Raw genomic sequence first — 113,679 nt, 5'->3', positions numbered from 1 at the left:
CTGGATGCGCGGGGAGAACGGGGCTGGCGCGAACTGGCCGCCAGGCTGGATGACGACAACCGGGTGCGGGCCTGTTTCTTTTCGGTGGGGCCCAGCCTGTTCGGCCCGCTGGCCGAGCGGATCCACCGCTATGGCCTGGCCACCGACAGGACCCGGATCGTGGTCGAAAAGCCCTTCGGCCACGATCTGAAAAGCGCCCGGGCGCTCAACGCCACGCTGGCTGCGCATTTCTCGGAACGGCAGATCTTCCGCATCGATCACTACCTGGGCAAGGAGACGGTGCAGAACCTGATGGCGGTGCGCTTCGGCAACATGCTGTTCGAACCGCTGTGGAACAGCCAGTATGTGGACCACGTGCAGATCACCGTGGCCGAAACCGTCGGCGTGCAGGGGCGCGGCGAATATTACGACAAGGCCGGGGCGATGCGCGACATGGTGCAGAACCACATCATGCAGCTTCTGTGTCTGATCGCCATGGAGCCGCCGGCCCGTTTCGAGGCCGACGCGGTGCGCGACGAGAAGCTGAAGGTCATCCGCGCGCTCGATCCGGTCAAGCCCCATCACATCGTGCGCGGGCAGTATCTTGCGCGCGAGGGTGCCGAGGGCGAGGCGCATCCCGACTACCGCACCGCCGTCGGAAACCCCTCCAGCCGCACCGAAAGCTATATCGCCCTGAAGGTTCACATCAGCAACTGGCGCTGGGCCGGCACGCCCTTCTATCTGCGCACCGGCAAGCGACTGGTGGCGCGCTCGTCGGTCATCAACGTGATGTTCAAGAAGGCCCCGCATTCGATCTTCGGGGTGGATCTGGGCGAACATGCCAACGTGCTGTCGATCCGCCTGCAGCCGAATGAGGGGATCACCCTTCTGGTGACGATCAAGGAGCCGGGCCCGGGCGGGATGCGGCTGATCGACGTGCCGCTGGACATGAGCTTTGCCGAGGCGCTGGGGCCGCAGCGTGCGCGGCATCCCGACGCCTATGAGCGACTGGTGGTTGACGTGCTGCGGGGGAACCAGACACTATTCATGCGCGGCGACGAGGTCGAGGCCGCCTGGGCCTGGACCGACCCGATCATCGCCGGATGGGAGGCGAGGGGCGACGTGCCCAAGCCCTATGAAAGCGGAAGCACCGGCCCCGTCGACGCCGAAGAGCTGATGCGGCGGGACAACCGGAAATGGCGGGGGATACACCCATGAACATCGTCGAATACGCGGATCGCGACCTTCTGGCCATGGATCTGGCCAATCTCGTGGCCGGCGAACTGAAATCCACGCTTCTGACCCATGAAAGCGCGTCTTTTGCCGTACCCGGCGGGACCACGCCGAAAGGGGTGTTCGACGCGCTTTGCGCCGCCGATCTGGACTGGTCGCGGGTTCACGTCTTCCCGACCGACGAACGCTGGGTGCCGGAGGATCACGAGCGCTCGAATGCGCGCATGATCCGCGAGCACCTTCTGGTTCACCGCGCGGCCTCGGCCCGGTTCTTGTCGTTCTACAGGCAGGCCGAACGGCCCGAGGAGGTGCTGCCGGAACTCGAGGCGATGCTGGCGCCGGAGATGCCGATCTCGGTCCTTCTGGCGGGCATGGGGGCGGACATGCATGTGGCCTCGCTGTTTGCGAGCGCGGAGGGGATGGAGGTGGCCATGGCATCGGACGCGCCGGTCCTGGCTGTCACCCGCCCCGAAAGCGAGCCGGAGGCGCGGGTCACGCTGACCGCGCCGGCGCTCAATGGCGCGCTGTCCAAGCACCTGGTGATTTTCGGCGAGGAAAAGCGCGCAGCACTAGACCGGGCCATGTTCCTTGAGGCGGACGAGGCGCCGGTGATGGCGATTCTGGACGGCACCACGGTGCACTGGGCCGCCTGAGCGCGGGGGGCCAGCCCCCCGCACCCCCCGGAGTATTTCGGGCAAGAGGAAGGGGGGTCAGCTTGCCTCGATGGCGCCGTCGCGGGCCACCAGAACCCGGCGCAGCGCAGCGGGGAGGGGCTGTTTTCCCGAGCCGTCGGGCTGCATGAGGACCATCACTGCTTCGAGCCGGGCGCGCAGGGTGCCGCCGGACCAGAGCTGCTGCTCGACGGTGTAGGAACTGCTGCGGAAGGATGTGGCACGGGCGGTGGCGATATAGCTTTCGTCGCGGTGCATTTCCCGCATGTAGTGGATCGAGGCGTTGCGCAGCAGCAGGCGCGGATGGGGTGTGTCGCCGAAATGGGGCAGGCACATGGTTTCGAAATGCCGCACCCGGACGGCCTCGAACCAGTCGAGATAGGCCTTGTTGTTGACGTGACCGAGGGGGTCGAGCTCGGAGAACCGGACGCGGTCGGCCATGGCCAGCGGCTGCGGTTCGGGCAGGCCGTGGGCACGTTGTTCCCCGGGGCTCAGCGGTGTCAGGTAACGCAATTCCATGCGTTTCGGTCTAGCGCCCGGCGCCGGCGCATGCAAACCGGTTTCGCCAGACTCCGGTCGGGTTTCCAACCTTCGGAGATCAAACGGGAAAGTTCTGGAGCGGGTAACGGGAATCGAACCCGTAACTTAAGCTTGGGAAGCTCGCGTGATACCTTTTCACCATACCCGCTTTCTGGATCGTCTGGATAGGATTTCATGTCGCCGGGGTCAAGAGGGCAGTTCGCCCTGGTGGGCACGAAGTCGGCCTGCGTGAAAGTGCGTCCGCTGGGTCAGCCCCGTCCGCGTTCTCCGGTCGCTGTGGTAGGATTCAGGTGTACCGACGGCTCGATCCGGGGGGAGTGCTGCGTGTTTCTTTTGGCAGTCGCCGCGCGGGTGCTGCATGTTCGGGTTCAGGGGGGAGCGGGTCGAAGTGGTGTGCGTGGTCGTGACCGTGTCGCGTGATTCGATTTCCGGGGCGGCGTCCACGTAGGGCGCGCGGCCCGCGACCGTATGAGGTTCCGAGACACCGAATACCTCGCTCTTCCCCCGGGTTCATGACGCCAGCGGGGGCATGCTGGCAGGGCAGAGACGGCCGGCGGGCGGCATGAAATGAAAATCGGCCCGAACAGCCCTTGGGGCGGCCACGGGACCGCCCGGAAGACCGGGGCCGGCCTGACCAATCTCGCTCCGTCACGGTTTTCGTGGAACAGGCGCCGGAGCCATTCTTGCAGAGGCGCGTTGCTATTTCTCCGGATTCCGGGTTGCGGTACCGTGGGGGAGAAGCGATCTTGTGAGGATCAAGCAACATGAAAGTGCGGGCTTGGTGCGCCGGGTCGTTCACTTCAATTTTCGCGCGATAGCCTCTCGCGTGACACGGTCGGCGGTGAGATGGGCGCGCGGACTTCGGCGCGGGGTGACAAGGTATTGGATGGAAATGGATGTTGTCCTGCTCTCATTTCATTTTTCGCCTTGCCTGATCCGTAAGCCGTGCCTAGACGGGATGCGCCGGGGAGGTGGCAGAGTGGTCGAATGCGGCGGTCTTGAAAACCGTTGGGCGCGAGAGCGTCCCCGGGGTTCGAATCCCCGTCTCCCCGCCACCGTCCTGTGAGGAATGTTTCTCTGCTCCCGCCGCGCCGAGATTTTTCGGTTGTTTTCAAGGGTTACGGTGATGGCCTATTCACCTTCGCCCGCGCAAAACGGCCGAAATAGGTCTCTCGGGGCCGTTTTTCTCTGAACCTCATGACTGCGGTGATTTGGTGAATTTTCTGCAACGCACTGAAATCAAATCATTATTTTGTAACGCAACCTGAACACTTCGATGTCGGTGGCGTTTGCCGACAATCGACCGGGATCAGACGTTCGCCAGCCTGAGCTCAAGGGAGAGGATAGTGTCCTGAGGGTTCTTGCAACACTGTTCTTCGGCCTTGGCTTGGCCGCAGTTACAGCGGCGGCGATCTTTGCCGGGTCCATGAGTCGGCGAGAGAGCGCAGGAATTCATCTCAGAAGACCTCGGCTTCACTGGGCTGGACGGCAATGCCGAGAACCTCGCGCCGGCCGTCCAGGTTGACCGCGACAGCCACTATGGCCGCGACGCTGACGATGCGCCCGGAACGGCGCACCTTGATGTAGGTGGCATCGAGCCACAGGTAGGGCCATTCGCCCTCAAGGGGGCGGTTCAGAAACACGCCGACCCGTTCGTCGATCTCGGCGCAAAGCCGGGAGACCTGGGCTTTCGACACACCGGTCATGCTCATCGCCTTGACCAGGTCATCCACGGATCGTGTCGAGAGTCCCTGGACATAGGGGCTTCCTGGATGACCGCCGTCATGGCCTTCTCCGCCGCCCGGCGCGGCTCCAGGAACTCGGGGAAGTAACTGCCCTTGCGCAGCTTCGGGATCTTCACGTTGACCCTTCCGGTGCGCGTCTCCCAGCCCCGGGTCCGATAGCCGTTGCGACGGTTGACCCGTTCGGCGCTGCGCTCGTGCGACCCGGCACCACAGCGCTGGTCGACGTCCAGCGCCATGAGGCGGTCGGCGACGAACCCGAGCATCTCGGCCAGCAAATGGGTGTCGGAGGTTTCCGACAAAAGCGCCCGAAGGGCCGCGGTCTCTGATATGCTGTTCCTGGTCATGGTTGATCTCCTCGGTCAAAGCCCAAGTCCGCAAACCAAACCTTGGCCGAAGAACAACCGTGGCCGCCAAGCGACCCGCGCGGGCCTCGCTTCGCTATGCGAAGGCGCCGCTTAACTCGCGCTGCCGGCGGAATTTACACCATCCGGTGGGACACTGCTCGGCACCGGCAGCTGCGGGATCAATATTATGGGACTGTCCTATGGGTGAATTGACCGTTGACACTGCATGTTGTGATTGTTTAAAGGTGCCCCATGAAGACAGGTATTCAGGTGATAAGCTGTTCTGAACAGTGATCGCAAACCTTTCCTCAGCGGTCGGAGGAGACAAGGCGAGCTAACTAAATGAGATAACGATCCTTGGCTATTTCTTGAGAATATTTTTCCACTCGATTTAATTTGGCATGATTGATGAGTCCCCAAAAGTTTGATTTGATATTTGATTTGCATCAACATGATGCCGAAAGGCGCGGTAATACGTTCCTTTGCGAGAGTTTATCTTTTAATAAATCATGTAACTTCTCGCCAATTCCGACCGAGGATTTCCTTGAAGCGTTGAGCGGCGCGCTTGAAAGGGATGCAGAGTCGCCGAGATTGGGGCGCCTACATCTCGTGGACATGGGGCGGCACCCAAGGCGGGCAGTGCATGATGCAATAGACAATGGATTTTACAATGCAATTGAGATGTTCGCAAAACTTCGCTGCTCGTATCCCAAGCTTTCCGAAGGCGTAACTATCTGCGGAAAAATCAACCTGTATGATTTGGAGCGTGAGGCCGTTCTTTTCAAGTATTGGTTCGGAAGCGATCTTACCATAAGTCTTTCTAGCGCCATTTGGTCCGACTCCCTGCCTGATCTGCTGTCATTTCTCGAGGAGTTGGAAATCCGCATTCAACTTATGTTTGATGTCTCTACCATGGACGGCGAGCATTTTGTATTCACCCCTGATCGAAGGCGAAGTCTTCGCACGGTGATAACACGGATTCAAGAAGTCCGAGACGCGAGCAAAGCACCAGTTGATGTGCATTTCTGTTCGATTAAACAAGCCGGCCGGACTGAGCCAGATGTACGTTTGCTTGACACAATTTGCTCTGACTTAGTCAACGCCGTGTCGGGAGACACAATATATTCAGGGGGACTGCAACTCGATAGGGATAAGCTGGCTGTGGTAGCAGAGGCCTATCCTGAAATCGCCCGTTGGTTAGTGTCCGCGCACGTGGTGTAATTTCTGCACCTTCGACGGTGTAACCAGGGTGGCCATCGAGGTGTATGGTTGCGGTGGAGTTTCAGAGCTTCAACCACGAACCACACGGAGACCCCGATGACCAAGACGAATATGGACCTTTCCGAACTTTTGGCCAAGCAGGACGGTGGCGATTTTCTTCGCGCCGTTGCTGAGGCCGTGCTGCAGCTTCTGATGGAGGCCGATGTCGAGGGCCTGATCGGCGCCGGCAAGCATGAGCGCAACAGTGAACGCACGACGTGGCGCAACGGGTATCGAGAGCGCGCTCTCGATACCCGTTTGGGCCGGCTGAACCTCAAGGTGCCCAAGCTGCGGCAGGGCAGCTACTTCCCGGGCTTTCTGGAGCCGCGCAAGACATCCGAGAAGGCGTTGGTCGCAGTGATCCAGGAGGCATGGATCGGTGGCGTCTCGACCCGCCGCGTGGACGAACTGGCACAGGCGATGGGCCTGCACGGCATCTCCAAAAGCACGGTGTCGAAGCTGTGCAAGGACATTGACGAACGGGTCAACGAATTCCTGAACCGGCCGCTTACCGGTGAATGGCCCTATGTCTGGCTGGATGCCACCTATCTCAAGGTGCGCCAAGGCGGGCGCATTGTCTCTGTAGCGGCCATAATCGCCGTCGCCGCGAACACGGACGGACGCCGTGAAATCATTGGCCTGGGGCTGGGACCGTCGGAGGCAGAAACCTTCTGGATGGATTTTCTCCGCGGCCTCAAGGCCCGGGGGCTTGACGGGAGCAAGCTGGTCATCTCGGATGCCCACAGCGGCCTGCGCGCGGCCATCGGGCGGGTCTTCGACGCTACCTGGCAACGCTGCCGCGTCCACTGGATGCGCAACGCCCTGGCCCACGTCTCGCGCGGCCAGCACACCGTCGTCGCCGCCGCCATCCGCCAGGCCTTCGATCAACCCGACCGAAAGCAGGCCGGCGAGACATGGCGCCGCGTCGCCGACCAGCTACGCTCTCGCTGGCCCAAACTGGCCGAGCTGATGGACGAGAGCGAGCACGACGTGCTGGCCTACATGGCCTTCCCCCGCCAGCACCGCAAGAAACTGCACAGCACCAACCCGATTGAACGTTTGAACAAGGAGGTGAAGCGCAGGGCCGACGTCGTCGGGATCTTCCCCAACGAGGCCTCCATCACCCGCCTCATCGGCGCCGTCCTGTTCGAGCAGAACGACGAATGGCAGACCGCAAGCCGCTACATGCAGGTCGAGGCCTTCGCCCAGATCGACAACGAGGAGACCGACCCCATTCTCAGCATAACAACTCAGGCCGCATGATCATGACACGAGGCCACCCAAATTACACCACCTTGACGGACGTGACCCGATAATCTCAATCTTTTTCATGCGTATGTTGTTTCATGCGAAGCCCCTGGGTTTGGTTTATAATATCGTTCTCGCAGGGCTTCTCGCACCTGCTATTGTCCTTCTCAGTTTCCCAAAAACAGTTGAGCTTTACATTATAGTGTTTCTTGCCATCGCAGTTGGCATTGCGGAACCAATTTACCTAATGCTGAGAGAAGCTCTTATATCCAATCTGGGCGAACGCAAGCACCTAGCTATAAGTAGCTTGCCTGCATTTGAAGCGACTGGGCGAATAGTTGGCTACCTTCTTATCCCGACAGTGGCGAGTACAGATGACCTGCCCCCCAATGGTCCCTCATTCATAACGAGAGTCTGCGGGTTTGGTTTTCATAATCTGCGGTTTCGGTTTGGGCAAGCGCGCCGGGCGCGGAGCCTTTGGGTCGCTCAAGCGTCCGGCGCGCTTGGGCCGGCGTCTGGTTCCCCAGCGATGAGTGGGGCCTGACGTTGTTATAATCATAGCGCCACAGGGCCAGTTTTCGGCGGGCGTCATCGAGAGTATCGAACAGCTCCTCGTTCAGAAGCTCGTCACGCAGGCTGCCATTGAACGACTCGATGAAGGCATTTTGCTGAGGCTTGCCAGGATCGATGTAATGCCAGTCGACGTCATTGTCGTCCGCCCATTTGAGGATCGCCCGACTGGTGAACTCGGTCCCATTGTCAGAAACAATGCTTTCAGGCTTGCCATGGAGGCGGACAAGAGCATCAAGCTCGCGCGCCACACGCGCGCCCGAGATGCTGGTGTCGGCAACCAGGCAGAGGTTCTCGCGACAGCAATCGTCGATCACCGCCAGGATGCGGAACCGACGCGAAGCACCAAACGTGTCGGAGACAAAGTCCAGGCTCCATCGCTGGTTTGGCCTGATCGCCTCGGGCATTGGCGTCCTCGAGCCTCTGGCGCGCTTGCGCCCGCGCCGCCGTTTCACCGACAACCCTTCTTCGCGATACAGGCGATAGAGTTTCTTGTGGTTCATGATCATTCCCTTGCGTTCGAGCAACACGCCGATCCGTCGGTAACCGAAACGGCGGCGCTTGCCCGCAATCTGCTTCATCGCTTCGCGGATCTCCGGATGGTCCGGCGGGCGTTCGCGCCGGACCGTCTTGGGATCGACACCGACCAGCCTGCAGGCCCGGCGCTGCGAGATGCCATGATCCCGCATCGCCCGCAGCGCTGCATCACGCCGCGCGCTCGGCGTCGTCAGTTCTTTCCCAGGAGATCCTTCAGGACCGCGTTGTCCAGCATCGCATCGGCCAACAGGCGCTTGAGCTTGGCATTCTCGTCCTCAAGCATCTTCAGGCGCTTCACGTCCGAAAGCCCCATGCCGCCGTATTTCGACTTGTACTTGTAGAACGTCGCCGGGCTCAGCCCATGCCGGCGACAAACCTCCACCGTCGGCATTCCGGCCTCCTGTTCCTTGATCATCGCAATGATTTGCGCCTCCGTAAAACGGCTCTTTCGCATTCGTCTGCTCCTTTCTGATCGGGCAGACTCTACTTCAAAATGCGGGCGTTGGCGGGGGGCAGGTCAATCAAGCCTTTTTCAGCACCAAAATCATCGCAGGACTGTTTCTAATGGGTTTCGCCTCTTTGGCGGTTGAGTTTCGGCAAGGCTCGACTGCTCATGCGATACAAATTCCAAGAGGGTCCGGCGAGGCAATACACCCCAAAGTTCCTCGTCGTACTCGGAAATTGATTTACGGCATTGGGATTTTTCAGCTTATTAACGGATTTGTCGGTGTTGGGGCCTATACCGTTATGTTTCCATTGATAGTTCGCGATATTGAAACAGGTAATGCCGGAAGTTTTTCCGCCGTACTTATGGCAAATTATCTGTCGATGATAGCAATTTCGATTTGTGTAAGACGGGTATCACAGGTCCACCAGGTCGTAGAACCTGTTATATATATCAGTCTTGTTGTACAAATTTTTGCGTTGGTAGCACTCTTTCAAACGCCAACACTGCATATTGCGCTTATTTCTTCCACGTTATGGGGTGCATCTGCTGCTTTTGCACAAATCGGTGGACGGCATCTAATTCACAGTTTGAGCAGCGAAAACTTACCAAACTCATCGGCGTTGTTCCACAGTGTTTTTCTCGGGAGTTCGGCTGTCGGTGCGATGTCTGCTGGTGTGCTGCTCGATTACATAGGCTTTATTTATTATTTGATTACAACCACCTGTATTTGTGCAGTCGGCCTATGCGGCGTGAGTGCGCAGCTAAGAGCGACACGATCAAATTGACCGTAACCGCTCGATTGCTACCGCCATTCACGCGGCGTTTTCGAGTTTGGCGCCGGGTTTCCAGTTCCAGGGGAGCAATTCGTCGATGCGGTTGATCTTGTGATCCTGGATGCGGTCGAGGACGTCGGCTAGCCAAGCCTGATAACGTACAGAATCTTTCGCACATTTGCTTTTGACGACGGTTCCAATCAGACTTTCTGAGAGGAGCTGAGAATGGACGAGAACGAGAAGCCTAAAGGGATGGGAAAGGTCATTCAGATTGACGAGGCGCGTATTCGCGACCACCTTGGCGAGATGGTGCGTGGCACGGTCGAGGAGGCGCTGAATGCGATGCTGGATGCGGAAGCGGACCGGCTGTGCGGCGCAGGCCGATACGAGCGCAGCGAGGGGCGCAAGGATACGCGGGCGGGTCACTACCGAAGGTCGCTTGAGACCAAGGCCGGCAAGGTCAGCCTGAAGGTGCCGAAGCTGCGCCGCCAGACCTTCGAGACGGCGATCATCGAGCGGTGACCTGCGCCGGGAAAGCTCGGTCGAGGAGGCGTTGATCGAGATGTATCTGGCGGGCGTTTCGGTGCGCCGGGTCGAGGAGTGAGGCGGAAAAGAAAACGATCCAGTGAATCGTTTTCCCGCCGAACACCGAGGCGCTTTGGGGCACGCGGGTCAGTCCGGGGACGGTGTCCAACCTCAACAAGAAGATCTACGCCAAGATCGACGAATGGCGACACCGGCGGATCGAGGGCGATCACCCGTATGTTTTCCTTGATGGCATCGTGATGAAGCGCTCCTGGGCGGGCGAGGTGCGCAACGTCTCGCTGCTGGTGGCAATCGGTGTGACGCGTGAGGGTTATCGCGAGATACTGGGCATCATCGAGGGCCCGAAAGAGGACAAGTCCGGCTGGTCGAGCTTCCTGCGCCACCTGGTGGACCGTGGCCTCTCCGGCGTGCAGCTGATCGTCTCGGACGCCTGTCGGGGCCTGATGGAAAGCGTCGCCGAATACCTGCCGGATGCGCGCTGGCAGCGCTGTGTGGTTCATTTCTACCGCAATGTGTTCAGCCTGGTGCCTTCGGGCAAGGTTCGGGACGTCAGCAAGATGCTGAAGGCCATTGACCTGCCCCCCGCGAACGCCCGCATTTTGAAGTAGAGTCTGCCCGATCAGAAAGGAGCAGACGAATGCGAAAGAGCCGTTTCACGGAGGCGCAAATCATTGCGATGATCAAGGAACAGGGTGAGGCGTGAGCCCGCCATTGGTTCGAGGGCCACGCCGAACGGAATGCCGACGGCAGAGGTTTGTCGCCGGCATGGGCTGAGCCCGGCGACGTTCTACAAATACAAGTCCAAGTATGGCGGCATGGGGCTTTCGGACGTGAAGCGTCTGAAGTTGCTGGAGGATGAAAACGCCAAGCTGAAGCGCTTGCTTGCCGACGCGATGCTGGACAACGCGGTTCTGAAGGATCTCCTGGGAAAGAACTGACGACGCCGAGCGCGCGGCGTGATGCAGCGCTGCGGGCGATGCGGGATCATGGCATCTCGCAGCGCCGGGCCTGCAGGCTGGTCGGTGTCGATCCCAAGACGGTTCGGCGCGAACGCCCGCCGGACCATCCGGAGATCCGCGAAGCGATGAAGAAGATAGCGGGCAAGCGCCGCCGTTTCGGCTATCGGCGGATTGGCGTGTTGCTCGCACGCAAGGGAATGATCATGAACCACAAGAAACTCTATCGCCTGTATCGCGAAGAAGGGTTGTCGGTGAACCGGCGGCGCGGGCGCAAGCGCGCCAGAGGCTCGAGGACGCCAATGCCCGAGGCGATCAGGCCAAACCAGCGATGGAGCCTGGACTTTGTCTCCGACACGTTCGGTGCTTCGCGTCGGTTCCGCATCCTGGCGGTGATCGACGATTGCTGTCGCGAGAACCTCTGCCTGGTTGCCGACACCAGCATCTCGGGCGCACGTGTGGCACGTGAGCTCGACGCTCTTGTCCGCCTCCATGGCAAGCCTGAAAGCATTGTTTCTGACAACGTCCTATGTCGGGAAAATCTGGCTGATCCTGCCCCCATTTCACCGGACACCTAAGCGGTTTCGGTTTGGGCCCTTCGGAACTCGCGGGGCGAGCGCCATTTGAGGGCCGAGTGCGGGTGATTTTCATTATAGTCTTCGATCCAGCCTCCGATCAACTTGAGAACGGCTCTCGCATCGGGCAGCGGGTTGACCTGGACGTAGTCGCGCTTGAACGTGTGGACGAAGGCCTCGGCCATGCCGTTGGATTGCGGGCTTCTGACGGGTGTAAAGCAGGGCTTCAGCCCCAGCTGGCGGGCGAAGATGCGCGTTTCGCGGGCGGTGTACGGCGACCCATTGTCAGAAAGAATCTCGATCGTCTCCGGTGTCCGGCAGGTGCCGAAGCGCCGCTCCACCGCCATGAGCATCATGTCGCGCACGTCAGACCCGCTGATCCCGGCGCCGGATACCACCGTCCAGGCGATGACCTCGCGGTCGCAGGCATCGATGATAAACGCCAGGCGAACGACCTCGCCGTTCCAGCAGGCAAACTCCAGCCCGTCGGAACACCAGCGCAGGTTGGAGCGGATCATCACCACCTTGCCGTCATGGCTACGCTCGGGCGACGGCTGGCCACTGCGTTCCAACAGCAGGTCATTGATCTTCATGATCCGATAAACCCTTTTGTGGTTGACTGGATCAAGGCCACGGGCCCGCAGCACACGGTTCAGCACCGCCGTGATCCGGCGATAGCCGTAGGTCGGGCGCTGCCCCACCAGCCGCTCGATCAGCGGCAACAGCGTTCGCAGGCTCTCTCGAACCGGTGGCGTTCGCCTGCTCACCGTCTTGCGCCTTGTGATAGCGCCGACGCGGCTTGGTGCCCCCGTTCAGCCGGTCGTGCAGGTTCGAGCGCGACACGCCCAGGGTTTTCGCGATCGCCATCACCGGGAACCTCCCGGTCGCGGCGACAGCGCATGCAAGATCGGTTTTTTTGAGCGTGCCTTGTCCAGAGCTTCCTTGAGGATCTCCACCTCCAGCGTCTTGCGCCCAAGCTGGCGTTCAAGCTCGCGGATGCGGGCCTCCATCTCGCGGACGGTGCGGTTGCTGGTCACACTGTCATCTCCGCTCACGGCAATGCTTCCTCCCTCCAACATCAATTTGCGCCAACGATACAACAGATTCGGCGCCACGCCATTGCGCCGGGCAACGGCCGATATGCTGTCGTGACCTTGCAGCGTTTCCTCGACAATCCGAAGCTTCTCGGCCGCTGACCAGCGACGGCGACGGCCACCATCGGTGATGATTTCAATATCGGACATGAGCATATGCTTAAGCCTGTGCCTAAGCCCTCCTTGGTTGGGCTCAGGTGTCCGGTCGAAATGGGGGCCAGTTCACTGGCTGCTTGAGTCAACAGGTCGTGGGGCATCCGGTTGCCCGGATGCCGTGTGATGTTTACCCAGACGGGTTCTGCCGTCAAGAAGTGGTCTCTCCCATAGCAAACACAGGGTACGCAGCGTTGCGGCCCTCACCGTCCTTAAGACGAGATCCGAAATCCCAAGCAGAAAGCCCGAACATTATCTACGAGGTCAGCGAACTGCCTCCACGGCTCATGTCAGACAGAGGTCCTTCCGCCTGGGCCCGCCCCCTCGAAGAAGGGGCGATAGGGTTCACCGTGTTTGACCACGGCGTGTACGGTACGCGCCATCTTGGCCGCGATGGCGGTGTAAGCCTTGCGGCGCAGATGGGCGTTATGTCGATCTCTGGAGATGTAGCGCTCGAACTTGTCGCGAAAGCTGTTGGTGCGCTTCAGCACTGCGGTCTGGCCTGCCATCCAGAGCGTGCGACGCAAGCGGGCATTGCCATACTTCGAGATTCTGCTCTGACCGCGAAACATGCCGGACTGCACGGTGGCGAGGTCCATGCCGCAGAACTTCAGGAACTGGCGATGATGGCGGAACCGGCGCAGGTCGCCAGCTTCGGCCAGAATGGTCATGGCGTTGATCGGGCCGATCCCGGGGATGGTCGTCAGCAGCTGGTAATCCGGGTGATCGGACAAAAGCGCAACAGCCCGAGCCTCGATCTCATTACGTTGCCGGATCAGGCTGCGGCCTTCGGCCAGCACGAGGCGGAACATGCGAATGGCCTCGGAATCCGGATGCACCGGCAGGCCAACCGATCCTTTGGCTGTGGCGTAAATGTCTGATAGAAGGCGTTCTTTGGCGACCTTGCGGCCAACCACCTGCCAGGCGTCGGTGATGAAGTCCTCCCGGCTCATGGCCGAGATCACGTGCGGTGATGGGTACTTCTCCAGAAACGCCAGGAACCAGTCGCTGCGCGAGCTTCGGTGAAATCGCTCCGCCTCGGGAAAATACAGCGGCAGATAGTGGGTCAGGATGCGATGCCATAGCTCGGTCTTCGACCGCGAAACGATCTCGTGGGTCTTGGAAAGTTCCTGAATGTCGCTGGTTCCAAACACCAGGGGATCATGGAAGTACTGCACGGCCCCGATCTCCAGCATGTGGAGGATGACTTGGGCGTCCTTCGGGTCGTTTTTGTCCCAACTATTGTGCAAGGCCTCGCGGGTTCGGGCCAGCCCGACAGAGGACACGAGCTTCAGATCGAACCCGGCCTGGCCAAGATGATGTGCCAAGGGTCGATGATAATTGCCAGTCGCCTCAAACCCGATCCGCACCGGCAGATCGTAACTGGCAAGAATGGTGGTGAGGCGATGAAAGTCCTCCAGCGTATTGGTGATTGTCAAACGGCGGCGGCGCTTCTTGCCGGGAATGCTGATCAGGACCTCGTGGCGGTGCTTGGAAATGTCGATGGCGACAAGCAAGGTTGAAGTGGTAGAATTGATGGCGGTCATGGCCGGTCTCCTCATCAGTGTGGTCGTACAAAACCACTGTTGAGACCTGAGACCCGGTTATGGCCACCCGCTGCGCTATATGGGAGCTGCGCAGGCGGCCATAACCTGCCAGAAGCCCTTCTTCCCGACGTGCTATGGGACCGAGTTCACCAGTCGGGCGATCCTCAAATGGGCGGACGACAATGACGTCGACTGGCATTACATTGATCCTGGCAAGCCTCAGCAAAATGCCTTCATCGAGTCGTTCAATGGCAGCCTGCGTGACGAGTTTCTCAACGAAGAACTGTTCGACACGCTCGATGATGCCCGCCGAAAACTGGCCTTGTGGCGCTATGACTACAACAACGTCAGGCCCCACTCATCGCTGGGGAACCAGACGCCGGCCCAGGCGCGCCGGACGCTTGAGCTATCCGATGGCTCCGCGCCCGGCGCGCTTGCCAAAACCGAAACCGCAGATTATGAAAACCAAACCCGCAGACTCTCGTTATGAATGAGGGACCATTGGGGGGCAGGTCACGCCGCATGGGTGCCGCATGTTTGCGTTCAGGGTTGGGCGGTTACATTGAAAGGTGTGTGCGCCGCTTACGGATCACCGGGGTTTCTCGGTTAAGATGCTGATCATGATCGCACTTACGATGGACAGCGAACCGCCTATCACGTGGCTGATCTGCATAAGCTCTCCCAAAAGCAACACCGACGACGCAACGGCGAAGATTGGGATGAGATTCAGTGATACAGCGCTGACGAAAGGGTGTGAACGCTTCATGCCCATGAAGAAACACAGGAAGGTAAAACCAAATTGGACGATTCCCGCAGCCCCAACAAGGAAAAAATCGGTGTTCGGAATCCAGAGCAAGTCCTTCCTGAAAAAAACGGTGGCAACCACAAAGACAAAGACAACAGATGAAAACTGCTGAATAAAAAGCACCAGGTCTGGTTCATAGTCTTGGACGAACTTGTCGGACAGAGTCACGTAAACAGCCGCTACAAAAACAGCCAGTAGAACGATCCCATCCCCGGCACCCGGTTGTAAATACGAACCCGCGAATTCAGGGCTTATGGTGATGAAGGCACCGACCAGCCCCAATAGCACCAAGAAAGCCAGAAGACGGTTGATCGTCTGTTTAAGGATCACAACCGACAAAATAACGATGAAGATGGGTTCCAAGGATTGCAGGATGCCGGCATTTATTCCCGTTGTTTGGGTCAGCCCATAAAACCCGATGAAGTATGCAAGCCCGGGTTCTAGAATGCCTACTGCCGCAATTGTCAGCAAGTTTCGCTTCGATATGCCGCGAAATCTAAGATTGCCGTTGAACCACGTTACCCCTAGAATAAAGATGCTGCTGAAGGCCAATTGAATTAACAGCACCGCAATGGGGGCATATTCCGTAAGGAATATCTTAGAGACAGGCACCGAAATTCCCCAGAAAAACGATGCCAACAACAATAACACAAACGGATGTACAGGCATTTAGATGGATACCATATTTTGGTCGATCATCTTTTTCCAGTGCTTCCAATCTGTCCAAGGGAGATTTTCTGCCTTCTCCGGCATCCATGGATTATAGTAAATCGCCTCACGCGCGACGGGATGGCCATACCAGAAGCCGTAGTCTGGGTGCAGAAAGTCAAATTTTCTGAGCGTGACGTAATCCATGTAAAGATAATTCCAAACATCAATCTTTTCGTCTGTCACCTCTCGCGACAGCGTGTTGTCGGTTGGTATCAGCACATCGGTATGATAATAACCACTGTAAAGCTTCGGGTTATAGTTCTTGGGCAGATGTGCCGGCGCTTTCTTGTTTGGTTTCTCGGTTGGATTAGTTGCACGCGTACTCGCCGAAATTTCCTGATGCCAAGTGCAGGTGCCGACGATATTGTCGCGGTCACCGATACCACCGACACCGATCGAACGGATCACCAGATCGTAGACGATACTCGTTGCGTCCTTCAGATCCGTGGCAACTCCCTTTCTTACCAATGAATTCGCCAGATGCCCCGGTGAGTTCACGCTTATGATTAAGCCGCCGGGCACACGGCGGTCATGGTTGCTGGTTAGATGCGCACCGGAGTAGAATACGTTCAGCCCGCCTTTGAAGAGATGGACTGACCCGTCGTCCTGAAAAAGAGGTACGGCCTCAGTATAGATCGTATCGACGTCAACCGGGCGAAACTCGGTTAGATAGAGACCGCAGAGCACTTTGCAAAGATTCAAGAGCTCTGGACCGGGCCGACAAAACGTGATCTCTTTAATGCAGAAATAGACTAGGAAGCCGCTCGAAAGGCCTTCCGCGGCGCGGTCCTTCCAAGCGTGGCGGGCTTTGCGGATCTTTTTCTCGACATAGACTGAGCCCTTGGCGATGTCCGCGGCGTCCACGATCGTGACGTCATAGGCGATGCCTTTGGCCTCTTTCGCACCAAGCCGCCCAAACATGCAGGGTTGATAACGGGCGAGCCAGTTCAACAGCATCTTATGACGTTTCACATTGTCGCTGGTATCCAGTATCTGGTGGTTGAGTTCTGTAATGTCGTCGCCAAAATCGTGATCATCTGGCAGTTGCGGCAGCGATGCGATGACTTCGGTCAGTTGGTCGTTTTCAACTTGGGTGTTTGAGAGTAGCATAAGAGTTCCCTTCAGCGAAGAGCAGGATATTCACTCAGGGGCGGGGGTGCGCTATGAATGTAGCTCATTGCCTTGTAGATCAGCCTGGCGCCAAGAAAGTCCGGAGCGTGAAGCTGCGGGATCGGCGCATGTTCGACATAGTCAAAACCGACAACCTTAGATTTAGCGCACAACGTCTGCAGAATGGCCATTGCATCTGCCCAAAGAATCCCATCCGGCTCCGGCGTGCCGGTCGAAGGCATGATACTGGGGTCGAGGGCATCGGCGTCAAAGGTGATGTAGACCGCTTGATTGCGGACAAGCTCTGCGAGCGAGGCTAGAAAACTCTGCCGGCAGTTCCAAATATCCAGCACTCGGACACGGCCCCGACCGACAGTATTGAGAAAGGTTGACTCCTCTGCAGAGACATTACGGACGCCAATTGAAATTAGAGAGACCATTGGGTCGTCGAGGCAACGTCGCATCGCGCAGGCGTGGGAGTACGGATCGTCCAGATAGCGGTCTCGAAGATCAAGATGCGCATCGAACTGAACAATTGTCAGGTCTTCATTTTGCTTCTTTACGGCCCGCACCGATGCGCAGGTAACCGTGTGTTCGCCGCCAAGCGTCACTGGAATACGTCCCTCTGCCAGCACGGCGCCCACCGAGGCTTCAAGTATGGCCAGCGCCGCCTCTGTCTCAGCGGGGATGTCGGGAATAGGTAGCACTTTGAATCCGTAGTCGTAGATCACTTCGTGACCATATTCAGTGTCGAAGAGTTCGACTTCCCGGCTTGCCGCAAAAAGCGCCTCCGGACCCCGCCGTGTGCCAGCACCATAGGAAACGGTCGTCTCCATAGGGAAGGGGATTAGCGTGAACCGGCAATCTATGTCCGCAAACTCTTCCGGAGAGATGGCCAAGAATTCAACCATCCCGGGACTCCAACACATAGTGAAAGATCAGCGGTACAACGATCGACGCATCACTGTGAATCACGAATTTTGGCGTGTCCTTGTCGAGCTTTCCCCAAGTTATTTTCTCATTGGGCAACGCGCCAGAATAGCCACCATAACTCTCCTGAGCGTCAGTAATTTGACAGAAATAGCCCCAGAGTCTGACCTCTTCTTCCAGATCCTGCTGGATCAGCGGCACAACGCAAATCGGGAAATCACCGGCAATGCCGCCGCCGACTTGAAAAAAACCGATCGAGCTATTGTCTGCAGCGCCTTTGTACCAGTCGACCAAGGACTTCATATAGCTGAGACCGGATTCCACTGTGCCGATCTTCAGACCTGAACTAATGCATTGGGAAACAAAGAAGTTTCCCAGCGTCGAATCCTCCCAGCCCGGCACAAAAATCGGCAAATCACGTTCCGAGGCCGCGAGCACCCAACTGTTCTTAGGGTTGATCTCGAACTCGGCGACAAAGTCTGGATTGCGCAACACATCGTATAGGAAGGTGTGCGGCGGTTGCGATCGACCCTCCTTGCTGAACTTGTGCCACAGCGGTGTGATGTATTTCTCCACTTTCCGCATTGCCTCGACCTCAGGGATGCAGGTGTCGGTAACTCGGTTCATTCCGCAGGATAGCAAACTTTCTTCATCCTGGGGTGTCAGATCGCGGTAGTTGTCGATCCGCTCATATTGGTCATGGGCAACAGCATTGAAGATGTCTTCTTCCAAGTTTGCACCGGTGCAGCAGATCGCTTCGACATGTCCACGGCGGATCATCTCAGCTAGAGAGAGTCCAATCTCTGCGGTACTCATTGCTCCAGCTAGCGTGACAAACATTTTACCGCCGCCATCAAGAAAATCGACATAGCCCTGCGCCGCTTCGGCCAACGCCCGCGCGTTAAAGTGGCGGTAATTATGAGAAACGAAATCCTTGATCATCATGAAGATCCCTTAATACGTTGTGATGAAAGAGATTGATGGTGACATGACAGCTGAATCGACTGCCCCAGGCTCCAAGGCGGGGGCATAGTGATATTCGTGCTGTAGGGAATGATCTGCGACGGTGAGGCTAGCCCGTTAAAATTGTTCGTCAAACAGTCGCAATATGCACCCGTGTTGTGTACGACCAGTACATCGCCCTCAGACACGGTGCGGGGCAGCAGATAGCGACCGGGAAGTACATCGAGAGAATCACAGGTTGGGCCGAAAATGGTGAACTCTTTCAGTCCATCCGACGCAGGTCGTGTCTTGCAACTAATGGGGAACCGCATCTTGGAAAGGCCACAATCCAAGAGGCCACCATATATGCCGTCATCGATAAAAACTCGGTCTCCGTCGACGCCGTTCACCCGGACGTGGGAATTAGCGGCATCCGCAACTATACACCGACCGGGTTCTGCGACCAACCGAGCCTTGCGTAAGAGCGGAAACTTTGCCCGTATCGAATCGGCACTGGGGACACGGGAGAAATCGACGTTTGCTTGCGGATCATCATAGCGCGCCGGAAAGCCACCGCCAATGCTCAACAAGCTGATCTGTAGCCCAATACCCTCAAGAAGATCGGCTAAGAACGCCACTGCCCTCCAATGTGCGTTGAGATCCTCTTGTTGCGATCCAACATGGAAACTCACACCTATTTTAGCGCTCTTGGCTGCTCCAAGATACAAAAGATCACGCGCCTTTAGAGGATGTACTCCAAACTTTTCGTCCAGATTTTGCATCGCCGAGGTGCCGAAAATTGGCACTTTTATGCGCACAATGATCTCCCAGGTCTGCAAATCTACGGTTGCCGCCAATTTCTGCAACTCCGCAACCGAATCCACCACATAATTCCGGATATTGTAGTTGGCGTAGGACTCCGTTATCGACTGGCGACTCTTGATTGGATGGGTATATAGGAAGCGGGTGTGTCCCACGGTTTTCCGTACGACCTGCATTTCTCTTGTCGAGGCAACGTCAAAGCCATCAATACCCAATAAGCGCAGTGTTCGAAGGATATGAGGCGAGTGGTTCGCCTTGACGGCGCAATAAACTTCCCCCCGAAAATATTTCTTAAAGTTTATGTAATTTCGAGCGAGTGTATCAATGTTAATGAATGTTTTCATAATGAAAGCCTTCATTTATTTACACAATCGTCGGGGCTGGATCAGCTTGGGTAGCCAGGTCCATCGACATGGTGACCCCGTCCTCGGCGATATAACGTATCAACTCAGATTTTATTTTCGGGTGATTGTGTCCATAATTCAGCGCCCCACATCCGGATAAAAAATCAAGATAGCACCTGTGATTTTCATCCCAGACAAAGCAATCAGCGGCCTTTGCAAACACCGCGGGGAATGTCCGGCAGTAGCTTTTCACATTCGTTTCCAAAACGATCTCCCAGCCTCCAAAGTTTGCTGCGTGACCACAGTGATGGAGCCATAAGCCGCGACGCCTTGTAAATGGGCGATCGGAGTAGAGGGGGATTTCGCCGCAAGAATATTCAAAACGACCTTCCCGCCCTTGACCTATGTATGGCGCAACCACACGCGATAGGCTCGCTTTGTGCGGTGGGGCTGTGGAGTTGCGGATGAGATTAAAGAATTTTCCAGAAGAAGTTGTTTTTGACCTTTCAGATTGTGAGCGGGCTCAGCTCACTTCTTGGGCTCAGGATGTTGCGCAGGACAATATTTCAAACCCTGGCCTTTACCGTCATGGTGACGTCCTCAAGGCAGTCAGGAAGCTGGATGGCCCAAGTTTCGATGCCATGCGTCGTTTCGCAGAGTCCAGCAACGACTATGGAACGTTGCTTCTAAGAAATGTACCGATCGATACCAGTCTTCCGCCCACCCCCCATGATGGCAGGCGCCCAGATAACATGCCATCCCTCTCGGAATCTGTTGGAGCATTGCTTGGGTGCCTTTTGGGCGATATTTTTTCATATGGAGATGAAAAAGAGGGGCTCCTGATTCAAAATATCTGCCCGGTTTTCGGGCAGGAAAATTTACAAGAGAATACCGGATCGGTCTTCCTCGAATTTCACACCGAGGACAGCTTTCATCCTTTACCACCAGATTACCTCATATTGATGTGTCTTCGTGGCGACAGGACCGGGCAGGCAATAACGGCAACGGCAAGCCTTGGCCGTGTGATCGGTTCCTTGGACGAAGAAGTAATCGAGACCCTGGCTGGACCCAATTATATCATCAGATCGTCCTCATCGTTTGGCGCATCAAAATATCGAAGAAGGACAGCCGTTGTTGGCGATCCACAGCAAGGAACCGGGCTTGTTTTTGACCTCAACGGGATGGAGGCTCTCACGGATGTTGCCGAACAGGCAATGCAGCGCCTGCACAAGGCATTGGAACGGGAAACATATGGCATCTGTTTAAGCCCGGGGGATGCGATTATCATCGATAACAACAAGGCCTGCCATGCTCGCACAGGGTTCCGGCCGTATTATGACGGGCGTGATCGATGGCTTCAGCGCATCTTCATCTCTCGGGATTTCGCCCGCATGCAAGACATATTGGTGCCTGGTACACGTATGATCGATCCTGAAAAATCCCGGGAACTCGTCGCATGAAAGTCATAACTCGCATCGATGGGCTTCATTCCCAGATGGAAGATGGCGCATGCGTCCTCCTTCTGTTCTCCGGAGGGCTGGACAGCTGCCATACGCTTTCGCAATTGACAGCAGCCGGTTTGCGGGTGGTGGCCCTTTACGTTGACTTGGGAGAACCGCTACCCGCCACATGCAAGGTCGCGCGATCCATTGCCGAGGAAATCGTAGTGATCGAAGCAGAGCGTATCTTCTGCGATGAGTATTTAGCTGACGGGATCATCTGTAACGCCACATATTTTGGGGGAATGCCCCTTTCTTCGACCTATTCTCGCCCGTTGATCGCTCGGCTGGCAGTCGATCAGGCTCGTTCCAAGGGCATCCGAGTCATTGCATCCAATGTAACGGCATTCCAGAACACGTTCTTCCGATTCGCAAAGTCGATTGAGGTTCTCGCACCGGAACTGTCCTTCTTTTGCCCATCGATAGGAGGTTATCTCGATCGTGCTCAAAAAATTGCCGGGCTTGATCCCCGTTTTATCGAGTTTTTCAAAGACAAGCCGCGCGGGATTTATTCCGTAGATGAAAATCTATGGTGTCGCGTAGTCGAAAATGGTGATATCGAACATCCGGAACGATCGCTGCCGATATCGGGCATTTGCGGAGCGTCCTGGAAGGGCACCCCCGAACAGATCGCGATAACCTTCAAGGCAGGTTTCCCCACTGCACTGAATGACGTTGAAATGGAACTCGGCGAGATCTGCCGGGAGCTGAACGGGCGTTTCACGGGGCATCCTCACGGTTTCTCATATGGTCTGGAAGGAAATGTATTCGGGGTGAAAAATCCCGAACCACGCATGAGCATGGCAGGAAAACTTATCCATGAAGGCTCTGGATACATCGCCCAAGCGGTTCTTTCGGCAGCGGAACTTCAACTGCGTGAAGAACTTTCGCGGCGCTTCGCCATTTCCGTGATCGAAGGGGGCTGGTTCACTTCCTATACTGATGCTTTGCGAAGCGCGTTGCACCGTCTGGCGAAGCCGATATCGGGTCGTGTCAGTTGGCAGGTCACCGACCGGTCCTGCTTTGTAAATACGATTGCTCCCGACAAATCGAGTAAGATTGGCGCTCATCTCGAGAGTTTTACCTGTTCGGTGGAAAACTATGATCTGTCGAAAAAGATCTCTTTTGACCTGCTGAAGGAGCACACCCATGCATGAAGAGCCCACGACCGGAGGTGTGGGCATGCTGTGGCTTGTTCTACCTGTCATTCTTATCTGGGGCGGCAACTTTGCGGTCATGCGGGTCGGCGTTCATGAAATCGGTCCCTTCACTCTGGCAGCGATGCGGTTCTTCATTGCTGCCGCCCCGTTGCTCCTGTTCGTTCCGCGCCCTGGGGTTCCTTTCGGTTTCATTGCTTCATACGCCGCCACCTTCGGCCTCGGTCAGTTCGGTCTTCTGTTTTGGGCCATATATCTGGGCCTGCCCTCCGGCATGGCGTCTCTTCTCGTGCAGCTTCAGGTCGTTTTCACTCCGATTCTCGCTCTCTTCTTCCTCAAGCAGCGCATTCCGGCCGCGACGACAGGTGCCATTGTTATCAGCCTTCTCGGACTTGGGATCGTTTTGTCCGGGACAGTGGAACGGGCGGGATTGCTGCCCATGGCTCTCGGGGTGGGCGCCGCGCTGTCCTGGGGAGCATCAAACGTCGTAATTTCCTGGGGGGCGGCAAGAGGGTTGCGATACAACCCCGTTTCGCTGGTCGCGTGGGCCAGCATGCTGTTGCCTTTGCCATTTCTTGCCCTTGCCGGCATTTCCGGCGAGTTCGAGGGCCTGACTGTTGCCCGTATCATTCAGGCGCTACCCCCGGCAATCTATCTGGGATTGATCGCCACGGTAATCGCCTACTATTTCTGGGTGAAGGCTCTGGCAACCTACAAGGCCGCCAACGTCGCTCCGTTTACGTTACTGATTCCGATCATCGGACTTATTCTTGGCAACCTGTTGTTCGCAGAGGCGCTCGACGGTCTTCGCCTCATTGGCAGCGTCGTCATCATTACCGGAATTCTGATCCATATGGTGGGTATCAGGATCGAGGAAGCCCGATCGCGCAAGCATTCCTGATCAGGGTGCCATTCAATTCGTCAACCTCATGTAAGCAGCGGGCGTCATACCAGTTGCCTTCTTGAAGGATCTGGTAAAGTGGCTCTGGTCGGAAAATCCGCAATGGGCGGAAATATCTGCGATTGGCATTTTCCGTGCCAGCATATCACGGGCGCGTGCAATTCGACGGGAAAAAACCCAACGAGCCGGGCTTACGGAAAAGGAGGCGCGAAACATTTTCTGGAAATGGAATTCACTCAGATTTACCTGACGGGAAAGGTCACGCAATGTCAGTGGTTTATCAAGATTATTTTCTATGAAATCCCTGACCGTTCTTGCAGAATGGCTGCTGAGCCCGCCTTTCAGCCGAAATTGGCCTGATGGGCGGCAGATGGCATAGATCTCTGTCAACAGGTCGGTAATTCCACTTTCGATGGCAAGGCGGTCTTCACTTTGCCAGGCCAGAAGCACCGCTCGGAACGCGTTTTTCATGGGAGCAATGTCGCCATAATCGATTTCGGGAACGTGGCAGAGCCTGGCGTCTTTCTCCGTTGTTTTGACAAAGCGACGTCGCAATTCCGCGTCATCCACATGCAGGTGCAAAAAGACAAGCGGTTTCGAATGCCCCCATCGTGAATACGCGCCTTCCGGAATTATGCAGATCTTTCCAGGGCCACCGGAACTATTGGGCGCATTTTTGCGCCTGCTACCGTGACCGCCTTTCAGATAATAACTGAAGGTATGGCCCTCGGGGCAAGTATAGTTGACATCGCGACCTGCGTTCCTCCAGATCGAGAGCGTTAGTGTCCGCGCACGTGGTGTAATTTCTGCACCTTCGACGGTGTAACCAGGGTGGCCATCGAGGTGTATGGTTGCGGTGGAGTTTCAGAGCTTCAACCACGAACCACACGGAGACCCCGATGACCAAGACGAATATGGACCTTTCCGAACTTTTGGCCAAGCAGGACGGTGGCGATTTTCTTCGCGCCGTTGCTGAGGCCGTGCTGCAGCTTCTGATGGAGGCCGATGTCGAGGGCCTGATCGGCGCCGGCAAGCATGAGCGCAACAGTGAACGCACGACGTGGCGCAACGGGTATCGAGAGCGCGCTCTCGATACCCGTTTGGGCCGGCTGAACCTCAAGGTGCCCAAGCTGCGGCAGGGCAGCTACTTCCCGGGCTTTCTGGAGCCGCGCAAGACATCCGAGAAGGCGTTGGTCGCAGTGATCCAGGAGGCATGGATCGGTGGCGTCTCGACCCGCCGCGTGGACGAACTGGCACAGGCGATGGGCCTGCACGGCATCTCCAAAAGCACGGTGTCGAAGCTGTGCAAGGACATTGACGAACGGGTCAACGAATTCCTGAACCGGCCGCTTACCGGTGAATGGCCCTATGTCTGGCTGGATGCCACCTATCTCAAGGTGCGCCAAGGCGGGCGCATTGTCTCTGTAGCGGCCATAATCGCCGTCGCCGCGAACACGGACGGACGCCGTGAAATCATTGGCCTGGGGCTGGGACCGTCGGAGGCAGAAACCTTCTGGATGGATTTTCTCCGCGGCCTCAAGGCCCGGGGGCTTGACGGGAGCAAGCTGGTCATCTCGGATGCCCACAGCGGCCTGCGCGCGGCCATCGGGCGGGTCTTCGACGCTACCTGGCAACGCTGCCGCGTCCACTGGATGCGCAACGCCCTGGCCCACGTCTCGCGCGGCCAGCACACCGTCGTCGCCGCCGCCATCCGCCAGGCCTTCGATCAACCCGACCGAAAGCAGGCCGGCGAGACATGGCGCCGCGTCGCCGACCAGCTACGCTCTCGCTGGCCCAAACTGGCCGAGCTGATGGACGAGAGCGAGCACGACGTGCTGGCCTACATGGCCTTCCCCCGCCAGCACCGCAAGAAACTGCACAGCACCAACCCGATTGAACGTTTGAACAAGGAGGTGAAGCGCAGGGCCGACGTCGTCGGGATCTTCCCCAACGAGGCCTCCATCACCCGCCTCATCGGCGCCGTCCTGTTCGAGCAGAACGACGAATGGCAGACCGCAAGCCGCTACATGCAGGTCGAGGCCTTCGCCCAGATCGACAACGAGGAGACCGACCCCATTCTCAGCATAACAACTCAGGCCGCATGATCATGACACGAGGCCACCCAAATTACACCACCTTGACGGACGTGACCGATTCTTACCGCCTTGTGCTGTTCGATGATGGCAGGCTCGAAGAGCAGGCCGTCACTCACTTCATCGACAGGCTGGATAAAGACCTCTGATCCTGCCCCCGTTTCACCAGACAGCTAAGCAGTTTCGGTTTGGGCCCTTCGGAACTCGCGTGGCGAGCGCTACTTGAGGGCCGAGTGCGGGTGGTTTTCGTTATAGTCCTCGATCCAGCCTCCGATCAACTTAAGAACGGCTTTCGCATCGGGCAGCAGTTTGAACCGGAAGTATTCGTGCTTGACAACACCCCCTCTCATCCTCCATTCGGCGGGATGCGCCGGTTCCGCATGTGCGGATGAAAAGGGAATGCTTATGCAGCCGCCCCCGCGACCGTAAGCGGAGAGGGTCCCCAAGAATGCCACTGGCCGACGGCCGGGAAGGCGGGGTGCCCACCGGATGGAAACAACCATTCGACTCCGCGAGCCGGGAGACCTGCCTGCGCCTCTGTTTCGTCAACCGGGCGGGGCGTCTCGGTTGCGGGAAGTGCGCGGCGAGGCCGAACTCCTTCCCCTTTGCCCCGCTTCGCAAAGGGAAAAGAAAGTGAACGGCACGGGCACGGCACGAGTTGTTGAAATCCTGGTCTGTACCACCTGCCGCGGGAGGCAGCCGACCGATGATGCCTCGCCGTCGCGGCCGGGGGCGCAGCTTCATGATGCACTGGTGGGGTTGGTACTGCCCGAAGGCGTCGTTGTGCGGGCGGTGGAGTGCCTGTCGAACTGCAATCGGGGCTGTTCGGTCGTGCTGCGGGGTCCGGGGCGGTGGACCTATGTCTATGGCAATTTTTCCGGCCCCGAAGACGCCGAGCTGGTCCGCGACATGGCCGGGCGCTACCGGCAGACCGCTGACGGGCTGGTTCCCTGGCGCGAACGGCCGGCGCATTTCCGCAAGAACTGCATCGCCCGAATCCCGCCACAGGAAGTCATCGCATGAAGACCATGGAAAAGTTGCCGGTCACGGTGATCACCGGCTTTCTCGGCGCTGGCAAGACGACCCTGATCCGGCATCTGATGGAGAATCCGGGCGGCCGGCGGATGGCGGTGGTGATCAATGAATTCGGCGATGTCGGCGTCGATGGCGAGATCCTGAGATCCTGCTCCATTCCCGACTGTCCCGCAGAAAACATCGTCGAGCTGGCCAATGGCTGCATCTGTTGCACCGTGGCCGACGATTTCATCCCCACGATCGAGGCGCTGATGGCGCTGGATCCGCGCCCCGATCACATCCTGATCGAGACCTCGGGGCTGGCGCTGCCCAAGCCTCTGCTGAAAGCTTTCGACTGGCCCGAGATCCGCTCGCGGATCACCGTGGACGGGGTGATCGCCTTGGCCGACGCCGAAGCCGTGGCCGCAGGCCGATTCGCTTCGGATGTTGTGGCGGTTGATGCCCAGCGGGCCGCCGACGACAGTCTCGACCACGAAACCCCGCTGTCCGAGGTGTTCGGGGATCAGATCGCCTGCGCCGACATCGTGCTGCTGACCAAGCCCGATCTTGCCGGCCCCGAGGGTGTGGCTCGCGCCCGCGCGGTCATTGCCCAGCGCGCCCCGCGGCCGCTGCCGGTGATCGAAGTGGCCGAGGGCGTGGTGGATGCGCGCGTAATTCTGGGCCTGGGCGCGGCGGCCGAGGATGACCTGGACGCCCGCCCCGGCCACCATGACGGCGCCGACGAACACGAACATGACGATTTCGACAGTGTGGTGATCGAGCTGCCGGAACAGGATGACCCGGCGGCCCTCGTGGCGCGGATCGAGCAGCTGGCCCGCGAACGCAACATCCTGCGGCTGAAAGGTTACGCCGCCGTGCGCGGGCGGCCGATGCGGCTACTGGTGCAGGCCGTGGGAGCACGGGTGCGCCACCAGTTCGATCGCCTCTGGCGGCCGGACGAGCTCAGGCAGGGCCGACTGGTGGTCATCGCCGAGCATGACGATATCGATGCCGACGCCATCCGCATGATCCTGACCGGAGATCACGCGGCTTCGGGCTGAAGGGGCGGAGCGAATGCACGTCGTCTTTCGCGAAAGCCGGGGGCTTGAGGAAACCGCCACCCCGACCGATCTGGGCCAGAGTCCGGCGGATCTGGTCGTGCTGTCCTTTTCCGACAGCGATCTTGGCGCCTTCGCGGAAGGCTGGCGGTGCGGTGGCGGGCCCGAGGGCCACCTGCCGTCGCTGCGGCTGGCCAATCTGTCCGCCCTGACCCATCCGCTCTCGGTGGATGTCTATGCCGAGCAGACCCTCTCGGGCGCGCGGGCGGTGCTGGTCCGATTGATCGGAGGGCTGCCCTACTGGTCCTACGGGATGGCGCAGTTGCAGGAACTGGCGCGCGAGCGCGATATCGTCCTGGCGGCGCTGCCGGCGGATGGACGGCCCGATCCGCGGCTGGACGAGGTATCCACCCTGCCGCAAGACATTCTGCGCCGGCTGAGCCGGCTTTGCGATACGGGCGGCGCCGCGGCTGCCCGTGCGGCGCTGGTCGAACTGTCTCGCGCCGCCGGTCTGACGACGGAGGCGGTCCCCGAGGTCGGGGTTCTGCCGCCGGTCGGCGCCTGGACGCCCGAACATGGCGTGATCTGTCCGGCCACCGTCCTTGCAGACGGCGATCACCCACGGATCCTGCTGGTGTTCTACCGTGCCCATCTGGTGGCCGCGGACATGGCGCCGGTGGCGGCGCTTTTCGACGCCTTCCGCCAGCGCGGTTTCGAGGTGGGGGCGCTGTTCGTGCCGTCTCTGAAGGCGCCCGGCGCCGGCGGCTGGCTGGCCCGGCAGCTGTGCCGGATGGCCCCTGATGCGATCGTCAACCTGACCGCCTTTTCCGGACGCGGAGAAGTGACGAAAGCCGGGCGCGGCGACGAGGCGGGCTCGCCGCTGGATGCGGCCGGGGTACCGGTGTTTCAGGTGGCGCTGGCTACCTCCTCCCGCGAGGCCTGGGCTGAGGCCGAACGTGGCCTCTCGCCCGCTGATCTGGCCATGCATGTCGTTCTGCCCGAGGTGGACGGGCGGATCTTGGCCGGGGTGGCCTCGTTCAAGGCATCCCAGCCGCGTGACGACGCATTGCAGTTCGCCCGTAACGTCCATTGCCCCGAACCGGACCGGATCGCGGCCATAGCCGCGCGGGTCGCCGGCTGGGTGCGTCTGGCACGGCGACCGGCGGAACAGAGGCGGGTGGTCCTGGTGCTGTCCACCTATCCCGGTCGCGAATGGCAGCTGGCGCATGCGGTGGGGCTGGACGCGCTGGCCTCGGTGCAGGCGATGCTGGAGGATCTGGCCGGGGCCGGATACGACACCGGCAGCGATGGGGCCGGCGGGGGTGCGCAGCCGGGCGAGGGCCGGGATGCGGATCAGGGTGCGGATATGGCGGCGGAGCTGCAGATGGCGCGTATGCACTGGCCGTTGCGGGAATATCTGGCGGCGCTTGCGACTCTGCCCGAGGCGTTGCGCGAGGCGCTGCAAGCCGCCTGGGGCCCGCCCGAGGCCGATCCGGACTGCATCGACGGGCAGTTCCATTTCCGTGCGCTGCGGCGCGGCAGGGTGGTGGTGGCGCTGCAACCCGAACGCGGTTGCCCCGAGTCGCGGGCGGACGACTATCACGATCTCTCGCGCATTCCTCGGCATGGCTATGTGGCCTTCTATCTGTGGCTGCGCCAAGGCCTTGGCGCCGATGCGCTGGTGCATGTGGGCGCCCATGGCACGCTGGAATGGCTGCCGGGCAAGTCGGTGGCGCTGTCGGCGCAATGCTGGCCCGAGGCGCTGGCGGGCAGCCTGCCGGTGATCTATCCCTTCATCGTCAACGACCCCGGCGAGGCGGCCCAGGCCAAGCGCCGGATCGGCGCGGTGACGCTGGGCCATGTGCCGCCGCCCCTGCGGCCCGGTGCCAGCCCCCCCGGCCTGACCCGGCTGGAGGCGCTTCTGGACGAGTTTTCCAATGCCGACGGGCTGGACCCGCGCCGGTGCGACCGGCTTCAGGACGATATCCGCTCCGAGGCACAGGCGCTGGGGATCGAGGACGATCTGGGCCTTGAGCGGGCCGCCAGCGCCGCCGAGGCGATCACCCGCATCGACCGCTTCGTCTGCGACGTGAAGGACAGCCAGTTCGGCGAGGGGCTTCATGTGTGGGGGCGCGGCGATGGCGGGGGCGATGACGCCTTCGCCCGCTCTGCCCGGGCCGAGCGGCGGGCGCTGCTGGCGGCGCTGGCGGGGCGGTGGATCGCGCCGGGGCCGTCGGGGTCTCCCTGGCGGGGGCGGCGCGACGTGCTGCCCACCGGGCGCAATCTGTTCACCACCGACCCGCGCGCGGTGCCCACCCGGGCCGCCCATGCCCAGGGCGTGCGGCTGGCCGACGAGCTGCTTCGCCGCCATCTTCAGGACCAGGGCGACTGGCCGCGGGCGCTGGTGGTGGATCTGTGGGGCTCGGCCACCATGCGCACCGCGGGCGAGGAATTCGCCATGGCGCTGCATCTGATCGGGGTGCGGCCGGTTTGGGATGCGGGCTCGGGGCGGGTGTCGGGAATTGAGATCCTGCCGCTGGCCGAGCTGGACCGGCCGCGCATCGACGTGACGCTGCGGATCTCGGGGCTGTTCCGAGACGTGTTCGCGCCGCTCACGGCGCTGTTCCAGCACGCGGTGCGGGTACTGGCCGAACGCGCGGAGGCGCCCGAGTGGAACCCCTATGCGGGCCGCGCGCAGCTGGCGCGGGTCTTTGGCCCGGCACCGGGCAGCTACGGGTTGGGGCTGGGTGATCCGGCCGGACCTTCGGGGGCGGATGCCCGCGCCGCCGCTGGCCGGGCCTGGCTGGCGGCAAGCGCCTGGGCCACCGAAGGCGAACGCGCCACCCCCGACCCCGAGGGCATTGCCCGGCGGGTGGCAGAAGCGGATGGCTTCGTGCATCTTCAGGATCTGCCCGAAACCGACCTGCTGCTGGCCGCCGATTACGCCGCCCATGAAGCCGGTTTTGCCGCCGCCAGGGAGCAGGCGGGGGGCGGCGCGGTGCGGCTGTGGCATCTGGACAATACCGATCCCGCCATACCCCGTGTCCGCACGCTGTCGGAGGAACTCGCCCGCGCGGTCCGGGCCCGCGCCGCCAATCCCGACTGGATCGGCGGCATGATGCGCCATGGCTTTCGTGGCGCGGCCGAGATTGCCGCCACGCTGGAGCACATGGCTGCCTTTGCGCGTCTGGCCGGGGTCGTGGGGTCGCATCTGTTCGAGCTCTATCACGACGCCACCCTGGGCGATGCGCAGGTGGATGCCTTCCTGCGCGCCGCCAACCCGCAGGCTCGGGCGGCAATGGCGGCCACCTTCCGTGCCCTGCTCGACGAAGGTCTGTGGCAGACGCGGCGCAACTCGATCCGGGCATCGCTGGAGGAAAACCCATGACCAAGCCGCAGATCAGGGGCTGGTGCCCCGGTGCGCACCGGCCGATGATGTCGGGTGATGGGTTGGTGCTGCGTGTGCGCCCGCGGCTGGCACGGCTGACGCGCGAACAGCTACTAGGACTGTGCGCTGCCGCCCGGCGCCATGGCAACGGGGTGATCGAGCTGACCAACCGCGGCAATCTGCAACTGCGCGGGGTCCGCGCCGACAGCCACCCGGCGCTGCTTGCGACGCTGTCCGCACTGGGGCTGCTGGATGACGACCCGACATTGGAGACGCGCCGGAACATCTTGGTCCAGCCATTCTACCCGGCTCCAGAGCCAAAGGCGTATCGGACCGGCGCTTTTCCCCAAGACGCAGCCGAAAACATGCCCGAAGACCCCACCGTGCGGCTGGCCGCGGCTCTTGAGGCGCGCTTGGCCGAGCTGCCCGCCCTGCCGGTCAAGTTCGGCTATGCCATCGACATTGGGGCCGGGCGCTGGCTGGGGGACTGCTCGGCCGACATCCGGCTCGAGCGGGGGGTTGATGGCGGGCTGATCCTGCGTGCCGACGGGGCCGCAACCGGCCGCCCGGTGGACGAGGCGCGGGCCGTGGATGCGCTGATCGAGATGGCCTGGTGGTTCGACCGCCACCGTGACCCCGGCATGCGGCGCATGGCGCAGCTTGTGGCCGCGGGCGACCTGCCCCCGGCGTGGCAGGGAACTGCGCCCGCACCGGCCCGGCCCGCGCCGCGCCCCGGCCCGGCCGGCGGCGGCCCGCAGCCCGGACCGCTGGTGGGGCTGCGCTTCGGGCAGATACCGGCTGCGGCTCTTGCCCGGGTGGTCGAGCACAGCGGGGCGGCGGCGATCAGGGTGACGCCGTGGCGGCTGCTCTGTCTGGAAGGTGGTCGGATGCCCCGGAGTGACGCGGTGATCACCCGCTCCGGCAATCCGCTGCTGGCAGTGGATGCCTGCCCCGGTGCCCCTCACTGCCCGCAGGCACAGGCCGCCACCCGCCCCCTTGCGGCGGATCTGGCCCCGCGGCTGCGCGGGTCGCTGCATGTCTCGGGCTGTGCCAAGGGCTGCGCCCGCAGCCGCCCCGCGCAGGTGACTCTGGTCGCCCGCGACGGCCGGTTCGACCTGATCCGCGACGGCTGCGCCGGCGACAAGCCGGAACGGCGCGGCCTGAGCCCCGAAACCCTGTTGGCCCTGTTGAGCGAGGCAGAAACCCCCTGATGCCCTACAGATACGAAACCGACGGCGCGGCGATCTACGCGCAATCCTTTGCTACCATCCGGGCCGAGGCCGACCTCGATCGCTTCAGCCCCGAGGAAGAGCAGGTCGCCGTGCGCATGATCCACGCCGCCGGCATGATCGAGCTGGCCCCGCTGATCCGCTTCTCGACCGGCTTCGTGGCCACCGCCCGCGCGGCGCTGGAGCGGGGCGCACCGATCCTGTGCGATGCCCGCATGGTCTCGGAGGGCGTCACCCGTCCCCGGCTGCCCGGCGGCAATGCGGTGATCTGCACCTTGCGGGATCCGCGTGTGCCGGATCTGGCGGCGCGAATGGGTAATACCCGGTCGGCCGCGGCGCTGGAACTGTGGCGGCCGCATCTGGACGGGGCACTGGTGGCGGTCGGCAATGCCCCCACGGCGCTGTTTCACCTGCTGAACATGCTCGAAGATCCCGACTGCCCGCGGCCAGCGGCAATCATCGGATGCCCGGTGGGCTTTGTCGGCGCGGCCGAGAGCAAGGCCGCCCTGTGGGCCGCGCCGCCGGTGCCCTGCTGCATCGTCGAGGGCCGCCTTGGCGGCAGCGCGATCACGGTCGCCGCCATCAACGCCATCGCCAGCCGGAAGGAATAGTCCCGAATGGATGCCACCTCCACCTGCCTCGGCACGATCTACGGTCTTGGTCTTGGCCCCGGGAATCCGGACCTGATGAGCTTGCGCGCCCACCGCCTGCTGAGCGGGGCACGCAACGTGGCCTATTTCCGCAAGGCCGGCCGGCGCGGGCAGGCGCGCAAGATCGTGGACGGGTTGATCCCGGAGGGCGCGCTGGAAATACCGCTCGAATACCCGGTGACCACCGAGATCCCGGTAACCGATCCGCGCTACAACGCCTGCCTTGCAGCCTTCTATGCCGAGGCCAGCGCGCGGCTGGCCGACCTGGCCCGACGCGGCGAGGACGTGGTCGTGCTGTGCGAGGGCGACCCGTTCTTCTATGGCTCGTTCATGCATCTGCATGCCCGGCTGCACGACCGGGTCCCGGTCGAGGTGGTCCCGGCGATCACCGGCATGTCCGGGGCCTGGACGGCGACCGGAATCCCGGTGACTTGGGGGGACGACGTTCTGACGGTGCTTATGGGCACACTGCCCGAGGCCGAGCTGATCCGGCGCATGTCCGATACCGATGCGCTGGTGGTGATGAAGATCGGGCGCAACTTCGCCAAGGTGTGCCGGGCGCTGCGTGCGGCGGGACTGCATGATCGTGCCTGGCTGATCGAATATGCGCAGATGCCGAACCAGAGGGTGGCGCCGCTGGTTCGAGCGGGCGAGCGGGTGGCGCCCTATTTCTCGATCATCGTGGTGCACGGGCAGGGGCGCAGACCATGAGCGGCTGGCTGAAAATCGCCGGGCTGGGACCGGGACCCGCTGCGCAGATCACCCCCGAGGTCGCGGCGGCGCTGGCCGAGGCCACCGATGTCGTGGGTTATGCGCCCTATGTGGCGCGCATCGCTCCGCGTCCGGGGCTGGCGCTGCATAGCAGCGACAATCGCGAAGAGCTGAGCCGCGCCCGCCACGCCCTGGCGATGGCGAGCGAAGGGCGGCGGGTGGTGGTGGTCTCCTCGGGCGATCCGGGAGTCTTTGCCATGGCCGCGGCACTGTTCGAAGCGCTGGAAGACGGCCCCACCCGGTGGCGCGATCTGGACATCGCCGTGTTGCCCGGCATTACCGCCATGCTGGCGGCGGCGGCGCGGGCAGGAGCACCTCTGGGCCATGATTTCTGCGCCATCAACCTGTCGGATAACCTCAAGCCCTGGGGGCTGATTGAGCGGCGCCTGCGGCTGGCGGCCGAGGCCGATTTTGCAATGGCCTTCTACAACCCGCGCTCAAAGGCGCGACCGCAGGGCTTTGCCCGCGCGCTGGAAATCCTCCACGCCTGCTGCGGCGGTGACCGCCCGATCCTGTTCGCGCGCGCGGTGGGTTCGGCGGCCGAGCAGCTGACCCTGGTTGCCTTGGCCGAGGCCCGTCCCGAGATGGCGGACATGCGCACCGTGGTCATCTTGGGTTCCTCGCAAACCCGCATCATCGCCCGACCTGAAGGGCCGATACTCTATACCCCAAGATCGGTGCCGGAATGATCCAGCCAGTCGAGAACCCGCGCCACCTCGTGAAACTCGCGCCGGGCGGGCAGCGCCGGGCGCTGGATCATCACCACCGGCAGGCCGAGCGCGCGGGCGGCGTCGATCTTGGCCCCGGCGCCCGAGCCGCCGGCGTTGCGGGCCACCAGCATCTGAATGTCGTGGTCCTGCATCAGCGCAAGGTCGCCCGCAATGGTGAACGGCCCGCGCGCCACCACCACTTCGGCTCGGGACAGGGGCATGGTGTCGGGCGCCTCCACCAGCCGGCACAGGTAGAAATGCTGCGGCTGAGCGGCGAAGGCGGCCAGATGCTGACGCCCCAGTGCCAGGAACACCCGCCGCGCCGGCCCGGCCAGGGCGGCCACTGCGGCGGGGATGTCGGGCACCACACGCCAGTCGTCGCCGGGCTGCGGCCGCCAAGGGGGGCGGGTCAGTGCGGCCAGGGGCAGGTCGGCTTCGGCGCAGGCGGCAACCGCGTTGCGGCTCATCTGAGTGGCAAAGGGATGGGTTGCGTCGATGACATGGGTCACGGCGGCATCGCGCAGGTAGCGCACCAGCCCGGCCACGCCTCCGAAGCCGCCGATGCGCACGGGCAGCGGCTGCGGGCGGGGGGTTTCGACCCGGCCGGCATAGGAATAGGTGGCGGCGATACCCCGCTCGGCCAGGGCGCGGGCCAGGGCGTTGGCCTCGGTGGTGCCGCCGAGGATCAGGAGATTGGGACGCATGGGTGATACTCCGTGGCTAACCATCGTGGGCCTAGGCGAAGATGGACCGGACGGCCTGCCGCCTGCAAGCCGGGCTGCGCTGGAAGCGGCCGAAATCGTGATGGGTCCGCCGCGGCATCTGTCGCTGTTGCCCGAGCTTGCGGCCGAGCAGGTGGAATGGCCCATCCCCTTTGCCGGGGGGGTGGCAATTCTCGAAGGACTGCGCGGGCGGCGGGTGGCGGTGCTGGCGTCGGGTGATCCGTTCTGGTTCGGAGCGGGTTCGGTGATCGCGCGCCATTTCGCCCCCCATGAATGGCGCGCCCTGCCGGGGGTTTCGTGCTTTTCGCTGGCCGCCGCGCGGCTGGGCTGGCCGCTTGAGCAGATCGAGACGATGGGCCTGCATGCCTCGTCCCTGTCACGGCTGCGCCCGTATCTGGCGCCGGGGCTGCGCGCCATCGTCACCCTGCGCGACGGCGATGCGGTGGCGGATCTGGCGCGCTGGCTGGTGGCGCAGGGTTTCGGCAAAACCACCCTGCATGTGATGGAGGCGCTGGGCGGCCCGCGCGAGCGCATCCGCCGCACCACGGCGGCCGCATTCAACTGCACCGACGTGGGGCATCCGGTCTGCGTCGCCCTCGACTGCGCGGGCGAGGGTGCGGGCGGCGGTGCCGTGATCCCGCTGGCGGGGGGGCGGCCGGACAGGCTGTTCGAGAATGACGGGCAGATCACCCGCCGCCCGGTGCGGGCGCTGACGCTCTCGGCGCTGGCGCCGCGCCCGGGCGACATGCTGTGGGATATCGGCGGCGGCTCTGGAGCAATCGCACTGGAATGGCTGCTGGCGCATCCGCGGATGCGGGCGGTCACGATCGAAGCGCGCACCGACCGGGCCGCGCGCATCCGCCGCAATGCCGAGACGCTGGGGCTTGATGGTCGGCTGGATGTCGTCACCGGCGCCGCGCCGAAGGCGCTTGCCGGGCTGGCTTTGCCCGACGCGGTATTCATCGGGGGCGGCTTGTCCGAGGCCCTGCTGGCACATCTGTGGACGGTGCTGCCCGAGGGCACGCGGCTGGTCGCCAATGCGGTCACGCTGGAAAGCGAGTCACTGCTGGTCCGCTGGCACGCCGATAAGGGGGGCGAGCTGCTGCGCATCGCGCTCTGCCGCGCTGCGCCGCTGGGGCCGCGCCGGGGCTGGAAGGGCGACTGGCCGATCCTGCAATGGAGCGTCTCACGATGATCGTCGCGGGATTCGGCCTGCGTGCTTCGGCGACCGAGGCCAGCCTCGCCGAGGCGCTGGAGCGGGCCGCCTGGGGCCTGGCTCCGGAGCTGATCGCGGCGCCTGCCGACAAGGCCGCGGCCCCCGCCCTGAATGCCCTTGCCGCAAGGCTGGGGGTGCCGGTGCGCGCCGTCACGAGGGCTGAACTCGCGGCCGCCCCTTCGACGCCCACGCAATCGCCCCGCATCCTTGCCCGTTACGGCACCGGCAGCGCGGCCGAGGCCGCGGCGCTGGCCGCCGCCGGGCCGGGCGCGCGGCTGTTGTGGCCACGCCGGATTTCCGCCGATCGCCGCGCCAGCTGCGCGGTCGCCATTGCAGGAGAGACCCCATGACCGTTCATTTCATCGGTGCAGGTCCCGGCGCCGCCGACCTTCTGACCCTGCGCGGGCGCGACCTCATTGCCTCGTGCCCGGTGTGCCTCTACGCTGGGTCTCTGGTGCCGAAGGCGGTGCTGGCCCACTGCCCCGAGGGCGCACGCATCGTCAATACCGCCCCAATGGATCTGGATGCGATCATTGCCGAGATCGCAGCCGCCCAAGAGCGGGGGCAGGATGTTGCGCGCCTGCATTCGGGAGATCTGTCGATCTGGTCGGCCATGGGAGAGCAGATACGCCGCCTGCGGGCGCTGGGGATCCCGGTTACCGTCACCCCCGGCGTTCCGGCCTTTGCCGCCGCAGCAGCAGCGCTGGGGGCCGAGCTGACCCTGCCGGGGGTCGCCCAGTCAGTGGTTCTGACGCGCACGCCCGGACGGGCCTCGTCCATGCCGCCGGGCGAGACGCTGACTGCCTTTGCCGCCACCGGGGCGACGCTGGCCATCCACCTGTCGATCGGCAATCTTGACAGGGTGGTGGCGGATCTGACCCCGGCCTACGGCCCCGACTGCCCGGTGGCGGTGGTCTGGCGTGCCAGCTGGCCGGATCAACGCATCATCCGCGCCACGCTGGCCACCGTCCGCGCGGCGGTGGATTCGGGCATCAGCCGCACCGCGCTGATTCTGGTCGGCCCGGCGCTAGAGGCCGAGGGCTTTGCCGAAAGCTGCCTTTATTCTGCCGATTACGACCGCCGCTATCGCCCGCAGAGCGCCGACAGTCCCTGGGCCGGCTGGAGAGAAGGCGATGACTGATCCGCACGCGAGACGGTTGCCGCCGGGACTGATGATCTCGGCCCCTGCCTCGGGGACCGGAAAGACCACGGTGATGCTGGGGCTGACCCGGGCGCTGACCGAGGACGGGCTGATCGTGCAGCCCTTCAAGAGCGGCCCCGACTATATCGATCCTGCCTTCCATCTGGCCGCTGCGGGGCGGGATTCGTTCAACCTCGACAGCTGGGCCATGGGCGAAGGGCTTCTGGCGGCCATTATCACCCGCGCCACGGGGGCCGATATGGTGCTGGCAGAGGGTTCGATGGGGCTGTTCGACGGGGTGGCCCGGCCGGGGGCTGCCGGTTGTGGGGCTAGCGCCGAGACGGCGCAGCGCTTCGGCTGGCCGGTGGTGCTGGTGCTGGATGTGGGCGGGCAGGCGCAATCGGCCGCAGCCACCGCCGCGGGATTCCGCGACTATCAGCCGGGGCTGCCCTTTGCGGGGGTGATCCTCAATCGTGTGGCCAGCCCCCGGCACGAGCGACTGGTTCGGCTGGGAATGGAACAGGCCGGCATCCCGGTGCTGGGGGTGCTGCCCCGACGCGGTGATCTGAAACTGCCGGAACGGCATCTGGGGCTGATCCAGGCGGTGGAACATGCCGACCTTGAGGCCGCCATCGCCGCCTATGCCGCCTTTCTGCGCGAACATGTGGATCTGAAGGCGATCGTTCAGGCGGCCTCGGGGGCGGGACCCGCGCGCCCCGGCCCGCTACCCGCGCCCCCCGCGCAGCGCATCGCTCTGGCCCGGGATGAGGCGTTTTCCTTCACCTATCCGCATCTTCTGGCCGGCTGGCGCGCCGGCGGGGCCGAAATCCTGCCCTTTTCGCCGCTGGCCGACGAGGCCCCCGACCCGGCTGCCGATCTGGTCTGGCTGCCGGGGGGCTATCCCGAGCTCCATGCCGGGCGCATCGCCGCCGCCGGGCGTTTTCTGGCCGGCCTGCGGCGCCATGCGCGGACCCGCCCGGTTCACGGTGAATGCGGCGGTTACATGGTGCTTGGCGCGGCACTGATCGACAAGGCGGGGCAGCGCCACCGTATGGCCGGGCTGCTGGGGCTGGTTGCCTCCTATCAGAAGCGCCGGCTTCACCTGGGCTATCGCCGGGCCGAGCTGCGCGCAGCGATGCCCGGCTTTGCCCCGGGGCGGGTGCTGCGCGGACACGAGTTCCACTACAGCAGCATCCTCGAACAGCCCGACGCGCCGCTGGCGTGGGTAACGGATGCCGAAGGGGCCGATGTGCTCGAGACCGGCTCGGTGCGCGGCCGGGTAAGTGGCACCTTCTTCCATCTGATCGCCGAGGAGGCCCCATGAGCACGGCATATGATCTGACCCTGATTGGAATCGGCACCGGCAACCCCGACCATGTGACGGCCGAAGCGGCGCGGGCCATGCGCGAGGCCGATCTGATCCTGATCCCCCGCAAGGGCGCGGACAAGGCCGATCTGGCCGATCTGCGCAAGCGGATCGTGACCCGAATCTGCACCCATCCGCCGCGGCTGGTCCATTTCGGCATGCCGGCGCGGCGCGCCGACGACGGCTATTTGCGTGGGGTCGAGGAGTGGCACGACGCCATCGCCGGGCGCTGGCAGGCGGCGATTGCCTCGGTCCGGCCCGCCCCGGCCCGCGTGGCGTTGCTGATCTGGGGAGATCCGTCGCTTTATGACAGTTCCCTGCGCATTGCCGGGCGGCTGGATCCGCCCCCGCGGCTGCGGGTGATCCCCGGCATTACTGCCCTGCAGGCGCTGACCGCCGCCCATGCGATTCCGCTCAACGAGATCGGCGCGCCCTTTTCGGTGACCACCGGGCGACGGCTTCGCCAGCAGGGCTGGCCCGAAGGGTTCGACACGGTGGCGGTGATGCTGGATGGGGCCTGTTCCTTTCAGACCATCGACCCGGCGGGGGTCGAGATCTGGTGGGGCGCCTTTCTCGGCATGGAGGAGGAAATCCTGATCCGCGGCCCGCTGGCCGAGGTGGGCGGGAAAATCGCCGAAACCCGCGCCCGGGCCCGGACCGAACATGGCTGGATCATGGACATCTACTTGATGCGGCGGGCCGGGACCGGTGAGGAGCGTTAAGGCCGGTTATGAGCTGACGTGGTATCGGCATGTGGCATTTTTCCGATGCCATGCGATTTTCCGTTGCAAAAGCGCCGCTTTCGCAATTATCTGGCGGGGCTTGGTTCCGTCGGCGCCAGCCGGCGGCAAGAGGGAATACCGGTGAGGTTGTCATCCGCGACCAAGGCCGGAGCCGCCCCCGCGACTGTAAGCGGTGAGCGAAGGCCCATCTGAGCCACTCCGGGCACTGTGCCGGGGGGAAGGCGGGCCCCAGCCATGACCCGCAAGCCAGGAGACCTGCCAGGCAGACGAAACCGCAACCGGCCGTCGGGTGCGACGGCAAGGAGGATCTGAAAGATGACGACAGGAACGCTTGACACAACCGCCGCCGGAAGCCGCATCGCGCCGGCGCTGCTGGCCGGGGCCATCGGCTTGGTGCTGATCGTGCTGGCGGGGATGGCGCAGTCGACGGTTCTGCATGACGCCGCCCATGACGTGCGGCACGCCACCGGCTTCCCCTGCCACTAGACCCATGTTCTCCCGCATCATTACCAGCGCGCTGTTCGCTGGGGCCGGAGCAGGGCTGATTGCCGCCCTGTTGCAGCTGGTGTTCGTGCAGCCGGTACTGCTGCACGCGGAGCTCTACGAATCGGGGGCGCTGGTCCATTTCGGGGCCGCGCCGGTCAGCGCGCAGCAGCCGCTGCCGGGCCTTGACCCCATGCGCGACGGGCTGAGCATCCTGTTCACCCTGTTCACCTATACCGGCTTTGCGCTGGTCATGGTGGCGGTGATGTCGCTGGCCGAGGCGCAGGGCCACCCGGTGCGGGGACGCGCCGGCATCCTGTGGGGGCTGGGGGGCTTCATCGCGGTGATCTTCGCGCCGGGGCTGTCGCTGCCGCCCGAGGTGCCGGGCGTGGCTGCGGCTGATGTGCTGCCGCGCCAGGTCTGGTGGGTTTCCACCGTGATCGCGGCGGCCGTGGCGCTGTGGCTGATCGCCTTCGGACGCGGCTGGACCGCCTGGGGCACGGCCGCCCTTCTGCTGCTGGCACCGCATCTGATCGGCGCGCCCGAACCGGACAGCTTTGCCGGGCCGGTGCCGCCCGAGATTGCTGGACAGTTTGCCGCCCGCGCCTTTGGCGTGGCCATGGCGGGCTGGGTGAGTATGGGTGTTCTCGCCGGCTATTTCTGGCAGCGCGAGGGCACGCTGTCCGAGCATCAGCCAGCCTGATCTGGTAGCAGTCGCTAGACTCTGAGCAGCCCCGCCGCCCCGTGGCGGCGGGGTCGTTTTGTCTTTCCCTTCGCGGGTCTTGCGATCCTCATCCTTGACGCGAACGCTGGGAATATTCACGGTTTCCGGGCCAAAGGTGCCAACCAGTTGCCGCTTGCGGCGCCCGTGCCGGTAGCCGATCTTTGCATCGCCGTTGCGACCGTACTGGCAGCGGCCCGGAAACTGCTCCAGTTCCTCCTCGAAAACCGCCTCGATCAAAGCACGGATGTTCTGCCGCAGCCAATCCTGGATCTGGTCATGGCCAACCTCTCCCGCCAGCGGCGCGGGTGTCTATCTTGCTGTATTCGTTGTCATGGCGTGATCTCATCGGCAGTTCCTGGCGCCGGTTGGGTGGTGTTAGCTCACCCGGAAATTGTGCCGTCCTCGAGTTTCGACCAAACGCGCGACACTACTGCAACCTGCGCCGATGTCTTTTTCTTCGACCGTGTTCAAGGTGAGCGCGTTTGGACCGTGGCACCGGCTGGAACCGGGGCCGGGAAGTGCGTGTTTTCAATGGCCGAAGCTGGAAACAACCCCGGCGCCAGAGGGCACGATACCGGAGCAGCCGCTGGCGTTCGCCACCAGCGGCAGTGCCGACGACCCCTGCGCAACAGCGCTGCCAGACGAACCTTCGCGCCGGGCGAGGTCGCCATCGACACGGATCCACATCCGCCGGTGACCGCCGGTCGCCCCGGCAAGGGCCGTGATGCGGTGCCGCGAAACCGGGCGGCTGCGGGGCGGCTCCGAAACCTGGCCGGCCGGGGTTGCCGGCGCCCCGAAACCGGGGCTCTCCGGCCGAGCCATTCGTCCCGCCCCTACATCTTGCGCAATTCGCGGCGCAGGATCTTGCCGACGGTGGATTTCGGCAGCTCGTCCACGAAGGTGATCCTGCGCGGGGTCTTGTAGGCGGTCATTTCCCTGCGGCAATGGGCGATGATCGCGTCCTCGGTGACCCGGGCGCCCGGTTTCGTGACCACGAAGATCGCCACCGCCTCGCCGGTCTTCTCGTCCGGGATGCCGATGCAGGCGCATTCGGCGACGCCCTCGACGGCGGTGACCACCGCCTCGACCTCGTTCGGGAAGACGTTGAAGCCCGAGACGATGATCATGTCCTTCTTACGATCGACGATGCGCAGGAAGCCCCTGTCGTCGAACACGCCGATGTCGCCGGTGCGGAAATAGCCGTCCTCGGTGAAGGCCTCCCTGTTGGCCTCGGGCCTGTTCCAGTAGCCTTTCATCACCTGCGGGCCGGCAACGCAGATCTCGCCGCGCTCGCCGATCGGCACCTCGCGGCCCGCATCGTCCAGCAGCTTGACGTCGGTCGAGGGCACCGGCAGCCCGCAGGAGCCGGTGAATTCCTCGATTCCCATCGGCACGATCGACACCAGCGGCGAGGTCTCCGACAGCCCGTAGCCTTCGGTGATGTGCATGCCGGTCAGCTTCTTCCAGTTCTCCGAGACGGTCCTGATGATCGCCGCGCCGCCGCCGATCGAGATCTTGAGCCGGGAGAAATCGACCTCCCGGGTGCCCGGGTGCATGGCCAGCCCGGCAAACAGCGTGTTGACGGCGGGGAACACGGTGATGCCCGCATTCTTGATCGCGCCCAGAAAGGCGTCGATATCGCGCGGGTTGGGGCTCAGTTCAGCACCCGGATCCCGGCCCTTTCGAAGGCCTCTACCGTTTCGGCCGGCGCCGCCTTGTCGGTGACCAGCACGTCGATCCGTTCGGGCGGGCAATAGCGCACCCGGCTGGTCGCGCGCAGCTTGCCGTGATCGACCAGCATCGCCACCTGTGCCGCCTGCGCGATCATGGCGCCGGCGACCTCGGCCTCGTGCAGGTCGAAATCGAAGGCCCCTTCGGCCGGGTCCAGCGCCACCGGGGCGACGATGGCGATATCGGCGCGGAAGCGTTCGATCTCGGCCAGGGTCAGCGCGCCGTAGGTGCCGGGCACGTCGCTGACCAGCTTGCCGCCCAGAAGCACCAGCTCGATGTCCGCGCCGGCGCTCTGGATCGTGGTGGCGATGTCGATGGAATTGGTCACCACCATGATATCGGGCACCCGCATCAGCTCCTGCGCGAAGACCGAAGTGGTGGATCCGGCATCCACCATCACGCATTGACCGGGCCGGATCAGCCCGACCGCCTTGCGGGCGATTTCGCGTTTCTCGCGCTGGCGGGTGTTCATGCGCTTGCGGAACGGGGCCTCGACCGTCGGCTGCGGCAGCACCGCGCCGCCATGGACGCGGGCGATCCGGCCGTCGTTTTCCAGATCCATCAGGTCGCGGCGGACGGTCTCGCGCGACACGCCCAGAAGGCTGGCCAGCGCCCCGGCGCTGACCTGCTGACGGGAATCCAGGATCTCCATGATCCGCCGTTTGCGTTCGCGTGCCCACATTGCCCCGCTCCGCCCCTCTGCCCGCCCTTCAGCCGGCGCCCTGCGCGCCACCCTTGCGGGCGGTCAGCCTCAGCAGCAGCTTCATGGAAACAAGAGCCGTCGCCACGACCAGCATCACCGCGGTCGAGAACGCCGCCGCCTGCGATGTCAGCCCCGCATCGTCCAGCCGCATGATGGTAACCGCTGCCACCGTCAGTTTCGGCGTGGTCAGGAAGATCACCGCCGAGAGCGTCACCATCGAACGCATGAACAGGAAGAAGAACACCGAAACCAGCATCGGCGCCAGGAACGGGGCGATCACGCCGAGCGCGATCCGTCCCAGCCCGGCCCCCAGCGTTGCGGCGGCTTCCTCAAGCGCCGCGGGAAGTTGGCGAAAGCCGGTCATCACGGTCAGGAAGGCCTGGGTGTGGTAATGGTAGAAGTTCACCGCCGCGATCAGCGCCGCCGTGCCATACAGCAGATAGAGCGGCGTCGCGGTCGAGTTGAAGGTCAGGATGTAGGCCAGTCCCAGCACCATGCCGGGCACCGCCGCCGGCATCACCGCGATGACCTGCACCGGCCGGGCGATGGCGGCCGGCATGCGGCGCAGCCCCAGCCCCAGCGCAAAGACCAGCACCGTCCCGCCGGTGGCGGCCATGACCGAGATCAGGATCGTCATCCACAGCGAGGAATACCCCCCCGCCAGGGTGATCGCGTAGTGCTTGAAGGTCAGGTCGAAGCGATAGGGCCACAGCTTCACGAAGCTGGCATAGACCACGATCGCTATCACCAGCGCGATTGCTGCCGCGATCAGGAAGGACAGCGCCGCCATGGGAACATCGCGCGCCGGCGCAAATGCGGGCACGAAGGGCACGGCGGCGCTGCCGCCCTGGTCGTGGCGGCGCTTCATGGCCTGGCGCTCGATATAGTAGGCCACCACCGTCGGCAGCAGCAGCATGATGCCCACCACCGCGCCCAAATTGAAGTTCATCTGGCCGATCACCTGCGCGTAGATCTCGGTGGCCAGCACCGAGTAATCCCCCCCGATCACCGCGGCGTTGCCGAAATCGGTGATGGTGATGATGAAGGTGACGAAGGCGGCATTGAGGATGCCGAAGCGTGCCGCCGGCAGGGTGATGTCGCGGAACTGCCGCCAGGGCGAGGCGCCCAGCACCTCGGCTGCCTCGTAGGTGCGGGCATCCGACAGCGCCAGCGCCGCGCCGATGATCATCACCGCCTGCGGCAGGGCATAAAGAGTATTGGCGATCAGCAGCCCCCAGAAGCCGTAGATGTCCAGATCGGTGCCGAACAGCCGGTTGACCAGCCCGTTGCGCCCCAGCAGGAAGATCAGCCCCAGCGCCTGCACCAGCGACGGCGCCAGCAGAGGCAGCACGATGGCCGCCCGGATCAGCGCCTTGCCGCGAAAGGCGCAGCGATGCAGCGCATGGGCAATGACGAAGCCCAGCGCCACCGCAATCGCCGTGGTCGAAAGCCCCATCAGCATGGAGTGCCGCGTCGCCCGCCAGAAGCCCTTCGTGCCCAGCACCTCGACATAGTTGCCCAGCCCGTAGCTGCCGTCGCCTTCGGTGATCGAGCGCAGAAAGACGATGACCATGGGGAAGAGGAAGAAGATCACCAGCCCCAGCGCCGGAATCCCGAGGCACAGCGCCGCCAGAAGCGCATCGCCATCCGGCGCCCGGCGCCGGGCAGAAGCCGCCATCCCGGTCATGCCCGTCCCCCGCCCGCGGCGGCGGCCCCCGTTTCCGGTTGCGTTCCCGGATCGGCTTCGCGGCCGGTTTCGCCCCCGGCTTCGTCGCCGGTGTCGTCGATGACCCAGGTGCAATCCTGCGCCCGGATCGTCAGTTCCACCCGGCTGCCTTCCCGCAGGTCCACGGCCCCGTGGGTTTCCACCGTCAGCAGCCCGGCGGGGCTTTCCACCTCGAGCCGGCGCAGATTGCCCAGGAAGGTCGCCGCGCGCACGGTGGCGCTCCCTCCGGGGTCGGGTCGCACATCGATATGTTCGGGGCGGATGCAGGCGTGATAGCGGCCCCGCCGGTCGCCGGGATGGCCGGCCATGAGGACGGGAAAATGTGCCCGTACCCGTTCGGCCTCAAGCAGGTTCGAGGTGCCCATGAACTCGGCCACGAAGCGGGTGGCGGGACGCAGGTAGAGCTCTTCCGGGGTGCCGGCCTGGACCACCCGGCCCGCGCTCATGCAGATGATGCGGTCGGCAAGCGCCAGGGCCTCTTCCTGGTCATGGGTGACCATCAGGGTTGGAATCCCGAGGTCGCGCTGAAGGCGGCGGATCTCGGTGCGCAATTCGGCCCGCACCTTGGCGTCAAGCGCCGAGAGCGGCTCGTCCAGCAACAGCACGCGCGGATCGACGGCGATGGCCCGGGCCAGCGCGATGCGCTGCTGCTGCCCGCCCGAAAGCTGCCAGGGTAGGCGGTCGGCCAGATGCGGCAGGCGGATCATCTGCAGCAGCGCGTCGGTGCGGGCCCGGATCTTGTCGGGCGGGATGTTGCGGATCTTCAGCCCGTAGCCGATGTTTTCGGCCACGGTCATGTTGGGAAACAGCGAATAGGACTGGAACACGATGCCGAAGCCGCGCTTGCGCGCAGGCAGATCGGCGATCGAGCGCCCCTCCAGCAGCACGTCGCCGGCGTCGAACCCGGTCAGCCCGGCGATCACCCGCAGAAGCGTGGTCTTCCCGCAGCCCGAGGGCCCCAGCAGGCAGACGAATTCGTCAGCGCCCACCGACATCGAGACATTGTCGAGGGCGGTGAAATCTCCGAATTTCTTGGTCAGGTTCTGGACGTCGAGATATCTGTTCGGATCCACGGGCAAGGTCCTTGGGCGGTCGGAACGGGTCGGGGTGATGGGCCGGGCGAGGGAACCGGCGCACGCGGCGCCGGTTCGCGGATCATGCGCGCGGCGGGGGCGGCGTGGCCCCCGCCGGTCGGCCGGGGCCTAGCGGCCGAACATTTCCTTCCACTTCTTCTTGATCTCGATCTGGCGTGCGGCCGAATCGGCGAAGTCGATCTTCGCCAGAACCGTGCTGATGTCGGCCGGCAGACCGGCCTTGACCGCCGCCTCGGGCGGCTTCACCCCCGGCACCGTCACCAGCGCCTTGAAGCTGCCGTAGAGCGAGATCGCCTCGGGCGACATGGTCCAGTCGAGGAAGCGCTTGGCATCCTCCTTGTTGTCCGAGCTCTTCATCAGCCCCGAGGCCTCCAACTCATAACCCACGCCGCCTTCGGGGAAGACCATGGCCAGCGGATAGCCGGCCTCGATGGACTTCAGCGCCGTGAAGGCCAGCGAGATGCCCACCGTGTATTCGCCCGCCCGCGCGGCCTTGCAGGGCTTGGAGCCCGACGAGGTGTATTGCGCCATGTTCGGGTCGATGCGCGCAAGCTGTGCCCAGCCTTCCTCTTCGCCCAGCGACTGCAGCACCGCGATGACATGCAGATAGCCGGTGCCCGAGGAATTGGGATCGGGCATCAGCACCTCGCCCTTGAAGGCGGGGTTTTCCAGATCCTTCCAGCTTTTCGGCATCGGCAGGCCCTTCTGCCTGAGCCGCTCGGTATTGACGCAGAAGGCCCCCATGTAGCCGGTGGGCGCGAACCAGCGGCCCTGCGGGTCGCGGAAGGCCGAATCGAGCACCTCCGAGCCCTTCGCCTGGTAGGGTTCCAGCATCTCTAGGATGCGCGGATCCATCATCGCCGTGACCGCCCAGCCCCAGATCACATCGGCCTGCGGATTGCCGGCCTCGGCCAGAATTCGCGCACCCAGCTTGCCCGTGGACAGGCGCAGCACGTTGATCTCGATGTCGGGCATCGCCTTGTTGGCGGCGGCGATGTAGTCGGCGATCTCCTCTTCCTCCAGCGCGGTATAGACCGTGATCGATCCGGCCGACACCATGCCGGCCATCGACCACGCCATGATCGCCGCCGCCGTGTTCCTGACCCAGTTCTTCATCGTCTTCCTCCATGTTGTGACGCGGCCCCCTTCGGTGGCGGGGGCGCCCCTGTTCCGGGCGGGTTCGGTTTTTCTCGTATTCCCCGCAGGCCTCTGCCCGGCGGGCCGGGCAATGAGGATAATTGTGCAGTTTTGCATTTTTTTGCTTTTTGTCTAACGATTTTTGGTGCATGCGCATTGGTATCCATCTGGAACGATCGCAGCGACAGGGCGGGGGTGTCCCCATGGAAGAGCGCAAAAAGGCACTGCATCTGAATGAGTTGGCGGAATTTTCCGTGGCGCTGGCGCGCTCGGCCGCGCCCGAGGCCATGTCCTGGTTCCGCCGTCCCATGACCGTCGAGAGCAAGCCTGACCTTTCTCCGGTCACCATTGCCGACAGGCGGATGGAGGCCGCGATTCGGGCGCGCATCAATCGCCGCTGGCCCGATCACGGCATATTCGGCGAAGAACACGGGCAGGAAAATCTCGACCGGGAAAACATCTGGGTGGTGGATCCCATCGACGGCACCCGCAGCTTCATCACCGGGATGCCCACCTTCGGGACGCTGATCGCGCATCTGGTCGGCGGGCGGCCCGTGGTCGGGGTCGTCTTCATGCCCGCTCTGGACGAATGCTGGGTCGGGGTCAGGGGCCGGCCGACGCGGTTCAACGACGCGCCCTGCCGCACCAGCGGCTGTACCCGGCTGCAGGATGCCCGCCTCTACGCCACCTCGCCCGACATGTTCGACGAAGCCGGCCGGGCCGCTTTCGAGCGGGTCAGCGCGGGGGCGCTGATGCGCCGCTTCGGCGGCGACTGCTACGCCTACGGGCTGCTGGCCGCGGGCCACGTGGACGCGGTGGTGGAGATGGGCCTGCACCCCTATGACTACCTGGCGCTGGTGCCGGTGATCGAAGGCGCGGGCGGGGTCATCACCGACTGGCGCGGGACGCCGCTGGGGCTGGAGTCGTCCGGTCACGTGGTGGCCGCGGCCAGCCCGGCGCTGCATGATGAGATTCTTGCTCTGATGGACCGGCCCCCGGCATAGGGCGTGTCGCGTCTGAGTGGTTTCAGCGGGCTGAAGAGCGAGGGCATGCGGCCGCCCGGGCGGGCGCATGCCCGGGTCGCAAGCGCCCCGGGAAGGGTGTATGTGATCAGACGCGGCATGCCCCGGACCGCACGTCCGCCGGCGCCGGTCCCGGCCCGCGGTTTCGTTCTTGCAGGGCCGAGATAGGAACGGACGCATGGTAGGCCCGGCAGGACTCGAACCTGCAACCAAAGCGTTATGAGCGCTCTGCTCTGACCATTGAGCTACGGGCCCGCCGCGTCCCTGCGTAACACGAACCCCGGGCGCGTCAAGTGAGACGTTGCAAGGCGGCGCGCAATGGACTAACCCGCCGGCAACCGACAGCCAGAAGGACAGCAAGCCATGACAGCGGGCAAGACGGGCAAGACGGGGATGACCTATGCGCAGGCCGGCGTGGACATCGCGGCGGGGAATGCCTTGGTCGAGCGGATCAAGCCCGCCGCCCGGCGCACCGACCGGCCCGGCGTGACCGGGGGGCTCGGCGGTTTCGGAGCGCTGTTCGACCTGCGTGCGGCGGGGTTTGTCGACCCGGTGCTGGTGGCGGCCACCGACGGGGTGGGGACCAAGCTGCGCATCGCCATCGATACCGGCAATGTCGGCGGCGTGGGCATCGATCTCGTGGCCATGTGCGTCAACGATCTTGTCTGCCAGGGGGCCGAGCCGCTGTTCTTCCTCGATTATTTCGCCACTGGCCGGCTGGACACCGAGGTCGCCGCGCGGATCATCGAAGGCATCGCCGAGGGCTGCGTGCGCTCGGGTTGTGCGCTGATCGGGGGCGAGACGGCGGAAATGCCGGGCATGTATCCTCCGGGCGATTTCGACCTGGCCGGATTCGCCGTGGGCGCGATGGAGCGCGGGCAGGGCCTGCCCCGGCCCGTGGCCGAGGGCGACGTGCTGCTGGGGCTGGCCTCTTCGGGCGTGCATTCCAACGGCTATTCGCTGGTGCGGCGGCTGGTGGAGCGGGCCGGGCTGGGCTGGGAGGCCGACAGCCCCTTTGGCGGCGGAACGCTGGGCGAGGTGCTGCTGCGGCCGACGCGGCTTTATGTGCGCCCGGCGCTTGCCGCGATCGGCGCGGGCGGCGTTCATGCGTTGGCCCATATCACCGGCGGCGGGCTGACCGAGAACCTGCCGCGGGTGCTGGGTCCGGGGCTGGGGGCCGAGATCGACCTTGATGCCTGGGATCTGCCGGCGGTGTTCGCCTGGATGGCCGAAACCGGAAACATCGACGATTCGGAGATGCTGCGCAGCTTCAACTGCGGCATCGGCATGGTCGTGGTCTGCGCCCCCGACCGGGCCGAGGCGCTGGCCTCGGGGCTGGAGGAGGCGGGCGAGGAAGTGGTCCGCATCGGCGCGGTCGTCGCGGGCGAGGGCGTGCGCTATTCGGGCAGCCTGCGGTGAAGAAGCGCGTCGCGATCCTGATCTCGGGTTCGGGTTCGAACATGGTGCGCCTGGTCGAGGACATGGCCGATCCGGCGCATCCGGCCCGCCCGGTGCTGGTGCTGGCCAACGATCCGGCCGCCGGGGGGCTGGAAAAGGCCCGCGCGCTGGGTGTGGCAACGGCGGTGGTGGATCATCGCCCCTTCAAGGGGGACCGGGCGGCCTTCGAGGCCGCGATCCAGGCGGAACTGGACAGGGTTGAACCGGACATCCTCTGCCTTGCCGGTTTCATGCGGGTGCTGACGGGCGATTTCGTGCGCCGCTGGGAAGGGCGGATGCTGAACATCCATCCCTCGCTGCTGCCGAAATATCGCGGGTTGCATACCCATGCTCGTGCGCTTGAGGCGGGCGAGCGCGAACATGGCTGCACCGTGCACGAGGTCACGGCCGAGCTGGACGACGGGCCCATCCTCGGGCAGGCGCGGGTGCCGGTGCAGCCCGGCGACACGCCGCAGACGCTTGCCGCGCGGGTGCTGGTGCAGGAGCACCGCCTCTACCCGGCGGTGCTGCGCCGCTTTGCCGCCGGCGACCGCCGGCCGGTCCTTCTGTAGATCCCTTTCCTGTCCCGGTGCCGGGGGCGGTTTGCATTGTCCTGCGCTTCGGCCTATGAGAGCGTGATGCGCCGGCAGGAATCCGCCGCGTGACGAACCTCAGGAACGAGATATCGAATTGAATGCTTACCTTGACCACGACGCAGCAGCTGCGTGACTTCTGTCAGGCGGCGCGCGCGCATCCTTATGTGACCATCGATACCGAGTTCATGCGCGAGCGGAGCTATTTCTCCAAGCTCTGCCTGATCCAGATGGCGGTGCCCGGACAGGACGGGGAAGGGGACGCGGTGCTTGTGGACCCGCTGGCCGGTGATGATCTGTCGCTGGATCCGCTGTACGAGCTGTTCCTGGACGAGAACGTGGTCAAGGTGTTCCACGCCGCCCGGCAGGACCTGGAAATCTTCTGGGTCGATCGGGGGATCTTTCCGAAACCGCTTTTCGATACGCAGGTGGCGGCGATGGTGTGCGGGTTCGGCGAACAGGCGGGGTACGAGACGCTGGTGCGCAAGATCGTGAAGACGTCGCTGGACAAGACCTCGCGCTTTACCGACTGGTCGCGCCGGCCGCTGTCGGATGCCCAGAAGGCCTATGCGCTGGCCGATGTGACGCATCTGCGCCGGATCTACGAATTCCTTGCCGAGAAGCTGGAACAGACTGGGCGCACGCATTGGGTGGCCGAAGAGCTTCAGACCCTGACAGACCCGGCGACCTACGACATCCGCCCCGAAGAAGCCTGGCGGCGGATCAGGACGCGGACCAGTTCGCCGAAATTCCTGGCAGTGGTGCGGGAACTGGCGGCCTTTCGCGAATCCTATGCCCAGGAGAAGGACATTCCCCGCAGCCGTGTGTTCAAGGATGATGCTCTGGTCGAGCTGGCCTCGACCCGGCCGCGCACCCTGGCTGACCTGGGCGCCTCGCGGCTGCTGTTGCGCGAGGCCCGCAAGGGGCCGATCGCCGAAGGAATCCTGGCCGCGGTGGAGCGAGGGGTGAACTGCCCGCCGGACAAGCTTCCGCAACCGGATCGCGGGCGCGACAGGATGCAGGTCAACCCGGCACTGGCCGACCTGCTGCGGGTTCTGCTCAAGGCCAGGACGGAACAGGCCGGGGTGGCGGCGCGGCTGATCGCGCCGAGTGCGGATCTCGATGCCATTGCCGCCGGGCGGCGCGACGTGCCGGCGCTGTCGGGCTGGCGGCGCGAGGTGTTCGGCGCCGATGCGCTGCGCCTGTGCGAAGGACGCATCGGTCTGGCCGCCAAGGGGCAGAGTGTCCGGGTGATCGAGCTCTGAACCGGTCCGCTTTCCCGCGCCCCGAGCGCGAGGCAGGTCGTTCGGCCTGTCAGCGGCGGCGTGTCTGCAGCGTGTTTTCCTGGCCCGTCACGCGGATCGTCCGGATCCCCTCCAGTTCCTTGCGTGACAGCGTCAGGGCCTCGTGCACGGTGCGGCTGCGTTCGTTCCCGACATCGGTGGGGTTGGCCGGATAGACCACGCGGAAAGACAGGGACAGGGTGTCCTTCCGGTCGCCGTCGGCGGGTGGGATCGGGCGCAGCTCGGTCTGATACGGCCCTTGCCGCTCGGCCACGCCTTCGGCATAGATGATGGCGCCGCTGGGCGTGGGTTCGACCCGCAGCACGGTGACCCGCGCGATCGGCACGCTGCGGTCCTCGGGGGTGGGGCGGGCCAGAAGGTTGCGGCCGGCCGAGGCGGGCATCAGGGGGTTGGTTTCGCCCGACGTCGCGGCCGGTGCCTTGTCGCGGCCGCCGAACCAGTTGGCGGGATTGACGCGCGAGTTGCTCCAGCCGCTGCAGCCGGCCAGGATCAGGCTGGCGGCCAGAAGGAGCGGGATCGGTCTGTGCATCATGTCCTGCCGTGGTTGCTGTCGCCTCGTGCCCATCGGTTACCGCATCCGGCAGCGGTTGAAAAGCCGCAAGGCGGGGGCTGGACAGCGGGGCGGGGGCGTCCTAGGTCAGAACGGCACCAGGAAATGCCCGGAGAGACACCCATGGCCAGCCCCGCCTTTGAGGAGATCGTTGAGGATTTCGAGTTTCTCGACGACTGGGAGGACCGGTATCGCCACGTGATCGAGCTGGGCCGGGCCATGGCACCTCTGGACGAGGCGCTGAAGGTGCCGGCCACGAAGGTTCACGGCTGCGCCAGCCAGGTCTGGCTGCACCCGGTGATCGAGGACGGCATCTTCCGTTTCGACGGCGACAGCGACGCGATGATCGTGCGCGGTCTGATCGCGGTGTTGCGGGCGCTGTATAACGGTCTGCCGGTTGGCGAGGTGGCACGGGTGGACGCCCAGGCCGAACTGGCGCGGCTGGGGCTGAACGAGCATCTCTCGGCGCAGCGCTCGAACGGGGTCCGGTCGATGGTCGAACGGATCCGTGCCGTTGCGCTGGAACATGCCTGAGGTTTCCGGTTACGGGAACCGGCCCGACCGCAGGCGCGGACGCGGGGCGCCGCGTGCCTCCGGCGGGAGTATTTTTGGCAAGAGGAAGGTGAGGGGCGTTGACGGGCTGGCATGTGCGCGCTAGCCCGCAGTCATGGCACGCGTTCCTCTTTTGCAATTGTCGGGGATTTCGCTGACATTCGGCGGCGAGCCGGTGTTTGCGGGGCTTGACTTGGTGGTGCAGCCGGGGGACCGGATGGCCCTTGTCGGGCGCAACGGGTCCGGCAAGTCCACTCTGATGAAGGTGATGGCCGGGCTGGTGGAGGCGGATGCGGGCGAGGTCATCCCCGGCCCCGGCATGCGCGTGGGATACATGGAGCAGGATCCCGACATGTCCGGTTACGCCACGCTGGGCGATTTTGCTGCCGCCGGGTTGGAGCCGGGCGAGCTTTACCGGGTGGAGCGGGCCGGCGAGGGGTTGAAATTCGACCTCGCTCGCGCGGTGGAGACGGCCTCGGGCGGGGAGCGGCGGCGGGCGGCGCTGGCTCGGCTGATGGCCGAGGCGCCGGATCTGATGCTTCTGGACGAGCCGACCAATCATCTGGATATCGAGGCGGTGCTGTGGCTGGAGGCCGAGTTGAAGGCGACGCGGGCGGGGTTCGTCATCATCAGCCACGACCGCGCGTTCCTGCGTGCGCTTACGCGGGTAACGCTCTGGCTGGACAGGGGAAGATTGCGGCGGTTGAACGAAGGTTTCGGGCAGTTCGAGGCCTGGCGCGACCGGGTCTGGGCCGAAGAGGATTCGGCGCGGCACAAGCTGGATCGGCGGATCCGCTCCGAGGGTCGCTGGGCGGTGGAGGGCATCAGCGCCCGGCGCAAGCGGAACATGGGCCGGCTGCGGCGTCTGCAGCAGATGCGGGCCGAGCGGGCGGCGCAGATCCGGCGGCAGGGCGTGGCCGGGCTGAGCCTGGACAGCGGTCCGAAATCCGGGCGCAAGGTGATCGAAGCCAAAGGAATTTCAAAGTCATATGGGGACAAGTTGATCTGCCGGGACTTCTCGCTCACGGTGATGCGGGGGGATCGGGTGGCGTTTGTCGGTCCCAATGGCGTGGGAAAGACGACACTGTTGAAGATGTTGCTGGGCGAGGTTGCTCCCGACAGTGGGACGGTGACCCACGGCACCAATCTGGAAATCGCGGTGTTCGATCAGGCGCGGGAGCAGCTGGATCCTGATGTGACGCTGTGGGACAGTCTCACCCATGATCCGGGCATGCGGGTGTCGGGGCAGTCGGACCAGGTGATGGTGCGGGGGCGCCCCCGCCATGTGGTCGGTTATCTGAAGGATTTCCTGTTCGACGAGCGACAGGCCCGCGCCCCGGTACGGTCCTTGTCGGGGGGTGAAAAGGCGCGGTTGCTGCTGGCCCGGCTGATGGCGCGGCCCTCGAACCTTCTGGTTCTGGACGAGCCCACCAATGATCTGGATGTGGAGACGCTGGACCTGCTGCAGGAGGTTCTGGACGATTACGACGGCACCGTTCTGCTGGTCAGCCATGACCGGGATTTCCTGGACCGGGTCGCCACGGCAACAATCGCGATGGAAGGGGACGGCCGGGCGGTTGCCTATGCCGGCGGCTGGTCGGACTATCAGTTGCAAAGGCAGGCCTCTGGTTCGGAGAAGTCCGAAAAATCAAGAGGATCCAAGGCGAAGATAAAGAAGGTGCCGGCCCGGAAACCAGCGGCAAGGCCGGGCCTGACCTTTACCGAGAAGCACCGTCTTGAGGTCTTGCCGGATGAGATCGGGCGGCTTGAGGCGGAGATTGCGAAATTGCAGGAGCTGCTTTCGGATCCCGATCTGTTCGCCCGCGCACCGGTGAAATTCCGCAAGGCGACCGAGGCGCTGGTGGCGCGGCAGGAAAGGCTTTCTGCGGCCGAGGAGGAGTGGCTGGTCCTGGCCGAGAAGGCCGAAAGGACCGGCACGGCGGGGTGAATTCGCCGCGCCGGTCTGTGCATGGGGTGGCGGTTTCAGCGCATCCTGAGCGCGCCGTCGAGGCGGATCACTTCTCCGTTGAGGTAGCCCATCTCGATGATGAAGCCCGCCAGGCGGGCATATTCCGACGGATCTCCCAGTCGCGGCGGGTTGGGCACGTCGGCGGCGAGCTGGTTCTGGACCTCTTCGGGCAGGCCGGCCAGCATGGGGGTCTTGAAGATGCCCGGGGCGATGGTCATCACCCGGATCCCGGAGGAGGCCAGGTCGCGCGCCATCGGCAGGGTCATGCCGACTATGCCGCCCTTGGAGGCGGAATAGGCGGCCTGTCCCTTCTGTCCGTCGAAGGCCGCGACCGAGGCAGTGTTGATGATCACCCCGCGGGCGCCGTCCGGTTCGGGGTCGTTCCGTGTCATCTCGGCCGCGGCCAGGCGGGAGACGTTGAACGTGCCCACGAGGTTGACGTCGATGGTGCGGCGGAAGGCATCCAGCGGGTGGGGGCCGTCGCGGCCGACGGTCTTGATGCCGTAGGCGATGCCGGCGCAGTTGACGCAGGCGGTGATGCGGCCCATGGCCTTCATGGCATGGGCGATGGCCGTCTGCACCGAGGATTCGTCAGTCACATCGGTTCGGGCGAAATGGCCGCCGATCTCGGCGGCGAGTTTCTCGCCGCGTTCGGCATCGCGGTCGAGGATGGTGACCTGTCCGCCATGGGCGGCGATGTGACGGGCGGTGGCTTCGCCAAGGCCCGAGGCGCCGCCGGTGATCACCGCGGCGGTCGTGGAAAGTTGCATGGGTTCGCTCCCGTCATTTGAACATGCGTTCATTTAGACGCGATGCGGTTGCGCTGTCCAGCGGTTGCGGGCGGCGTGTCGGGGTGGTCAGGGGCTCTGCCCCTCTGCGCGCCGTGGCGGCGCGCATTCACCCCGGAGTATTTGGGGCAAGAGGAAGGGGCGGAGCTCTTGTATTCGGACTTGCCTCGGGGCAGGAGGCGAGGGCAGGCTGGAGCAGAGGAGGGGCCCATGAAGGTAGGTGGCAGGCATTACCGTTCGCTGTGGTGGGATGAGGGCGAGGAGGTTCTGAAGATCATCGACCAGCGCTGGTTGCCGCACGAGTTTCGGGTGCAGCCGGTGGCGGCGTTGCAGGATTTCGTCGACGCCATCGTCCAGATGCGGGTGCGCGGGGCGCCGTTGATCGGGGCCACGGCGGCCTACGGGGTGGTCTGTGCGATGCGCGCGGATCCGTCCGACCAGAGCCTGGAGGCGGCCTGCGTGACGTTGAATGCCACGCGGCCCACGGCGGTCAATCTTCGCTGGGCGCTGGAGCGGTGTCGGGACGTGTTGCGGCCGATCCCGCCGGCCGACCGTGCCGGTGCGGCGTTGACGCTGGCGCAGGAGATTGCCGACGAGGACGTCGAGATCAACCGCCGTATCGGGGTGCACGGGCTGGAGATCATACGCGGTATTGCTGCGGGCAAGCGGGCGGGAGAGCCGGTGCGGATCCTGACCCATTGCAATGCCGGGTGGATCGCGACGGTGGACTGGGGTACGGCCACCAGCCCGATCTATCAGGCTCATGATGCGGGGCTGGAGGTGCATGTCTGGGTGGACGAGACGCGACCGCGCAACCAGGGGGCTCTGACCGCGTGGGAGCTGGGCAGTCACGGCATTTCGCACAGCTATATCGCCGACAATGCCGGTGGCCATCTGATGCAGCACGGGCTGGTGGACATGGTGATCGTGGGCACCGACCGCACCACGCGGACGGGCGACGTGTGCAACAAGATCGGCACCTATCTCAAGGCGCTGGCGGCGCGGGACAACGGGGTGCCGTTCTATGTTGCCCTGCCGTCGCCCACCATCGACTGGACGGTAAGGGACGGTCTGGCCGAAATCCCGATCGAGGAGCGCGCCGCGGAGGAGGTCACCCATGTCCAGGGGCGTCTGGCGGACGGGTCCGTCGGTTCGGTCCGGGTGACGCCCGACGGTACCGGCGCCGCCAATCCCGCCTTTGACGTCACGCCGGGGCGGCTGGTGACGGGGCTGATCACCGAACGCGGCATCTGCCCGGCCACGGCCGAGGGGCTGGCGGAGCTGTTTCCCGAGAGGGCGGCGCCGTGACCCCGCCCTATGAGGATTGCACCGAGATCCGGCAGGCGATCATCGATACCTGCCTGCGGATGAATGTGCAGGGGATCAACCAGGGCAGCGCGGGCAATGTTTCCGTGCGGGCGGGGGAGGTGATGCTGATTACGCCCTCGGCCGTGCCCTACGAGGCGATGACCCCTGAGATGATCGTGGCGCTGCCGCTGGAGGGCGACGAGATGCCTGCGCAGGGGCCGGCGCCCTCGACCGAGTGGCGGTTTCACAAGCGCCTGCTGCGGGACAAGCCGGGGATGCATGCCGTCGTTCACGCCCATCCCGCCCATTGTACCGCCCTGGCCATCGCGCGCGAGGCGATTCCCGCCTGTCATTACATGGTGGCGGCCTTCGGCGGGTCGTCGGTTCCGGTGGCGGATTACGCGCCGTTCGGCGGCGAGGAGCTTTCCGAAAACGTTGCCCGTGCCATGCGCGACCGGCATGGTTGCCTGATGGCCAATCACGGTGCCGTGGTGGTGGGCGAGACTCTGGAAAAGGCGCTGTGGCGGATGGTCGAGCTGGAGGCGCTGGCGCGCGTTCATGTCATCGGCCGGATGATCGGGGCGCAGAACATTCTGACCGACGCCCAGATCGAAGAGGTCATGGCGGCGTTCGCGAATTACGGCTTGAAGTCCCGCTGAGCCCCGGGCAGAAGGGCGGAAATTTCCCGTACCGGGTCTGCCTGGCGAAGCGGCGGTGCCGGTGCGTTCCGCAAGGGCGGTGATGTGGCTTCCAGGATGTGGAAACATGTGTTTCCTTGGTTGACTTGTTCTAAAACAAATGAACAATCCGCCCTCGCAGGAGGGATTCGTGAAACGGGCCATCTCGATAGAGGACAGGGTTGCCGGCTGCTATGGTAATCTGAGCGCGCGGCTGCGGGATGCGGCGGATTACGTGGTGAACAACCCGGTGGACATTGCCACCCGGTCGCTGCGGTCGGTGTCGGCGGCAAGCGGCGTGTCGCCCGCCACGCTTTCGCGTCTGGCCCGGGTTCTGGGGTTCGACAGCTACGAAGAGTTGCGCGAGCAGTCGCGCGAAGCGGTCGGAAGCCGGGTTTTCTCGTTCTCCGAGAAGGCGGCGTTGCTCAAGGCGCAGGCCGGGTCCTGCGAGGCCATGCTCGACCGTCAGGCGGCGGCCTGCATGGGCAACATCACCCGGCTTGTGCAGGACGTGAACCGCCGGCGCCTGCAACAGGCGGTGGACGCGCTGGAGCAGGCGCGCAACGTCATCCTGTTCGGTGCCTTCGGTTCGACCGGGATCGTCGAATACATGTCCTACCTGGCAAACTATTTCGCCACGAACTGGACGCTGGCGGGGCGGATGGGGGCATCGCTGGGCTCGGCGCTGGCCTCGATGGAGGCCGATGACGTGCTGCTCATCGTGACCAAGGCGCCCTATGCCCGGCGCGCCATCGTGGCGGCCGAGACAGCCCGCAGCCGCGGGGCGCAGACCATCCTCATCACCGACAGCCATGCCTGCCCCGCGATCGGGTCCGCGACCTGCCATTTCATCGTTCCCTCCGACAGCCCGCAGTTCTTTTCGTCATACGCCGCGACGCTGGTCCTGATGGAAACGATGATCGCCATGCTGGTGGCGCAATCCGAGCGGAACCCGAGCCTTCGCATTCGCGAAGTCGAGGAAAGCAACCGAAGCCTGGGCGAGTTCTGGGCCGACTGAAAATCCGGAAACGACGAAGTCAAACACAACCAGAAGGGAGTACTTCATGTTTGCACGACTGAAACTGGGCGGGGCGGTTCTGGCCGCATCCATGGTGGCGGCCCCGGTGGCCATGGCCCAGGAGTTCATCACCATCGGTACGGGCGGCGTGACCGGCGTCTACTACCCGACCGGCGGCGCGATCTGCCGGCTGATGAACAAGAACCGCAAGGAATCGGGCATCCGGTGTTCGGTCGAATCGACCGGCGGGTCGGTGTACAACATCAACACCATTCGCGACGGCGAGCTGGAATTCGGCGTGGCCCAGTCGGACTGGCAGTACCATGCCTACAACGGCACTTCCAAGTTCAAGGATGCCGGCCCGTTCGAGGGTTTGCGCGCGGTCTTCTCGATCCATCCCGAACCGTTCACTGTGGTCGCCCGTGCCGATTCCGGCATTCGGACCTTTGATGATCTCAAGGGCAAGCGGGTGAACATCGGCAATCCCGGCTCGGGCCAGCGCGGCACCATGGAAGTGCTGATGGAGGCGATGGGCTGGACCACCGACGACTTTGCCCTGGCCACCGAGCTGAAGGCAGCCGAGCAGTCGGCGGCGCTGTGCGACAACCAGATCGATGCGATGGTCTATACCGTCGGCCATCCCTCCGGTTCGATCCAGGAGGCCACCACCTCGTGCGATTCGGTCCTGGTGAACGTGACCGGCCCGGCGGTGGACAAGCTGGTGGCCGAGAATCCGTTCTACCGCTATGCCACGATCCCCGGCGGGATGTATCGCGGCAACCCCGATGACGTGAAGACCTTCGGCGTGGGCGCCACGCTGGTGACGTCGGACAAGGTGAGCGAGGATGCCGTCTACTGGCTGGTGAAGTCGGTTTTCGACAGCTTCGACGACTTCAAGAAACTGCACCCGGCATTCGCCAACCTCAAGGAAGAGGAAATGATCAGGGACGGCCTGTCCGCCCCGCTGCATCCGGGGGCGGTGAAGTACTACAAGGAGCGCGGCTGGATCAAGTAACCGGCCCGAATGGACTTGACAGGGAGGGGCGCGGCCGCATGCGGCCGCGCCCGATCCAGTGTTGACCGGGGAATGTGCCCGATCCCCGGATGCCTGAACAATCCGACGGCGCGCGAACGCCGGCCGAGGGAGCCCGAGGGATGACGGAAAACCGAAGCACCGGTCGCCAACTGACCGAAGAGGAACTTCAGGAACTGGTGGCCGCAACCGATGCCGGGGCACGCAGCCCCGCGGGCGCGGTCGGCACGATGCTGGCGGCCGTGGCCTTGCTATGGTCGCTGTTTCAGGTCCTCCTGGCCTCGCCGGTGGCCAATATCGTGCTGCCGGGCGACGTGATCAACAATTCCCGCCAGATCCACCTTGCGTTCTCGCTGTTTCTTGCCTTCATGGCCTATCCGGCGCTCGCCTCCAGCCCGCGCGACCGGATCCCGGTGCAGGACTGGATCATGGCGCTGGCGGGGGCGTTCATCGCGCTTTACGGCTATTTCTTCTACCAGAAGCTGGTGAACTCGGGCGGGTTGGCCGATGACACCGACAAGTGGGTGGCGCTCGTGGGGCTTGTGCTGCTGTTCGAGGCCGCGCGACGCGCACTCGGCCCGGCAATGGCGATCATCGCGACGATCTTTCTTCTCTACGTCTTTTTCGGCTCGTCCACCTGGGTGCCCGACGTGATCCGCTGGAAGGGGGCTTCGCTGAAGAAGGCGATGAGCCACATGTGGATCACCTCCGAAGGCGTGTTCGGCATTGCCCTGGGCGTGTCCACCAAGTTCGTGTTCCTGTTCGTGCTGTTCGGCGCGCTGCTGGAGAAGGCGGGTGCGGGCAACTATTTCATCAAGATGGCCTTCGGCGCGCTCGGCGCGTTGCGTGGCGGTCCGGCGAAGGCGGCGGTGGTTGGATCGGCCGCGACGGGGCTGATCTCGGGGTCGTCGATCGCCAACGTGGTCACCACCGGCACCTTCACCATCCCGCTGATGAAACGCGTGGGCTTTTCCAGCGAAAAGGCCGGAGCGGTCGAGGTGGCCAGTTCCGTCAATGGCCAGATCATGCCCCCGGTCATGGGCGCGGCGGCGTTCCTGATGGTCGAATATGTGGGCATATCCTACGTGCAGGTCATCAAGCATGCCTTTCTGCCGGCGATCATCTCGTACATCGCGCTGGTCTATATCGTGCATCTCGAGGCGGTGAAGCAGAACCTGCCGACGCTGGGCGGCAAGGTTGTGAACATCGGCCGGACCGTTGCCGGCATGGCCCTTTTCTTCGCCGCCTTCGCGGGGTTCAGCTATGGCGTGCAGTATCCGGTGCGCTGGATCGTGGCGATGGTACCCGAGGGCAGCGGCTGGATTCTCGCGGCGCTGACCTTCCTGGCCTATGTGAGCCTTCTGTGGGTGGCCGCGCGCGAGCCGGACCTGGAGCCGGACGACCCGAACGCAGAAGTGGTCGAGCTGCCCGACGTGGCGCGCATCTACAAGAGCGGGCTCTACTATCTGCTCCCGATCGTCGTGCTGGTCTACTTCCTGATGATCGAGCAGAAATCCCCAGGCCTGTCGGCCTTCTGGGCCACCTTCCTGCTGTTCGCGATCCTGCTGACCCAGCGGCCGATCAAGGCGGCCTTCCGGGGCGAAAGCGAGCTGGCGAACGCTTTCGCGCTGGGGGTTAAGGAACTCGTCCAGGGAATGATCGACGGCGCCCGCAACATGATAGGCATCGGTCTGGCAACGGCCACGGCGGGGGTGATCGTGGGTACGGTGACTCTGACCGGGGTTGGGCAGGTGATGGCCGATCTGGTCGAATTCCTGTCGGGGGGCAACCTGATCCTGATGCTGCTTTTCGTCGCGCTGCTGTCGCTGGTCCTGGGAATGGGGCTGCCGACCACGGCAAACTACATCGTCGTCAGTTCGCTGATGGCCGGGGTGGTAGTCCAGCTGGGCGCCAATTCCGGCCTGATCGTGCCGCTCATCGCGGTGCATCTGTTCGTGTTCTATTTCGGCATCATGGCCGATGTGACCCCACCCGTAGGGCTTGCCAGTTTCGCCGCCGCCGCGGTGTCGGGGGGGGATGCGATGCGCACCGGCTTCATCGCCTTCTTCTACAGCCTGCGCACCGTCGCCCTGCCTTTCGTGTTCATCTTCAACACCGACCTGCTGCTGATCGACGTGACCTGGTGGCAGGGGATCATCGTGTTCCTGGTCTCGACGGTGGGCATCCTGGTTTTCACCGCCGGCACGATGGGCTGGTTCGTCACCCGATCGCGCATGTGGGAGAGCGTGGCGCTGATCCTGATCGCCTTTGCCCTGTTCCGGCCCGGCTTCTTCATGAACATGGTGCAGGATCCGTGGCGCGAGATTCCGCCCGCGGCCTTCGTCGGGGAAGTCGGCCGGGCCGAACCGGGAACGCAGATGCGGCTGGTCATCAGCGGGCCGGATTTCGACACCGGGGAGTTGCGGGAATCGCATTACACGCTCGACATTGCCGAAGGAGCGACGGGCGAAGAGCGTCTCGCCGTTCCCGGCCTGACGGTGTACGAAGAGGACGGCGTGCTGAAGATAGAAGAGCCGTTCCCCGGCAAGCCGTTCTTCGAGAAGCTCCAGAATTTCGATTTCTACGGCGATGAACCGGTGCGCATCGTCGTCGTGCTGGAGCCCTCGGAGGGGTTGCCGAAGGAGTTGATGTTCATTCCGGCACTGCTTCTGCTGGGCGGGATCGCCCTTTTGCAACGCCGCCGCGCCGGCAAGACAGAGGAGGTCACGGCATGATCCGTTCAATCCTGTGCGCCATCGACATGAGCCAGCCGAAGCCGGACGACCGGCCGCTTCGCGTCGCTGCCGATCTTGCCCGCCATCATGGCGCGCAGCTGGACGTTGTGACGGTGGTGCCCGATTTCGGCGCCGGCGAGGTTTCCTCCTTTTTCCCCGAAGGGTACCAGGACGCGTTGCGCGACCGGACCGCGCGGGCGCTGGCCGCCCATGTGGGCGAGGTGCTGGGCGATGCGGTCAACGAAAAGGTGCGCCACGAGGTCGCCGTCGGCAAGGTCTACAGGGAGGTGCTGCGCGTGGCGAAGGAGGCTGGCAGCGACCTGATCGTCGTCGGGTCGCACGCGCCGGAGTTGCGCGACTACCTGTTGGGGTCGAATGCTTCGCGAATCGTGCGGCACGCGCCCTGTTCGGTGTACGTGGTTCGCTGACCACGCGTGGTCGCGGGGTTGGCGGGCGGCGGGGGCGAGGAGCCAGCCCCTCGCGCTCCCCGGGATATTTTCAGCCAGAAAAGATACGGCGCGTGCTGCGGCGGCGGTGTCAGAGTGCGGCCGAGATCGCGGTCTCCAGCTTGTCGGTGACTTCGTTGATCTGCTCGTCGGTGATGATGAAGGGGGGGGCCAGGAGGATGTGGTCGCCCTGGCGGCCGTCGCGGGTGCCGGCCATGGGGTAGCAGATCAGCCCGGCCTCGAAGGCGGCGGCCTTGATTCGTGCGGCAATCCCGCGGGAGGGGGCGAAGGGTGTCTTGCCGTCGCGATCCTCGACCAGTTCGATACCGCGAAACAGCCCCCGCCCGCGAATGTCGCCCACATGGGGATGCTGGCCGAAGCGCTCGTGCAGGGCGGCGTCGAGCCTTTCCCCCATCTCGCGCACGCGCGGGATCAGATTGCGCCCCAGCAGGGCGTTCACCACCGCCAGCCCGGCGGCGGTGGCGACGGGGTGGCCGATATAGGTGTGCCCGTGCTGGAAGAAGCCGGAGCCGGCCTCGATTGCCTGGTAGATCGTCTTCGAGCACAGCATCGCCCCGATCGGCTGATAGCCCGCGCCCAGCCCCTTGGCGATGCACAGGATGTCGGGGGCCACGCCGTCATGATCGCAGGCGAAGAGGTGTCCGGTGCGTCCCATGCCGCACATCACCTCGTCGAGGATCAGCAGCACGCCGTAGCGGTCGCAGATCTCGCGGATGCGGCAGAAATAGCCCTCGACCGCCGGCACCGCGCCGAGCGTTGCGCCGACGACGGGTTCGGCCATGAAGGCCATCACCGTGTCGGGGCCCAGCCGCAGGATTTCGTCCTCGAGCTCCTGCGCGACCCGCTGGCCGTAGTCGAAGGCGGTCTCATCCGGGCGCCGCTCGGCATATTCGTAGCAGGGCGAGATGTGGCTGACCTCGATCAGCAGCGGCGCGAAGCAGGCGCGCCGCCATTCGTTGCCGCCCGCCGAAAGCGCGCCCAGCGTGTTGCCGTGGTAGCTTTGCCTGCGGGCGATCAGGTGCCGCCGCTGGGGCTGGCCGATCTCGACGAAATACTGGCGGGCAAGCTTGATCGCGGCTTCGGTCGCCTCGGAGCCCCCCGAAACGAAATAGACCCGGTCGAGTTCGCCCGGCGCCTGCGCGATCAGCAGCTCGGCCAGCGCCTCGGCCGGTTCCGAGGTAAAGAAGCCGGTATGGGCGAAGGCCAGTTTTTCCACCTGGCGCTGCACGGCGGCGATGATTTCGGGGTCGCCATGCCCGAGGCAGGACACCGCCGCCCCGCCGGAGCCGTCGAAATAGCGTTTGCCCTGCGCGTCAAACAGGTAGCAGCCTTCGCCGCCGACGGCGACCGGCGGCTGCGACCTGGTATGGCGGGGAAAGACGTGGGACATGGAGGGTTCCTTTTTCGGGGATGGGCAGGTCAGGCCGACAGGGGAATCATTCGGGCAAGGCCGCGCGGGGTAAAGCCCTCGGCCGCCGCCGCCGCGACCAGCGCCTGCACGCTGGCGGCGTTGTCCGGCAGCAGGACACCGTCGGGTCCGTGCAGGTTGTTTTCGAAGCCGATGCGGACGTTTCCGCCCTGGCGCAGTGCCTCGATCAGGCAGGCGCGTTCGGTCGGGCCGAAGGCGCAGGCGGTCCAGCGCACGGGGGTTTTCAGCCCGGCGCGAAGACGGGCCAGCTGCGCGGGGCGGGCCGGGCGTGGGGGATCGTAGCTGCCGAGAACGAAAAGCACCTCGGGCCGGTCCTCGGCGATGAGTCCGCGCGCGCGCCAGTCTTCGAACCTTGCCACGCATTCGGGCGAATACAGGATGTGCTGGATGCGAGTGCCGCTTTCGCGGGCCAGCGCGTAAAGCCGCGCGGCCAGCGCCGGGTCGCGGGCCATTTCACGCAGCGCGACGCTGGCCCGGGCCGGGCGAAGGGCCTCCAGGCAGGCCAGTTGCGCCGCTACGTCGAAGCGGCCCGCCGATTCGGTGGTGACCTGGACCGCCATGCCCGGTGCAGCCTCGGCAATGGCGGCCATCGCCGCACGATAGCGACCGGGGTCGAGCGAATGCCGCCCCTCTTCGTCGCGCACATGCAGGTGAATGGCGTCGGCGCCTTCGGCCTGGCAGGCGCGGGCGGTTGCGGCAAGCTCGGGCACGGTAATCGGCAGGGCCGGGTGATCGGTCTTGCCGCGTCGGGCGCCGTTCGGGGCCACCATCAGGGAATAGAGTCGTGTCATGTCTGCGTCCTGCCATATCGGGCTGCCGGGGGATGCCGATTGCCGTGGCGGAAATTACATCAAATGGAATTTGATTTCAAAAAGAACATTTGTTATGTATTTGGTCGATCCGGGATCGCTGAATCGGGAAGGCGCGGGATGGACCCGGCATTGAAATCGCGCACGATTGCCAGGCTGAAGGCGGGGATGGAACGGTTTTCGCCGCGGCTGCGGCTGGCGGCCAAGTACATCGTGGACAACCCGGCCGATTTCGGGCTGGACCCGATCCGCGAGACTGCGCGCAAGGCGGGGGTGAGCACCTATACCCTGGTGCGCATCGCCTCGGAGCTGGGTTTCGAAGGGTTCGAAGAGCTGCGCGAGCCGTTTCGCCATGCCCTTGTGGCGACGACCGACCCGGGCGCGCAGGGTCGCTGGCTGGACGATCTGCGGGGGCAGGGAGAGGCGGGGCGGTTCCAGGCCGAGGTGTCGCTCAATTCCCTGTCGATCGTGAAGCGGTCGCTGGAGCGACTTTCTCCGCAGGCGCTGGAGCGGGCGGCCTCGATCCTGCTGTCGGCGCCGTCGGTCTATGTCACCGCCGTGCGGGCAAGCTATGCCATGGCCTATTATTTTCACTATGTGGGGCGCATGGCGGTGCCGTCGCTGAAGCTCATTCCCCGCCACATGGGCAGCGCCATGGATGACCTGAACGAGGCCCGCGCCGGCGATGCGATCCTTGCGATTACCATCACCCCCTATTCGCGCGAAACGATCGAGGCCTGCGAATTTGCGCAGGAACGTGGAATGCGGCTGGTGCTGGTGTCCGATTCCGACATCGTCGCGCCCGAATTGAAACCCGAGGTGGTGATCGTGGTCTCGGCCCTCAGCCAGCATCATTTCGGCTGCTTTTCCGGCGTGGCCGCGGTGCTTGAGGTGCTGCTGGCCCGGCTTGTGGATCGCGGGGGCGAAGCAGCGCGGCAGCGAATCAGGTCGTATGAAACCCTGCGCAGGGAACATAACGTCTACTGGAGCACCACGAAAAAACATTAGTTTTTCGTGCCGGGTGGAATTGTGGGAGTCGGGCGGGGGCGCTGCCCCCGTCGCCCGTGCCGGGCGACTCCCCCGGAGTATTTGGGGCAAGAGGAAGAGGGGTGGGGAAGAAGGTTTCCCCCGGGGTGAATGCGGATTATCACGCGCCCATGAAACTGAGCGATTTCGATTTCGATCTGCCCGAGGATCTTGTGGCCACCCGGCCGGCGGTGCCGCGCACGGCGGCGCGGCTGCTGGTGGCCGAGGGCGCGCGGATCATGGATTCGCGTGTGGCCGATCTGGCCTGCTGGCTGCGTCCGGGCGACCGGCTGGTGCTGAATGACACGCGGGTGATTCCGGCGCGTCTGAACGGTTTGCGGCGACGGAGCGGGGCGCACGGGGAAACCGCGGCGCGGATCGAGGTGACGCTGCTCGCTCCGCGCCCGGCCGGCACATGGGGCGCGCTGCTCAAGCCGTTGAAGAAGGTGCGGGTCGGCGAAGAAATCGAATTCGCCGCCGGGTTGCGGGCCGAACTGGTGGCGAAGGGCGAGGGGCAGGGGGAGCTGCGCTTCAACCTCGAGGGGGCGGCCTTCGACGAGGCCTTGTCGCGAGCCGGGTCTATGCCGCTGCCGCCCTATATCGCCGCGCGTCGGGCTGCGGATGAGCGCGACCGCGTGGATTACCAGACCGTGTTTGCCCGCAATCCGGGGGCGGTGGCGGCCCCCACTGCCTCGCTGCATTTCGACGAGGCGCTGCTGGAGCGGTTGCGTGCCCATGGCGTGGCTTTCACCCACGTCACCCTGCATGTGGGGGCGGGCACCTTTCTGCCGGTCAAGGTCGAGGATGTCACCCGCCACCGGATGCATGCCGAATGGGGACGGGTCAGCGCCGCCGCCGCCGCCGAGATCGCCGCCACGAAGGCGGCGGGCGGGCGGGTCATTCCGGTAGGCACCACCGCGCTGCGGCTGATCGAGAGTGCCGCCCGCGGCGGCGCCATCGCCCCGTGGGAGGGCGAGACCGACATCTTCATCTATCCCGGTTTCGAGTTTCGCGTGACCGATGCGCTGATGACCAATTTCCACCTGCCGAAATCGACCCTGATGATGCTGGTTTCGGCGCTGATGGGGCGGGAGCGGATCATGCGGATCTACGATCACGCGGTGCGTGCGCGCTATCGGTTCTTTTCCTATGGCGATGCCTCGCTGCTGATCCCTTCTGTGGCCGGGGACGGCTGAAATCCGCCCGACGGTCGCTTTGCGACCCCCCGGTGTCGTGGACGGGCGGGCCGGGTGGCGCCCCGATCGGTCAGGAAACGCCTTGCCTGGTCGTTCGGAAAGGAGAGTCCCGATGTTGCAGGTTCTGAGCAGTGTCTGGGCGCTTCTGCTCGGCATCGGTCTGCTGATGGTCGGCAACGGCCTTCAGGTCACGCTTCTGGGCGTTCGGGGCGGAATCGAGGGTTTCACCACGCTCGAGATGTCGGTGGTGATGTCCGCCTATTTCCTGGGCTTTCTGGGCGGCTCGCGCATGGCGCCCGAGATGATCCGCCGGGTGGGGCATGTACGCGTCTTTGCCGCGCTGGCCTCGTTCATCTCGGCGGTGATGGTGCTGTATCCGCTGATCGCCCACCCGGCGGTATGGGTGCTGGGCCGGGTGGCGATCGGGTTCTGCTTCTCGGGGGTCTACGTGACCGCCGAAAGCTGGCTCAACAATGCCGCCAGCAACGACAACCGCGGCAAGGCGCTGTCGCTTTACATGATCGTGCAGGTTCTGGGCATCGTCACCGCGCAGGCGCTGGTGATGACCGGCGACCCGTCCGGCTACCAGAGTTTCGTGATCGCCTCGATCATCATATCGATCTCGTTCGGGCCGATCCTGCTTTCGATCAGCCCGACGCCGCCCTTCGAGACGGTCAAGCCGATGACGCTGCGCCAGATCATGGCGGTGTCTCCGCTGGGCTTTGTCGGCATGTTCCTGCTGGGCGGCGTGTTCTCGGCCCAGTTCGGCATGAGCGCCGTCTACGGCGCCGAGGCCGGGCTGACGCTGGCCCAGCTGTCGGTTTTCGTCGCCACCTTCTATGTGGGCGCGTTGGTGCTGCAATACCCGCTGGGCTGGATTTCCGACCGGATGGACCGGCGCCTGCTGATCCTTGCGGTGGCGGCCGTGGGCGGGGCGGGCGGTGTCACGGGGATGCTGATGGGCGGTCAGTATGGGGCGCTCCTGGCCGCCGCCTTTCTGCTGGGAGGGATGTCGAACCCGCTCTATTCCCTGCTGATCGCCTATACCAACGACTATCTGGAGCCCGATGACATGGCGGCGGCCTCGGGCGGGCTGGTCTTCATCAACGGGCTGGGCGCCATTGCCGGCCCGCTGATCACCGGATGGCTGATGGACGACGCGGTGTTCGGCCCGGCCGGGTATTTCCTGTTCATGACGGTGCTGCTGTTCGCCCTGACTGCCTATGGTCTCTATCGCATGACCCGGCGCGCGGCGGTTCCGGTCGAGGATACCGGCACCATGGCGCCGGTCTATCCCACCGCCTCGCCGGTGGCCGTCGAGCTGGTGCAGGAATACGCGCTTGAGGCCGACATGGCCGGCGGGGGCTCTGCCCCCGCACCCCCGGAGTATTTGGGGCAAGAGGAAGAGGCGGAAGAGCGCAGCGGGTGAGGCAGGGCGAACACGATCCGGACGATGTTACGAAGCCGTCGCAATTTGTGACTGTCATTTCGAGACCGGGCGTACATATGCTTTTTCAACCTGGGGCATGAGGTCGCAACCGGAGAAGGGGTCATGGACGGACCGGACGAGATATTGGAATTCTGGCTGGACGAGGTCGGGCAGGCGGGCTGGTATGCTGTCGATGGCGACCTTGACCGGAGGATGAGGGAACGGTTTCTCGCCACCTGGGAGCAGGCCTGCGAGGGGCGGTTTTCGCGGTGGCTGACCTGGCCGGCCGGAACGCTGGCCTACATCATCCTGACCGATCAGTTTCCGCGCAACATGTTCCGGGGCGAGGCGCGGGCCTTTGCCTCGGACCGCGCAGCGCTGGCCGCGGCCAAGGTCGCGATCGGCAGGGGCTGGGACATGCGCATCGACGAACCGGCGCGGCAGTTTTTCTACATGCCGTTGATGCATTCGGAGAACCTGTGCGACCAGGATCGCTGCGTGCGGCTGCTGTTCGAACGGATGCCCGAGACGGGCCATGGCAACCTTCTGCATGCCCGCGCCCATCGCGAGGTGATCCGCCGGTTCGGGCGTTTCCCCTATCGCAACGAGGTTCTGCGCCGCGCGAGCACCGGGCCCGAGGCCGAGTATGTGCGCGAAGGCGGCTACGGCATCACCGTTCGGGAATTGCAGAAGGCGAGTTGAGCCGGAAGAGCGTGATGCCGGCAGTTCCCGGTCAGGACGTCTCGTCCGGGGGCGGGGCCGTGCATTGGCGGATATCCCGGACGGTCCGGGCAAGCCGGTCGGCGGTGGTGCCTAGTGCCGTCTCGATCACGTCCTGGACAATCCGGCCGGGCAGGGCGGCCAGCTCATCCATCCGCGCGCCGTCCCGGTCCAGCCGGCCCTGCATCTGGTCCAGCCTGGCATTCACGGCCTTCAGCGCCCTGTCGCTGACGTTGCCGGTCTGTCCGGCCAGGCGGTCGAGATCGTCGCGCAGCGCCGCGACCTCGCGCGTCATGGTCTGCAGGTCCGCCCGCAAGGGGCCGACGATCGTCAGGTTCTCGGCCAGGTTTCCGACCATCCCGTCCACCGACAGTGTCAGGCGCCACGCAAGAAACAGGCTCAGGACGACCAGAACCAGCGTGGCGTTGACGAAGGCGAGGGCGAGATCCTTGAGCGTCTTGAGCATGTCGATCCTTTTCATCGGCTTGAGTTTCCGGCCGGGCCCGCGCAGCACGCAGGGGAGTCGCGCGGCAGTGCCCGGGTTTTCTATCGCCTCGCGGGGGCGGCGTACAGGATCGGGCCCGTCACGCAGTCCGCTCCTTCAGGGGGGGGGCGATTATCATTGAAGCGGGGGAAGAGATAGTTTAACACTAAACTAGTTTCCGGAAACCACCTGCGCCGAGGGTAGAGACATGGCTGTGCAATCGTTCGATCTGATCATCATCGGCGCCGGGCCGGGGGGATACGTGGCCGCGATCCGGGCTGCCCAACTTGGGTTGAAGACGGCCGTGGTCGAGCGCGAGAACCTCGGCGGCATCTGCCTGAACTGGGGCTGCATCCCCACCAAGGCGCTGCTGCGCTCGGCCGAGGTCTTTCACCTGATGAAGCGGGCCGGGGAGTTCGGCCTGTCGGCCGGGCAGATCGGCTATGATCTCGACGCGGTGGTCAAGCGGTCGCGGGGGGTGGCCAGGCAGCTCAACAGCGGGGTCGGCCATCTGCTGAAGAAGAACAAGGTCACCGTGATCATGGGCGAGGCGACGATCCCCGCCCCCGGCAGGGTCTCGGTGCGCAGCGACAAGGGCGAGCAGGAGTTGACCGCCGGGAGCATCATCATCGCCACCGGCGCCCGGGCGCGCGAACTGCCGGGGTTGGAGGCCGATGGCGATCTGGTCTGGACCTACCGCCATGCCCTGCAGCCGCCGCGGATGCCGAAGAAGCTTCTGGTCATCGGATCGGGTGCCATCGGGATCGAATTCGCGAGTTTCTTCAATACCCTGGGGGCCGAGACAACAGTGGTCGAGGTGCTCGACCGGGTGCTGCCGGTGGAAGATGCCGAGATCAGCGCCTTCGCGAAGAAGGCGTTCACGAAACAGGGCATGAAGATCATGGAGAAGTCCGCGGTCAAGAGGCTCGACCGCGGCAAGGGCCGGGTGACGGCGCATATCGAGACCGGCGGCAAGGTGGTGAAGCAGGATTTCGACACGGTGATTTCGGCGGTGGGCATCGTCGGCAATGTCGAGGGGCTGGGGCTCGAGGCGCTCGGCGTTCGGGTCGACCGGACCCACGTGGTGACCGACGCCTACTGCCGCACCGGGGTCGAGGGGCTTTATGCCATCGGCGACGTGGCCGGCCCGCCCTGGCTGGCGCACAAGGCCAGCCACGAAGGGGTGATGGTGGCCGAGCTGGTCGCCGGCCGCGAGGTTCACCCGGTCCGGCCCGAAACCATCCCCGGCTGCACCTACTGCCACCCGCAGGTGGCCAGCGTCGGCCTGACCGAAGCGGCGGCGAAGGCGGCCGGGCACGAGGTGCGCGTCGGTCGTTTTCCCTTCATCGGCAACGGCAAGGCGATTGCGCTTGGCGAGGCCGAAGGTCTGGTCAAGACCGTGTTCGACGCGAAGACGGGGGAATTGCTGGGCGCGCACATGATCGGGGCGGAAGTCACGGAAATAATCCAGGGATTCGTCATCGGCAAAACCCTGGAAACCACCGAGGAAGAACTGATGCACACGGTCTTTCCCCATCCGACTCTGTCCGAGATGATGCATGAAAGCGTGCTTGACGCCTGGGGGCGGGTGATTCACATGTGATCCCCGCGGTGCCGGCGGGGGCGACCCCGGGAATCGTGCCGCCACGGCCGGGTGCGCAGCAGTTCCGTTCGCGCGATCAGGTCTCTCTTGTCTCTCTCTCCGGCCCGGCCTTGCGGGATCTGGCGCTCGGCGGACCACCGACACCTCCGGCAATCACGACTCCGGGCGCGCTGCGCCTCTCGTGCGAGCCTGCCGTCAACTGCGGCTGACCTGCCCCCCAATGGTCCCTCATTCATAACGAGAGTCTGCGGGTTTGGTTTTCATAATCTGCGGTTTCGGTTTGGGCAAGCGCGTCGGGCGCGGAGCCTTTGGGTCGCTCAAGCGTCCGGCGCGCTTGGGCCGGCGTCTGGTTCCCCAGCGATGAGTGGGGCCTGACGTTGTTATAATCATAGCGCCACAGGGCCAGTTTTCGGCGGGCGTCATCGAGAGTATCGAACAGCTCCTCGTTCAGAAGCTCGTCACGCAGGCTGCCATTGAACGACTCGATGAAGGCATTTTGCTGAGGCTTGCCAGGATCGATGTAATGCCAGTCGACGTCATTGTCGTCCGCCCATTTGAGGATCGCCCGACTGGTGAACTCGGTCCCATTGTCAGAAACAATGCTTTCAGGCTTGCCATGGAGGCGGACAAGAGCATCAAGCTCACGTGCCACACGTGCGCCCGAGATGCTGGTGTCGGCAACCAGGCAGAGGTTCTCGCGACAGCAATCGTCGATTACCGCCAGAATGCGGAACCGGCGCGAAGCACCGAACGTGTCGGACACGAAGTCCAGACTCCATCGCTGGTTCGGCCTGATCGCCTCGGGCATTGGCGTCCTCGAGCCTCTGGCGCGCTTGCGCCCGCGCCGCCGTTTCACCGACAACCCTTCTTCGCGATACAGGCGATAGAGTTTCTTGTGGTTCATGATCATTCCCTTGCGTTCGAGCAACACGCCGATCCGTCGGTAACCGAAACGGCGGCGCTTGCCCGCAATCTGCTTCATCGCTTCGCGGATCTCCGGATGGTCCGGCGGGCGTTCGCGCCGGACCGTCTTGGGATCGACACCGACCAGCCTGCAGGCCCGGCGCTGCGAGATGCCATGATCCCGCATCGCCCGCAGCGCTGCATCACGCCGCGCGCTCGGCGTCGTCAGTTCTTTCCCAGGAGATCCTTCAGGACCGCGTTGTCCAGCATCGCATCGGCCAACAGGCGCTTGAGCTTGGCATTCTCGTCCTCAAGCATCTTCAGGCGCTTCACGTCCGAAAGCCCCATGCCGCCGTATTTCGACTTGTACTTGTAGAACGTCGCCGGGCTCAGCCCATGCCGGCGACAAACCTCCACCGTCGGCATTCCGGCCTCCTGTTCCTTGATCATCGCAATGATTTGCGCCTCCGTAAAACGGCTCTTTCGAATTCGTCTGCTCCTTTCTGATCGGGCAGACTCTACTTCAAAATGCGGGCGTTGGCGGGGGGCAGGTCACCGGGGATCGCCACAACCCACATCTGCGCCGAAAAGCCTATACCGCCATCGCGGCCAAGATGGCGCGCACCGTACACGCCGTGGTCACACACGGTGAACCCTATCGCCCCTTTTTTCGAGGGGGTGAGCCCAAGCGGAAGGATCTCTCTCGGTAGAGGCCGTGGAGGCAGCTTGCTGACCTCGTAGATAATGTTCGGACCTTCCGCCTGGGGTTTCGGATCTCGTCTTGAGGACGGTGAGGGCCGCCATATGGCGTACCCTGTGTTTGCTATGGGAGAGACCATTTCTTGACGGCGGAACCCGCTTGGGCAATCATTAACAGGCTGCTGAAAAAGTCCCGGAACTGGAACGGATTTCCTTCGTCCGGTCCTGCTTTGGTGGGCGCCAGGCGGTTTCTGCGGCGGTCATGCCTGCCCAGTGGCGTTTTTCGGCTTCATGCGGCCAGCAAGCGGGGCAGCCGGGTGAGATTGTTGGCGACCAGTGTCAGAATGAACCGGGATCGTACCCGTTCGAGGCCGCGATAGACGCTCTGCGCCATTCCGCCGACGGTTTTCGCCCAGCCGAAGGCCTCCTCGATGCGCTTGCGATGTTTCAGGGACAGCGCATAGCCCTCATGCCGGGTCGTGCGGCCATCGATCGCCGAATGCTGTGCCTTCTGCGCGACATGCGGGGTCACGCAGGCCTGCCGCAGATCGGCGACAAAGCCGGCCACGTCATAGCCCTTGTCCGCACCCAGGGTCAGCCGCCGGGTCGATCCGGGGGAATGGCGGTGGATCATGTCCAGTGCCGCACGCCGTTCGGCGTGGCCGTCCGCCCGGGTCAGATCGCCCTGCACGATCAGGCCCGAGCGGTTCTCCATCATCGCATGCCCCATGAAACACAGCATCGCTCCGGTGCCGGGGGATTTCCGGTAGAGCCGGGCGTCCGGATCGGTGGTCGAGACATGGGTGGCGTTCGAGCGCCTCTTGCCCTTGAAGTCAACCTCGGCGTTGCGGTGGCGGCGATTGTTGCGGGGCATCGGGGCGGTCTCGGCTGAAGGCGTTTCGGATCGGGTTGCGGGAGGAATGTCGGATGCGGGCGGAGCGCCCGGACCCGGATCATCGGGGCCATCGGGCGGGGCGGCCTCGGCCTTGGGCTGGAAACTCTTCATCGAGGCCCAGGCCTTGACCAGCGTGCCGTCGACCGAGAAATGCTCGTCCGACAACAGCGGCACCACCTCGCGGTGGGCCAGGATCGCGGCCATGACCTTGCGCGACATCTCGGCGGTCAGCAGCCGGTCGCGGTTCTTGCTGAACACCGTCGGAACCCACACCGGATCGTCGATCCCGAGGCCAACAAACCAGCGAAACAGCAGGTTGTAGTGCATCTGCTCCATCAACTGCCGCTCGGATCGGACCGAGAACAGGATCTGCAGCAGGCTGGCCCGGATCAGCCGCTCCGGTGCGATCGAGGGTCGGCCGAAATCGGTGTACAGCGCCGCGAAATCGGCATCGAGGCTGGCAAGCGCTTCGTTCACCACCTGACGGATCTTGCGCAGCGGGTGACGCGCCGGGATGCGCTCTTCCAGATCGACATAGCTGAACAGCGACCCGCTCGTCTCGTCCACCCCGCGCATCATCACCCCCTCCGTTGCCCTGAACCAGAGTGAATCATGGTTACAAAACCACGTCGAGAGCTGACTTTTTCAGCAGCCTGCTAGACGAACCGCTCACCCCGGACATCGTTGGCCAAGGGCAATGGGAGATCGAGATCGCGGGCAGACGTCACACGGCAACGGCCTCTTTGCGACCGCTTTTCGATCCTGGTATGGAACGGGTCCGATGCTAAGCCGGGGCTTTGCGCATCCCGGCCGATCCCGACGTGATGGACCGGTTCGTCCGCGTGCCTTCCGCACCGCCTGCCTGTCCGAGGCGCTGGAGAGGTGCGCCGCCTGCGGACGCGGGGTGGTCCACAGCTTTACCACCTGCCACATTCCGGCCCATCCCTCATTCACCGAGCGGGTGCCCTGTACCATGGCGCTGATCGATCTGGAGGAAGGCGTGCGCATGCTGGGCGAGGTCATCGCCGGTGCCCCCATGTCGGTGCGCGCGTGCAGGTGGAATTTGAGCTCCACCCCGACGGCACCAGCCTGCCACGGCGACGGCACGCCTCCGCCACGTTGCCAAGCTCACGCGCCAACTCATGCACGCTCAAGCGCTGCTCCGCAATCTTGGCCGCCGCATCACGCGGCCGACTTTTCCTGACTGTCGATGTACGTCACATTCGTTGTTCTTCCTTCCCATGAATCGCATGGCGAGAAAGTTCAAGAATACACTTCAAGCGTCCCCCTTCGACTTGAAATCCGGAGAATGTTGATTCCATTCCGACATCTCCGATCTCCTTCTCGTCGAAGGCCAGCAGACAACAAATCGCCGCTGGCGTCTGCCTCCGATTTCCAGAGGGGAGTTCATCTTGTCCACCGATATCCGCAACCATGGCCGTGTCCGGGTGGAAGGCAGCTCATCCCATCAGCTCAGTAGCAGCCTGCTAGCTGTCGATCAGCGGGTCGGGCCTGGCGAAGGCCAGCAGCTTGTCCAGATCGGTGATCACCACTTCGTGGCCGTCCACCTGTACCCCGTGATTGCGCAACGTCGAAAAGGCCCGTGAAAGGTTTTCACGGGTCATGCCCAGATACTTGGCGATCCGCTTCTTCTCGAAATCCAGCGGAAAGCGCGCCTGTGCGCCATGGGCGTGGTATTCCTTGACCAGGTAATTGGCGATCCGTTCGCTGGAGGTGCGCAGGCGCAGGTTCTTGGCCCCCTTGATGGCGCCGCGGTAGCACACGGCCAGTTCCGAAACGATCGCCTTGGCGAAATCGGAATCTCGCTCGAAGACGGCGCGAATGTCCTCGGAGGGGATCATCATCACCCGGGATTTCTCCAGCGTCCGGGCCGACATCAGATAGGGGCGGTCCTTGATGGTCGCGGCCAGGATGAAGGTGTCATGCGGGCCCAGCAGCGACAGAGAGGTTTCACGCCCCTGCCACGAGGCGAACATCTCGATGCAGCCCGAGATCACCACGTGCAGGAAATCGGCCGTGTCGCCCTCGGTGATCAGTTCGGCATGGGCGGGGAAGTTCTGCACGTAGGCGCCACGGGTCAGATCGCCGAAGGAAGCCTCGCTGACCTGCGCGAACAGCGGCAGGGCGCGAATCTCTTCTATGTGGCGTGACAGCATGAAAGCCCCCGGCCTCTTTGGTGTGACATTCATCACGGAAGTGAGCAGGCCGTGTCAAGCGCTGTTGCGACCAATGCGGCATCTTGGCTTGAGAACTGCCCAGAGGAGACGCGAAAAATGCTGTAAATGCATAAAAACAAAGGACTTTTTGTCGCGCCTTTGATTTGTGTCAAGATAATCTGGACCTCGGGGCGGTCTGGTCCGCCTCGATCACAGGGGGTCTGCGGATCCCAATTTTCCGGAGGGCAGGTGATGCACGAACTTAATGGTGTGACCCGCAGCGACGAATACCGGGCGTTAGGATTGAGTACGCTCGCGTTTACCGTCTGCTTCGCGGTCTGGACGATTTTTTCCATCATCGGCGTCGAGATCAAGCAGGAGCTGGGCCTGAACGAGACCCAGTTCGGCCTGCTGGTGGCAACGCCCGTTCTGACCGGCTCGATCAGCCGGATCTTCCTTGGCGTCTGGACCGACCAGATCGGCGGCCGCATCATGATGACGATCCAGATGCTGGTCACCGCGATCAGCGTCTGGCTGCTGGCCTCGGTGCAGACCTACACGGTGTTCCTGATGGCCGCCCTGGGCCTGGGGCTTGCCGGCGGGTCGTTCATCATCGGCATCGCCTATGTCTCGCGCTGGTTCCCGGCCGAAAAGCAGGGCACCGCGCTGGGCATCTTCGGGGCCGGCAACGTGGGTGCGGCGGTGACCAACTTCGCCGCCCCCTTCCTGGTGCTGGCCGTGGGCTGGCAGGGCACGGCGAAGATCTACGCCATCGTGCTGGTGGCCATGGCGATCGCCTTCTACATCTTCGCCAAGGACGATCCGGTGGTGGTCGAGCAGCGCAGGACCGGCAAGAAGCCGCCCTCGGCGCGGATGCAGCTCGAGCCGCTGAAGAACATCCAGGTCTGGCGTTTCGCCACCTACTATTTCTTCGTCTTCGGCGCCTTCGTGGCCTTCGCCAGCTTCCTGCCCCGCTACTATGTGGGCGCCTACGGGGTCAGCCTGACCGCCGCCGGCGTGTTTGCGGGCATGTACTCGCTGCCCGGCTCGATCTTCCGGGCTCTGGGCGGGTGGATGTCCGATGTCTGGGGGGCACGCTTCGTGATGTATCTGACCTTCATCGTCTCGCTGGTCGTGCTGTTCATCATGAGCTACCCGCCCACGACCTACATCGTCGAGGGCATTCCCGGCCCCAACGGCGAGCCCCACCTGATCAAGTTCAGCTTCGGCATTCCGCTGTACGTCTTCGTTTTCCTGTCAGTGATCCTGGGCTTCGTGATGAGCCTGGGCAAGGCGGCGGTCTACAAGCACATCCCCGTTTACTACCCGCACCACGTGGGCGCTGTCGGCGGCCTTGTCGGGATGATCGGAGGGCTGGGCGGTTTCGTGCTGCCGATCGCCTTCGGCATCCTGCTTGACGTGTTCCAGGTGTGGTCGATGGTGTTCATGCTGATGTTCGTGATCGTCGCGATCTCGACCATCTGGATGCATCTGGCGATCCGCAGGATGGAGCGGGCCAAGTACCCCGAGCTGCGCGAGGAGACCTTCCTCTCTGACGTCCCGGAGAAGCCGCAGCTCGCGCCCGTCAAGGCAGACAAGTAACCGCGAACCCGGCGGGCCGTGACCCGGCCCGCCCCATTCACTCCAAGACAACACCCCGCTCCAGGAAGGAGAAAGACATTGGGACAAGATCTGCGAAACTGGAATGTCGAGGACGAGAAGTTCTGGAACTCGACAGGCAGGAAGATCGCCACCCGCAACCTGTGGATTTCCATCCCCAGCCTGCTGTGCGGCTTTGCCGTGTGGCTCTACTGGGGGATCATCACCGTGCAGATGATCAACCTCGGATATCCGTTCGAGAAGTCGGAGCTGTTCACGCTGTCGGCAATTGCCGGGCTTTCGGGGGCGACGCTGCGCATTCCCTCCACCTTCTTCATCCGCATCGCGGGGGGGCGCAACACCATCGTGTTCACCACCGCGCTGCTGATCATCCCCGCGCTCGGTACCGGGCTGGCGCTTGAAAACCCCGACACACCGCTGTGGGTGTTCCAGGTGCTGGCGCTGCTGTCGGGCATCGGTGGCGGGAACTTCTCGTCGTCCATGTCCAACATCAGCTTCTTCTTTCCCAAGAAGGTACAGGGCTATGCGCTGGGCATGAATGCGGGCCTGGGCAATTTCGGGGTGACGACCATGCAGGTGCTGATCCCGCTGGTGATGACCTTCGGCCTGTTCGGCGGCGAGGGGCGCGAGTTGATCAACACCTCGGGCACGCTGATCGGCAAGATCCCGGCCGGCACCATCACCTACATCCAGAACGCGGGCTATGTGTGGCTGCTGGCGCTGGTGCCGCTGGTGATCATCGGCTGGTTCGGCATGAACAACATCCGTGACGAGCATGTCTCGCCCGACATTCCGAACCCGATCGGCGCCTTCGGGATCATCTCCGGGATGCTGCTGATCGGCCTGTTCACCGCCGCCTTCGGCCTGTGGCTGATGCTGCCCGAAAGCGTCGGCGGCTCGGGGGTGAACCTGTCGAAATGGATCACCCTGCCGATTGTGATCGCGCTGACGGTGCTGTTTCTCAAGATGATCCCCGGCGCGGTGGGCCAGAACCTCACCCGCCAGTACCGCATCTTCGGAAACAAGCACACCTGGGCGATGACGGTGATCTACACCATGACCTTCGGGTCGTTCATCGGCTACTCGGCCGCGTTTGCGCTGGCCATCAAGGTGGTGTTCGGCTTCCAGCACGTGCTGGTTGACGGGGTGTGGGATCACTCCCAGGTCAACCCAGATGGCCCCTCGGCGCTGATGTTCGCCTGGATGGGTCCGTTCATCGGCGCGCTGATCCGCCCTATTGGCGGCTCCATCGCCGACCGCCTAGGCGGCGCGCGGGTGACCCAGTGGATCTCCATCGTCATGGTCGCCTCGGCCCTGGGCGTGGCATACTTCCTGCAGAAGGCCTACACCTCGGCCACCCCGCAGGACTACTTCCTGCCCTTCATGATCCTGTTCCTGATCCTGTTCGCCGCCACCGGCATCGGCAACGGCTCCACCTTCCGGACCATCGCCGCGGTGTTCGACAAGGAACAGGCCGGCCCGGTGCTGGGCTGGACGGCCGCCGTGGCCGCCTATGGCGCCTTCATCATCCCCAAGGTGATCGGCGAGCAGATCAAGGCCGGCACGCCCGAATATGCGCTTTACGGGCTGGCCGCCTTCTATGCCGTCTGCATCGTCATCAACTGGTGGTTCTACCTGCGCCCCGGCGCCTACGTGAAGAACCCCTGAGCAAGACTTCCGGCCCGGCGCGGGCATCCGCTCGCGCCGGGAGAGACACTGATCGGAGAGAGAAAACATGAGCCATCTTCTGGACCGCCTGAATTTCCTCAAGAGCAACCGCGTCGGGACATTCGCAGACGGCCACGGGCAGGTGACGGCCGAAAACCGTGACTGGGAAGACGTCTACCGCAACCGCTGGCGCCACGACAAGATCGTGCGTTCCACCCACGGGGTGAACTGCACGGGGTCGTGCTCGTGGAAGATCTACGTCAAGTCCGGCATCGTCACCTGGGAGACCCAGCAGACGGACTACCCGCGCACCCGCCCGGGCCTACCCAACCACGAGCCGCGCGGCTGTCAGCGGGGGGCCTCCTACAGCTGGTATCTGTATTCCGCCAACCGGGTGAAGACGCCGCTGATCCGCTCGCAGCTGCTCAAGGCCTGGCGCAAGCTCAGGGCCGAGCATCCCCCCATCGAGGCCTGGAGCAGGCTTCAGGAAGATCCCGCCCTGCGCGCCGGCTACACCAGAACCCGAGGCATGGGCGGCTTCGTGCGCGCCTCCTGGGACGAAGCGACCGAGATCATCGCCGCGGCGAATGCCTACACGGCGAAGACCTGGGGCCCCGACCGGGTATTCGGTTTCTCGCCGATCCCGGCCATGTCGATGGTCTCCTACGCCGCCGGCTCGCGCTATCTGTCGCTTCTGGGCGGCACCTGCATGAGCTTCTACGACTGGTACTGCGACCTGCCGCCGTCCTCGCCGATGACCTGGGGCGAACAGACCGACGTGCCCGAATCGGCCGACTGGTACAATGCCGGCTTCCTGATCCTGTGGGGCTCCAACGTGCCGCAGACCCGCACGCCGGATGCCCATTTCTACACCGAGGCGCGCTACAACGGCACCAAGTCGGCGGTCATCACGCCCGACTACTCGGAGGCCTCCAAGTTTGCCGACATCTGGCTTGCCCCCAAGCAGGGCACCGACGCGGCGCTGGCGCTGGCCATGGGGCACGTGATCCTGCGCGAGTTCCATCTCGACCGGCAGGCGCCCTACTTCCAGGACTACGCCCGCCGTTTCACCGACATGCCGATGCTGGTGCGCCTCGAAGAGAAGGACGGCAAGTTCGTTCCCGGGCGGATGCTGCGGGCCGAGGACTTCGACGACAAGCTCGGCCAGGACAACAACCCCGAATGGAAGACCATCGCCTTCGACCGCGCAACCGGCAATCCGGTGGTGCCCAACGGCTCGGTCGGCTTCCGCTGGGGCGAGGAGGGCAGGTGGAACCTCGAACAGCAGGCCGACGGCAAGGATGTGGAACTGCGCCTTTCGCTGATCCTGGAGGAGGACCGCGACGACGTGGTGGCGGTGGACTTCCCCTATTTCGGCGGCATGGCGCATGAACACTTCACCAGATGCGACCACCCCGAGGTGCTGACCCGCAAGGTGCCGGTGCGCAAGCTCAAGCTGGCCGGCGGCGAGGCCTACGTGGCCACCGTCTTCGACCTGTTCTGCGCCAACTACGGGCTCGACCGTGGCCTGGGCGGCGACTGGGTGGCCAAGTCCTACGACGAGGACATCCCCTTCACCCCGGCCTGGGCCGAGAAGATCACCGGCGTGCCGCGCGACCGGATCATCACCGTGGCGCGCGAATTCGCGCTCAACGCCGAGAAGACGGAAGGGCGCTCGATGGTGATCATCGGGGCGGCGATGAACCACTGGTACCACATGGACATGAACTACCGCGGCGTCATCAACATGCTGGTGATGTGCGGCTGCATCGGCAAGTCCGGCGGCGGCTGGGCGCATTACGTGGGCCAGGAGAAGCTGCGCCCGCAGACCGGCTGGCAGCCGCTGGCCTTCGCGCTGGATTGGGCGCGCCCGCCGCGGCACATGAACTCCACCTCCGCCTGGTATGCCCACACCGATCAGTGGCGCTACGAGACGCTGAGCGCGGGCGAGATCCTCTCTCCCACCGCGCCCGAGGGCGACTGGAAGGATCTCAGCCTGATCGACTACAACATCCGCGCCGAACGGATGGGCTGGCTGCCCAGCGCGCCGCAGCTGAAGACCAACCCGCTGGAGGTGGCGAAGGCGGCGAAGAAGGCGGGCAAGGACATCCCCCAATACGTGGCCGAACAGCTGAAATCGGGCGCCCTCGAGATGTCCTGCGAGGATCCGGACGCGCCCGAGAACTGGCCGCGCAACCTGTTCGTGTGGCGCTCGAACCTGCTGGGCGCCTCGGCCAAGGGGCACGAGTATTTCCTCAAGCACCTGCTGGGCACCGATCACGGCGTGATGGGCAAGGATCTGGGCGAGGAAGGCCGGCAGAAGCCGGTGGAGGCGAAGTGGCATGACGAGGCGCCGCAGGGCAAGCTGGACCTGCTGGTGTGCATCGATTTCCGCATGTCCACCACCGCGGTCTATTCCGACATCGTGCTTCCCACCGCCTCGTGGTACGAGAAGAACGACCTCAACACCTCGGACATGCACCCCTTCATCCACCCGCTGCAGGCGGCCGTGGACCCAGCCTACGAGTCGAAATCCGACTGGGAGATCTTCAAGGCGATCGCCAGGAAGTTTTCCGAGATCGTGCCGGGTTATCTGGGCGAGGAAACCGACATCGTGGCCCTGCCCACGCTGCATGACACGCCGGCCGAGATCGCCCAGCCCGAGGTGCGCGACTGGAAGAAGGGCGAATGTGACCTGATCCCGGGCAGGACCGCGCCCAACTACATCCCCGTCGAGCGCGACTATCCCAACCTCTACAGGCGGTTCACCTCGCTCGGCCCCCTCATGGAGAAGGTGGGCAACGGCGGCAAGGGCATCGCCTGGAACACCGAGACCGAGGTGCACCACCTGAAGGAGCTCAACGGCGTGGTCACCGAGGAAGGCCCCACCAAGGGGCTGGCCCGCATAGAGAGCGACATCGACGCAACGGAGGTGATCCTGATGCTCGCCCCCGAGACCAACGGCGAGGTTGCGGTGAAGGCGTGGGATGCGCTGTCGAAGAACACCGGCATCGATCACACGCATCTGGCCCGGCCCAAGGAAGACGAGAAGATCCGCTTCCGCGACGTGGCCGCGCAGCCGCGCAAGATCATCTCGTCGCCCACCTGGTCGGGGATCGAAAGCGAGGAGGTGTGCTACAATGCCGGCTACACCAACGTGCACGAGCTGATCCCCTGGCGCACCCTCTCGGGCCGCCAGCAGCTGTATCAGGATCATCTGTGGATGCGCGCCTTCGGCGAGCAGTTCTGCACCTGGCGCCCGCCGGTGGACCTCAAGACGATCACCGAGGCGGTCAACGCCTCCGAGCGTGACGGCGAGCCCTACGTTGTGCTCAACTTCATCACCCCGCACCAGAAGTGGGGCATCCACTCCACCTATTCGGACAACCTTCTGATGCTGACGCTCAACCGCGGCGGCCCGGTTGTCTGGATTTCGGAGGTGGATGCGAAGAAGGCCGGCATCCAGGACAACGACTGGATCGAGCTTTACAACACAAATGGGGCGCTGACCGCGCGCGCGGTGGTCTCTCAGCGGGTGAAGGAAGGCATGACGCTGATGTATCATGCCCAGGAGAAGATCGTGAACACGCCGGGCTCCGAGCAGACCGGCAAGCGCGGCGGGATCCACAACTCGGTCACCCGCGCCACCGTCAAACCCACCCACATGATCGGCGCCTACGCGCAGCAGTCCTACGGCTTCAACTACTACGGCACCGTGGGATCGAACCGCGACGAATTCGTCATCGTGCGGAAAATGAAAAAGGTCGACTGGCTCGACCGGCCCGCCAGGAAGGAGGTGTAAGCAAATGAAAGTTCGTGCACAAATCGGCATGGTGCTGAACCTGGACAAGTGTATCGGGTGTCACACCTGTTCGGTCACCTGCAAGAACGTCTGGACGAGCCGCGACGGCGTCGAATATGCGTGGTTCAACAATGTCGAGACGAAGCCCGGCATCGGCTATCCCAAGGACTGGGAAAACCAGAAACGCTGGAACGGCGGCTGGGAGCGCACGCGCTCGGGCAGGCTGCGGCCGAAACAGGGGGCGAAGTGGCGGATCCTGGCCAATATCTTCGCCAACCCGGACCTGCCCGAGATCGACGATTTCTACGAGCCCTTCGATTTCGACTACGACCACCTGAAATCGGCCCCCCAGATGGAGGCCTTCCCCACCGCGCGGCCGCGCTCGAAAGTGTCCGGCCTGCGGATGGAGAAGATCGAATGGGGCCCGAACTGGGAGGAGATCCTGGGCGGCGAATTCGAGAAGCGCTCGCAGGACTACAACTTCGAAGGGGTGCAGAAGGAGATCTACGGCGAGTATGAAAACACCTTCATGATGTACCTGCCCAGGCTGTGCGAGCACTGCCTGAACCCGGCCTGCGCCGCGTCGTGCCCCTCGGGCGCGATCTACAAGCGCGAGGAGGACGGCATCGTCCTGATCGATCAGGAGAAATGCCGCGGCTGGCGGATGTGCGTCTCGGGCTGCCCCTACAAGAAGATCTACTACAACTGGGAAAGCGGCAAATCCGAGAAATGCACCTTCTGCTATCCGCGCATCGAAAGCGGCATGCCGACGGTGTGCTCGGAAACCTGCGTGGGGCGCATCCGCTACCTGGGCGTGATGCTCTATGACGCCGACCGCATCCAGGAAGCAGCCGCGGTGGCCGGCGAGCAGGAGCTTTACGATGCCCAGCTGGGCCTGTTCCTCGATCCCTCCGACCCGGAGGTGATTTCCGCCGCCCGCGAAGAGGGCATCCCCGAAGAGTGGATCGAGGCGGCGAAGAACTCGCCGGTGTGGAAGATGGCGATGGAATGGAAGATCGCCTTCCCGCTGCACCCCGAATACCGCACCCTGCCGATGGTGTGGTACATCCCGCCGCTCTCGCCCATCCAGAACGCCGCCGAAGCCGGCGCCATCGGGGTGGACCGCGACATGCCCGACGTGCGCTCGCTGCGCATCCCGGTGCGCTACCTTGCCAACCTGCTGACTGCCGGCGACGAGGCGCCGATCGTCAGCGCGCTGGAGCGGATGCTGGCCATGCGCGCCTACATGCGCGCGCGCTCGGTGGACGGGGTGGTCGATCTGGAAATCGCCAGGCGCGTGGGGCTCGACCCGCTGCAGATCGACGAGATGTACAGGATCATGTCGCTGGCCGACTACGAGGATCGTTTCGTCGTGCCCACCACCCACCGCGAGGTGGTGGAAGACGCCTACGATCTGCGCGGCGGCTGCGGCTTCACCGACGGCAACCAGTGCTCGGCCGGCTCCTCCGGGGGCAAGCTGTTCGGCTCGCGCACCTTTGTCACCCCCACGGAGGCAATGTCATGATCCGCACATTCAAGGCCCTTTCGGCGCTGCTGAGCTACCCCGAGGCGGAGCTGCAGCAGGCGGTGGGCGAAATCCGCCGCGCGATCGAGGACGAGGCGCTGCTTGCGCCTGCGGCGCGGGCCGCCCTGCAGCCCCTGCTTCACGATCTGGAGCACATGGACCTCTACGATCTGCAGGAGCGCTACGTGCTGCTGTTCGACCGCTCGCGCACGCTCAGCCTCAACCTGTTCGAGCATGTGCACGGCGAAAGCCGCGAGCGCGGCCCGGCCATGGTGGACCTGCTGGAGACCTACCGCGCCGGCGGCTTCGATCTGGCCACCGGCGAGCTCCCGGATCATCTGCCGATCCTGCTGGAGTTCGCGGCCATGCGTCCGCTGGAGGAGGCCCGCGAGCTGCTGGCCGACGCCGGCCACATCATCGCCGCCCTGGCCGAGCGCCTGAAACGGCGCGAAAGCCCCTATGCGGCGGTGATGGCGGCGCTGGCCGAGTTCGCTGGGATCGCGCGCTCTTCCGAACTGGTCCAGCAGTTGCTGAGCGTCGATGACGACGATCCCGAAGATCTGGCCGCGCTCGACGAGGTCTGGCAGGAGGCCGAGGTGGTCTTCGGCCCCGATCCCAACGCCGGGTGCCCGGTCAGCCGCGAGTTGCTGGCAAAGATGGACCCGATCCCCCCAAAAGACACGCCGCTTGCGGCGCCCGCCAAATAGGAGGCGACCCATGAACCAGTTTCTTTTCGGAATCTTCCCCTATATCGCGCTGACGATCCTTGCCGTGGGCTCGATCGCCCGCTACGAGCGCGACCCCTTCACCTGGAAATCCAAATCCAGCCAGCTTCTGCGGCGCAGACAGCTGATGGTGGGCTCGGTCCTGTTCCATGTGGGCGTGCTGGTGATCTTCTTCGGCCACCTGTTCGGCCTGCTGGTGCCGGTGGAGATCTACGAAGCGCTCGGGGTCACGCCCCAGGCCAAGGCGCTGATGGCCGGGATCGGCGGCGGCATCGCCGGGGTGGTCGCGCTGATCGGCGGGCTGATGCTGGCGCACCGCCGGCTGATGGATCCGCGGGTGCGCGCCACCTCCAGCTTCTGGGACACCGCCATCCTGCTGCTGCTGATCCTGCAGCTGATCCTGGGGCTGATCTCGGTGCCGGTCTCGCTGTCCAAGCTGGCCGAGGGCGAGGTGGTGCTGTTCATGAACTGGGCCTTCGGCATCTTCACCTTCGATCCCAAGGCGGCCAGCTATCTTGAGCATGTGAACATCATCTTCAAGCTGCACATCGTGCTGGGGCTGATCATCTTCATCCTCTTCCCCTTCACAAGGCTGGTGCACATGCTTTCAGCTCCGGTGCGCTACCTGTGGCGGCCGTACCAGGTCGTGCGCACGCGCCGCAAGAAGGCCTGAACCGGAAAGGAAATGCCATGGGTGTCCTTTTTCCCGAGGTGACGGTGAACGGCGAGACCATCCCGCATGCCGAGATCGCCGCCGAGGCCCAGCACCATGCGGCCCCGGCGGGCAAGCCGGGGCTGGCCTGGCGGGCCGCGGCCCGGGCGCTGGTGGTGCGCGCGCTGTTGCGCCGCGCCGCCCGCGAGGCGGGTCTTTCACCGGACCCGCGCGATCTCGGCAACGGCAAGGTGGAAACCGGGGAAGACGCGCTGATCCGCGCCTTCCTCGACGAGGCGGTCGAGCCCGCCCCGGTCAGTGACGAGGATTGCGCCCGCCTCTTCGAGGCCCGGCCCGGGCAGTTCCGCTCTCCCGATCTCTACGAGGCCTCGCACATCCTCATCGCCGCCCCGCCCGGCGATGCCACGGCCCGCAAGGCCGCGCGCAATAGCGCGCAGGAAATCCTGCGCAGGCTGCACGATGCGCCCGACGCCTTCGAGCGCGAGGCCCGCCACGCCTCGAATTGCTCCTCCGCCGCCCAGGGCGGGCGACTGGGCCAACTGCGCCCCGGCGACACGGTGCCCGAATTCGAGGCAGTGCTGACGCAGCTGGAAGAGGGCGCCATCTGGCCCGAGCCGGTGGAAAGCCGCTTCGGCTTTCACATCATCCGTCTCGACCACAGGGCCGAGGGGCGGGCGCTGCCCTTCGAGGCGGTGCGCGGAGAGATTCGCGCGGCGCTGGAAAAGGCCGCCTGGGCGCGGGCGGCGCGGGCGCTGGTGGAGGGGCTGGTGGCCGAAGCCGAGATCACCGGCATCGACATGAAGCCCCAGCCAGCCGCCGCCTGATCGGCCGTTGTCGAAAACCAACAGCAGGGCCGGGCGCTTGTCGTCCGGCCCTTGCGCATTCGGGTCGGGGACAAACGAGGTCTGCTCACCGGGCAAAGCCGGGCGGGGCTGTGAAAGCCGGGGTGGAGCCGCCAATATGCCCGGGTCACAGTGGCAGGTCACGCATCATCGGGTTCCGCCCTGCAGGCCGAGACCGAGCATGGCAGCCATGTCTTCCAGAGCGGATTCGGTTTCGGCGACCAGATGGTCCACGATTTCGGAGACCGTGCGCAACTCGTTGAACCAGGCGATGCTCTGGCCGGCGGCCTCGTAGATCAGCGGTTCGATCTGGTGTTCGTTGATGCCGTCGATGATGTCGGCGGTCAGAACCTGCTGCAGGGACATGGGCAGCGGGGCAGGGCCCCGCCGGCCAGCACGATGCTCTCGACCACGGGGCCAGTCACCAGTGACGTGCCCCAGGGCCTCGAAAACCAGCGCGATGTCGAACCCTTTACCGCCAAAGCCGCCATGCTCTTCGTCAAACAGCGCCATGAACACGCCCAGTTCGGCCATCTGTTCCCAGATTTCCCGGTCATAGCCCAGATCGGAGGCGGCAGCCTGATTGCGGCGGGTCAGCGGATATTCCTTCTCCAGGAACCGCGTGATCGAATCCTCCAGCATCCGCCGTTCTTCTGTATGCCTGAAATCCATGTCTCCGCCCCCTAAAGCCCCAGGATCATCTTCGAGATGATGTTTTTCTGAATTTCGTTCGATCCGCCAAAGATCGACAGCTTGCGGTCATTGAAATAGAGCGGCGCGACATTGCCGGCGTATTCCGGCCCGATCGGATCGCCGTTGTAACCCGGGTCCAGCGTTTCCGGCGCGTGCGGGCGGGCATGGCGGCCGACGGCGCGCAGCGTGAGCGATTCGATTTCCTGGCGCACTTCGGTGCCCAGGATCTTGAGCATCGAGCTTTCAGCCCCCGGCGCGCCGCCCCCGGCCACATCCGCCAGCACCCGGAGATTGGTCGTCGCCATGTTGCGCAGCTTGATTTCCACCTGGGCCATGCGGGCCGCGAACAGCGGGTCCTCGTCCAGAGGCGCGCCGTTCTCCCGCTGGTCACGGGCAATCCTCTTCAGCCGCTCCAGCATCTTGGTCGAAATGCCGACACCGGCCAGGTCGGTGCGCTCATAGGTGAGAAGATACTTGGCATAGGTCCAGCCCTTGTTCTCCTCGCCCACGAGGTTTTCAACCGGCACCCTGACATCGGTGAAGAAGACCTCGTTGATCTCGTGGCCCCCGTCGATGGTGCGGATCGGGCGCATCTCGACGCCGGGCGCGTTCAGGTCCATCAGCAGGAACGAGATGCCCTCCTGCGGCTTGCCCTCGGTCGAGGTGCGCACCAGGCAGAAGATCATGTTGGCGTAGTGGCCCAGCGTGGTCCACGTCTTCTGGCCGTTGACGACATAGTGGTCGCCATCGCGCACGGCCCGGGTCTTCAGCGAGGCAAGGTCCGAGCCGGCCCCCGGCTCGGAGAAGCCCTGGCACCACCAGTCCTTGCCGCTGCGCATGCGCGGCAGCCAATGGTCCTTCTGCGCCTTGGTCCCGTAGCGGATCAGCACCGGCGCCAGCATTCCGAACCCGAATGGCACAATGCGCGGCGCATTGGCCATGGCGCATTCTTCCTCGAAGATGAACTTTTCGACCGGCCCCCAATCGGTGCCGCCATATTCCTTCGGCCAGCCGGGCACCAGCCAGCCGCGGCGGTCGAGCGTGGCGTGCCAGCCCTCGATTTTTCGTCCTTCGTCAAATCCAGGCGATGCTCGGTCTTGTATTTGAGCTCTGGCGTCAGATTCTCTTCCAGGAAGCTGCGCACCTCCTGGCGGAATTTTTCCTGTTCCGGTGTAAAACTCAGGTCCATCTCGGCTTCCTTTCCCTTTCCGGTTCGATGCCAGGCCCGGCGTCACCCGGCCGGGCGGCGTGAATCACCATGGGGTCGGGCACACCGCTGAACAGGGCCGCGACGTCATCGGGGCGGTTGGCCTGAACCGCGGCCTGGTTGATGTAGCGCTTGTCGGTGATCTCGTTGCGGTCGATGGAAGGCGGCTCGGTGAGGAATTTCACCACCTCTACGCGCATCGCCGCACCGCGGGCCCTGCCATTGTATTCGGCAAGCCGGCGGGCGATCAGGTCGCGGAAGGTGTCGCTGGTCAGGGCCTTTCCCAGCGGCGAGTCGGCGGGAATACCGCTGGCGGCGACACATTGCGCCGGGTCGGGCCAGACCAGGGCACCCAGGAAATCGCGGTCCCGCCCGGCGATCACCGCGTCCTGAACGAACGGGCTCAGCACATCGACGAGCGCCAGCCGGACATTGCCGGCCAGAACCCAGGTGCCATTGGCCAGCTTGAAGTTTTCGGAAATGCGTCCTGAAAACACCAGACCCTTCTCCGGGTCCGATTCATCGACCCATGTGACCGCATCGCCCGTGTTGTAGTAGCCGTCGGCGTCGAAATGCTTGGCCGTCAGCGCCGGGTCGTCGAGGTAACCCGGTGAGACCTGTGGCCCCCGGACCCACATCTCGAACCGGTCCCCCACCGGCTTCAGCTTCAGCGCCGTACCCGGAGGCGGCAGTCCGATCTGCCCCATCTGCTCCATCCGCCACCAGACCATCGTGGACAGGCTGCCGGTTTCGGTCGAGCCGCAGCCGGTGGCGAAATGGATCCGCTCGCCGCAGGTCTCCACCGCGATGCGCTGGATCCGGTCATGGACATCCTGCCCCAGCGCCGCGCCGCCATAGGCGAACAGCCTGATCCGCGAAAACAGCGCCCTGCGCGGATTTTCGTCGCGCTCCAGCGCCTCGGCGAGATAGGCGAAGGCGGCCGGTACCGACAGGAACTGGGTGGGCCGCACCTCGATGATGTTGCGAATGGTTCTGGCGAACTGGCCGGGCAGGGGCCTGCCGTCATCAAGATACAGCGTGGAACCCTGGCAGAGCGCGGTGTTGAGCACCGCATTGCCGCCGAAGGTATGGTGCCAGGGCAGCCAGTCGAGCAGGACCTCGGGGTCCTCCACCGAATCCTTGAGCAGGGTCGCCATGCGCATCGCGGGCACGCAGGCAAGATTGCGGTGTGAGTTGATGACCGCCTTGGGCATGCCGGTCGAGCCCGAGGTGAAGAGGATCTTCGCCACCATGTCGGGGGTGATAGAGGCAAAGCGGGCCTCGACCCGGTCGGTCGGGACGGTATCGAGCAGGGTGGAAAAGGCGATGCTGCCGGGCCTTTCCGCGGCCCCCGCGGCGGCGATCACCGGGACGTCGGGCATCTCCAGCGCGGCCAGTGCCCTGACGAAGGGGGCAGTTGCTCCACGTAGAGGGCGGCGGGTCTGACGGCCCGTGCGCAGGCGACAAGCCTGGAGAAATCGGCGCTCATCAGCGCATAGGGAGGAGAGACCGGCGCCACCGGCACGCCGGCCAGCATGGCGCCGAAGGTGATGACGGCCTGGTTGATGCTGTTGGAAGACAGGATCATCAGCGGGGTGTCCTGCCCGAAATCCCGGTCGATGAACCACTGCGCCACCGCGCGGGTTCTGGCCAGCATCTCGCCGAATGTCAGTTCGTCCCACCCGCCGCTGCCATTGCGTTCGGCCAGAAAGACCTGCTCGGCGCGGTTGTTGCCGTGATCGTAGAGACAGGCGCAGATCGAGGCCGGATAGTCGGGCTCCGGATACGGGGTGGTCACCAGCAGGGTGCCGTCGGCCCGGGTTTCCACTGCAACCCGCGGCTCCCTGCGGTCGTTTTCGCGGTAGGGGAAGCTGGTGATGTCGAGGGGATCGTCCATGATCTACCTTATCAGCACGAGAGAAAGCCACGGCACCCAGGTGACGATCAGCAGCACGACCAGGATCAGCGCCACGAAAGGCAGGACCGAGCGCACCACGAAGCCGAAGGATGCCCCGAAGGCGGTCATCGCCACGATCAGGTTGAGGCCCATTGGCGGGGTCAGGAAGCCGACCTCGAGGTTCATCACCATGACGACGCCCATGTGAACCTTGTCCACGCCGAAGGTTTCGGCCAGCCGGGCGATGATCGGCGACAGGATCAGGATGGCCGAGCCGGCATCCATGAACAGGCCGAGGGTCAGCAGCAGGATGTTCATCCCGGTGAGGAACTGGAAGGTGGTCTCGACATTGGTCGCCAGCCACTGGGCGAGCATGTCGGGCAGCCCTTCGGCGACCAGGAACCGGTTGAGCCCCAGCGCCAGTGCCAGCACCGGAAACAGCGTGCCCAGAAGGGTCGTGGTCCGCACCGCCACCTGGCGGAAACCGGCCCAGTTCAGCTCGCGATAGACGAAGGCCTCGATGATCGTCGCATAGAACAGGGCGACGGCGGCGGACTCGGTGGCCGTGAACCAGCCCGAGAATATGCCGCCCAGCAGGATCACCGGCATCAGCATCGCCAGCCCCCCCTCGCGCAGGGCGGCGCGGATCTCGGCCAGGTCCCAGGGGCGACCGGCCAGATGGCGGTTCGCGATCAGCGCATGGGCCGCCAGCACGCCAGTCAGCAGCACGCCCGGCAGGATGCCGGCAAAGAACATGTCGGTGATCGAGGATTCGGTGGAGATGCCATAGAGGATCATCGGGATCGACGGCGGGATGATGATCCCCAGGGTTCCTGCCGAGGTCAGCGCGCCGATCGAATAGGCCCGGGAGTAGCCTGCATCCAGCATGGCCGGATACATGATCGCCCCCACCGCCAGCAGCGTCACCGGGGACGAGCCCGAAATCGCCGCGAACACGGCGCAGGAAAGGATCGCTGCCACCGCCAGCCCCCCCGGCAGCGGCGCCGTCAGCACCGAGATGATGCGGATCAGCTTGGCCGCGATGGTGCCGTGGGTCATGATCCCGCCGGCTAGGATGAACAGCGGGATGGGCAGCAGGATCTCGCTGTCGAGGGCGTTCCAGACGTCCTCGACGATATAGGTGAGGTTGCCGTCGCCATAGGCCAGGTGCAGGTAGATCAGCGCCACGAACAGCATCAGCGCGATGCTCTGGCGCAGCACCAGCATGACGACGAAAATGGTGGCAAGAACGAAGAAGGCCATCAGAAGATCCCCACCGGGCCGGGAGCGAGATCGGGACGGATGGCATAGATCAGGTTGCGCAGCCCGTTCGAGAAGAAGGCCCAGGGCATCACCACCTGCACGGCCCACAGCGGCCAGTCCAGCACCGGCGCCAGCTGCCCGAAGAGGAAGGTTTCGCGGACATAGATCACCGCCAGCCCCGCCAGCAGGAAGAACAGCGCCGCCGTGATCAGCGGGGCGAGCCGCCGCATCGCCGGCTCCAGCCGCGGCGGGATCCAGCCATCGGCGAATTGCGGGCGCAGATGCATGCCGGCGTGGGTGGCCAGCCCGATGCCCAGAAAGCCCGCCACCACCGCCGAGAAGACGGCGAATTTTGCCGCTCCCCATATGCCCTGGCCGAAGAATTCCCGTCCGATCACGTCGGCAAGGATCGCCGCGGCCGCGGCCAGAAAGGCGATGGCTGCAATGGTGCCTTCGATCCGGGCCAGCCAGGCGAGGATTTTCTCGAGCATCGGACGGCCTCCCCTCCGTTCCGTCTACGCCCGCCGTCGCGCCCGCCCGGCCGCAGCCGGCAACCGGGGGGCGCCGGCGCGGGCTACCTGGTGCAGGCGGCCTTGGCGTCCTGGATCAGCGCCCAGACCCTCTCGGCATCGCCACCGACCTGCGCGACCAGCTCGGCATGGGCGGCGCGCCCCTTCTCGAGCAGGATCGCCAGCTCGGCGGGGTCGAGCTCGACCACCTTGCCGCCGGCATCGGTCAGGCGCTTGATCATCGCCGCCTCGACCCCGCGCACGGTCTTGCGCTGCACCGGCGCGGGCAGACTTGCCCCGAGAAGGGCCTCCCGGTTTTCCGGGCTGAGCCGGTCGAAGCTCTTCTTGCTGACCAGGGTCATGGTCGGCAGGTAGATGTGATCGGTGCGGTTGATGACCGGCGCCAGCTGGCCGACCCCGGTCAGGATGCCGAAGGTGGCGGGAATCTCGGCCGCCTCGACCAGGCCGGTCTGCAGCGCTCCGTTGAGCTCGGCCGCAGGCAGGATGACGCCGTTGCTGCCGAAGGCGCGGAACGTGGCGGCCGAGCCCTTGGAGGGCGCGACGCGGATCTTCAGCCCCTCGTAGTCGGCCGCCTTCGTCAGCGGGCGCTTCGCGAACACCACCTGAAAGCCCGCTTCGCCCCAGCCCATGTTGACCAGGCCGCGACGCTCGAAATAGGGCTGGAGCGACTTGATCAGGTAGTTGTCGAGGGCGCAGACCGCCTGTTCGCGGCTGTCCCACAGATAGGGCGCGGCCAGCAGCGCCAGCTCGGGCACCACCAGCGAGGCGGCGGTCAGCGAGAAGCCGCCCATGTCCACCCGCCCGCGGGCCACCTGCTGCACCACGACCGGCTCGGGCCCCAGCTGGCCGCCGAGAAACGGCTTGATGACCAGCTCGCCGCCCGATCTCTTCGCGGCGTTGTTGACGAGTCCGTCGATCAGCTTCGCCCAGGGTGATCCGGGTGGCGCCACCGAGGCGTATTTCAGTTCAACCGCGTTGGCCATGGCCGGCCCCAGGGTCGGCAGGGCGCCGATCATGGCCGCAGCGACCAGTTTCACCAGCTTGTGTCTCATCTTCCTCCCTTTCCTTCTCCCATTCATTTCACGTGGTGTCACGCCTGTCGGGGCCGGTTCAAAATCATGTCGGCCGCCTTTTCGCCGATCATCATGCAGGGCGCGTTGGTATTTCCGCTGATGATCGTCGGCATGACCGAGGCGTCGACCACGCGCAGGTTGTCCATGCCGTGAACCCGCAGCTGCGAATCGACCACTGCCATGGAATCACGGCCCATGCGGCAGGTGCCGACGGGGTGATATTCGGTCTCGGCGGTGGCGCGGATGAAGGCGTCCAGTTCCGCGTCCGTGGTCTTGTCGCCGCCCGGCATGTATTCGTCCGAAAGAAGATCGGCGATCGGCTTCTTCGCCAGGATGTCACGTGCGATCCTGAGGCCCTCGCGCATGACCTCGATGTTCCCTTCGGTTTGCAGGAAGCGGTTGTCGATGATCGGTGCGGCCATCGGATCGGCGCTGGCCAGGCGCAATTCGCCCACATCGGTGGGGCGCAGATTGCAGGCATGCACTGTCACCCCGTGCACCCGGGTATCGATCATGCCGGGCCCCAGCATCAGGGGGACGAAATGCATCTGGATGTCGGGGCGTCCGTCGCTCAGACGCGAGGCGACGAAGCCGCCGGATTCCGCCCCGTTGGTGGTGCCGGGGCCGGTGCGGTTCCACAGGTATTGCACCAGCGCACAAATTGCAGCCGCGCCGCCGCCGATCCCTGCCATGCTGACCGGTTTTCTCGTCCGGGCCAGCACCGACAGGTTCAGATGATCGTACAGGTTCTGGCCGACCCCAGGCATGTCGGCCACGACGGGAATTCCGTGCCGGGCCAGTTCACTTGCCGGCCCCAGGCCGGACAGCATCATGATCTGTGGAGATGCGATGGCGCCCGCCGAAAGAACGACCTCGCCCGCAGCCTCGGCCAGCACCGTCTTTCCGTTCCCCATGTATTCGACGCCGGTGACGCGCGTGCCCCGGATCTTCAATTGCAGGACATGGGCCCCGGTTTTCACGGTCAGGTTGGCCCGGCCCAGCACCGGGTGCAGATAGGCGGTGGCGGCGCTGCAGCGCCTGGCCTCCTTCTGGGTGACCTGGTAGCGGCCGAAACCCTCCTGCCGGTGGCCGTTGAAATCCCTGTTCCGGGGCAGACCCGCCGCGACCGCCGCCTCGATGAAGGCATCGCTGAGGGGATGGTTGTGCAGCCGGTCGGAAACCCACAGCGGGCCGTCGGTGCCGTGAAACTCGGGCTCGATATCGGCACCCGTGTTGTTTTCTGATTTGATGAACCAGGGCAGCACATCCCCGTATCCCCAGCCTTCATTGCCGAGATCGCGCCAGGTGTCGTAATCCTCGCGCTGCCCGCGGATGTAGACCATGGCGTTGATGGCGCTGGAGCCACCCAGAACCTTGCCGCGCGGGACGGGGATGCGCCGGTTGTCCAGCCCGGGCTGTGGCGCGGTCTCATAACACCAGTCGGTCCTGGGGCTGTCCTTCACCCGCCCGATGCCCGCCGGCATGTGGATGAAGATGCTCTTGTCGGGGCCGCCCGCCTCGAGCAGCAGTACGCGCGCGCCGGGGTCGGCACTGAGGCGGTTGGCCAGAACGCACCCGGCCGAGCCGGCGCCGATGACGATGAAGTCGAACGCCTCGGTCATTCGGGGGCCTCGCTCTTTCGGGAGGGCGGGCCATCCGGGCTGTTGATTCCCAGGTAGGCGCAGACCGACCGGGTCAGCTGGACCACCAGTTCGGGGTCGTCGGTGAGCAGGGTTTCATTGCCGCCGGACTGTCCTTCATGGCCGCCGGCCAGCTCGGTCAGTGCGGCCAGGACCATCGCGCCGTTGATCAGCTGCACCGAGAAGCGGATTGCGGCCCCGATGTCCTCGCAGCTCAGTTCCGACCGGCGGGCCTCCAGCAAGGCCGTCAGCAAGGCCGAGATTTCACGGCTGCTGCGCCGGAAGGGCCGTGAATTCTGTCCGTGCTGCGGCAATGCCGTCAGGGCCGCGCAATACAGCCCCTTGTGACGGCGGAACCATTTCACGACCTGATAGATCGTCTTGGAAACGATCACCTGCGCGGGCACTCCCTCCCAGCGCTCGGGCGCCAGATACTGGCGAATGTCTTCGCTGCCCCTGTTGATGCTGGTTTCCAGCATCAGCTTGAAGAAGTTCTCCTTGTCGCCGAAGCGCTCGTAGAAGATCCCCACCGAACAGCCGGCAAGTCTGGCGATGTCGCCGATGCGCATGCCGTCATAGCCGTGCTTCTCTACCAGCGCGTGGCCGGCCTTCAGCATTCGGACGGCCTTTTCACGGCTGCGCTTCTGAAGCGCCGGCCTCATCTCGACTGCAACGAAGGTGTCATCATTCGCCAACATTCGCCTCCTCGGCTGAAGGGTGCGTGCAAGCCCGGTAAAACATATTATAACTTGAACCCGAACTTGTATTCAGGTTATGATCGGGATACGAGAAACGCAAGAGAAATTTCGAAGGGCGACCGTTTGCAACGGCCTCACGGCTCTGTCCGAGGCTGTCAGAACGATGATTTTCCCTGCCCCAAGACGAAGCAACCCGAAGCGGCAGGAGACCGAAATGACAGACGCCACCCGGGCAAGAAAGCCGGCGACACCTCATGTGGCACACGCGCAGAAGGAGTTCGTGGCAACCCTGCCGGAAGATGACCGGCTGGATTTTTCCGACGCGGAACGCGGCTATATCGACGGCCTGGCCGATGCCGAATACCGTGCCGCAAGCGGCAGGACCGTGTGGAGCCTGGCGCCCTATTCCTTCCTGAGACAACGCGAGATCCCGGATACGGTCAACCCCAGTCTCTGGCGGCAGGCGCAGCTGAATCTGATTCATGGCCTGTTCGAGGTGGTTCCCGGTGTCTACCAGATCCGGGGGATGGATCTGGCCAACATGACCATCGTCGAGGGCGAAACCGGCATCATCGTGATCGACGCGCTGTCATCGATCGAGGGGGCGCAGGCGGCGCTGGCGCTTTACCGCAGGAACAGAGGCGAGCGTCCGGTCTCCGGCGTCATCATCACCCACACTCATGCGGATCACTGGGGTGGCGTTCTGGGCGTGGCCGATGCCGATGATTTCGCCAGCGGCCGCATCCCCCTGATCGCCCCCGATGGCTACATGGAACACGCGGTGTCCGAAAACGTGATCGCCGGCAACGCCATGCGCCGGCGGGCGCTGTATCAGTTCGGCACCTTCCTGGAACGCGGCGAGCGCGGCCATGTCGACAACGGCCTGGGCAAGGACTTCGCAATCGGGCGCAAGGCGCTTGTTCCGCCCAATGACCTGATCAGGGAAACCGGCGACACCCGCAAGATCGACGGCATCCTCTTCGAATTCCAGATGGCCCCCGACACCGAGGCCCCGGCCGAGATGCACATCTTCACGCCCTCCAGCGGGGTGCTGAACATGGCCGAAAACGCCGTGCGCAATTTCCACAATCTGCTTCCTTTCCGCGGCGCCCAGGTCAGGAACGCGCTGAACTGGAGCAGATACATATCCGAGGCGCTCGAACTTTGGGGCGGCAGGGCCACCGTGCTGATCGGGCAGCATCACTGGCCGGTCTGGGGCAGGGGGCAGGTGATCGAATATCTGCAGGTGCAGCGCGACCTCTACAAGTTCACTCATGATCAGACCCTCCGCCTGATCAACCGGGGTCTGACACCCACCGAAATCGCCGAAACCCTGCGGCTGCCCGGATCGCTTGAGGACAAGTGGTATGCCCGTGGCTATTACGGTTCGCTGCGGCACAACGTGAAGGCCATCTATCAGCACTATATCGGCATCGGCTGGTATGACGGGGTTCCCGCTAATCTCGACCCGCTGCCTCCCGCCGAAACCGGGGCGAAAATGCTCGAATACATGGGCGGTGCCGATGCGGTGGTCGCCCGTGCCCGCGCGGATTTCGAGCGCGGCGAATACCGCTGGGTTGCACAGGTCCTGAACCATGTGGTTTTTGCCGAACCGGGGCATCAGGCCGCGCGCGACCTGCTTGCCGATACCTATGAACAACTCGGCTATCTGTCCGAATGCGCGACCTGGCGCAATTCCTACCTGTTCGGCGCCCAGGAACTGCGCGAAGGGGTAAGGCCACTGCCCAACCTTTCCGCGGCGTCCGTCGAGACGCTTGCGGCTCTGAGTTCGTCGCAACTGTTCGACTTTCTCGCAGTACACTTGGATGGCGTGCGCGCCGAGGGGATGCGCCTTGTCCTCGCAATGAATTTCACGGACACGGAGGAAACATTCGTTCTGAACCTCCAGAATTGCGCCCTGACCCATGTTGCGGGCAGACAGGCGGACGATGCCGACCTGTCGCTGGTCCTGAGCCGCAAGACCTTCGACCGCATCCTTGCCAGGCAGCTTTCGGTGCCCCAAGCCATCGAGGCGGGGCACATCACTTTCAGCGGCGACATCGGAAAGTTCGCCGAGCTGTTCGGGCTGTTCGAAACACCCCAGGGCGACTTTTCCGTCATCGAACCGTAGGAGGCAACCGAGCTGCCGGGATGAACTGCCTTCCCACCCTAACGCAGCCATGGTTGCGGATATCGGTGGGAAAGAAGGAGCTGAGCTACCCCCCTGAAAATCGGACACTTACGTACGCTGCGATTTGTTGTCTGCCGAGGCCGCGTTCGGAAAGATCCCGACGACGTCTGCGCGGCATTTCACCTCTTTGTTGAGGCCCTCAATCGGGTTGGTGCTGTGCAGCTTGGTGCGGTGCTGGCGCGGGAAGGCCATGTAGGTCAACATATCATGTTCGCTTTCGTCCATGAGATCGGCCGGCTTGGGCCAGCGCGCTTGTACCTGATCGGCGACGCGGCGCCAGGTTTCGCCGGCCTGTTTGCGGTCGGGCTGATCGAAGGCCTGGCGGATGGCGGCGGCGACAACCATGTGCTGGCCGCGCGAGACATGCGCCAGGGCGTTGCGCATCCAGTGCACGCGGGGGCTGTTGAAAAAGGTGGTATCTGCACCGGGAATGCGCGTTGAGAGGGCGGCGCCTTCCTGTTTGTCCATTTTCCGACCATCGCGGCGGCCTGGTTGTCATACAGGCGGGCGCCAGGCGGTCCTGCGGAGCGAGAATGGTGCGGATCAGCGAAAGACGCGCCGCGGCGAGCTGCTTGAGGTTGATCGCAGCCGCTGTCAGGAAGGACTGGATGCGCATGTTGTCGAGCCCGCGCCGGACCGCCCGGGCGAGGCCATGCCAGGTCTTCGTCTCGCCGTGGCGGTCGAACTGAAATATGCCTCGGTGGCGCCACGAAGCCTTCCGAGCGCCAGCGGTGACGCCGATAGAGACGGTTCTCCTCTTCGCCCCAGCGTTCGCGGTGGCGGCGTGCGCGCAGCAGCGCGGGATAGTCGTGGACGATGACCAGGGCCCTGGTGACGCGCGAGGGAGACAGGCAGATCGAGGCCAGATCGCAACCCTTGCAGTCCCGCGCCTTCGAGGCGAAGAAGCGGCCATGGCTGATCCTGGCCTTGTTGGGTCGCAAAATCTTTCCGCGCGGACATTTCACATGGTCGTGTTTCGCGTCACGGCGAAACCGCCTGAGCGGAACCTTGCTCCGGATCGGCTCCGCCCTGGTCGGAATGATCGCCTTGATGCCCCGCGCCTCGAGCCCGGCGAACACCTTGGCGTAGGCGTATCCGGCATCCGCGGTCGCGACCCGGACCGCCGCGCCGGTGGTCTCCGCCGCCACGTCGAGGCGCGCGAGAAGCTCCTGTCGCTCGTTGACCTCGCCTGGCCCAAGCCCCAGGCCAATGATTTCACGGCACCCGATCGTGTTTGCGGCGACGGCGATTTTGGCGACTGCAGAGACGATCCGCCCGCCTTGGCGCAGCTTGAGATTGGTGGCATCCAGCCAGACATAGGGCCATTCGCCAGTGAGGGGACGGTTGAGGAACTCGTTCACCCGTTCGTCAATGTCCTTGCACAGCTTCGAGATCGTGCTCTTGGAGATACCGTGCAGGCCCATGGCCTGCGCCAGTTCGTCCACGCGGCGGGTGGACACGCCGCCGATCCAGGTATCCTGGATCACTGCACCCAGGGCCTTCTCCGAGGTCTTGCGCGGCTCTGGAAAGCCGGGGAAATCGTTGCCCTGCGTGCTGCTTCGGCACCCGCAGGTTCCGCCGGCCCAGACGGGTCGTGCGGCTGTCAGCGCGCTCATGCTTGCCGGCGCCGATCGGGCCCTCGACATCGGCTTCCATGATAAGCTGCGGAACCGCCTTGGCGACGGCGCGCCGGCACACAAATCGAACCGCCGAAAGGTCAGCACTTGACCAAGGCGAATAGGAACGTTCGCGGAGATCATTCCCGAGGCCTGGATTGGCCGTCAATGCGGCTTCTGGCTGAAGGCACGCGTGCCGAACCGCACTCCTTCGGCACGCCTGCAAATATCGCGGCTGCATTTGCGGCCGCGCGGTCGGCGAAACCTCAGCCGACCTGGTGGGCTCCGAACGGGTTCGCCGCTATCCCCACCGCCGCGCTTGATTCGGCCCACAGTCCGGCGTCTCCCGCGGTCCCCGCGCTTGATCTGGGTCCGGGTCCCCATCGTATCTGCCGCGTCGGCTATTCCGCCTCAGCGGGCATGACAGTGTCCATCTTGGCAATCGTCTGAAACTCGGGCAGAAATTCGGGGCGGTTCTGCATCAGGTAGCGGACGATGCGGGCATTCCCGAGAAGCCTGGCGACATAGCCGCGGAGCACCGTCAACTGAAGGTGATCCTGGCCGTAGGAATCCTAGATCTGGGTGATCCCTTCCTGAAGGCGGGCGAGCTCCTTTTCCATCCGGGCAACGGCCTGCGGCGTGACTGATCCTGCCCCCCTTTCACGCGCTTGGGCTTGTTCGCCTCCACCAGTTGCGCTTGCGGTGTTCCGGCGAGGATCGCCGAGACGTAGGCGACCGAGTAGTTGTTGGCGTTCACCATGAGCTCGGCGGCTTCGATCTGGCGCAAAGGGATCATCTTGCGCAACGTGCTGAACACCGCGACGGTGCACGCCTTGTCCTTCAGGATCGCAACTGCCTCCTCGCAGATTCCCTCGAGCAGCTTCACCTTGCGTTGAATGCTTCGTGGGTTGAGATCCAGCGCGGCGGCAATCTTCTCTTCCGAGACGCCGCGTTCGATGGCCTTCAGGATCATGCGATGCTCCTGAACGGGTGCGATACGGCTCACGCGCTTGTTGTAGGTGAAGGCTTCGTCATCGGTTGAGACAAGGCACTCGACCTGATCGATACCAAGATCCTTCAGCACTTCGATCCGGACATGCCCATCGAGGAGCAGCCAGCCCCCCTTCGCGTTGGCGTTCCGGACAACCACGGGTGCCTCGACCAATCCGATCTCTCGGATCGACGCGGTGATCTGAACATATTTACGGCTGGATTTGATGGATCTTCCAAGGACCCTCACAGGAAGGATATCCGCGATCGGAATTGTCACGCAGCCATTTTCGAAGCCAAGCTGCACCTTGCGGGTCATGGATCAGTTCCCGCCGTGAGGGATTCCTGGAAATGCGCTGGCATGGTCTGAAGGCCTTCTGCACGCAGGAGGGTGACGAAGTGATCATCCTCGAGAAGGACCCGAAAGGCCTAGCGGATGAACAGGAGCCGCGCTTGCGTCAGTTCAGCCTTCTTGATCAGAAGCTTCTGCCGGTCCGCTTCTTGCTGATAGGCGCGAACGAGCGCTTTGCTCGCCAGCGGTCGTCGGTTGCGACCTTCGCGCCCGTAATGGTTGTCGTGCATCTTTTTTCCGCGCGTCTCGCGCTGTTCGATGAGGCGCCGGGCGGCTGCGAGTTTCTTTCCCCGCAGTTTCTTCTGCGTGTAAGCATCCATCAGCGCACGCTGCGCGCCTTCGGCATCGGTCTTCGATATCTCGATGGCGAGGTTGAGGGGAAGCAGGCCGGTCTCCACCGCCGAGACCAGCCGTTCCTCGCCGCGCTCGAGAAGGCCAGCGATCATGCCGACGTAGTCCGGGGAAACGCCGATCTTGTCCGCGATCTGCCGGTCGTCGTATCCTCGTTTTCGCAGCGTGCCGATCTCGCGCATCAGGTCGATGGGGCGATGCTGGCGTCGTGCGCAGTTTTCAACGAGGCTCATGACCAGGCAGTCGGCCTCGTCGGCATCGATGACAATTGCCGGGATGGCTTTCTGCTTCAGCTCGATGAAGGCCTCGAGCCGTCCCTGACCGCAAACCAGATCATAGTCTTGCTCATCCGCCCCAGCGCGGCGGGTGACGGTGATCGGGCGTTTCAGTCCGATCCTGGCGATGTTCCGGACCATGTCCGCAAATTTGCGGGGGTTTCTGACACTGACCTGCCCCCCGCCAACGCCCGCATTTTGAAGTAGAGTCTGCCCGATCAGAAAGGAGCAGACGAATGCGAAAGAGCCGTTTTACGGAGGCGCAAATCATTGCGATGATCAAGGAACAGGAGGCCGGAATGCCCGACGGGTTAGTGTCCGCGCACGTGGTGTAATTTCTGCACCTTCGACGGTGTAACCAGGGTGGCCATCGAGGTGTATGGTTGCGGTGGAGTTTCAGAGCTTCAACCACGAACCACACGGAGACCCCGATGACCAAGACGAATATGGACCTTTCCGAACTTTTGGCCAAGCAGGACGGTGGCGATTTTCTTCGCGCCGTTGCTGAGGCCGTGCTGCAGCTTCTGATGGAGGCCGATGTCGAGGGCCTGATCGGCGCCGGCAAGCATGAGCGCAACAGTGAACGCACGACGTGGCGCAACGGGTATCGAGAGCGCGCTCTCGATACCCGTTTGGGCCGGCTGAACCTCAAGGTGCCCAAGCTGCGGCAGGGCAGCTACTTCCCGGGCTTTCTGGAGCCGCGCAAGACATCCGAGAAGGCGTTGGTCGCAGTGATCCAGGAGGCATGGATCGGTGGCGTCTCGACCCGCCGCGTGGACGAACTGGCACAGGCGATGGGCCTGCACGGCATCTCCAAAAGCACGGTGTCGAAGCTGTGCAAGGACATTGACGAACGGGTCAACGAATTCCTGAACCGGCCGCTTACCGGTGAATGGCCCTATGTCTGGCTGGATGCCACCTATCTCAAGGTGCGCCAAGGCGGGCGCATTGTCTCTGTAGCGGCCATAATCGCCGTCGCCGCGAACACGGACGGACGCCGTGAAATCATTGGCCTGGGGCTGGGACCGTCGGAGGCAGAAACCTTCTGGATGGATTTTCTCCGCGGCCTCAAGGCCCGGGGGCTTGACGGGAGCAAGCTGGTCATCTCGGATGCCCACAGCGGCCTGCGCGCGGCCATCGGGCGGGTCTTCGACGCTACCTGGCAACGCTGCCGCGTCCACTGGATGCGCAACGCCCTGGCCCACGTCTCGCGCGGCCAGCACACCGTCGTCGCCGCCGCCATCCGCCAGGCCTTCGATCAACCCGACCGAAAGCAGGCCGGCGAGACATGGCGCCGCGTCGCCGACCAGCTACGCTCTCGCTGGCCCAAACTGGCCGAGCTGATGGACGAGAGCGAGCACGACGTGCTGGCCTACATGGCCTTCCCCCGCCAGCACCGCAAGAAACTGCACAGCACCAACCCGATTGAACGTTTGAACAAGGAGGTGAAGCGCAGGGCCGACGTCGTCGGGATCTTCCCCAACGAGGCCTCCATCACCCGCCTCATCGGCGCCGTCCTGTTCGAGCAGAACGACGAATGGCAGACCGCAAGCCGCTACATGCAGGTCGAGGCCTTCGCCCAGATCGACAACGAGGAGACCGACCCCATTCTCAGCATAACAACTCAGGCCGCATGATCATGACACGAGGCCACCCAAATTACACCACCTTGACGGACGTGACCTGCCGACGGTGGAGGTTTGTCGCCGGCATGGGCTGAGCCCGGCGACGTTCTACAAGTACAAGTCGAAATACGGCGGCATGGGGCTTTCGGACGTGAAGCGCCTGAAGATGCTTGAGGACGAGAATGCCAAGCTCAAGCGCCTGTTGGCCGATGCGATGCTGGACAACGCGGTCCTGAAGGATCTCCTGGGAAAGAACTGACGACGCCGAGCGCGCGGCGTGATGCAGCGCTGCGGGCGATGCGGGATCATGGCATCTCGCAGCGCCGGGCCTGCAGGCTGGTCGGTGTCGATCCCAAGACGGTCCGGCGCGAACGCCCGCCGGACCATCCGGAGATCCGCGAAGCGATGAAGCAGATTGCGGGCAAGCGCCGCCGTTTCGGTTACCGACGGATCGGCGTGTTGCTCGAACGCAAGGGAATGATCATGAACCACAAGAAACTCTATCGCCTGTATCGCGAAGAAGGGTTGTCGGTGAAACGGCGGCGCGGGCGCAAGCGCGCCAGAGGCTCGAGGACGCCAATGCCCGAGGCGATCAGGCCAAACCAGCGATGGAGCCTGGACTTTGTCTCCGACACGTTTGGTGCTTCGCGTCGGTTCCGCATCCTGGCGGTGATCGACGATTGCTGTCGCGAGAACCTCTGCCTGGTTGCCGACACCAGCATCTCGGGCGCGCGTGTGGCGCGCGAGCTTGATGCTCTTGTCCGCCTCCATGGCAAGCCTGAAAGCATTGTTTCTGACAATGGGACCGAGTTCACCAGTCGGGCGATCCTCAAATGGGCGGACGACAATGACGTCGACTGGCATTACATCGATCCTGGCAAGCCTCAGCAAAATGCCTTCATCGAGTCGTTCAATGGCAGCCTGCGTGACGAGCTTCTGAACGAGGAGCTGTTCGATACTCTCGATGACGCCCGCCGAAAACTGGCCCTGTGGCGCTATGATTATAACAACGTCAGGCCCCACTCATCGCTGGGGAACCAGACGCCGGCCCAAGCGCGCCGGACGCTTGAGCGACCCAAAGGCTCCGCGCCCGGCGCGCTTGCCCAAACCGAAACCGCAGATTATGAAAACCAAACCCGCAGACTCTCGTTATGAATGAGGGACCATTGGGGGGCAGGTCACTGCCCTCTCGCGCTGACAAGGGTGAACAGCCCACCGGCGTAACCATTGAAAACAACGGAAAAATCCAAGGGCAGTGCGGACAGAGAAACATTCCTCACAGGCAAGTGGCGGAGAGACAGGGATTCGAACCCTGGGTGGGCTTGCACCCACAACGGTTTTCGAGACCGCCCCGTTCGACCACTCCGGCACCTCTCCGCGGGGGTCTGGAGGAGGCGTTTAATCGGGTTTTTCGCTGCTGGCAAGGGGCGATTTTCACATCGCCAGCATGGCGCCTTGCCGGTCGCCCGGAATGCGTCGAACGGATCGCAAGGCGGCCGCAAACGTGCCGCGGGAAAGCCGTCGGAAACCCCGGGCACCGGCGGCGCATGGGGAAGATTTGCGTTGCTCGCGGCCGCAGATCGCTTACGATGCAGACATGAACACCGCCATCAGACTTCGCACCGCCGCAGCCGGGCCGCTTGCCGGGTTTTTGATCCTGATCCTCGCCATGACCGGCGCCGCGCCGGGGTCCGCCGATCCCGCCGAACGCACCCGGATCGAGGCGTTTCTGTCCGTCACCGGCTTTGACGTGGCGCTGGACAGCATCGCGCTGTCGGCATCGGACGCACCCGAGATGCTGGGGCTGGATGTAGGCGATTTCGGGCCCGCCTGGACCACAGTCGCGCGCCGGGTGTTTGATACCGGCCTCATGCGCGAGATGGCGCTGGACGTTCTCGAAAAGGCGCTGCCTGACGACCTGCTGGACCACGCCGTGGAGTTCTACGCCTCCGATCTGGGCCAGCGTCTGGTGAAGGTCGAGAATGCCGCGCACATGATGGAGGACGACACGATCCGGCTGAAGGAGGGGGCGCGCATCCTGGCGGAGCTGGCGGCCAGCGGGTCGCCGCGGATCGATCTGCTCAGGCGCATGAACCGGGCGATCGACGGATCGGGGCGTTCGGTCAAGGCATTGCAGGAGATCCAGTACCGCTTTCTTCTGGCCGCCAGTGCCGCCGGCGTGATCGAGCTGCGTCTGGACCCGGACGAATTGCGGGCGATGATGGAGCGCGAAGCGGACGATCTGCGCAAGGTGCTGGAGCAGTCGTCGCTGGCGGGGGCGGCCTGGACCTACCGCGCGCTCAGCGACGAGGATCTGCGCGCCTATGCCGAGGCGCTGGAGAATCCGAAGATGCAGCAGGTCTACGAACTGCTCAACACCGTTCAGTACGAGATCATGGCCAACCGCTTCGAGGTTCTCGCCGGCAAGATGGCCGGGTTGAAACCGGGGCAGGACATCTGAGCACCCGCCCGCGGGTGGCCCTGCGGTGGCGGCCCGGATCGCGCGTGCGGGTCCCGGGCGCGTGGCGCGTTTCCCGCCCCTTTCCCGGACGAAGGATCATCATGAGATGTGAAGCCCCCCGGATATCAGGCGGTTACGGGGTTTTCCCGCGACGGGGCGGGGAATTGTTGTGCGACGGTCCCGCATTGGGTATTGTCCCGGGTTCAGATGCCGATGCGATGGACAGGACAGATGGACTTGCGAACTCGGGTCAATGACGCTCTCAAACAGGCGATGAAGGAGAAGGATGCCACCCGGCTTTCGACCTTGCGCCTGATCAATGCGGCGATCAAGGATCGCGACATTTCCGCCCGCGGCGAGGGCCGCGAAGGCGGCGTGGACGACTCGGAGGTGCTGGCGATCCTGGGACGGATGGTCAAGCAGCGGCAGGAAAGCGCCCGCGCCTACGAGGAGGGCGGACGGCTGGACCTGGCCGAGCGCGAGCGCGAGGAAATCGCCGTCATCCGGGAATTCCTGCCCCGTCAGCTGGACGAGGCGCAGGTGCGCAAGGCGGTTGAGGCGGCGGTGCGGGAAACCGGCGCGGCCTCGATCCGGGACATGGGCAGGGTGATGGCCACGCTCAAGGGCAAATATGCCGGGCAGATGGACTTCGGCAAGGTCGGACCGATGGTCAAGGAACATCTCTGCGCCGCCAGCGGGCAGTGCTGAGCCGCTTCGCCTCGCGCCCGGGGCATTTGGGATTGGCCTCTGGCGCGGTGTTGCGCGTCTGTTGTCGGTGAGAAATCCCCGCCTGTCGCGGTGGCGCAACGACAGACGCCGCGACAGAGCGCTCTGCCGCGGCGTCGGATGTTTCTCGGCGTGTTTTCGCGGTGGGCGTCCTCGGGACGGGCGTCGCGCCGCTGTCAGGCCTCGGCCTTGGGGGCTGCGGCTCCGGCGGCCGGTTTCGCGGTCTTTCGGGCGCCGGGGTTGAGCGGGTCGTCCTGTCGTTGCACCGAGCCTTCGAAATGGGCGCCGCTTTCGATGGCGATGGTCTTGTGAACGATGTCCCCTTCAACCCGCGCGGTGGCGGTCAGCCGCACCTTGAGCCCGCGCACGCGCCCGACCACGCGCCCGTTGATGACCACGTCATCGGCCACGACCTCGCCCTTGATGGTGGCGGTCTCACCCACGGTCAGCAGATGGGCACGGATGTCGCCTTCGACCGTGCCTTCGACCTGGATGTCGCCGGTGGTCTTGAGATTGCCGGTGATATGCAGGTCCGACGACAGGACCGAGGCCGGCGGCTTGGGCTTGGGCGCGGCGGCCCGGGTGTCGCCTGCCGGTGCGGACGGGGCCGGGCTGGCCGGCTTGGCGGTTTCCTGGGCTTTGTTGCCGGACTCGTGGATCTTGCTCTTAGAAAACATCTCTCGCTGCCTTGATGTATGTAATCGGGTTGACTGGTTTGCCGTTCACACGGATTTCGTAGTGCAGATGAGATCCGGTGGATCGTCCGGTGCTACCCATATCACTGATGCGATCCCCACGCGAGACCCTTTGGCCCTTGCGCACGCGCAGTCGTGAATTGTGGGCATAGTAGGTTTCGATGCCGAAAGCGTGCTGGATGATGACCAGCTTGCCGTAGCCGCGCTGCCAGCCGGCGAATTTCACCACGCCGTCGGCGGTGGCATAGACCGGGGTGCCCATGGGCGCGGCCAGATCGTCGCCCTTGTGAAAGCGCCGGCCGCCGGTCTTGGGGTCGCGGCGGTAGCCATAGGCGCTGGTATAGCGCATCGCCGCCTTGACCGGCATGGCGAAGGGCACCTTCTCGGCGGCGATCCGGTACAGGTTCAGCTGATCCAGCTTGTCGAGGATGCGGCCCGCGCGCAGCTCGTCCGCGGTGGGCTCGACCGCCGAGCGCGTCGAGAACGAGATCGGCGTCAGCGGTCCGCCCTGGCCGCTGTAGCCGCGCCGCACCTGGCGCAGGATCGAATCGACCGGCAACCCCGCCTTGCGGAACATCTTGTCGAGCGGTTCGACCGAGATCACCAGCGCCTCCTCCAGGCGGCGGAAGATCTGGTCGTTCTGTTCGCGCATGAGCCTGATTTCGCGCTCCAGCGCATCGCGCTGGCGCAGGGCCTCCTGCGCGTCGGCGCGGATGCGGTCGCGCTCGGCCGCGGTGCGCTCCAGGACCGATGTCACCGCGTCGATCTGCACCGGCGCGGTTTCGGCCATGGCCAGGGCCGGGTTGTCCTCTTCGGTCTTCGCCCGAAGCTGCGCCAGCGCCTTGCGGGCCTCGTCGCGTTCCTTCAGCGCGGTGCGCAGGTTGATCTGGACCACCTCCAGCCCGGTTTCCAGCTCGCGCCGGCGGGTTTCCGATGCCAGCAGGTCCGACTGCATGGCCGAAACCTGCGCCAGCGCCGCGTTGAATCGGTTCTGGGCGGCGATGGCCTCGGCGGCGCGTTCGTCACGCTGGGCGGCGAGGCTTTGCAGGCGTTGCTGGTACATTTCGTGTTCGCGCCGGGCCTGTTCGCGGTAGTTTCCGGCGCCGATGCTGTCCATCAGCAGGATCGCGGTGGCCACGATCGTCCACGACAGGACCAGGGCCATGCCGGAAAACGCCACGAGCTGCGTGCCGGGGCGAAGCCGGATGAATCGCGTATCGGTGTCCGATTTCAGGAAGACCCGGCGTTCGGGAAAATATCTTTCTAGGAACGCGTGTACCCTGATGGCAAGTTTCGTTCGCACGCCCTTATCACCCTCGTTCCATCCCTGTGCGGTGCGCCTCGTGCCGGCGCGCCTTCGGGGCAATTGTCTAGACCCGGCGCGGCGGCGCGGCAAGCACCGGGCGGGAATTTGCGCCGATACCGCGGAATTCATTGGCAAATCGGCAGGAAACCGCCGGTTCGGCGGGGCCGCCCGGACTGCGCCGGGGCCGGTGCCGGTACAGGTTTCAATGCGGTTTGGGGCTTGCCTTCGCCCGGGGCCGCCGACATCCTTTCCGGTGCGACCAATGGGGGGCAGACAGTGCGTCCGGCCCGGTTCATGATGCGCGACAGGCTGGCAGAGGACAGATGATGGAGCGATTCGACAACGGCCCCGAAACCGCCCTGGCCTGGTATCGCGAAGGCCTCGGTGCGGCGCTGGCGACGGTGGTGCAGACCTGGGGCAGCGCGCCCCGGCGGGTGGGGTCGCAGCTGGTGATCGGCGGCGACGGGCGCATCGAGGGCTCGGTTTCGGGGGGCTGTGTCGAGGGCGCGGTGATCGTCGAGGCGCAGGAGGCGATCGAGGCCGGCGAACACCGTCTTCTGGAGTTCGGGGTCAGCGACGAGGACGCCTTTGCCGTGGGGCTGGCCTGCGGGGGCACGATCAAGGTTCTCGTCGAACCCGTGGGCAGTGCTCTGCCCGAGGATCTGCTGGAAGAGCTGGTGAAGGCGCGGGCGGCGCGGCGGCCCGTGGCCTATGAGGTGAATCTCGAGACGGGCGTGCGGCGGCTGCTGCATGATTCCTATCCCGAGCGGATGCGCATGGACCGTTCGGGCATGGAGGCGGATGGTGCCACTTTCGTGGCCGTGCACAACCCGCCCTTGCGGCTGATCGTGGTGGGGGCGGTGCATATCGCTCAGGCCCTGGTGCCGATGGCGCGGATTGCCGGCTATGATCCGGTGATCATCGACCCGCGCGAGACCTTTGCCGACGCCGCGCGCTTTCCCGGCGAGCGGATCGAGCGGGACTGGCCGGACGAGGTTCTGGCGCGGCTGGGTCTGGACCGGCGCACCGCGCTGGTGCTGCTGACGCATGATCCCAAGATCGACGATCCGGCGCTGGAGGCGGCCTTGCGGTCGGAGGTGTTCTATATCGGTGCGCTGGGGTCGACGCGGACTCATGCCAGGCGACTCGAGCGGCTGCGGGCGGCCGGATTTTCGGAGGCCGAGACGGGGCGGATTCACGGGCCCGTGGGGCTGGATATCGGGGCGGCGGGGCCGGCCGAAATCGCGGTGGCGATCCTGGCCGAGATGACGGCGGTGCTGCGCGGGGCGGGGCCGTGAGGGGGGCTGGCTGGCGCTGGCGGGTGGGGGCTCTGCCCCCGTCGCGGCAGGCCGCGACTCCCCCGGAGTATTTCCGGCAAGAGGAAGGGTGCGGGGTGCGCGCATTCCCGGCGGGAGGGGCGCGGTGAGGTTCGGGCCGGTTCCGCTGGGCGAGGCGGAGGGCGCCGTGCTGGCCCATTCGGTGGCGATTGCGGGGGGGCGGCTGAAGAAGGGGATCGTGCTGGAGGCCGGGCACCTTGCGGCGCTGGCGGCGGCGGGGATGGACGAGGTGATCGTGGCGCGTCTGGAGCCGGGCGATGTGGTGGAGAACGAAGCCGCGGCGCGGCTGGCGGCGGCGCTGGTGCCCGATCCGGGCGCGGCGGGGCTGCGTCTGACGACCCCCTTCACCGGGCGGGTGAACGTACTGGCGGAGTCGGCCGGGGTGGCGGTGCTGGAGGTGGGGGCGCTGGAGGCCTTCAACCGGGTGCATCCGATGATCACACTGGCCACGGTGCCGCCGTATCGGCAGATGGAAGCCGGGCGGATGGTGGCGACCATCAAGATCATTTCCTGGGCGGTTCCCGGCGCCGCGGTGGCGCGGGCCTGCGCGGCGGGAAGGGGGGCGCTTCGCCTGGCCCGGCCGGTGCTGCGCGAGGCCGGGCTGGTGGTGACGCGGGTTCCCGGCGGGCCGGACGACGACAAGGGCATCCGAGCCATCGAGGGGCGGCTGGCGGCGCTGGACATGCGGCTGGCGGCACTCGAGCAGGTGCCGCACCGGGAGGAGGCGCTGGCGGCGGCGCTGGCGCGGGTGCCGGGGGATCTGGTGCTGATCCTGACCGGCTCGGCCACTTCGGACATCGATGACGTGGCGCCGCGGGCCGTGCGCGCCGCGGGCGGGCGGATCGAGCGCTTCGGGATGCCGGTGGATCCGGGCAATCTTCTGTTCCTGGGTGAGATGTCGGGGCGGCCGGTGATCGGTCTGCCCGGCTGCGCTCGCTCGCCGGCGCTGAACGGGGCGGACTGGGTGCTGAGCCGCATCGCCTGTGGAATCGCGGTGACGGGCGATGACATTGCCGCGATGGGCGTGGGCGGGTTGCTCAAGGAAATTCCCACCCGTCCGCAGCCGCGCAGGCCCCGGGCGCGCTGAGCGGGGGGCGGGATTCGCCCGCTTGCATCGCTCCGTTGTACAAGAGTTGAACGAAATCAGGACTTTGGTGCAACTTCATCCGGGGACAGGGCCATCATACTTTGGTCGGACCGGAAATCGCGCAGGGCCAGAAAAGCAAGGGGGTTACGCGGATTGCCCGGCCCGTGGCCCCGGCCATTGCCCGGAAATCGGCAAGTTTCCTGTTCTCAACCGCGATACCGCGTGCTTAAACTCTCGGCCAAGGACATGAAAACGGGAGGATCTCATGACACAGGTCACGATGACCGTGAACGGCAAGGCTGTGAGTGGCGATGTGGAAGGGCGCACGCTGCTGTCCGCCTTTCTGCGCGAGCATCTCGGGCTGACCGGCACCCATGTGGGCTGCGACACGGCCCAGTGCGGCGCCTGCACGGTGCATGTGAACGGCGAGGCGGTGAAGTCGTGCAATATGCTTGCGCTTGAGGCCGAGGGGGCCGAGGTGACCACCATCGAGGGTATGGCCGCCCCGGATGGGACGCTGAGCGCGATCCAGGCGGCGTTCCAGGAACATCACGGGCTTCAGTGCGGCTTCTGCACGCCGGGCATGGTGATGTCGGCGGCGGCGCTGCTGAAGGAGAATCCGAAACCCACCGAGGCGGAGATCCGCCGCCACCTGAGCGGCAACCTGTGTCGCTGCACCGGATATCACAACATCGTCAAGGCGATCATGGCCGCAAGCGGCCAGGACGTGAGCGCGATCGCCGCGGAATAAGACCCCGGAGGCGGCCCGCCGGGCCGGCACGCGCGCCGTGAGGTTGCGCTCGGGCCCGGGGCCGGCATTGCCGGAGAGACAGAGGAGGATTTCGAACATGCCCAAGGATCATGGCATTGGCGCCAGCCCGAAGCGGCGCGAGGACGTGCGGTTCCTGACCGGAGCCGGGAAATATACCGACGACATCAACCTGCCCGGGCAGGCTTACGTGCATTTCCTGCGCTCGGACGTGGCGCACGGGAAGATCAACAAGATCGACACCTCGGATGCCGAGAAGATGCCGGGCGTGATCCGCATCTTCACCGCGGCCGATTTCGAAGCCGTGGGCGGCGTGCCCTGCGGCTGGCAGGTCACCGACCGGTTCGGCGAGCCGATGCAGGAGCCCAAGCACCCGATCCTGGCGGAAGGCAAGGTGCGTCACGTGGGCGAGATGATTGCCGGGGTGATTGCCGAGACGCCCGAACAGGCGCGCGATGCGGCCGAGGCGATCGTACTGGATATCGACGAGCTGCCGGCGGTCGTGGACATGAAGGCGGCGCTGGCCGAGGACGCGCCGAAGGTGCATGACGATCTGAAGTCCAACCTGTGCTATGACTGGGGCTTCGTCGAGGAAAACCGCGAGGCGGTGGACGAGGCGATCCGCAATGCCGCGCATGTGACCACTCTGGAGCTGGTCAACAACCGTCTTGTCGCCAACCCGATGGAGACGCGGGTGGCGATCGGCGATTACGACCGCTCCTCGGACGAGAGCACGCTTTACACCACCTCGCAGAACCCGCATGTGATCCGGCTGCTGATGGGGGCCTTCGTGCTGGGCATCCCCGAGCACAAGCTGCGCGTGGTGGCCCCGGATGTGGGCGGGGGATTCGGCTCGAAGATCTTTCACTATGCCGAGGAAGCCTTCTGCACCTTTGCCGCCAAGGCTCTGAACCGGCCGGTGAAATGGACGGCCAGCCGGTCCGAGGCGTTCATGTCGGACGCCCAGGGGCGCGACCATGTGACGAAGATCGAACTGGCGCTGGATGCGGACAACAACTTCACCGCCATCCGCACCGAGACCTATGCCAACATGGGGGCGTATCTTTCGACCTTCGCGCCGAGCGTGCCCACATGGCTGCACGGGACGCTGATGGCGGGCAACTACCGCACGCCGCTGATCTATGTGAACGTCAAGGCGGTGTTCACCAACACGGTGCCGGTGGATGCCTATCGCGGTGCCGGGCGGCCCGAGGCGACCTTCCAGCTGGAGCGGGTGATCGACAAGGCCGCGCGCGAGCTGGGCGTCGATCCGATCGCGCTCAGGCGGCAGAACTTCATCACCGAGTTCCCCTATGCCACGCCGGTGGCGCTGGAATACGACACCGGCAACTACCATGCCACCATGGACAAGCTGGTGGAGCTTGCCGATCTGGCCGGCTTCGAGGCCCGGCGCAAGGAAAGCGAGGCGCGCGGCAGGCTGCGGGGTCTGGGCGTGAACTGCTATATCGAGGCCTGCGGGATCGCGCCCTCGAATCTCGTGGGCCAGCTGGGCGCGCGGGCGGGGCTGTATGAAAGCGCCACGGTGCGGGTGAATGCCACCGGGGGCATCGTGGTGATGACCGGCTCGCACAGCCACGGGCAGGGGCATGAAACCTCCTTCCCGCAGGTGATCGCCGAGATGATCGGCATCGACGAAAGCATGGTCGAGATCGTCCATGGCGACACCTCGAAGGTGCCGATGGGCATGGGCACCTACGGGTCGCGTTCGATCGCGGTGGGGGGCTCGGCCATGGTGCGGGCGACCGAGAAGATCATCAACAAGGCGAAGAAGATCGCCGCGCATCTGCTGGAGGCGTCCGAGGCCGATATCGAGCTGAAGGACGGGCAGTTCAGCGTTGCCGGCACCGACAAGTCGGTGGCCTGGGGCGACGTGTGCCTGGCCGCCTACGTGCCGCACAACTACCCGCTGGAGGATATCGAGCCGGGGCTGGAGGAAACCGCGTTCTACGATCCGGCCAACTTCACCTATCCGGCGGGGGCCTATGCCTGCGAGGTGGAGGTTGACCCCGAGACCGGGAAGGTTTCGATCGAGCGGTTCACGGCCACGGACGATTTCGGC

Annotated in this window: 94 protein-coding genes, 4 tRNA genes, 13 pseudogenes and 2 riboswitches (2 of these 113 running past the window's edge); of the genes and pseudogenes, 62 read left to right on the top strand and 49 right to left on the bottom strand. The window is 64.4% G+C overall.

The features are described from left to right. Positions 1–1,197, top strand: partial view of a glucose-6-phosphate dehydrogenase gene (zwf, locus tag ACZ5CM_RS08860; protein ID WP_464637750.1) — the 3' portion only. Its footprint begins 276 nt before the window's first position; only the last 1,197 of its 1,473 coding nucleotides appear in the window; its start codon lies off the left edge, out of view; it ends in the stop codon at positions 1,195–1,197. Continuing rightward, positions 1,194–1,865 carry a 6-phosphogluconolactonase gene (pgl, locus tag ACZ5CM_RS08855; protein WP_464637748.1) on the top strand — a complete coding sequence of 224 codons (672 nt, stop codon included), beginning with the start codon at positions 1,194–1,196 and terminating at the stop codon, positions 1,863–1,865. Before zwf ends, pgl begins: the two co-directional genes overlap by 4 nt. A 57-nt stretch (positions 1,866–1,922) precedes the next feature. Here pgl and ACZ5CM_RS08850 read toward each other — a convergent pair whose 3' ends face one another. Continuing rightward, positions 1,923–2,402: an acyl-CoA thioesterase gene (locus ACZ5CM_RS08850; RefSeq protein ID WP_464637746.1), complete on the bottom strand. Its 480-nt coding sequence runs from the start codon at positions 2,400–2,402 to the stop codon at positions 1,923–1,925. Positions 2,403–2,497: 95 nt separating this feature from the next. After that, a tRNA-Gly gene (locus ACZ5CM_RS08845) sits at positions 2,498–2,571 on the bottom strand. An 817-nt stretch (positions 2,572–3,388) separates the two neighbouring features. Between ACZ5CM_RS08845 and ACZ5CM_RS08840 the strand changes: the two genes are divergently transcribed. Continuing rightward, positions 3,389–3,478: transfer RNA gene (locus tag ACZ5CM_RS08840), tRNA-Ser, on the top strand. Between the two features lie 405 nt (positions 3,479–3,883). Here the strand turns inward: ACZ5CM_RS08840 and ACZ5CM_RS08835 are convergent. Beyond that, positions 3,884–4,512: pseudogene (locus ACZ5CM_RS08835) on the bottom strand (IS256 family transposase); the annotation flags it as partial. A 408-nt stretch (positions 4,513–4,920) separates the two neighbouring features. On the opposite strand from ACZ5CM_RS08835, the gene ACZ5CM_RS08830 reads away from it, so the two are divergent. Together ACZ5CM_RS08830 and ACZ5CM_RS08825 are read left to right on the top strand one after the other, a co-directional pair. Continuing rightward, entirely contained in the window at positions 4,921–5,733 is an 813-nt protein-coding gene (locus ACZ5CM_RS08830) for a hypothetical protein (protein ID WP_464637744.1), read from the top strand. Between the two features lie 96 nt (positions 5,734–5,829). Then, positions 5,830–7,035: an IS256 family transposase gene (locus ACZ5CM_RS08825; RefSeq protein WP_464637579.1), complete on the top strand. Its 1,206-nt coding sequence runs from the start codon at positions 5,830–5,832 to the stop codon at positions 7,033–7,035. 386 nt (positions 7,036–7,421) lie between these two features. On the opposite strand, the gene ACZ5CM_RS08820 is transcribed toward ACZ5CM_RS08825, so the two are convergent. After that, a protein-coding gene (locus ACZ5CM_RS08820) for an IS3 family transposase (RefSeq protein ID WP_464637742.1) occupies positions 7,422–8,581 on the bottom strand; the annotation gives its coding sequence in 2 pieces (ribosomal slippage) (positions 7,422–8,332 and positions 8,332–8,581; 1,161 coding nt in all). 110 nt (positions 8,582–8,691) lie between these two features. Between ACZ5CM_RS08820 and ACZ5CM_RS08815 the strand changes: the two genes are divergently transcribed. Continuing rightward, positions 8,692–9,360, top strand: coding sequence for a hypothetical protein (locus ACZ5CM_RS08815; RefSeq protein WP_464637740.1), 669 nt, complete (start codon positions 8,692–8,694; stop codon positions 9,358–9,360). Positions 9,361–9,387: 27 nt separating this feature from the next. On the opposite strand, the pseudogene ACZ5CM_RS08810 reads toward ACZ5CM_RS08815, so the two are convergent. After that, a pseudogene (locus ACZ5CM_RS08810) lies at positions 9,388–9,501 on the bottom strand (transposase domain-containing protein); the annotation flags it as partial. A gap of 99 nt (positions 9,502–9,600) precedes the next feature. On the opposite strand from ACZ5CM_RS08810, the pseudogene ACZ5CM_RS08805 reads away from it, so the two are divergent. Then, positions 9,601–10,466 (top strand): annotated as a pseudogene (locus ACZ5CM_RS08805) (IS256 family transposase); the annotation flags it as partial. A 65-nt stretch (positions 10,467–10,531) separates the two neighbouring features. Further along, positions 10,532–11,374, top strand: a pseudogene (locus ACZ5CM_RS08800) (IS3 family transposase); the annotation flags it as partial. 50 nt (positions 11,375–11,424) lie between these two features. Here ACZ5CM_RS08800 and ACZ5CM_RS08795 read toward each other — a convergent pair. After that, positions 11,425–12,675, bottom strand: a pseudogene (locus ACZ5CM_RS08795) (IS3 family transposase). A 287-nt stretch (positions 12,676–12,962) separates the two neighbouring features. Next, a complete protein-coding gene (locus tag ACZ5CM_RS08790; protein ID WP_464637738.1) occupies positions 12,963–14,234 on the bottom strand; it encodes an IS110 family RNA-guided transposase in 1,272 nt (423 codons plus the stop codon). Positions 14,235–14,355: 121 nt separating this feature from the next. On the opposite strand from ACZ5CM_RS08790, the pseudogene ACZ5CM_RS08785 reads away from it, so the two are divergent. Next, positions 14,356–14,709 (top strand): annotated as a pseudogene (locus tag ACZ5CM_RS08785) (integrase core domain-containing protein); the annotation flags it as partial. A 99-nt stretch (positions 14,710–14,808) separates the two neighbouring features. Here ACZ5CM_RS08785 and ACZ5CM_RS08780 read toward each other — a convergent pair. The 6 genes from ACZ5CM_RS08780 to ACZ5CM_RS08755 are packed head-to-tail and all read right to left on the bottom strand — an operon-like array spanning position 14,809 to position 20,106. Continuing rightward, positions 14,809–15,693, bottom strand: coding sequence for a DMT family transporter (locus ACZ5CM_RS08780; protein ID WP_464637736.1), 885 nt, complete (start codon positions 15,691–15,693; stop codon positions 14,809–14,811). Beyond that, positions 15,694–16,845, bottom strand: coding sequence for a hypothetical protein (locus tag ACZ5CM_RS08775; RefSeq protein WP_464637734.1), 1,152 nt, complete (start codon positions 16,843–16,845; stop codon positions 15,694–15,696). A gap of 11 nt (positions 16,846–16,856) precedes the next feature. Next, complete coding sequence (speB, locus tag ACZ5CM_RS08770; RefSeq protein ID WP_464637732.1) at positions 16,857–17,756, bottom strand: agmatinase; 900 nt, start codon at positions 17,754–17,756, stop codon at positions 16,857–16,859. Beyond that, complete coding sequence (locus ACZ5CM_RS08765) at positions 17,749–18,720, bottom strand: deoxyhypusine synthase family protein (RefSeq protein ID WP_464637730.1); 972 nt, start codon at positions 18,718–18,720, stop codon at positions 17,749–17,751. The genes speB and ACZ5CM_RS08765 overlap by 8 nt, the downstream gene beginning before the upstream one ends. Then, the gene (locus ACZ5CM_RS08760; protein WP_464637728.1) at positions 18,717–19,898 is read right to left on the bottom strand and encodes an alanine racemase; all 1,182 of its coding nucleotides are present in this window, start codon (positions 19,896–19,898) and stop codon (positions 18,717–18,719) included. Before ACZ5CM_RS08760 ends, ACZ5CM_RS08765 begins: the two co-directional genes overlap by 4 nt. 4 nt (positions 19,899–19,902) lie before the next feature. Further along, the gene (locus ACZ5CM_RS08755) at positions 19,903–20,106 is read right to left on the bottom strand and encodes an aminotransferase class III-fold pyridoxal phosphate-dependent enzyme (protein ID WP_464642551.1); all 204 of its coding nucleotides are present in this window, start codon (positions 20,104–20,106) and stop codon (positions 19,903–19,905) included. Between the two features lie 241 nt (positions 20,107–20,347). Here ACZ5CM_RS08755 and ACZ5CM_RS08750 point away from each other — a divergent pair, with 241 nt between their 5' ends. The 3 genes from ACZ5CM_RS08750 to ACZ5CM_RS08740 are packed head-to-tail and all read left to right on the top strand — an operon-like array spanning position 20,348 to position 23,440. Beyond that, a complete protein-coding gene (locus ACZ5CM_RS08750; protein ID WP_464637726.1) occupies positions 20,348–21,343 on the top strand; it encodes a TauD/TfdA family dioxygenase in 996 nt (331 codons plus the stop codon). Beyond that, positions 21,340–22,539, top strand: coding sequence for an argininosuccinate synthase domain-containing protein (locus ACZ5CM_RS08745; RefSeq protein ID WP_464637724.1), 1,200 nt, complete (start codon positions 21,340–21,342; stop codon positions 22,537–22,539). The genes ACZ5CM_RS08750 and ACZ5CM_RS08745 overlap by 4 nt, the downstream gene beginning before the upstream one ends. A gap of 25 nt (positions 22,540–22,564) precedes the next feature. Then, the gene (locus tag ACZ5CM_RS08740; protein ID WP_464637722.1) at positions 22,565–23,440 is read left to right on the top strand and encodes an EamA family transporter; all 876 of its coding nucleotides are present in this window, start codon (positions 22,565–22,567) and stop codon (positions 23,438–23,440) included. Between the two features lie 12 nt (positions 23,441–23,452). Here ACZ5CM_RS08740 and ACZ5CM_RS08735 read toward each other — a convergent pair whose 3' ends face one another. Further along, on the bottom strand, positions 23,453–24,010 hold the full coding sequence (locus ACZ5CM_RS08735; protein WP_464637720.1) for a helix-turn-helix domain-containing protein: 558 nt from the start codon (positions 24,008–24,010) through the stop codon (positions 23,453–23,455). A 329-nt stretch (positions 24,011–24,339) separates the two neighbouring features. Between ACZ5CM_RS08735 and ACZ5CM_RS08730 the strand changes: the two genes are divergently transcribed. The 8 genes from ACZ5CM_RS08730 to cobJ all read left to right on the top strand — a co-directional run bounded on the left by ACZ5CM_RS08730 (position 24,340) and on the right by cobJ (position 34,332). Next, positions 24,340–25,545, top strand: coding sequence for an IS256 family transposase (locus ACZ5CM_RS08730; RefSeq protein ID WP_464637579.1), 1,206 nt, complete (start codon positions 24,340–24,342; stop codon positions 25,543–25,545). A gap of 342 nt (positions 25,546–25,887) precedes the next feature. Continuing rightward, positions 25,888–26,080: riboswitch (cobalamin riboswitch) on the top strand. A gap of 86 nt (positions 26,081–26,166) precedes the next feature. Next, on the top strand, positions 26,167–26,556 hold the full coding sequence (locus ACZ5CM_RS08725) for a DUF1636 family protein (protein ID WP_464637718.1): 390 nt from the start codon (positions 26,167–26,169) through the stop codon (positions 26,554–26,556). Continuing rightward, positions 26,553–27,608, top strand: coding sequence for a cobalamin biosynthesis protein CobW (gene cobW / locus ACZ5CM_RS08720; protein ID WP_464637716.1), 1,056 nt, complete (start codon positions 26,553–26,555; stop codon positions 27,606–27,608). Before ACZ5CM_RS08725 ends, cobW begins: the two co-directional genes overlap by 4 nt. Positions 27,609–27,621: 13 nt before the next feature. Further along, on the top strand, positions 27,622–30,993 hold the full coding sequence (gene cobN, locus ACZ5CM_RS08715; protein WP_464637714.1) for a cobaltochelatase subunit CobN: 3,372 nt from the start codon (positions 27,622–27,624) through the stop codon (positions 30,991–30,993). Beyond that, complete coding sequence (locus ACZ5CM_RS08710; RefSeq protein WP_464637712.1) at positions 30,990–32,204, top strand: cobalamin biosynthesis protein CobG; 1,215 nt, start codon at positions 30,990–30,992, stop codon at positions 32,202–32,204. Before cobN ends, ACZ5CM_RS08710 begins: the two co-directional genes overlap by 4 nt. After that, positions 32,204–32,833 carry a precorrin-8X methylmutase gene (locus tag ACZ5CM_RS08705; protein WP_464637710.1) on the top strand — a complete coding sequence of 210 codons (630 nt, stop codon included), beginning with the start codon at positions 32,204–32,206 and terminating at the stop codon, positions 32,831–32,833. Before ACZ5CM_RS08710 ends, ACZ5CM_RS08705 begins: the two co-directional genes overlap by 1 nt. A gap of 6 nt (positions 32,834–32,839) precedes the next feature. Then, complete coding sequence (locus tag ACZ5CM_RS08700; RefSeq protein ID WP_464637708.1) at positions 32,840–33,583, top strand: precorrin-2 C(20)-methyltransferase; 744 nt, start codon at positions 32,840–32,842, stop codon at positions 33,581–33,583. Continuing rightward, the gene (gene cobJ, locus ACZ5CM_RS08695; RefSeq protein WP_464637706.1) at positions 33,580–34,332 is read left to right on the top strand and encodes a precorrin-3B C(17)-methyltransferase; all 753 of its coding nucleotides are present in this window, start codon (positions 33,580–33,582) and stop codon (positions 34,330–34,332) included. The genes ACZ5CM_RS08700 and cobJ overlap by 4 nt, the downstream gene beginning before the upstream one ends. On the opposite strand, the gene ACZ5CM_RS08690 is transcribed toward cobJ, so the two are convergent. Then, entirely contained in the window at positions 34,305–35,057 is a 753-nt protein-coding gene (locus tag ACZ5CM_RS08690) for a cobalt-precorrin-6A reductase (RefSeq protein WP_464637704.1), read from the bottom strand. The two genes, cobJ and ACZ5CM_RS08690, sit on opposite strands and share 28 nt — an antisense overlap. Here ACZ5CM_RS08690 and cbiE point away from each other — a divergent pair. The 7 genes from cbiE to ACZ5CM_RS08655 all read left to right on the top strand — a co-directional run bounded on the left by cbiE (position 35,056) and on the right by ACZ5CM_RS08655 (position 40,727). Continuing rightward, on the top strand, positions 35,056–36,270 hold the full coding sequence (gene cbiE / locus ACZ5CM_RS08685) for a precorrin-6y C5,15-methyltransferase (decarboxylating) subunit CbiE (RefSeq protein WP_464637702.1): 1,215 nt from the start codon (positions 35,056–35,058) through the stop codon (positions 36,268–36,270). The two genes, ACZ5CM_RS08690 and cbiE, sit on opposite strands and share 2 nt — an antisense overlap. After that, positions 36,267–36,641, top strand: a complete 375-nt coding sequence (locus ACZ5CM_RS08680; RefSeq protein WP_464642549.1) for a cobalamin biosynthesis protein — start codon at positions 36,267–36,269, stop codon at positions 36,639–36,641. Before cbiE ends, ACZ5CM_RS08680 begins: the two co-directional genes overlap by 4 nt. Beyond that, positions 36,638–37,432: a precorrin-4 C(11)-methyltransferase gene (gene cobM / locus ACZ5CM_RS08675; protein WP_464637700.1), complete on the top strand. Its 795-nt coding sequence runs from the start codon at positions 36,638–36,640 to the stop codon at positions 37,430–37,432. The genes ACZ5CM_RS08680 and cobM overlap by 4 nt, the downstream gene beginning before the upstream one ends. Beyond that, positions 37,425–38,756 (top strand): cobyrinate a,c-diamide synthase, encoded by a 1,332-nt coding sequence (locus tag ACZ5CM_RS08670; protein ID WP_464637698.1) that lies wholly within the window; start codon positions 37,425–37,427, stop codon positions 38,754–38,756. The genes cobM and ACZ5CM_RS08670 overlap by 8 nt, the downstream gene beginning before the upstream one ends. After that, positions 38,753–39,520 (top strand): precorrin-6A synthase (deacetylating), encoded by a 768-nt coding sequence (cobF, locus tag ACZ5CM_RS08665; RefSeq protein ID WP_464637696.1) that lies wholly within the window; start codon positions 38,753–38,755, stop codon positions 39,518–39,520. Before ACZ5CM_RS08670 ends, cobF begins: the two co-directional genes overlap by 4 nt. Before the next feature lie 84 nt (positions 39,521–39,604). Then, a riboswitch (cobalamin riboswitch) is annotated at positions 39,605–39,818 on the top strand. Between the two features lie 38 nt (positions 39,819–39,856). Continuing rightward, positions 39,857–40,027 carry a CbtB domain-containing protein gene (locus ACZ5CM_RS08660; RefSeq protein WP_464637694.1) on the top strand — a complete coding sequence of 57 codons (171 nt, stop codon included), beginning with the start codon at positions 39,857–39,859 and terminating at the stop codon, positions 40,025–40,027. 4 nt (positions 40,028–40,031) lie between these two features. Then, positions 40,032–40,727, top strand: a complete 696-nt coding sequence (locus tag ACZ5CM_RS08655; protein WP_464637692.1) for a CbtA family protein — start codon at positions 40,032–40,034, stop codon at positions 40,725–40,727. Positions 40,728–41,276: 549 nt separating this feature from the next. Here ACZ5CM_RS08655 and ACZ5CM_RS08650 read toward each other — a convergent pair. The 6 genes from ACZ5CM_RS08650 to ACZ5CM_RS08625 form a co-directional block, all read right to left on the bottom strand. After that, positions 41,277–41,570, bottom strand: coding sequence for a hypothetical protein (locus ACZ5CM_RS08650; RefSeq protein ID WP_464637690.1), 294 nt, complete (start codon positions 41,568–41,570; stop codon positions 41,277–41,279). A gap of 11 nt (positions 41,571–41,581) precedes the next feature. Next, the gene (locus tag ACZ5CM_RS08645) at positions 41,582–42,502 is read right to left on the bottom strand and encodes an AMP-binding protein (RefSeq protein ID WP_464637688.1); all 921 of its coding nucleotides are present in this window, start codon (positions 42,500–42,502) and stop codon (positions 41,582–41,584) included. Further along, positions 42,403–43,161 carry a DeoR/GlpR family DNA-binding transcription regulator gene (locus tag ACZ5CM_RS08640; RefSeq protein WP_464637686.1) on the bottom strand — a complete coding sequence of 253 codons (759 nt, stop codon included), beginning with the start codon at positions 43,159–43,161 and terminating at the stop codon, positions 42,403–42,405. Before ACZ5CM_RS08640 ends, ACZ5CM_RS08645 begins: the two co-directional genes overlap by 100 nt. Before the next feature lie 28 nt (positions 43,162–43,189). Next, complete coding sequence (locus ACZ5CM_RS08635) at positions 43,190–44,869, bottom strand: ABC transporter permease subunit (protein WP_464637684.1); 1,680 nt, start codon at positions 44,867–44,869, stop codon at positions 43,190–43,192. Continuing rightward, the gene (locus ACZ5CM_RS08630; RefSeq protein WP_464637682.1) at positions 44,866–45,981 is read right to left on the bottom strand and encodes an ABC transporter ATP-binding protein; all 1,116 of its coding nucleotides are present in this window, start codon (positions 45,979–45,981) and stop codon (positions 44,866–44,868) included. Before ACZ5CM_RS08630 ends, ACZ5CM_RS08635 begins: the two co-directional genes overlap by 4 nt. Before the next feature lie 129 nt (positions 45,982–46,110). After that, positions 46,111–47,118, bottom strand: coding sequence for an ABC transporter substrate-binding protein (locus ACZ5CM_RS08625; RefSeq protein WP_464637680.1), 1,008 nt, complete (start codon positions 47,116–47,118; stop codon positions 46,111–46,113). 224 nt (positions 47,119–47,342) lie between these two features. Here ACZ5CM_RS08625 and hisN point away from each other — a divergent pair, with 224 nt between their 5' ends. Then, positions 47,343–48,143: a histidinol-phosphatase gene (gene hisN, locus ACZ5CM_RS08620; RefSeq protein ID WP_464637678.1), complete on the top strand. Its 801-nt coding sequence runs from the start codon at positions 47,343–47,345 to the stop codon at positions 48,141–48,143. Positions 48,144–48,340: 197 nt separating this feature from the next. Here hisN and ACZ5CM_RS08615 read toward each other — a convergent pair. Next, positions 48,341–48,416 (bottom strand) — tRNA-Ile (locus ACZ5CM_RS08615). 108 nt (positions 48,417–48,524) lie between these two features. Between ACZ5CM_RS08615 and purM the strand changes: the two genes are divergently transcribed. From purM to rnd, 3 genes are all read left to right on the top strand, one after another. Then, positions 48,525–49,580: a phosphoribosylformylglycinamidine cyclo-ligase gene (gene purM, locus ACZ5CM_RS08610; protein ID WP_464637676.1), complete on the top strand. Its 1,056-nt coding sequence runs from the start codon at positions 48,525–48,527 to the stop codon at positions 49,578–49,580. Next, a complete protein-coding gene (purN, locus tag ACZ5CM_RS08605) occupies positions 49,577–50,170 on the top strand; it encodes a phosphoribosylglycinamide formyltransferase (protein WP_464637674.1) in 594 nt (197 codons plus the stop codon). The genes purM and purN overlap by 4 nt, the downstream gene beginning before the upstream one ends. A gap of 122 nt (positions 50,171–50,292) precedes the next feature. After that, entirely contained in the window at positions 50,293–51,456 is a 1,164-nt protein-coding gene (gene rnd, locus ACZ5CM_RS08600) for a ribonuclease D (RefSeq protein ID WP_464637671.1), read from the top strand. Positions 51,457–51,505: 49 nt separating this feature from the next. On the opposite strand, the gene ACZ5CM_RS08595 is transcribed toward rnd, so the two are convergent. Continuing rightward, positions 51,506–52,027 (bottom strand): hypothetical protein, encoded by a 522-nt coding sequence (locus tag ACZ5CM_RS08595; RefSeq protein WP_464637669.1) that lies wholly within the window; start codon positions 52,025–52,027, stop codon positions 51,506–51,508. Between the two features lie 141 nt (positions 52,028–52,168). On the opposite strand from ACZ5CM_RS08595, the gene ACZ5CM_RS08590 reads away from it, so the two are divergent. Continuing rightward, positions 52,169–52,579 carry a SufE family protein gene (locus ACZ5CM_RS08590; protein ID WP_464637667.1) on the top strand — a complete coding sequence of 137 codons (411 nt, stop codon included), beginning with the start codon at positions 52,169–52,171 and terminating at the stop codon, positions 52,577–52,579. A 133-nt stretch (positions 52,580–52,712) separates the two neighbouring features. After that, positions 52,713–54,545 carry an ABC-F family ATP-binding cassette domain-containing protein gene (locus ACZ5CM_RS08585; protein ID WP_464637665.1) on the top strand — a complete coding sequence of 611 codons (1,833 nt, stop codon included), beginning with the start codon at positions 52,713–52,715 and terminating at the stop codon, positions 54,543–54,545. A gap of 35 nt (positions 54,546–54,580) precedes the next feature. Here the strand turns inward: ACZ5CM_RS08585 and ACZ5CM_RS08580 are convergent, their stop codons facing one another. After that, complete coding sequence (locus tag ACZ5CM_RS08580; RefSeq protein ID WP_464637663.1) at positions 54,581–55,336, bottom strand: 3-hydroxyacyl-CoA dehydrogenase; 756 nt, start codon at positions 55,334–55,336, stop codon at positions 54,581–54,583. A 228-nt stretch (positions 55,337–55,564) separates the two neighbouring features. Between ACZ5CM_RS08580 and mtnA the strand changes: the two genes are divergently transcribed. From mtnA to ACZ5CM_RS08550, 6 genes are all read left to right on the top strand, one after another. Beyond that, complete coding sequence (gene mtnA / locus ACZ5CM_RS08575; RefSeq protein WP_464637661.1) at positions 55,565–56,662, top strand: S-methyl-5-thioribose-1-phosphate isomerase; 1,098 nt, start codon at positions 55,565–55,567, stop codon at positions 56,660–56,662. Further along, entirely contained in the window at positions 56,659–57,321 is a 663-nt protein-coding gene (locus ACZ5CM_RS08570) for a class II aldolase/adducin family protein (protein ID WP_464637659.1), read from the top strand. The genes mtnA and ACZ5CM_RS08570 overlap by 4 nt, the downstream gene beginning before the upstream one ends. 169 nt (positions 57,322–57,490) lie before the next feature. After that, positions 57,491–58,357: a MurR/RpiR family transcriptional regulator gene (locus ACZ5CM_RS08565; RefSeq protein ID WP_464637657.1), complete on the top strand. Its 867-nt coding sequence runs from the start codon at positions 57,491–57,493 to the stop codon at positions 58,355–58,357. Between the two features lie 46 nt (positions 58,358–58,403). Beyond that, positions 58,404–59,372 (top strand): TAXI family TRAP transporter solute-binding subunit, encoded by a 969-nt coding sequence (locus ACZ5CM_RS08560; protein WP_464637655.1) that lies wholly within the window; start codon positions 58,404–58,406, stop codon positions 59,370–59,372. A 140-nt stretch (positions 59,373–59,512) separates the two neighbouring features. Next, positions 59,513–62,125 (top strand): TRAP transporter permease, encoded by a 2,613-nt coding sequence (locus ACZ5CM_RS08555; protein ID WP_464637653.1) that lies wholly within the window; start codon positions 59,513–59,515, stop codon positions 62,123–62,125. After that, positions 62,122–62,553, top strand: coding sequence for a universal stress protein (locus tag ACZ5CM_RS08550; RefSeq protein ID WP_464637651.1), 432 nt, complete (start codon positions 62,122–62,124; stop codon positions 62,551–62,553). The genes ACZ5CM_RS08555 and ACZ5CM_RS08550 overlap by 4 nt, the downstream gene beginning before the upstream one ends. Positions 62,554–62,662: 109 nt before the next feature. Here ACZ5CM_RS08550 and ACZ5CM_RS08545 read toward each other — a convergent pair whose 3' ends face one another. Together ACZ5CM_RS08545 and ACZ5CM_RS08540 are read right to left on the bottom strand one after the other, a co-directional pair. After that, positions 62,663–63,982, bottom strand: a complete 1,320-nt coding sequence (locus tag ACZ5CM_RS08545; protein ID WP_464637649.1) for an aspartate aminotransferase family protein — start codon at positions 63,980–63,982, stop codon at positions 62,663–62,665. A gap of 29 nt (positions 63,983–64,011) precedes the next feature. Next, positions 64,012–64,812, bottom strand: coding sequence for a beta-keto acid cleavage family enzyme (locus tag ACZ5CM_RS08540; RefSeq protein ID WP_464637647.1), 801 nt, complete (start codon positions 64,810–64,812; stop codon positions 64,012–64,014). A 138-nt stretch (positions 64,813–64,950) separates the two neighbouring features. Here ACZ5CM_RS08540 and ACZ5CM_RS08535 point away from each other — a divergent pair, with 138 nt between their 5' ends. The 4 genes from ACZ5CM_RS08535 (at position 64,951) to ACZ5CM_RS08520 (ending at position 69,183) form a co-directional block, all read left to right on the top strand. Further along, positions 64,951–65,838, top strand: a complete 888-nt coding sequence (locus ACZ5CM_RS08535; protein WP_464637645.1) for a MurR/RpiR family transcriptional regulator — start codon at positions 64,951–64,953, stop codon at positions 65,836–65,838. A gap of 149 nt (positions 65,839–65,987) precedes the next feature. Beyond that, positions 65,988–67,052 (top strand): tRNA preQ1(34) S-adenosylmethionine ribosyltransferase-isomerase QueA, encoded by a 1,065-nt coding sequence (gene queA, locus ACZ5CM_RS08530; protein WP_464637643.1) that lies wholly within the window; start codon positions 65,988–65,990, stop codon positions 67,050–67,052. 112 nt (positions 67,053–67,164) lie between these two features. Next, on the top strand, positions 67,165–68,481 hold the full coding sequence (locus ACZ5CM_RS08525) for an MFS transporter (RefSeq protein ID WP_464637641.1): 1,317 nt from the start codon (positions 67,165–67,167) through the stop codon (positions 68,479–68,481). Positions 68,482–68,604: 123 nt separating this feature from the next. After that, positions 68,605–69,183 (top strand): DUF924 family protein, encoded by a 579-nt coding sequence (locus ACZ5CM_RS08520; RefSeq protein ID WP_464637639.1) that lies wholly within the window; start codon positions 68,605–68,607, stop codon positions 69,181–69,183. A 31-nt stretch (positions 69,184–69,214) separates the two neighbouring features. On the opposite strand, the gene ACZ5CM_RS08515 is transcribed toward ACZ5CM_RS08520, so the two are convergent. After that, complete coding sequence (locus ACZ5CM_RS08515) at positions 69,215–69,682, bottom strand: hypothetical protein (RefSeq protein ID WP_464637637.1); 468 nt, start codon at positions 69,680–69,682, stop codon at positions 69,215–69,217. A gap of 211 nt (positions 69,683–69,893) precedes the next feature. On the opposite strand from ACZ5CM_RS08515, the gene lpdA reads away from it, so the two are divergent. Beyond that, complete coding sequence (lpdA, locus tag ACZ5CM_RS08510; protein ID WP_464637634.1) at positions 69,894–71,288, top strand: dihydrolipoyl dehydrogenase; 1,395 nt, start codon at positions 69,894–69,896, stop codon at positions 71,286–71,288. Positions 71,289–71,520: 232 nt separating this feature from the next. Here the strand turns inward: lpdA and ACZ5CM_RS08505 are convergent. Next, a protein-coding gene (locus ACZ5CM_RS08505; RefSeq protein WP_464642548.1) for an IS3 family transposase occupies positions 71,521–72,680 on the bottom strand; the annotation gives its coding sequence in 2 pieces (ribosomal slippage) (positions 71,521–72,431 and positions 72,431–72,680; 1,161 coding nt in all). Positions 72,681–72,742: 62 nt separating this feature from the next. Here ACZ5CM_RS08505 and ACZ5CM_RS08500 point away from each other — a divergent pair. After that, positions 72,743–72,901: pseudogene (locus ACZ5CM_RS08500) on the top strand (IS110 family transposase); the annotation flags it as partial. 278 nt (positions 72,902–73,179) lie between these two features. Here the strand turns inward: ACZ5CM_RS08500 and ACZ5CM_RS08495 are convergent. Beyond that, positions 73,180–74,361: an IS5 family transposase gene (locus ACZ5CM_RS08495; RefSeq protein ID WP_464642547.1), complete on the bottom strand. Its 1,182-nt coding sequence runs from the start codon at positions 74,359–74,361 to the stop codon at positions 73,180–73,182. A 121-nt stretch (positions 74,362–74,482) separates the two neighbouring features. Here ACZ5CM_RS08495 and ACZ5CM_RS08490 point away from each other — a divergent pair. Continuing rightward, positions 74,483–74,818 (top strand): annotated as a pseudogene (locus ACZ5CM_RS08490) (Zn-ribbon domain-containing OB-fold protein); the annotation flags it as partial. Positions 74,819–74,876: 58 nt separating this feature from the next. Here the strand turns inward: ACZ5CM_RS08490 and ACZ5CM_RS08485 are convergent. From ACZ5CM_RS08485 to ACZ5CM_RS08475, 3 genes and pseudogenes are all read right to left on the bottom strand, one after another. Further along, positions 74,877–74,984: pseudogene (locus tag ACZ5CM_RS08485) on the bottom strand (IS481 family transposase); the annotation flags it as partial. 18 nt (positions 74,985–75,002) lie between these two features. Further along, entirely contained in the window at positions 75,003–75,221 is a 219-nt protein-coding gene (locus ACZ5CM_RS08480; RefSeq protein WP_464637632.1) for a hypothetical protein, read from the bottom strand. Between the two features lie 51 nt (positions 75,222–75,272). After that, positions 75,273–75,962, bottom strand: a complete 690-nt coding sequence (locus tag ACZ5CM_RS08475) for a cyclic nucleotide-binding domain-containing protein (RefSeq protein ID WP_464637630.1) — start codon at positions 75,960–75,962, stop codon at positions 75,273–75,275. Between the two features lie 252 nt (positions 75,963–76,214). On the opposite strand from ACZ5CM_RS08475, the gene ACZ5CM_RS08470 reads away from it, so the two are divergent. From ACZ5CM_RS08470 to ACZ5CM_RS08440, 7 genes are all read left to right on the top strand, one after another. Continuing rightward, positions 76,215–77,564 carry an MFS transporter gene (locus tag ACZ5CM_RS08470; RefSeq protein WP_464637628.1) on the top strand — a complete coding sequence of 450 codons (1,350 nt, stop codon included), beginning with the start codon at positions 76,215–76,217 and terminating at the stop codon, positions 77,562–77,564. Positions 77,565–77,642: 78 nt separating this feature from the next. Next, on the top strand, positions 77,643–79,250 hold the full coding sequence (locus ACZ5CM_RS08465; protein ID WP_464637625.1) for an MFS transporter: 1,608 nt from the start codon (positions 77,643–77,645) through the stop codon (positions 79,248–79,250). A gap of 67 nt (positions 79,251–79,317) precedes the next feature. Next, positions 79,318–83,052 (top strand): nitrate reductase subunit alpha, encoded by a 3,735-nt coding sequence (locus ACZ5CM_RS08460; protein ID WP_464637622.1) that lies wholly within the window; start codon positions 79,318–79,320, stop codon positions 83,050–83,052. A gap of 4 nt (positions 83,053–83,056) precedes the next feature. After that, entirely contained in the window at positions 83,057–84,577 is a 1,521-nt protein-coding gene (gene narH, locus ACZ5CM_RS08455; RefSeq protein ID WP_464637619.1) for a nitrate reductase subunit beta, read from the top strand. Further along, positions 84,574–85,284: a nitrate reductase molybdenum cofactor assembly chaperone gene (gene narJ, locus ACZ5CM_RS08450; RefSeq protein WP_464637616.1), complete on the top strand. Its 711-nt coding sequence runs from the start codon at positions 84,574–84,576 to the stop codon at positions 85,282–85,284. The genes narH and narJ overlap by 4 nt, the downstream gene beginning before the upstream one ends. 10 nt (positions 85,285–85,294) lie before the next feature. Beyond that, positions 85,295–85,975: a respiratory nitrate reductase subunit gamma gene (gene narI / locus ACZ5CM_RS08445; RefSeq protein ID WP_464637614.1), complete on the top strand. Its 681-nt coding sequence runs from the start codon at positions 85,295–85,297 to the stop codon at positions 85,973–85,975. Between the two features lie 17 nt (positions 85,976–85,992). Then, complete coding sequence (locus ACZ5CM_RS08440; protein ID WP_464637611.1) at positions 85,993–86,799, top strand: peptidylprolyl isomerase; 807 nt, start codon at positions 85,993–85,995, stop codon at positions 86,797–86,799. Positions 86,800–86,964: 165 nt separating this feature from the next. On the opposite strand, the gene ACZ5CM_RS08435 is transcribed toward ACZ5CM_RS08440, so the two are convergent. From ACZ5CM_RS08435 to ACZ5CM_RS08395, 9 genes and pseudogenes are all read right to left on the bottom strand, one after another. Then, positions 86,965–87,489, bottom strand: a complete 525-nt coding sequence (locus ACZ5CM_RS08435; protein ID WP_464637608.1) for an acyl-CoA dehydrogenase family protein — start codon at positions 87,487–87,489, stop codon at positions 86,965–86,967. Positions 87,490–87,500: 11 nt separating this feature from the next. Further along, positions 87,501–88,699 (bottom strand): annotated as a pseudogene (locus ACZ5CM_RS08430) (acyl-CoA dehydrogenase family protein). After that, a complete protein-coding gene (locus ACZ5CM_RS08425; RefSeq protein ID WP_464637605.1) occupies positions 88,690–90,099 on the bottom strand; it encodes an AMP-binding protein in 1,410 nt (469 codons plus the stop codon). The pseudogene ACZ5CM_RS08430 and the gene ACZ5CM_RS08425 overlap by 10 nt, the downstream one beginning before the upstream one ends. Next, positions 90,081–90,614, bottom strand: a complete 534-nt coding sequence (locus ACZ5CM_RS08420) for an AMP-binding protein (protein WP_464637602.1) — start codon at positions 90,612–90,614, stop codon at positions 90,081–90,083. Before ACZ5CM_RS08420 ends, ACZ5CM_RS08425 begins: the two co-directional genes overlap by 19 nt. 3 nt (positions 90,615–90,617) lie before the next feature. Then, positions 90,618–91,877 (bottom strand): TRAP transporter large permease, encoded by a 1,260-nt coding sequence (locus tag ACZ5CM_RS08415; RefSeq protein WP_464637599.1) that lies wholly within the window; start codon positions 91,875–91,877, stop codon positions 90,618–90,620. Next, a complete protein-coding gene (locus ACZ5CM_RS08410) occupies positions 91,877–92,368 on the bottom strand; it encodes a TRAP transporter small permease (RefSeq protein ID WP_464637596.1) in 492 nt (163 codons plus the stop codon). The genes ACZ5CM_RS08415 and ACZ5CM_RS08410 overlap by 1 nt, the downstream gene beginning before the upstream one ends. 83 nt (positions 92,369–92,451) lie before the next feature. Continuing rightward, positions 92,452–93,459: a TRAP transporter substrate-binding protein gene (locus ACZ5CM_RS08405; RefSeq protein ID WP_464637594.1), complete on the bottom strand. Its 1,008-nt coding sequence runs from the start codon at positions 93,457–93,459 to the stop codon at positions 92,452–92,454. Positions 93,460–93,497: 38 nt separating this feature from the next. Then, a complete protein-coding gene (locus tag ACZ5CM_RS08400; RefSeq protein WP_464637591.1) occupies positions 93,498–95,102 on the bottom strand; it encodes a GMC family oxidoreductase in 1,605 nt (534 codons plus the stop codon). Next, the gene (locus ACZ5CM_RS08395; protein WP_464637588.1) at positions 95,099–95,818 is read right to left on the bottom strand and encodes a TetR/AcrR family transcriptional regulator; all 720 of its coding nucleotides are present in this window, start codon (positions 95,816–95,818) and stop codon (positions 95,099–95,101) included. The genes ACZ5CM_RS08400 and ACZ5CM_RS08395 overlap by 4 nt, the downstream gene beginning before the upstream one ends. 214 nt (positions 95,819–96,032) lie before the next feature. On the opposite strand from ACZ5CM_RS08395, the gene ACZ5CM_RS08390 reads away from it, so the two are divergent. Then, positions 96,033–97,949 carry an alkyl/aryl-sulfatase gene (locus ACZ5CM_RS08390; protein WP_464637585.1) on the top strand — a complete coding sequence of 639 codons (1,917 nt, stop codon included), beginning with the start codon at positions 96,033–96,035 and terminating at the stop codon, positions 97,947–97,949. Positions 97,950–98,084: 135 nt separating this feature from the next. Here ACZ5CM_RS08390 and ACZ5CM_RS08385 read toward each other — a convergent pair. From ACZ5CM_RS08385 to ACZ5CM_RS08365, 5 genes and pseudogenes are all read right to left on the bottom strand, one after another. Further along, positions 98,085–98,447: pseudogene (locus ACZ5CM_RS08385) on the bottom strand (transposase); the annotation flags it as partial. Positions 98,448–98,511: 64 nt separating this feature from the next. Beyond that, positions 98,512–99,698: pseudogene (locus tag ACZ5CM_RS08380) on the bottom strand (transposase); the annotation flags it as partial. Between the two features lie 328 nt (positions 99,699–100,026). Continuing rightward, positions 100,027–100,164 (bottom strand): hypothetical protein, encoded by a 138-nt coding sequence (locus tag ACZ5CM_RS08375; protein WP_464642545.1) that lies wholly within the window; start codon positions 100,162–100,164, stop codon positions 100,027–100,029. 2 nt (positions 100,165–100,166) lie between these two features. Further along, a complete protein-coding gene (locus ACZ5CM_RS08370; protein WP_464637582.1) occupies positions 100,167–100,934 on the bottom strand; it encodes a plasmid partitioning protein RepB C-terminal domain-containing protein in 768 nt (255 codons plus the stop codon). 110 nt (positions 100,935–101,044) lie between these two features. Then, positions 101,045–101,812 carry a ParB/RepB/Spo0J family partition protein gene (locus ACZ5CM_RS08365; protein ID WP_464642543.1) on the bottom strand — a complete coding sequence of 256 codons (768 nt, stop codon included), beginning with the start codon at positions 101,810–101,812 and terminating at the stop codon, positions 101,045–101,047. Between the two features lie 212 nt (positions 101,813–102,024). On the opposite strand from ACZ5CM_RS08365, the gene ACZ5CM_RS08360 reads away from it, so the two are divergent. Together ACZ5CM_RS08360 and ACZ5CM_RS08355 are read left to right on the top strand one after the other, a co-directional pair. Then, a complete protein-coding gene (locus ACZ5CM_RS08360; protein ID WP_464637579.1) occupies positions 102,025–103,230 on the top strand; it encodes an IS256 family transposase in 1,206 nt (401 codons plus the stop codon). A gap of 46 nt (positions 103,231–103,276) precedes the next feature. Further along, positions 103,277–104,373: pseudogene (locus tag ACZ5CM_RS08355) on the top strand (IS3 family transposase); the annotation flags it as partial. 132 nt (positions 104,374–104,505) lie between these two features. On the opposite strand, the gene ACZ5CM_RS08350 reads toward ACZ5CM_RS08355, so the two are convergent. Further along, positions 104,506–104,595: transfer RNA gene (locus tag ACZ5CM_RS08350), tRNA-Ser, on the bottom strand. Between the two features lie 220 nt (positions 104,596–104,815). Here ACZ5CM_RS08350 and ACZ5CM_RS08345 point away from each other — a divergent pair. Continuing rightward, complete coding sequence (locus ACZ5CM_RS08345; RefSeq protein ID WP_464637577.1) at positions 104,816–105,679, top strand: DUF2059 domain-containing protein; 864 nt, start codon at positions 104,816–104,818, stop codon at positions 105,677–105,679. 231 nt (positions 105,680–105,910) lie between these two features. Beyond that, positions 105,911–106,387, top strand: a complete 477-nt coding sequence (locus ACZ5CM_RS08340; RefSeq protein WP_464637574.1) for a GatB/YqeY domain-containing protein — start codon at positions 105,911–105,913, stop codon at positions 106,385–106,387. Between the two features lie 194 nt (positions 106,388–106,581). Here the strand turns inward: ACZ5CM_RS08340 and ACZ5CM_RS08335 are convergent, their stop codons facing one another. Together ACZ5CM_RS08335 and ACZ5CM_RS08330 are read right to left on the bottom strand one after the other, a co-directional pair. Continuing rightward, positions 106,582–107,082, bottom strand: coding sequence for a bactofilin family protein (locus ACZ5CM_RS08335; protein ID WP_464637572.1), 501 nt, complete (start codon positions 107,080–107,082; stop codon positions 106,582–106,584). After that, positions 107,072–108,403, bottom strand: a complete 1,332-nt coding sequence (locus ACZ5CM_RS08330) for a DUF5930 domain-containing protein (RefSeq protein WP_464637570.1) — start codon at positions 108,401–108,403, stop codon at positions 107,072–107,074. The genes ACZ5CM_RS08335 and ACZ5CM_RS08330 overlap by 11 nt, the downstream gene beginning before the upstream one ends. A 329-nt stretch (positions 108,404–108,732) precedes the next feature. Here ACZ5CM_RS08330 and ACZ5CM_RS08325 point away from each other — a divergent pair, with 329 nt between their 5' ends. The 4 genes from ACZ5CM_RS08325 to ACZ5CM_RS08310 all read left to right on the top strand — a co-directional run. Beyond that, complete coding sequence (locus ACZ5CM_RS08325) at positions 108,733–109,704, top strand: XdhC family protein (protein WP_464642542.1); 972 nt, start codon at positions 108,733–108,735, stop codon at positions 109,702–109,704. Between the two features lie 124 nt (positions 109,705–109,828). Beyond that, positions 109,829–110,830, top strand: a complete 1,002-nt coding sequence (locus ACZ5CM_RS08320; protein ID WP_464637567.1) for a molybdopterin-binding protein — start codon at positions 109,829–109,831, stop codon at positions 110,828–110,830. Positions 110,831–111,095: 265 nt separating this feature from the next. Continuing rightward, positions 111,096–111,581 (top strand): (2Fe-2S)-binding protein, encoded by a 486-nt coding sequence (locus ACZ5CM_RS08315; RefSeq protein WP_464637565.1) that lies wholly within the window; start codon positions 111,096–111,098, stop codon positions 111,579–111,581. 97 nt (positions 111,582–111,678) lie between these two features. After that, positions 111,679–113,679, top strand: partial view of a xanthine dehydrogenase family protein molybdopterin-binding subunit gene (locus ACZ5CM_RS08310; RefSeq protein WP_464637562.1) — the 5' portion only. Its footprint extends 363 nt past the window's final position; only the first 2,001 of its 2,364 coding nucleotides appear in the window; it begins with the start codon at positions 111,679–111,681; its stop codon lies off the right edge, out of view.

The organism is Piezobacter thermophilus, assembly GCF_055386745.1.
This window is presented reverse-complemented; position numbering and strand designations above follow the sequence as displayed.

Coding starts and splice junctions, on each gene's coding strand:
- cobN (WP_464637714.1), top strand. CDS start 27,622: ATGCACGTCGTCTTTCGCGAAAGCCGGGGGCTTGAGGAAACCGCCACC.
- cobF (WP_464637696.1), top strand. CDS start 38,753: ATGAGCACGGCATATGATCTGACCCTGATTGGAATCGGCACCGGCAAC.
- ACZ5CM_RS08670 (WP_464637698.1), top strand. CDS start 37,425: ATGACTGATCCGCACGCGAGACGGTTGCCGCCGGGACTGATGATCTCG.
- ACZ5CM_RS08775 (WP_464637734.1), bottom strand. CDS start 16,845: ATGCTACTCTCAAACACCCAAGTTGAAAACGACCAACTGACCGAAGTC.
- ACZ5CM_RS08535 (WP_464637645.1), top strand. CDS start 64,951: ATGGACCCGGCATTGAAATCGCGCACGATTGCCAGGCTGAAGGCGGGG.
- ACZ5CM_RS08550 (WP_464637651.1), top strand. CDS start 62,122: ATGATCCGTTCAATCCTGTGCGCCATCGACATGAGCCAGCCGAAGCCG.
- ACZ5CM_RS08705 (WP_464637710.1), top strand. CDS start 32,204: ATGCCCTACAGATACGAAACCGACGGCGCGGCGATCTACGCGCAATCC.
- ACZ5CM_RS08540 (WP_464637647.1), bottom strand. CDS start 64,812: ATGACACGACTCTATTCCCTGATGGTGGCCCCGAACGGCGCCCGACGC.
- narJ (WP_464637616.1), top strand. CDS start 84,574: ATGATCCGCACATTCAAGGCCCTTTCGGCGCTGCTGAGCTACCCCGAG.
- ACZ5CM_RS08325 (WP_464642542.1), top strand. CDS start 108,733: ATGGAGCGATTCGACAACGGCCCCGAAACCGCCCTGGCCTGGTATCGC.
- ACZ5CM_RS08625 (WP_464637680.1), bottom strand. CDS start 47,118: ATGAAGAACTGGGTCAGGAACACGGCGGCGGCGATCATGGCGTGGTCG.
- ACZ5CM_RS08830 (WP_464637744.1), top strand. CDS start 4,921: ATGAGTCCCCAAAAGTTTGATTTGATATTTGATTTGCATCAACATGAT.
- ACZ5CM_RS08470 (WP_464637628.1), top strand. CDS start 76,215: ATGCACGAACTTAATGGTGTGACCCGCAGCGACGAATACCGGGCGTTA.
- ACZ5CM_RS08765 (WP_464637730.1), bottom strand. CDS start 18,720: ATGATGATCAAGGATTTCGTTTCTCATAATTACCGCCACTTTAACGCG.
- ACZ5CM_RS08425 (WP_464637605.1), bottom strand. CDS start 90,099: ATGCCCGACGTCCCGGTGATCGCCGCCGCGGGGGCCGCGGAAAGGCCC.
- ACZ5CM_RS08635 (WP_464637684.1), bottom strand. CDS start 44,869: ATGACCGGGATGGCGGCTTCTGCCCGGCGCCGGGCGCCGGATGGCGAT.
- ACZ5CM_RS08850 (WP_464637746.1), bottom strand. CDS start 2,402: ATGGAATTGCGTTACCTGACACCGCTGAGCCCCGGGGAACAACGTGCC.
- purM (WP_464637676.1), top strand. CDS start 48,525: ATGACAGCGGGCAAGACGGGCAAGACGGGGATGACCTATGCGCAGGCC.
- ACZ5CM_RS08745 (WP_464637724.1), top strand. CDS start 21,340: ATGAAAGTCATAACTCGCATCGATGGGCTTCATTCCCAGATGGAAGAT.
- ACZ5CM_RS08475 (WP_464637630.1), bottom strand. CDS start 75,962: ATGCTGTCACGCCACATAGAAGAGATTCGCGCCCTGCCGCTGTTCGCG.
- ACZ5CM_RS08335 (WP_464637572.1), bottom strand. CDS start 107,082: ATGTTTTCTAAGAGCAAGATCCACGAGTCCGGCAACAAAGCCCAGGAA.
- ACZ5CM_RS08640 (WP_464637686.1), bottom strand. CDS start 43,161: ATGTGGGCACGCGAACGCAAACGGCGGATCATGGAGATCCTGGATTCC.
- ACZ5CM_RS08590 (WP_464637667.1), top strand. CDS start 52,169: ATGGCCAGCCCCGCCTTTGAGGAGATCGTTGAGGATTTCGAGTTTCTC.
- ACZ5CM_RS08525 (WP_464637641.1), top strand. CDS start 67,165: ATGTTGCAGGTTCTGAGCAGTGTCTGGGCGCTTCTGCTCGGCATCGGT.
- ACZ5CM_RS08790 (WP_464637738.1), bottom strand. CDS start 14,234: ATGAGGAGACCGGCCATGACCGCCATCAATTCTACCACTTCAACCTTG.
- queA (WP_464637643.1), top strand. CDS start 65,988: ATGAAACTGAGCGATTTCGATTTCGATCTGCCCGAGGATCTTGTGGCC.
- cbiE (WP_464637702.1), top strand. CDS start 35,056: ATGGGTGATACTCCGTGGCTAACCATCGTGGGCCTAGGCGAAGATGGA.
- ACZ5CM_RS08740 (WP_464637722.1), top strand. CDS start 22,565: ATGCTGTGGCTTGTTCTACCTGTCATTCTTATCTGGGGCGGCAACTTT.
- ACZ5CM_RS08710 (WP_464637712.1), top strand. CDS start 30,990: ATGACCAAGCCGCAGATCAGGGGCTGGTGCCCCGGTGCGCACCGGCCG.
- ACZ5CM_RS08700 (WP_464637708.1), top strand. CDS start 32,840: ATGGATGCCACCTCCACCTGCCTCGGCACGATCTACGGTCTTGGTCTT.
- ACZ5CM_RS08370 (WP_464637582.1), bottom strand. CDS start 100,934: ATGACCCGCAAGGTGCAGCTTGGCTTCGAAAATGGCTGCGTGACAATT.
- ACZ5CM_RS08730 (WP_464637579.1), top strand. CDS start 24,340: ATGACCAAGACGAATATGGACCTTTCCGAACTTTTGGCCAAGCAGGAC.
- ACZ5CM_RS08520 (WP_464637639.1), top strand. CDS start 68,605: ATGGACGGACCGGACGAGATATTGGAATTCTGGCTGGACGAGGTCGGG.
- narI (WP_464637614.1), top strand. CDS start 85,295: ATGAACCAGTTTCTTTTCGGAATCTTCCCCTATATCGCGCTGACGATC.
- ACZ5CM_RS08780 (WP_464637736.1), bottom strand. CDS start 15,693: ATGCCTGTACATCCGTTTGTGTTATTGTTGTTGGCATCGTTTTTCTGG.
- ACZ5CM_RS08815 (WP_464637740.1), top strand. CDS start 8,692: ATGGGTTTCGCCTCTTTGGCGGTTGAGTTTCGGCAAGGCTCGACTGCT.
- ACZ5CM_RS08345 (WP_464637577.1), top strand. CDS start 104,816: ATGAACACCGCCATCAGACTTCGCACCGCCGCAGCCGGGCCGCTTGCC.
- ACZ5CM_RS08595 (WP_464637669.1), bottom strand. CDS start 52,027: ATGATGCACAGACCGATCCCGCTCCTTCTGGCCGCCAGCCTGATCCTG.
- ACZ5CM_RS08415 (WP_464637599.1), bottom strand. CDS start 91,877: ATGGCCTTCTTCGTTCTTGCCACCATTTTCGTCGTCATGCTGGTGCTG.
- cobJ (WP_464637706.1), top strand. CDS start 33,580: ATGAGCGGCTGGCTGAAAATCGCCGGGCTGGGACCGGGACCCGCTGCG.
- speB (WP_464637732.1), bottom strand. CDS start 17,756: ATGGTTGAATTCTTGGCCATCTCTCCGGAAGAGTTTGCGGACATAGAT.
- narH (WP_464637619.1), top strand. CDS start 83,057: ATGAAAGTTCGTGCACAAATCGGCATGGTGCTGAACCTGGACAAGTGT.
- ACZ5CM_RS08560 (WP_464637655.1), top strand. CDS start 58,404: ATGTTTGCACGACTGAAACTGGGCGGGGCGGTTCTGGCCGCATCCATG.
- ACZ5CM_RS08390 (WP_464637585.1), top strand. CDS start 96,033: ATGACAGACGCCACCCGGGCAAGAAAGCCGGCGACACCTCATGTGGCA.
- ACZ5CM_RS08400 (WP_464637591.1), bottom strand. CDS start 95,102: ATGACCGAGGCGTTCGACTTCATCGTCATCGGCGCCGGCTCGGCCGGG.
- ACZ5CM_RS08750 (WP_464637726.1), top strand. CDS start 20,348: ATGAGATTAAAGAATTTTCCAGAAGAAGTTGTTTTTGACCTTTCAGAT.
- ACZ5CM_RS08690 (WP_464637704.1), bottom strand. CDS start 35,057: ATGCGTCCCAATCTCCTGATCCTCGGCGGCACCACCGAGGCCAACGCC.
- ACZ5CM_RS08480 (WP_464637632.1), bottom strand. CDS start 75,221: ATGGTTGCGGATATCGGTGGACAAGATGAACTCCCCTCTGGAAATCGG.
- ACZ5CM_RS08655 (WP_464637692.1), top strand. CDS start 40,032: ATGTTCTCCCGCATCATTACCAGCGCGCTGTTCGCTGGGGCCGGAGCA.
- ACZ5CM_RS08440 (WP_464637611.1), top strand. CDS start 85,993: ATGGGTGTCCTTTTTCCCGAGGTGACGGTGAACGGCGAGACCATCCCG.
- ACZ5CM_RS08410 (WP_464637596.1), bottom strand. CDS start 92,368: ATGCTCGAGAAAATCCTCGCCTGGCTGGCCCGGATCGAAGGCACCATT.
- ACZ5CM_RS08460 (WP_464637622.1), top strand. CDS start 79,318: ATGAGCCATCTTCTGGACCGCCTGAATTTCCTCAAGAGCAACCGCGTC.
- pgl (WP_464637748.1), top strand. CDS start 1,194: ATGAACATCGTCGAATACGCGGATCGCGACCTTCTGGCCATGGATCTG.
- cobM (WP_464637700.1), top strand. CDS start 36,638: ATGACCGTTCATTTCATCGGTGCAGGTCCCGGCGCCGCCGACCTTCTG.
- ACZ5CM_RS08360 (WP_464637579.1), top strand. CDS start 102,025: ATGACCAAGACGAATATGGACCTTTCCGAACTTTTGGCCAAGCAGGAC.
- ACZ5CM_RS08585 (WP_464637665.1), top strand. CDS start 52,713: ATGGCACGCGTTCCTCTTTTGCAATTGTCGGGGATTTCGCTGACATTC.
- ACZ5CM_RS08660 (WP_464637694.1), top strand. CDS start 39,857: ATGACGACAGGAACGCTTGACACAACCGCCGCCGGAAGCCGCATCGCG.
- ACZ5CM_RS08315 (WP_464637565.1), top strand. CDS start 111,096: ATGACACAGGTCACGATGACCGTGAACGGCAAGGCTGTGAGTGGCGAT.
- rnd (WP_464637671.1), top strand. CDS start 50,293: ATGCTTACCTTGACCACGACGCAGCAGCTGCGTGACTTCTGTCAGGCG.
- ACZ5CM_RS08825 (WP_464637579.1), top strand. CDS start 5,830: ATGACCAAGACGAATATGGACCTTTCCGAACTTTTGGCCAAGCAGGAC.
- lpdA (WP_464637634.1), top strand. CDS start 69,894: ATGGCTGTGCAATCGTTCGATCTGATCATCATCGGCGCCGGGCCGGGG.
- ACZ5CM_RS08515 (WP_464637637.1), bottom strand. CDS start 69,682: ATGAAAAGGATCGACATGCTCAAGACGCTCAAGGATCTCGCCCTCGCC.
- ACZ5CM_RS08680 (WP_464642549.1), top strand. CDS start 36,267: ATGATCGTCGCGGGATTCGGCCTGCGTGCTTCGGCGACCGAGGCCAGC.
- mtnA (WP_464637661.1), top strand. CDS start 55,565: ATGAAGGTAGGTGGCAGGCATTACCGTTCGCTGTGGTGGGATGAGGGC.
- ACZ5CM_RS08545 (WP_464637649.1), bottom strand. CDS start 63,982: ATGTCCCACGTCTTTCCCCGCCATACCAGGTCGCAGCCGCCGGTCGCC.
- hisN (WP_464637678.1), top strand. CDS start 47,343: ATGGAAGAGCGCAAAAAGGCACTGCATCTGAATGAGTTGGCGGAATTT.
- ACZ5CM_RS08340 (WP_464637574.1), top strand. CDS start 105,911: ATGGACTTGCGAACTCGGGTCAATGACGCTCTCAAACAGGCGATGAAG.
- ACZ5CM_RS08555 (WP_464637653.1), top strand. CDS start 59,513: ATGACGGAAAACCGAAGCACCGGTCGCCAACTGACCGAAGAGGAACTT.
- ACZ5CM_RS08405 (WP_464637594.1), bottom strand. CDS start 93,459: ATGAGACACAAGCTGGTGAAACTGGTCGCTGCGGCCATGATCGGCGCC.
- ACZ5CM_RS08395 (WP_464637588.1), bottom strand. CDS start 95,818: ATGTTGGCGAATGATGACACCTTCGTTGCAGTCGAGATGAGGCCGGCG.
- cobW (WP_464637716.1), top strand. CDS start 26,553: ATGAAGACCATGGAAAAGTTGCCGGTCACGGTGATCACCGGCTTTCTC.
- ACZ5CM_RS08580 (WP_464637663.1), bottom strand. CDS start 55,336: ATGCAACTTTCCACGACCGCCGCGGTGATCACCGGCGGCGCCTCGGGC.
- ACZ5CM_RS08435 (WP_464637608.1), bottom strand. CDS start 87,489: ATGGATTTCAGGCATACAGAAGAACGGCGGATGCTGGAGGATTCGATC.
- ACZ5CM_RS08650 (WP_464637690.1), bottom strand. CDS start 41,570: ATGGCTCGGCCGGAGAGCCCCGGTTTCGGGGCGCCGGCAACCCCGGCC.
- ACZ5CM_RS08420 (WP_464637602.1), bottom strand. CDS start 90,614: ATGGACGATCCCCTCGACATCACCAGCTTCCCCTACCGCGAAAACGAC.
- ACZ5CM_RS08495 (WP_464642547.1), bottom strand. CDS start 74,361: ATGCGCGGGGTGGACGAGACGAGCGGGTCGCTGTTCAGCTATGTCGAT.
- ACZ5CM_RS08760 (WP_464637728.1), bottom strand. CDS start 19,898: ATGAAGGCTTTCATTATGAAAACATTCATTAACATTGATACACTCGCT.